This window comes from Saccharopolyspora thermophila (assembly GCF_014646075.1).
GTDB lineage: Bacteria > Actinomycetota > Actinomycetes > Mycobacteriales > Pseudonocardiaceae > Saccharopolyspora > Saccharopolyspora thermophila.
Window position 1 is genome coordinate 114,369 of sequence record NZ_BMMT01000009.1, and the last position, 115,343, is coordinate 229,711.

Annotated in this window: 99 protein-coding genes and 1 pseudogene (1 of these 100 only partly in view); 60 read left to right on the top strand and 40 right to left on the bottom strand. The window is 71.6% G+C overall.

All coding sequences use genetic code 11. The features are described from left to right. The 3 genes in view from IEY17_RS14305 to IEY17_RS14315 are tightly spaced (each overlapping or abutting the next) and all read right to left on the bottom strand, a layout consistent with a single transcriptional unit that may run on beyond the window. Nucleotides 1–627: the 5' portion of an HvfC/BufC N-terminal domain-containing protein gene (locus IEY17_RS14305; protein WP_188987874.1), read on the bottom strand. The gene continues 207 nt to the left of window position 1, outside the view; the window shows 627 of its 834 coding nt (coding positions 1–627); it begins with the start codon at nucleotides 625–627; its stop codon lies beyond the left edge, outside the window. Further along, the gene (gene bufB / locus IEY17_RS14310) at nucleotides 620–1,483 is read right to left on the bottom strand and encodes an MNIO family bufferin maturase (protein WP_188987875.1); all 864 of its coding nucleotides are present in this window, start codon (nucleotides 1,481–1,483) and stop codon (nucleotides 620–622) included. Before bufB ends, IEY17_RS14305 begins: the two co-directional genes overlap by 8 nt. Continuing rightward, nucleotides 1,480–2,061 (bottom strand): hypothetical protein, encoded by a 582-nt coding sequence (locus IEY17_RS14315; RefSeq protein ID WP_188987876.1) that lies wholly within the window; start codon nucleotides 2,059–2,061, stop codon nucleotides 1,480–1,482. The genes bufB and IEY17_RS14315 overlap by 4 nt, the downstream gene beginning before the upstream one ends. 566 nt (nucleotides 2,062–2,627) lie before the next feature. On the opposite strand from IEY17_RS14315, the gene IEY17_RS14320 reads away from it, so the two are divergent. The 7 genes from IEY17_RS14320 to IEY17_RS26105 all read left to right on the top strand — a co-directional run bounded on the left by IEY17_RS14320 (nucleotide 2,628) and on the right by IEY17_RS26105 (nucleotide 9,140). After that, nucleotides 2,628–3,470, top strand: coding sequence for a nitrilase-related carbon-nitrogen hydrolase (locus tag IEY17_RS14320; protein ID WP_188987877.1), 843 nt, complete (start codon nucleotides 2,628–2,630; stop codon nucleotides 3,468–3,470). A 10-nt stretch (nucleotides 3,471–3,480) separates the two neighbouring features. Then, nucleotides 3,481–4,779, top strand: a complete 1,299-nt coding sequence (locus IEY17_RS14325; RefSeq protein ID WP_188987878.1) for an aspartate aminotransferase family protein — start codon at nucleotides 3,481–3,483, stop codon at nucleotides 4,777–4,779. Next, on the top strand, nucleotides 4,776–6,176 hold the full coding sequence (gene hydA, locus IEY17_RS14330) for a dihydropyrimidinase (protein ID WP_188987879.1): 1,401 nt from the start codon (nucleotides 4,776–4,778) through the stop codon (nucleotides 6,174–6,176). The genes IEY17_RS14325 and hydA overlap by 4 nt, the downstream gene beginning before the upstream one ends. 29 nt (nucleotides 6,177–6,205) lie before the next feature. Continuing rightward, on the top strand, nucleotides 6,206–7,201 hold the full coding sequence (locus IEY17_RS14335) for a TIGR03842 family LLM class F420-dependent oxidoreductase (protein WP_188987880.1): 996 nt from the start codon (nucleotides 6,206–6,208) through the stop codon (nucleotides 7,199–7,201). Nucleotides 7,202–7,353: 152 nt separating this feature from the next. Continuing rightward, nucleotides 7,354–8,688 (top strand): uracil-xanthine permease family protein, encoded by a 1,335-nt coding sequence (locus IEY17_RS14340; RefSeq protein ID WP_188987881.1) that lies wholly within the window; start codon nucleotides 7,354–7,356, stop codon nucleotides 8,686–8,688. 69 nt (nucleotides 8,689–8,757) lie between these two features. After that, on the top strand, nucleotides 8,758–9,000 hold the full coding sequence (locus IEY17_RS26100) for a VOC family protein (protein ID WP_373289882.1): 243 nt from the start codon (nucleotides 8,758–8,760) through the stop codon (nucleotides 8,998–9,000). Next, nucleotides 8,997–9,140, top strand: a complete 144-nt coding sequence (locus IEY17_RS26105; protein WP_373289883.1) for a VOC family protein — start codon at nucleotides 8,997–8,999, stop codon at nucleotides 9,138–9,140. Before IEY17_RS26100 ends, IEY17_RS26105 begins: the two co-directional genes overlap by 4 nt. Before the next feature lie 19 nt (nucleotides 9,141–9,159). Here the strand turns inward: IEY17_RS26105 and IEY17_RS14350 are convergent, their stop codons facing one another. After that, nucleotides 9,160–9,816 carry a TetR/AcrR family transcriptional regulator gene (locus IEY17_RS14350; protein ID WP_188987882.1) on the bottom strand — a complete coding sequence of 219 codons (657 nt, stop codon included), beginning with the start codon at nucleotides 9,814–9,816 and terminating at the stop codon, nucleotides 9,160–9,162. Nucleotides 9,817–9,960: 144 nt separating this feature from the next. Between IEY17_RS14350 and IEY17_RS14355 the strand changes: the two genes are divergently transcribed. From IEY17_RS14355 to IEY17_RS14365, 3 genes are read left to right on the top strand one after another with little or no spacing between them, the layout of a single operon-like run. After that, on the top strand, nucleotides 9,961–11,163 hold the full coding sequence (locus IEY17_RS14355; RefSeq protein WP_188987883.1) for a cytochrome P450: 1,203 nt from the start codon (nucleotides 9,961–9,963) through the stop codon (nucleotides 11,161–11,163). An 11-nt stretch (nucleotides 11,164–11,174) separates the two neighbouring features. Then, nucleotides 11,175–11,372, top strand: coding sequence for a ferredoxin (locus tag IEY17_RS14360; RefSeq protein WP_188987884.1), 198 nt, complete (start codon nucleotides 11,175–11,177; stop codon nucleotides 11,370–11,372). 1 nt (nucleotide 11,373) lies between these two features. Further along, nucleotides 11,374–12,177 (top strand): SAM-dependent methyltransferase, encoded by an 804-nt coding sequence (locus IEY17_RS14365; protein ID WP_188987885.1) that lies wholly within the window; start codon nucleotides 11,374–11,376, stop codon nucleotides 12,175–12,177. Between the two features lie 270 nt (nucleotides 12,178–12,447). On the opposite strand, the gene IEY17_RS14370 is transcribed toward IEY17_RS14365, so the two are convergent. Further along, the gene (locus IEY17_RS14370) at nucleotides 12,448–13,497 is read right to left on the bottom strand and encodes an NAD(P)-binding domain-containing protein (protein ID WP_188988013.1); all 1,050 of its coding nucleotides are present in this window, start codon (nucleotides 13,495–13,497) and stop codon (nucleotides 12,448–12,450) included. A 258-nt stretch (nucleotides 13,498–13,755) separates the two neighbouring features. Here IEY17_RS14370 and IEY17_RS14375 point away from each other — a divergent pair, with 258 nt between their 5' ends. Both IEY17_RS14375 and IEY17_RS14380 read left to right on the top strand, forming a co-directional pair. Beyond that, on the top strand, nucleotides 13,756–13,905 hold the full coding sequence (locus IEY17_RS14375; protein ID WP_188988049.1) for a hypothetical protein: 150 nt from the start codon (nucleotides 13,756–13,758) through the stop codon (nucleotides 13,903–13,905). Between the two features lie 409 nt (nucleotides 13,906–14,314). Beyond that, the gene (locus tag IEY17_RS14380) at nucleotides 14,315–14,875 is read left to right on the top strand and encodes a class I SAM-dependent methyltransferase (RefSeq protein WP_188988015.1); all 561 of its coding nucleotides are present in this window, start codon (nucleotides 14,315–14,317) and stop codon (nucleotides 14,873–14,875) included. Nucleotides 14,876–15,054: 179 nt separating this feature from the next. Here IEY17_RS14380 and acnA read toward each other — a convergent pair whose 3' ends face one another. Further along, the gene (acnA, locus tag IEY17_RS14385; protein WP_229680157.1) at nucleotides 15,055–17,859 is read right to left on the bottom strand and encodes an aconitate hydratase AcnA; all 2,805 of its coding nucleotides are present in this window, start codon (nucleotides 17,857–17,859) and stop codon (nucleotides 15,055–15,057) included. A gap of 265 nt (nucleotides 17,860–18,124) precedes the next feature. On the opposite strand from acnA, the gene IEY17_RS14390 reads away from it, so the two are divergent. Next, nucleotides 18,125–19,057 carry an EamA family transporter gene (locus IEY17_RS14390; protein WP_188987887.1) on the top strand — a complete coding sequence of 311 codons (933 nt, stop codon included), beginning with the start codon at nucleotides 18,125–18,127 and terminating at the stop codon, nucleotides 19,055–19,057. An 80-nt stretch (nucleotides 19,058–19,137) separates the two neighbouring features. Here the strand turns inward: IEY17_RS14390 and IEY17_RS14395 are convergent, their stop codons facing one another. The 9 genes from IEY17_RS14395 to IEY17_RS14435 all read right to left on the bottom strand — a co-directional run bounded on the left by IEY17_RS14395 (nucleotide 19,138) and on the right by IEY17_RS14435 (nucleotide 33,385). After that, entirely contained in the window at nucleotides 19,138–23,298 is a 4,161-nt protein-coding gene (locus IEY17_RS14395; RefSeq protein WP_229680158.1) for a cation-translocating P-type ATPase, read from the bottom strand. A gap of 75 nt (nucleotides 23,299–23,373) precedes the next feature. After that, the gene (locus IEY17_RS25450) at nucleotides 23,374–23,730 is read right to left on the bottom strand and encodes a hypothetical protein (RefSeq protein ID WP_229680159.1); all 357 of its coding nucleotides are present in this window, start codon (nucleotides 23,728–23,730) and stop codon (nucleotides 23,374–23,376) included. Nucleotides 23,731–23,807: 77 nt separating this feature from the next. Then, nucleotides 23,808–24,497, bottom strand: a complete 690-nt coding sequence (locus IEY17_RS14405) for a sirohydrochlorin chelatase (RefSeq protein WP_188987889.1) — start codon at nucleotides 24,495–24,497, stop codon at nucleotides 23,808–23,810. Further along, complete coding sequence (locus IEY17_RS14410; RefSeq protein WP_188987890.1) at nucleotides 24,476–25,618, bottom strand: uroporphyrinogen-III synthase; 1,143 nt, start codon at nucleotides 25,616–25,618, stop codon at nucleotides 24,476–24,478. The genes IEY17_RS14405 and IEY17_RS14410 overlap by 22 nt, the downstream gene beginning before the upstream one ends. Continuing rightward, nucleotides 25,615–25,938 carry a nitrite reductase small subunit NirD gene (gene nirD / locus IEY17_RS14415; RefSeq protein WP_188987891.1) on the bottom strand — a complete coding sequence of 108 codons (324 nt, stop codon included), beginning with the start codon at nucleotides 25,936–25,938 and terminating at the stop codon, nucleotides 25,615–25,617. The genes IEY17_RS14410 and nirD overlap by 4 nt, the downstream gene beginning before the upstream one ends. Beyond that, nucleotides 25,935–28,448: a nitrite reductase large subunit NirB gene (gene nirB / locus IEY17_RS14420; protein WP_188987892.1), complete on the bottom strand. Its 2,514-nt coding sequence runs from the start codon at nucleotides 28,446–28,448 to the stop codon at nucleotides 25,935–25,937. The genes nirD and nirB overlap by 4 nt, the downstream gene beginning before the upstream one ends. Continuing rightward, entirely contained in the window at nucleotides 28,445–29,860 is a 1,416-nt protein-coding gene (locus IEY17_RS14425; RefSeq protein WP_188987893.1) for an FAD-dependent oxidoreductase, read from the bottom strand. Before IEY17_RS14425 ends, nirB begins: the two co-directional genes overlap by 4 nt. A gap of 71 nt (nucleotides 29,861–29,931) precedes the next feature. Beyond that, nucleotides 29,932–32,001, bottom strand: a complete 2,070-nt coding sequence (locus IEY17_RS14430; RefSeq protein WP_188987894.1) for a molybdopterin oxidoreductase family protein — start codon at nucleotides 31,999–32,001, stop codon at nucleotides 29,932–29,934. After that, nucleotides 31,994–33,385, bottom strand: a complete 1,392-nt coding sequence (locus IEY17_RS14435; protein ID WP_188987895.1) for a nitrate/nitrite transporter — start codon at nucleotides 33,383–33,385, stop codon at nucleotides 31,994–31,996. Before IEY17_RS14435 ends, IEY17_RS14430 begins: the two co-directional genes overlap by 8 nt. 173 nt (nucleotides 33,386–33,558) lie before the next feature. Here IEY17_RS14435 and IEY17_RS14440 point away from each other — a divergent pair, with 173 nt between their 5' ends. The 6 genes from IEY17_RS14440 (at nucleotide 33,559) to IEY17_RS14465 (ending at nucleotide 40,089) form a co-directional block, all read left to right on the top strand. Continuing rightward, on the top strand, nucleotides 33,559–34,398 hold the full coding sequence (locus tag IEY17_RS14440; RefSeq protein WP_373289884.1) for an SIR2 family NAD-dependent protein deacylase: 840 nt from the start codon (nucleotides 33,559–33,561) through the stop codon (nucleotides 34,396–34,398). A gap of 135 nt (nucleotides 34,399–34,533) precedes the next feature. Beyond that, nucleotides 34,534–35,787, top strand: coding sequence for an NlpC/P60 family protein (locus tag IEY17_RS14445; RefSeq protein WP_229680160.1), 1,254 nt, complete (start codon nucleotides 34,534–34,536; stop codon nucleotides 35,785–35,787). Nucleotides 35,788–35,886: 99 nt separating this feature from the next. After that, nucleotides 35,887–36,459 carry a molybdenum cofactor guanylyltransferase gene (gene mobA, locus IEY17_RS14450; protein WP_373289885.1) on the top strand — a complete coding sequence of 191 codons (573 nt, stop codon included), beginning with the start codon at nucleotides 35,887–35,889 and terminating at the stop codon, nucleotides 36,457–36,459. Nucleotides 36,460–37,103: 644 nt separating this feature from the next. Continuing rightward, entirely contained in the window at nucleotides 37,104–38,162 is a 1,059-nt protein-coding gene (locus tag IEY17_RS14455) for an AAA family ATPase (RefSeq protein WP_188988025.1), read from the top strand. A gap of 11 nt (nucleotides 38,163–38,173) precedes the next feature. Then, complete coding sequence (locus IEY17_RS14460) at nucleotides 38,174–39,106, top strand: DUF58 domain-containing protein (protein ID WP_308423993.1); 933 nt, start codon at nucleotides 38,174–38,176, stop codon at nucleotides 39,104–39,106. Nucleotides 39,107–39,108: 2 nt separating this feature from the next. After that, a complete protein-coding gene (locus tag IEY17_RS14465; protein WP_188988027.1) occupies nucleotides 39,109–40,089 on the top strand; it encodes a VWA domain-containing protein in 981 nt (326 codons plus the stop codon). 71 nt (nucleotides 40,090–40,160) lie between these two features. Here the strand turns inward: IEY17_RS14465 and IEY17_RS14470 are convergent, their stop codons facing one another. Next, entirely contained in the window at nucleotides 40,161–40,511 is a 351-nt protein-coding gene (locus IEY17_RS14470; RefSeq protein WP_188987897.1) for a thioredoxin family protein, read from the bottom strand. 71 nt (nucleotides 40,512–40,582) lie between these two features. After that, entirely contained in the window at nucleotides 40,583–43,441 is a 2,859-nt protein-coding gene (locus IEY17_RS14475) for an FAD-binding and (Fe-S)-binding domain-containing protein (protein WP_188987898.1), read from the bottom strand. 183 nt (nucleotides 43,442–43,624) lie between these two features. On the opposite strand from IEY17_RS14475, the gene fabG reads away from it, so the two are divergent. The 3 genes from fabG to IEY17_RS14490 all read left to right on the top strand — a co-directional run bounded on the left by fabG (nucleotide 43,625) and on the right by IEY17_RS14490 (nucleotide 46,287). After that, nucleotides 43,625–44,329 (top strand): 3-oxoacyl-ACP reductase FabG, encoded by a 705-nt coding sequence (gene fabG, locus IEY17_RS14480; RefSeq protein ID WP_188987899.1) that lies wholly within the window; start codon nucleotides 43,625–43,627, stop codon nucleotides 44,327–44,329. 99 nt (nucleotides 44,330–44,428) lie between these two features. Continuing rightward, nucleotides 44,429–45,196, top strand: coding sequence for an enoyl-ACP reductase FabI (gene fabI / locus IEY17_RS14485; RefSeq protein ID WP_188987900.1), 768 nt, complete (start codon nucleotides 44,429–44,431; stop codon nucleotides 45,194–45,196). A gap of 68 nt (nucleotides 45,197–45,264) precedes the next feature. Then, complete coding sequence (locus tag IEY17_RS14490) at nucleotides 45,265–46,287, top strand: ferrochelatase (RefSeq protein WP_188987901.1); 1,023 nt, start codon at nucleotides 45,265–45,267, stop codon at nucleotides 46,285–46,287. A gap of 165 nt (nucleotides 46,288–46,452) precedes the next feature. Here IEY17_RS14490 and IEY17_RS14495 read toward each other — a convergent pair whose 3' ends face one another. Next, entirely contained in the window at nucleotides 46,453–47,226 is a 774-nt protein-coding gene (locus IEY17_RS14495; protein ID WP_188988029.1) for a hypothetical protein, read from the bottom strand. A gap of 138 nt (nucleotides 47,227–47,364) precedes the next feature. On the opposite strand from IEY17_RS14495, the gene IEY17_RS14500 reads away from it, so the two are divergent. Genes IEY17_RS14500 through IEY17_RS14510 form a run of 3 tightly spaced genes read left to right on the top strand, consistent with a single transcriptional unit; the run spans nucleotide 47,365 to nucleotide 49,841 of the window. After that, entirely contained in the window at nucleotides 47,365–48,177 is an 813-nt protein-coding gene (locus tag IEY17_RS14500) for a DUF3097 domain-containing protein (protein ID WP_188987902.1), read from the top strand. 55 nt (nucleotides 48,178–48,232) lie between these two features. Next, complete coding sequence (locus tag IEY17_RS14505; RefSeq protein ID WP_188987903.1) at nucleotides 48,233–48,664, top strand: NfeD family protein; 432 nt, start codon at nucleotides 48,233–48,235, stop codon at nucleotides 48,662–48,664. Nucleotides 48,665–48,674: 10 nt separating this feature from the next. Then, nucleotides 48,675–49,841 (top strand): SPFH domain-containing protein, encoded by a 1,167-nt coding sequence (locus IEY17_RS14510; RefSeq protein WP_373289886.1) that lies wholly within the window; start codon nucleotides 48,675–48,677, stop codon nucleotides 49,839–49,841. Nucleotides 49,842–49,902: 61 nt separating this feature from the next. Here IEY17_RS14510 and IEY17_RS14515 read toward each other — a convergent pair whose 3' ends face one another. Further along, nucleotides 49,903–50,595, bottom strand: a complete 693-nt coding sequence (locus IEY17_RS14515; protein ID WP_188987904.1) for a GntR family transcriptional regulator — start codon at nucleotides 50,593–50,595, stop codon at nucleotides 49,903–49,905. 71 nt (nucleotides 50,596–50,666) lie between these two features. Here IEY17_RS14515 and IEY17_RS14520 point away from each other — a divergent pair, with 71 nt between their 5' ends. Further along, nucleotides 50,667–51,908, top strand: a complete 1,242-nt coding sequence (locus IEY17_RS14520) for an MFS transporter (protein WP_229680161.1) — start codon at nucleotides 50,667–50,669, stop codon at nucleotides 51,906–51,908. Nucleotides 51,909–52,014: 106 nt separating this feature from the next. After that, complete coding sequence (locus tag IEY17_RS14525; RefSeq protein WP_188987905.1) at nucleotides 52,015–53,454, top strand: aldehyde dehydrogenase family protein; 1,440 nt, start codon at nucleotides 52,015–52,017, stop codon at nucleotides 53,452–53,454. 83 nt (nucleotides 53,455–53,537) lie between these two features. Here IEY17_RS14525 and IEY17_RS14530 read toward each other — a convergent pair whose 3' ends face one another. Next, entirely contained in the window at nucleotides 53,538–54,950 is a 1,413-nt protein-coding gene (locus IEY17_RS14530) for an amidase (RefSeq protein WP_188987906.1), read from the bottom strand. Beyond that, entirely contained in the window at nucleotides 54,951–55,928 is a 978-nt protein-coding gene (locus IEY17_RS14535; RefSeq protein WP_188987907.1) for a D-2-hydroxyacid dehydrogenase, read from the bottom strand. A gap of 255 nt (nucleotides 55,929–56,183) precedes the next feature. Between IEY17_RS14535 and IEY17_RS14540 the strand changes: the two genes are divergently transcribed. The 4 genes from IEY17_RS14540 to IEY17_RS14555 all read left to right on the top strand — a co-directional run bounded on the left by IEY17_RS14540 (nucleotide 56,184) and on the right by IEY17_RS14555 (nucleotide 59,067). Then, complete coding sequence (locus tag IEY17_RS14540) at nucleotides 56,184–56,678, top strand: DUF3830 family protein (RefSeq protein WP_188987908.1); 495 nt, start codon at nucleotides 56,184–56,186, stop codon at nucleotides 56,676–56,678. An 11-nt stretch (nucleotides 56,679–56,689) separates the two neighbouring features. Then, a complete protein-coding gene (locus IEY17_RS14545; protein ID WP_188987909.1) occupies nucleotides 56,690–57,448 on the top strand; it encodes a maleate cis-trans isomerase family protein in 759 nt (252 codons plus the stop codon). 159 nt (nucleotides 57,449–57,607) lie between these two features. Continuing rightward, the gene (locus IEY17_RS14550) at nucleotides 57,608–58,360 is read left to right on the top strand and encodes a maleate cis-trans isomerase family protein (RefSeq protein WP_229680162.1); all 753 of its coding nucleotides are present in this window, start codon (nucleotides 57,608–57,610) and stop codon (nucleotides 58,358–58,360) included. 14 nt (nucleotides 58,361–58,374) lie between these two features. After that, on the top strand, nucleotides 58,375–59,067 hold the full coding sequence (locus IEY17_RS14555) for a GntR family transcriptional regulator (RefSeq protein ID WP_229680163.1): 693 nt from the start codon (nucleotides 58,375–58,377) through the stop codon (nucleotides 59,065–59,067). A gap of 84 nt (nucleotides 59,068–59,151) precedes the next feature. On the opposite strand, the gene IEY17_RS14560 is transcribed toward IEY17_RS14555, so the two are convergent. Beyond that, nucleotides 59,152–60,633, bottom strand: a complete 1,482-nt coding sequence (locus IEY17_RS14560) for an NAD-dependent succinate-semialdehyde dehydrogenase (protein WP_188987912.1) — start codon at nucleotides 60,631–60,633, stop codon at nucleotides 59,152–59,154. A 116-nt stretch (nucleotides 60,634–60,749) separates the two neighbouring features. Between IEY17_RS14560 and IEY17_RS14565 the strand changes: the two genes are divergently transcribed. Then, a complete protein-coding gene (locus IEY17_RS14565; RefSeq protein WP_188987913.1) occupies nucleotides 60,750–62,000 on the top strand; it encodes an aspartate aminotransferase family protein in 1,251 nt (416 codons plus the stop codon). Nucleotides 62,001–62,179: 179 nt separating this feature from the next. After that, nucleotides 62,180–63,313 carry an LCP family protein gene (locus IEY17_RS14570; protein WP_188987914.1) on the top strand — a complete coding sequence of 378 codons (1,134 nt, stop codon included), beginning with the start codon at nucleotides 62,180–62,182 and terminating at the stop codon, nucleotides 63,311–63,313. A gap of 65 nt (nucleotides 63,314–63,378) precedes the next feature. Here the strand turns inward: IEY17_RS14570 and IEY17_RS14575 are convergent, their stop codons facing one another. Beyond that, nucleotides 63,379–64,152, bottom strand: a complete 774-nt coding sequence (locus tag IEY17_RS14575; protein ID WP_373289888.1) for a lysozyme — start codon at nucleotides 64,150–64,152, stop codon at nucleotides 63,379–63,381. 300 nt (nucleotides 64,153–64,452) lie between these two features. On the opposite strand from IEY17_RS14575, the gene IEY17_RS14580 reads away from it, so the two are divergent. The 5 genes from IEY17_RS14580 to IEY17_RS14600 all read left to right on the top strand — a co-directional run bounded on the left by IEY17_RS14580 (nucleotide 64,453) and on the right by IEY17_RS14600 (nucleotide 71,346). Further along, nucleotides 64,453–66,201: an ABC-ATPase domain-containing protein gene (locus IEY17_RS14580; protein ID WP_188987916.1), complete on the top strand. Its 1,749-nt coding sequence runs from the start codon at nucleotides 64,453–64,455 to the stop codon at nucleotides 66,199–66,201. A gap of 112 nt (nucleotides 66,202–66,313) precedes the next feature. Continuing rightward, nucleotides 66,314–67,009, top strand: coding sequence for a phosphoribosyltransferase (locus IEY17_RS14585; RefSeq protein WP_188988035.1), 696 nt, complete (start codon nucleotides 66,314–66,316; stop codon nucleotides 67,007–67,009). Between the two features lie 230 nt (nucleotides 67,010–67,239). Further along, entirely contained in the window at nucleotides 67,240–67,644 is a 405-nt protein-coding gene (locus IEY17_RS14590; RefSeq protein ID WP_188987917.1) for a hypothetical protein, read from the top strand. 252 nt (nucleotides 67,645–67,896) lie between these two features. Then, on the top strand, nucleotides 67,897–70,476 hold the full coding sequence (locus IEY17_RS14595) for an ATP-dependent Clp protease ATP-binding subunit (protein ID WP_268240345.1): 2,580 nt from the start codon (nucleotides 67,897–67,899) through the stop codon (nucleotides 70,474–70,476). Between the two features lie 468 nt (nucleotides 70,477–70,944). After that, nucleotides 70,945–71,346 carry an STAS domain-containing protein gene (locus IEY17_RS14600; protein WP_229680164.1) on the top strand — a complete coding sequence of 134 codons (402 nt, stop codon included), beginning with the start codon at nucleotides 70,945–70,947 and terminating at the stop codon, nucleotides 71,344–71,346. Between the two features lie 19 nt (nucleotides 71,347–71,365). On the opposite strand, the gene IEY17_RS14605 is transcribed toward IEY17_RS14600, so the two are convergent. The 6 genes from IEY17_RS14605 to IEY17_RS14630 all read right to left on the bottom strand — a co-directional run bounded on the left by IEY17_RS14605 (nucleotide 71,366) and on the right by IEY17_RS14630 (nucleotide 79,877). Then, nucleotides 71,366–74,749: an NAD-glutamate dehydrogenase domain-containing protein gene (locus tag IEY17_RS14605; RefSeq protein ID WP_188987919.1), complete on the bottom strand. Its 3,384-nt coding sequence runs from the start codon at nucleotides 74,747–74,749 to the stop codon at nucleotides 71,366–71,368. 135 nt (nucleotides 74,750–74,884) lie between these two features. Further along, nucleotides 74,885–75,658: an enoyl-CoA hydratase/isomerase family protein gene (locus IEY17_RS14610; RefSeq protein ID WP_188987920.1), complete on the bottom strand. Its 774-nt coding sequence runs from the start codon at nucleotides 75,656–75,658 to the stop codon at nucleotides 74,885–74,887. Beyond that, nucleotides 75,651–77,171 carry a tripartite tricarboxylate transporter permease gene (locus tag IEY17_RS14615; RefSeq protein WP_188987921.1) on the bottom strand — a complete coding sequence of 507 codons (1,521 nt, stop codon included), beginning with the start codon at nucleotides 77,169–77,171 and terminating at the stop codon, nucleotides 75,651–75,653. Before IEY17_RS14615 ends, IEY17_RS14610 begins: the two co-directional genes overlap by 8 nt. An 18-nt stretch (nucleotides 77,172–77,189) precedes the next feature. Further along, nucleotides 77,190–77,672, bottom strand: coding sequence for a tripartite tricarboxylate transporter TctB family protein (locus IEY17_RS14620; protein WP_229680165.1), 483 nt, complete (start codon nucleotides 77,670–77,672; stop codon nucleotides 77,190–77,192). Next, nucleotides 77,669–78,652: a tripartite tricarboxylate transporter substrate binding protein gene (locus IEY17_RS14625; protein ID WP_188987922.1), complete on the bottom strand. Its 984-nt coding sequence runs from the start codon at nucleotides 78,650–78,652 to the stop codon at nucleotides 77,669–77,671. The genes IEY17_RS14620 and IEY17_RS14625 overlap by 4 nt, the downstream gene beginning before the upstream one ends. Before the next feature lie 49 nt (nucleotides 78,653–78,701). After that, entirely contained in the window at nucleotides 78,702–79,877 is a 1,176-nt protein-coding gene (locus IEY17_RS14630) for a CaiB/BaiF CoA transferase family protein (RefSeq protein WP_229680166.1), read from the bottom strand. Between the two features lie 211 nt (nucleotides 79,878–80,088). Between IEY17_RS14630 and IEY17_RS14635 the strand changes: the two genes are divergently transcribed. Beyond that, a complete protein-coding gene (locus IEY17_RS14635) occupies nucleotides 80,089–80,841 on the top strand; it encodes a GntR family transcriptional regulator (RefSeq protein ID WP_229680167.1) in 753 nt (250 codons plus the stop codon). Further along, complete coding sequence (locus tag IEY17_RS14640) at nucleotides 80,838–81,368, top strand: gamma carbonic anhydrase family protein (RefSeq protein ID WP_188987924.1); 531 nt, start codon at nucleotides 80,838–80,840, stop codon at nucleotides 81,366–81,368. The genes IEY17_RS14635 and IEY17_RS14640 overlap by 4 nt, the downstream gene beginning before the upstream one ends. A gap of 604 nt (nucleotides 81,369–81,972) precedes the next feature. On the opposite strand, the gene IEY17_RS14645 is transcribed toward IEY17_RS14640, so the two are convergent. Then, the gene (locus tag IEY17_RS14645) at nucleotides 81,973–82,233 is read right to left on the bottom strand and encodes a Prokaryotic metallothionein (protein WP_188988042.1); all 261 of its coding nucleotides are present in this window, start codon (nucleotides 82,231–82,233) and stop codon (nucleotides 81,973–81,975) included. Between the two features lie 168 nt (nucleotides 82,234–82,401). Here IEY17_RS14645 and IEY17_RS14650 point away from each other — a divergent pair, with 168 nt between their 5' ends. The 6 genes from IEY17_RS14650 (at nucleotide 82,402) to IEY17_RS14675 (ending at nucleotide 90,364) form a co-directional block, all read left to right on the top strand. Next, nucleotides 82,402–85,395, top strand: a complete 2,994-nt coding sequence (locus IEY17_RS14650; RefSeq protein ID WP_188987925.1) for an alpha-mannosidase — start codon at nucleotides 82,402–82,404, stop codon at nucleotides 85,393–85,395. 212 nt (nucleotides 85,396–85,607) lie between these two features. Further along, nucleotides 85,608–85,916: a DUF6221 family protein gene (locus tag IEY17_RS14655; protein WP_188987926.1), complete on the top strand. Its 309-nt coding sequence runs from the start codon at nucleotides 85,608–85,610 to the stop codon at nucleotides 85,914–85,916. A gap of 50 nt (nucleotides 85,917–85,966) precedes the next feature. After that, nucleotides 85,967–86,443, top strand: coding sequence for a flavodoxin family protein (locus IEY17_RS14660; protein WP_188987927.1), 477 nt, complete (start codon nucleotides 85,967–85,969; stop codon nucleotides 86,441–86,443). 1,068 nt (nucleotides 86,444–87,511) lie between these two features. Further along, nucleotides 87,512–88,627, top strand: coding sequence for a type III polyketide synthase (locus IEY17_RS14665; RefSeq protein ID WP_188987928.1), 1,116 nt, complete (start codon nucleotides 87,512–87,514; stop codon nucleotides 88,625–88,627). Then, a complete protein-coding gene (locus tag IEY17_RS14670; protein WP_188987929.1) occupies nucleotides 88,627–89,835 on the top strand; it encodes a cytochrome P450 in 1,209 nt (402 codons plus the stop codon). The genes IEY17_RS14665 and IEY17_RS14670 overlap by 1 nt, the downstream gene beginning before the upstream one ends. A gap of 25 nt (nucleotides 89,836–89,860) precedes the next feature. After that, on the top strand, nucleotides 89,861–90,364 hold the full coding sequence (locus IEY17_RS14675; RefSeq protein ID WP_268240351.1) for a cupin domain-containing protein: 504 nt from the start codon (nucleotides 89,861–89,863) through the stop codon (nucleotides 90,362–90,364). Between the two features lie 132 nt (nucleotides 90,365–90,496). Here the strand turns inward: IEY17_RS14675 and IEY17_RS14680 are convergent, their stop codons facing one another. From IEY17_RS14680 to IEY17_RS14690, 3 genes are read right to left on the bottom strand one after another with little or no spacing between them, the layout of a single operon-like run. Next, nucleotides 90,497–90,829 carry a putative quinol monooxygenase gene (locus IEY17_RS14680; RefSeq protein WP_188987930.1) on the bottom strand — a complete coding sequence of 111 codons (333 nt, stop codon included), beginning with the start codon at nucleotides 90,827–90,829 and terminating at the stop codon, nucleotides 90,497–90,499. A gap of 43 nt (nucleotides 90,830–90,872) precedes the next feature. Continuing rightward, a complete protein-coding gene (locus tag IEY17_RS14685; RefSeq protein WP_188987931.1) occupies nucleotides 90,873–91,043 on the bottom strand; it encodes a hypothetical protein in 171 nt (56 codons plus the stop codon). Then, nucleotides 91,040–91,762 (bottom strand): 3-keto-5-aminohexanoate cleavage protein, encoded by a 723-nt coding sequence (locus IEY17_RS14690; protein ID WP_188987932.1) that lies wholly within the window; start codon nucleotides 91,760–91,762, stop codon nucleotides 91,040–91,042. The genes IEY17_RS14685 and IEY17_RS14690 overlap by 4 nt, the downstream gene beginning before the upstream one ends. Nucleotides 91,763–92,115: 353 nt before the next feature. Here IEY17_RS14690 and IEY17_RS14695 point away from each other — a divergent pair, with 353 nt between their 5' ends. Both IEY17_RS14695 and IEY17_RS14700 read left to right on the top strand, forming a co-directional pair. Continuing rightward, complete coding sequence (locus IEY17_RS14695; RefSeq protein WP_188987933.1) at nucleotides 92,116–92,685, top strand: hypothetical protein; 570 nt, start codon at nucleotides 92,116–92,118, stop codon at nucleotides 92,683–92,685. Beyond that, nucleotides 92,678–93,007 (top strand): hypothetical protein, encoded by a 330-nt coding sequence (locus IEY17_RS14700; protein ID WP_188987934.1) that lies wholly within the window; start codon nucleotides 92,678–92,680, stop codon nucleotides 93,005–93,007. Before IEY17_RS14695 ends, IEY17_RS14700 begins: the two co-directional genes overlap by 8 nt. 77 nt (nucleotides 93,008–93,084) lie before the next feature. On the opposite strand, the gene trpS is transcribed toward IEY17_RS14700, so the two are convergent. Both trpS and IEY17_RS14710 read right to left on the bottom strand, forming a co-directional pair. Further along, nucleotides 93,085–94,137 carry a tryptophan--tRNA ligase gene (gene trpS / locus IEY17_RS14705; protein WP_188987947.1) on the bottom strand — a complete coding sequence of 351 codons (1,053 nt, stop codon included), beginning with the start codon at nucleotides 94,135–94,137 and terminating at the stop codon, nucleotides 93,085–93,087. 237 nt (nucleotides 94,138–94,374) lie between these two features. Further along, a complete protein-coding gene (locus IEY17_RS14710; RefSeq protein WP_188987950.1) occupies nucleotides 94,375–95,166 on the bottom strand; it encodes a putative protein N(5)-glutamine methyltransferase in 792 nt (263 codons plus the stop codon). 373 nt (nucleotides 95,167–95,539) lie between these two features. On the opposite strand from IEY17_RS14710, the gene IEY17_RS14715 reads away from it, so the two are divergent. From IEY17_RS14715 to IEY17_RS14740, 6 genes are all read left to right on the top strand, one after another. Beyond that, nucleotides 95,540–95,761, top strand: a complete 222-nt coding sequence (locus IEY17_RS14715; protein ID WP_308423994.1) for a hypothetical protein — start codon at nucleotides 95,540–95,542, stop codon at nucleotides 95,759–95,761. Nucleotides 95,762–95,772: 11 nt separating this feature from the next. Then, nucleotides 95,773–96,438: a CatB-related O-acetyltransferase gene (locus IEY17_RS14720; RefSeq protein WP_188987952.1), complete on the top strand. Its 666-nt coding sequence runs from the start codon at nucleotides 95,773–95,775 to the stop codon at nucleotides 96,436–96,438. Next, entirely contained in the window at nucleotides 96,431–97,327 is an 897-nt protein-coding gene (locus tag IEY17_RS14725; RefSeq protein WP_188987954.1) for an alpha/beta fold hydrolase, read from the top strand. The genes IEY17_RS14720 and IEY17_RS14725 overlap by 8 nt, the downstream gene beginning before the upstream one ends. Continuing rightward, complete coding sequence (locus tag IEY17_RS14730) at nucleotides 97,324–98,157, top strand: SDR family NAD(P)-dependent oxidoreductase (RefSeq protein ID WP_188987956.1); 834 nt, start codon at nucleotides 97,324–97,326, stop codon at nucleotides 98,155–98,157. The genes IEY17_RS14725 and IEY17_RS14730 overlap by 4 nt, the downstream gene beginning before the upstream one ends. A 432-nt stretch (nucleotides 98,158–98,589) precedes the next feature. Beyond that, the gene (locus IEY17_RS14735; RefSeq protein WP_188987958.1) at nucleotides 98,590–99,576 is read left to right on the top strand and encodes a malate dehydrogenase; all 987 of its coding nucleotides are present in this window, start codon (nucleotides 98,590–98,592) and stop codon (nucleotides 99,574–99,576) included. 86 nt (nucleotides 99,577–99,662) lie between these two features. Continuing rightward, complete coding sequence (locus tag IEY17_RS14740) at nucleotides 99,663–100,238, top strand: GNAT family N-acetyltransferase (RefSeq protein ID WP_229680168.1); 576 nt, start codon at nucleotides 99,663–99,665, stop codon at nucleotides 100,236–100,238. Between the two features lie 250 nt (nucleotides 100,239–100,488). Here the strand turns inward: IEY17_RS14740 and IEY17_RS14745 are convergent, their stop codons facing one another. Next, nucleotides 100,489–101,619 carry a coiled-coil domain-containing protein gene (locus tag IEY17_RS14745; protein WP_188987962.1) on the bottom strand — a complete coding sequence of 377 codons (1,131 nt, stop codon included), beginning with the start codon at nucleotides 101,617–101,619 and terminating at the stop codon, nucleotides 100,489–100,491. Between the two features lie 179 nt (nucleotides 101,620–101,798). Here IEY17_RS14745 and IEY17_RS14750 point away from each other — a divergent pair, with 179 nt between their 5' ends. From IEY17_RS14750 to IEY17_RS14770, 5 genes and pseudogenes are all read left to right on the top strand, one after another. Further along, nucleotides 101,799–104,909 (top strand): UvrD-helicase domain-containing protein, encoded by a 3,111-nt coding sequence (locus IEY17_RS14750; protein ID WP_188987964.1) that lies wholly within the window; start codon nucleotides 101,799–101,801, stop codon nucleotides 104,907–104,909. A gap of 105 nt (nucleotides 104,910–105,014) precedes the next feature. Then, nucleotides 105,015–105,759 (top strand): annotated as a pseudogene (locus IEY17_RS14755) (SDR family oxidoreductase). A 38-nt stretch (nucleotides 105,760–105,797) separates the two neighbouring features. Further along, nucleotides 105,798–106,934 carry a glycosyltransferase family 9 protein gene (locus IEY17_RS14760; RefSeq protein WP_188987966.1) on the top strand — a complete coding sequence of 379 codons (1,137 nt, stop codon included), beginning with the start codon at nucleotides 105,798–105,800 and terminating at the stop codon, nucleotides 106,932–106,934. Between the two features lie 433 nt (nucleotides 106,935–107,367). Beyond that, nucleotides 107,368–108,240, top strand: a complete 873-nt coding sequence (locus tag IEY17_RS14765) for an EamA family transporter (protein WP_229680169.1) — start codon at nucleotides 107,368–107,370, stop codon at nucleotides 108,238–108,240. A gap of 134 nt (nucleotides 108,241–108,374) precedes the next feature. Further along, nucleotides 108,375–109,250 carry an NAD(P)-dependent oxidoreductase gene (locus IEY17_RS14770; RefSeq protein ID WP_188987968.1) on the top strand — a complete coding sequence of 292 codons (876 nt, stop codon included), beginning with the start codon at nucleotides 108,375–108,377 and terminating at the stop codon, nucleotides 109,248–109,250. 149 nt (nucleotides 109,251–109,399) lie between these two features. Here IEY17_RS14770 and IEY17_RS14775 read toward each other — a convergent pair whose 3' ends face one another. From IEY17_RS14775 to IEY17_RS14785, 3 genes are all read right to left on the bottom strand, one after another. Next, nucleotides 109,400–110,089: a GNAT family N-acetyltransferase gene (locus tag IEY17_RS14775; RefSeq protein WP_188987970.1), complete on the bottom strand. Its 690-nt coding sequence runs from the start codon at nucleotides 110,087–110,089 to the stop codon at nucleotides 109,400–109,402. Between the two features lie 368 nt (nucleotides 110,090–110,457). Further along, nucleotides 110,458–111,891: a carboxylesterase/lipase family protein gene (locus IEY17_RS14780; protein ID WP_188987972.1), complete on the bottom strand. Its 1,434-nt coding sequence runs from the start codon at nucleotides 111,889–111,891 to the stop codon at nucleotides 110,458–110,460. Between the two features lie 14 nt (nucleotides 111,892–111,905). Then, nucleotides 111,906–112,808: an MBL fold metallo-hydrolase gene (locus IEY17_RS14785; protein WP_188987975.1), complete on the bottom strand. Its 903-nt coding sequence runs from the start codon at nucleotides 112,806–112,808 to the stop codon at nucleotides 111,906–111,908. A 135-nt stretch (nucleotides 112,809–112,943) separates the two neighbouring features. Between IEY17_RS14785 and IEY17_RS14790 the strand changes: the two genes are divergently transcribed. Next, entirely contained in the window at nucleotides 112,944–113,840 is an 897-nt protein-coding gene (locus tag IEY17_RS14790) for a helix-turn-helix transcriptional regulator (protein WP_188987977.1), read from the top strand. A gap of 219 nt (nucleotides 113,841–114,059) precedes the next feature. Here the strand turns inward: IEY17_RS14790 and IEY17_RS14795 are convergent, their stop codons facing one another. Next, nucleotides 114,060–115,103, bottom strand: coding sequence for a tyrosine-type recombinase/integrase (locus IEY17_RS14795; protein WP_188987979.1), 1,044 nt, complete (start codon nucleotides 115,101–115,103; stop codon nucleotides 114,060–114,062). Between the last annotated feature and the right edge of the window lie 240 nt (nucleotides 115,104–115,343).

Genomic DNA, 115,343 nt, shown 5'->3' on the forward strand with positions numbered 1-115,343 from the left:
GACCTCGCGGGTGACGACGTGGCCGTCGCGCCGGGCTACGGCCAGCAGGCTCGGCCGCGGCGCGGGGATCGGCGGGTCCTCGCCACGGTGCACGGCGAGGGTGTACTCGTGGACCGGGAACCGGGCCGGGATGAGACCCAGCCCCGGTGCCGGTCGCAGCACGAGGTCCGGCCGCATCGGGTCGTCGGGCACCTCGACACCACCGCAGCCGTCGTCGGGGGCGTCGAGTGCGTCGTTGACGGCGCGCTCGAACCGCAGCAGGTCGATCACCAGGTCCGGCCAGGACTCCCCGCCGGTGTCGGGCTGGGTGGCCTCGACGTGCTCGGCGAAACCGTCGGCCAGCCGGAACAGGGTGCGGGAGCGGGACGGCCGCGCGTCCAGGAAGTCCAGCGCGAACCGGTCGAACAGCTCCCGGCCCAGCAGGTGGCACGCCGCCGGGTGGAAGCCGCGCATCGCCTCCACCAACCGCAACCGGTAACCCCGCCAGTACACGGCCAGCCGCTCCCGGGCGCTCAGCCGCGCCGAGGCGGTCACCACCTGCTCGACGTCGGCGGGCAGGCCGTCGGGGTCCAGCATCGCCCGCTGCATCCAGCGCTGGAGCTCGGCGAGCCCGAGCGGGTCAGGCATCGTCGCCTCCCAGGGCCTCGGCGGCGACGCGGCGGGCCTTGGCCAGCTCCGCTTCGAGCACCGGGAACTCCGGGATCCGGTCGTCCCACTCCAGCAGCGTCGGCACTCCGCCGGTGAGCCGGACGGCCTCCCGGTACAGCTCCCACACCGGGTCGGCCACGGGCGCGTCGTGGGTGTCGATGATGTGCGTGCCGTGGTCGGTGTGCCCGGCCAGGTGCAGCTGCACGACGCGGTCGTGCGGCAGCGCCCGCAGGTACTCCAGCGGGTCGAAGTCGTGGTTGCGGGCGGAGACGTGAACGTTGTTGACGTCCAGCAGCAACCCGCAGTCGGCGTCCTCGGCGAGCCGCGCGAGGAACTCCCACTCGGTCATGGTCGCCCCGGTGAACTGCACGTAGGTGCTGGGGTTCTCCAGCACGAGCCGGCGCCCCAGGACGTCCTGCGCGGCCCGCACCCGCCGCACCACGTGGGTCAGCGCCTCCTCGGTCAGCGGCAGCGGCAGCAGTTCGTGGGTGTTGATGCCGAGCACCCCGGTCCAGCACACGTGGTCGGACACCCACCGGGCCCCGGTTGCCTCGGCCAACCGGCGCAGCCGCTCGAGGTAGTCCAGATCGAGCGGGTCGGTGCTGCCGATGGACATCGACACCCCGTGCAGCACGACGGGGTAGCGGTCCGCGACCTCCTCCAGCGCCCACCGCCGGTGCCCGTGCGGGTCGAGGTGGTTCTCCGAGATGGCCTCGAAGAAGTCGACCGCCGGGCGCTCGCGCCGGATGTGCTCCAGGTGCGGGGTGCGCAAGCCCACCCCGAAGGCCAGGCGCCCGAGATCGCCCGGCCGGGCGGCCGGGGGATGGGACGTCACGCGTCCTCCTGCGTGCGGTTCTCGGCGGGGTGCGGCGGGATGTCCTCGTCCCGCATCACGTCGTAGCGCGGCAGCATGTCGTCGGGGATGCCCTCGCCCGGCGACGGGCCGAAGGCGAGGTTGGCCTCGTGCATGCGGGCCTCGAACAGCCGCCGGGCCTGCTTCCACACGCTCTTGCCCTTGAGCGGTCCGGCGGAGAAGACGCGGCTGACGTTGACCGGGCTGGCGCAGCTGCCGTTGAACCGGCACGCCTGGGCACCCGGGTAGAACTGCTGGTAGTCGCCGCCGTGGTAGCCGCACCCGCCCTGGCCGCGGCAGTGCCCCTCGCCGTGGCAGACGTGCTCCACCGTCGCACAGGTGCCGGTCCCCGCCATGTAGGCGTTCCCGTCGGCGTCCAGGCCCTTGCAGGCGCTCAGGCCCATGCAGATGTGCAGTTCCATCGCTTCGGCCGGAGCGCCGCGGTCCCGCCCGTGTCGCCGCCCGCGGTCGCGGACCTCGGCGGCGTACTCGGCCGACAACCACGGTGTGGCCTCGTCCTGTTGCCGGTGCCCGTCGTGTTGGTGGCCCGAACCGGTCATGCCGCACCTCGCCCGCTTCCGGAGATCCCGACTGCTGCGGCGCCGGCCCCGCGGCGCCACATTCCTGCGTACCGAGGTCGCCGGTGCGCCACTACGGCGGATTGCCGGTTTCCCTCGACCGGGCCACCGGTTCCCCTCCATCGAGCAGTGGAAACGGAGAGCCGTTCGCGAAATCCGTTGTCCCGCCCGGGTTCGGCGCAGACGTCGCTCTCCTCGGTGCGAGCCGAACGCGTCACCCGTGGCGACTCCGTGCTGGGGGTTGCTGTGCGTGCCGGCCGGCAGCGGCGCACCCGGGCGCCGACCCCGAGCGTGCCCGACGCACCGGCGCTTCGCCTGCTCGGGGGAATTCCGGCGACCCCGCTTCGAGCCGCTGGCCGCATTGTCCCTCGCCAGCGGCGTGCCGCGCGGTCGACCGCGGCCAACCGGGAACTCTGGGTAACCGATTGATCATTGCGCGTGGTCCCCGCTGGTCATACCTTCGGTGGACGGGCCGACCGGCTCGTCATCGCGGCTCTCCGGAGACCGTCGCCCGAGGGCAGCAGTGACCGAAGGGGTGCAGCGCAGCCATGCCCAACATCGTCCGTGCCGCGCTGGTCCAGGCGAAGTGGACCGGCGACACCGCCTCGATGGTCGACCAGCACGAGGCGCACGCCCGCGCCGCCGCCGCGCAGGGCGCCCGGATCATCGGGTTCCAGGAGGTCTTCAACGCGCCGTACTTCTGCCAGGTGCAGGACCCGGAGCACCACAGGTGGGCCGAACCGGTGCCCGACGGGCCGACCACGCGGCGGATGTGCGCGCTGGCGCGGGAACTCGGCATGGTCCTCGTCGTGCCGCTCTACGAGATCGACGGCCCCGGCTTCTACTACAACACCGCCGCGGTGATCGACGCCGACGGCAGCTACCTCGGCAAGTACCGCAAGCACCACCTGCCGCACCTGCCGGGATTCTGGGAGAAGTTCTACTTCCGGCCCGGCAACCTCGGCTGGCCGGTGTTCGACACCGCGGTCGGGCGCATCGGCGTCTACATCTGCTACGACCGGCACTTCCCGGAGGGATGGCGCGCCCTCGGGCTGGCCGGAGCCCAGCTGGTCTACAACCCGTCGGCGACCAGCCGCGGCCTGTCGGCCTACCTGTGGCAGCTCGAGCAACCCGCCGCGGCGGTCGCCAACGAGTACTTCGTCGCCGCCATCAACCGGGTCGGCGTCGAGGAGTACGGCGACAACGACTTCTACGGAACCAGCTACTTCGTCGACCCCTACGGGCGGTTCGTCGGCGAACCCGCCAGCACCACCGACGAGGAGCTGCTGGTGCGCGATCTGGACTTCGACCTGATCGACGAGGTCCGCCGTACCTGGGCGTTCTACCGCGACCGCCGCCCGGACGCCTACCAGCCGCTGGTCCAGCCGTGAGGGAGGGGCGATGACGAGCACGCACGCCGAACTGACCAAGCGGCACCGCGCCGTGCTGCCGGACTGGCTCACGCTCTACTACGACCAGCCGATCGACCTCGCCCGTGGCGAGGGGCGGCACGTCTGGGACGCCGAGGGAAACCGCTACCTGGACTTCTTCGGCGGCATCCTGACCACGCTGACCGCGCACGCGCTGCCGGAGGTCACCGCCGCCGTCCGCGAGCAGGCGGGCAGGGTGCTGCACACCTCGACGCTGTACCTCAACCGCCCCATGATCGAGCTGGCCGAACGCATCGCCGAGCTGTCCGGCATCAACGACCCGCGGGTCTTCTTCACCACCAGCGGCACCGAGGCCAACGACACCGCGCTGCTGCTGGCGACCGCGCACCGCCGCTCCAACCAGGTCCTCGCGCTGCGCAACAGCTACCACGGCAGGTCGTTCTCCGCGCTGGCCGTCACCGGCAACCGCGGCTGGTCGCCGACCAGCCTCTCCCCGGTGCAGACCGCCTTCGTGCACGGCACCCGCCGTCGTGGCACGCCGCTGGCCGACCTGCCCGACGAGCGGTTCGCCGAGGCGTGCGTGGCCGACCTGGAGGACGTGCTGGGTCAGCTGCACGGCAACGTGGCCTGCCTGATCGCCGAGCCGATCCAGGGCGTCGGCGGGTCCTCGGTGGTGCCCGACGGCCTGCTGGCCCGCTTCAAGGAGGTCCTCGACCGGCACGGCATCCTGTGGATCAGCGACGAGGTGCAGACCGGGTGGGGCCGCACCGGCGAGCACTTCTGGGGCTGGCAGGCGCACGCCGGCAGCGGCCCGCCGGACGTGGTCACCTTCGCCAAGGGCCTCGGCAACGGCCTGTCCATCGGCGGGGTCGTGGCCCGCGCCGAGGTGATGAACAGCGTCGGCACCAACTCGATCTCCACCTTCGGTGGCAGCCCGATCACCGCCGCCGGCGCGCTGGCCAACCTCGACCACCTGCTGCGGCACAACCTGCAGGGCAACGCCGCGCGCGTCGGCGCGGTCCTGCGCCGCCAGCTCGAGGGCGCACCGGACCGCGCACCCGCGGTGGTCGACGTGCGCGGCAAGGGCCTGATGATCGGGATCGAACTGGCGCACCCGGACGGAACACCCGCACCGGACCTCGCCACCGAGGTGCTGGAGGAGACCCGGCGCGGCGGCGTGCTCATCGGCAGGGGTGGGCTGGACGGCAACGTCCTGCGCATCGCCCCGCCGCTGAGCCTCACCGAGGACGAGGCCCACGAGGGCGCCGCGGTGGTGCTGGCGGCGCTGGAGGGAGTGGGGCGGCGATGAGCCGGAAGATCATCCGCGGTGGCCTGGTGATCACCGCGACCGAGGAGCTCCGCGCCGACGTGCTCGTCGACGGCGAGCGGGTGGCCGCCGTGGCCGCGCCGGAGATCGCCGAGCAGTGGGTGTCCACAGCGGACGCGGTGCTCGACGCCGACGGCCACTACGTGATCCCCGGCGGCGTCGACGTGCACACCCACATGCAGATGCCCTTCGGCGGCACCCATTCGTCGGACACCTTCGAGACCGGCACCCGCGCCGCCGCCTGGGGCGGCACCACCACGATCGTTGACTTCGCGATCCAGCCGGTCGGCGGCTCGCCGCGCGAGGGCCTGGACGCCTGGCACGCCAAGGCCGACGGGCGGTGCGCCATCGACTATGCCTTCCACATGATCCTCTCCGACGTCGGCGACGAGGCGCTCAAGGAGATGGACACACTGGTCGCCGAGGGGATCACCAGCTTCAAGCTGTTCATGGCCTATCCCGGCGTGTTCTACAGCGACGATGGGCAGATTTTGCGCGCCATGCAGCAGGCCGCCGACAACGGCGCGCTGGTCATGATGCACGCCGAGAACGGCATCGCCATCGACGTCCTGGTACGGCAGGCGCTGGCCGCCGGGCGCACCGACCCGCGCCACCACGCGCAGGTCCGGCACCCGCTGCTGGAGGCCGAGGCCACCCACCGCGCGATCCAGCTGTCCAGAGTGGCCGGTGCCCCGCTGTACGTCGTGCACGTCTCGGCCACCGAGGCGGTCGCCGAGATCGCCCGGGCCCGCGACGGCGGGCTCAGCGTCTTCGGCGAGACCTGCCCGCAGTATCTGTTCCTGACCGCCGACGAGCTGGCCCGGCCCGGGTTCGAGGGCGCCAAGTACGTCTGCTCCACGCCGCTGCGGCCCGCCGACCACCAGCAGAACCTGTGGCGGGCGTTGCGCACCGACGACCTTTCGGTGGTCTCCACCGACCACTGCCCGTTCTGCTTCACGGACCAGAAGGAACTCGGTCGCGGCGACTTCTCCAGGATTCCCAACGGCATCCCGGGCGTGGAGAACCGCATCGACCTGCTGCACCAGGCCGTGGTGGAGGGCCGCATCAGCCGCCGCCGCTGGGTGGAACTGGCCTGCACCACCCCGGCGCGGATGTTCGGGCTACACCCCCGCAAGGGCACCATCGCCCCCGGCAGCGATGCCGACATCGTGATCTACGATCCGCGCGCCGAGCACGTGCTGTCCGCCGAGACGCATTACATGAACGTCGACTACAACGCCTACGAGGGCCGCCGCGTCACCGGTGCGGTGCGCACCGTGCTGTCCCGGGGCGACGTGATCGTCGACGCCGGCACCTACCAGGGCCGCGCCGGGCACGGCGCGTTCCTGCGCCGCGACACCTGCCAGTACCTGGTCTGACGGACCGAACCCACGGAAGGGGCCGTGACATGGATCTTGGTCTCGTGCTGCAGACCGACCCACCGGCGTCGCTGGTCGTGGACCGGATGCGTCGCGCCGAGCAGCTCGGCTTCAGCCACGGGTGGACCTTCGACTCCTGCGTGCTGTGGCAGGAGCCGTTCGTCATCCACAGCCAGATCCTGGCCGCCACCGAGCGGCTGCGGGTCGGCCCGATGGTGACCAACCCGGCCACCCGCGACTGGACGGTCACCGCGTCGACCTTCGCCACGCTCAACGACATGTTCGGGCCGCGCACCGTGTGCGGCATTGGCCGGGGCGACTCGGCGGTGCGGGTGACCGGCGGGCGACCCACCACGCTGGCCACCCTGGAGCAGGCCATGCACGTGATCAAGGAGCTGGCCGAGGGCCGCGAGGTGCAGCTGCACGGCACACCGGTGCGGTTGCCGTGGGTGCGCGGCGGCAGCCTGCCGATCTGGATGGGCGCCTACGGCCCCAAGGCGCTGGAGCTGGTGGGGCGGCAGGCCGACGGTTTCATCCTGCAGCTGGCCGACCCGTTCCTGACGCGCTGGATGGTCGACCACGTCCGCCGGGCCGCCGCGGACGCCGGGCGTGACCCGTCGTCGATCGCGGTGTGCGTGGCCGCGCCCGCCTACGTCGGCGAGGACCTCGACCACGCCCGCGAGCAGTGCCGCTGGTTCGGCGGCATGGTCGGCAACCACGTCGCCGACCTGGTCGAGCGCTACGGCACGGCCGGGGCGGTACCCACCGCGCTCACCGACTACATCAAGGACCGGAAGGGCTACGACTACGCGCACCACGGCCGTCCGGGCAGCCGCAGCACCGACTTCGTGCCCGACGAGATCGTGGACCGCTTCTGCCTCCTCGGCCCGGTCGCGGCGCACCTGGACCGGCTGGCCGAGCTCCGCGAAACCGGGGTGGACCAGTTCGCCGTCTACGCGATGCACGACGCGATCGACTCCACTGTGGAGACCTACGGCGAACAGATCATCCCGGTCGTGTCCTGACCGGCGGGTGGCGCCGCGCTGCCACCGACCACCTGCGGGCAGCGGCCCGGGCGTTGCCCGCACCGCTGGCTGCGGGTCACACCGGGGTTGCTTTGTAGAGTTCCGCGGGAACTCGCAGGCCCCGGTCGGCGGGGTGGAACGGAAGGCACGCCATGCGGCAGGGACTCGGCGCGAAGCTCGGCATCGGCTGGCGGGTGCACGGGGACGGCAGCACTCCGCGCCCCGGTGAGACGGTGGCCCCGGACGAACGGTTGTCCTGGGGGCGCACCATCGGCCTGGGGGCGCAGCACGTCGTCGCCATGTTCGGCGCCACCTTCGTCTTCCCGGTGCTGATGGGCCTGGACCCGAACCTGGCGATCATGGTTTCGGGCGCGGCGACGATCCTGTTCCTGCTGATCGTGCAGGGCAGAATTCCCAGCTACCTGGGCAGCAGCGCGTCCTTCGTGGGTGCGGTGGCGGTGATCCGGGCCGGGGGCGGGGACTCCTCGGCGGTCACCGGCGCGATCCTGGTCTGCGCCCTCGTGCTGGCCGCCTTCGGACTGGTCATCCACGTCGTCGGGGCCCAGGCGGTGCACCGGCTGCTGCCGCCGGCCGTCTCCGGTGCGGTGGTGATGCTGATCGGCTTCAACCTTGCCCCGGTGGTGGCCGAGACCTACTGGCCGCAGGACCAGTGGATCGCGTTGATCACCATGGTGGTGGTGCTGGGCTGCAGTGTGCTGCTGCGCGGTTTCTGGTCGCGCATCGCGGTGTTGCTCGGCCTGGTCGCGGGCTACGCGCTGTCGTGGCTGTTCGACCGGGGTTTCGGGCCGATCACGGCGCCGGACGGCAGCGGCCAGGTCAGCACGCACCCGCGTGTCGACCTCAGCGCCGTGGCGGACGCCAGCTGGTTCGGCCTACCCAGCCTGCACGCCCCCTCGTTCGACGCCGCGGCGATCATCGTGGTGCTGCCCGCGGTGATCGCGCTGATCGCGGAGAACACCGGGCACGTCAAGGCGGTGGAGGAGATGACCGGCACCCGCCTGGACGGCAGCCTGGGCCGGGCCATCTTCGCCGACGGCTTCGCCAGCGCCCTGTCCAGCGCGGTCGGCGGCCCGCCCACCACCACGTACGCGGAGAACATCGGCGTGATGGCCGCGACCCGGGTGTACTCCACGGCGGCCTACTGGGTGGCGGCGATCGTGGCGATCCTGTTCGGACTGTGTCCGAAGTTCGGGGCGGTGGTCGCGGCGACGCCCGGCGGCGTGCTGGGCGGCATCACGGTGGTGCTGTACGGCATGATCGGGCTGCTGGGCGCGAAGATCTGGGTGGAGAACCGGGTGGACTTCGGCGATCCGGTCAACCTGCTGCCGCTGGCCGCCGGGCTGGTGGTCGGTATCGGGGGAGTGTCGCTGCAGATCACCCCGCGGTTCTCGCTCAGCGGCATCGCGCTGGGCACCCTGGTGACGCTGCTCGGCTACCACCTCCTGCGGGTGCTGGTGCGCCGCTGATCGTCAGTGCGACCGGACCGGGCAGGGCTTACGTTCGGCAGCGGAGGGCCCGGTGTCGAGGAGGCCGCCATGCTGCGTCCGGTCCACTTCGAGATCCACGTCTCCGACGTGGAGCGTGCCCGTGCGTTCTACGCCACCGTGTTCGGGTGGCGGTTCCAGCAATGGGAGGACAACCCGTACTGGCTGGTCTTCACCGGCACCGGTCCGGGCATCGACGGCGGCATGCGTCTGCGTTCCGGCCCGGAACCCACCGACGACACCCCGATCACCGGCTTCGCCACCACGATGGAGGTGGCCGATATGGACTCATGATGCTGTCGATCGTGCAGGACGCCGGCGGCCGGGTGACGATGCCCAGGACGGCGCTGACCGGCATGGGCTGGGTCGCCTACTGCCGTGACACCGAGGGCAACGTGTTCGGCATGTTCCAGGCCGACGACATGGCCACGTAGCCGCGGGCCGCTCCCGGGTTCAGCGCCGGGCGTTGGGCCGGTTCATGACGATGTCCTCGGGGGTGACGGGGCGGCCCGGCAGCGGGGTGCCCGGGCGGGCCTGCAGGCCGTCGAGCACCAGCGTCAGGTAGCGGGCGGGCGCGTCGCGGCGGACGTCCTCGGGGGCGGCGTGGATGTTCTGCAGCAGCATCGACAGGATGATCCCGATGTCGCCGCTGCTGACGTCCGGCCACAGCGATCCGTTCTCCTGCGCGGCGCGCACCAGGCCGTCCATGATCTCCAGCAGCTCGTCGCGGCACCGCTGCAGTTCGGGGTCGTCGCCGAGGACGCTGCGGGCCCGCTCCGAGAGCATCGACAACCGGACCACGGTGTGCAGGTCGGTGCCGCTGAGCAGGACCTCGGTCAGCGCCTGCCAGGGGTCGGGCTCGCTGTCCACGATCTCGCGGGCCTTGTCGAGGACCCGTTGGAAGGCGTCCTGGCCGACGGCGCGGATCAGCGAGTCGCGGTCCGGGAAGCGCCGGTAGAGCGTGCCGATGCCGACTCCGGCGATGCGGGCGATCTCCTCCATGGGCACATCGGTGCCGCGGTCGGTGAACGCCGTGCGGGCCGCGGTGATGATCCGGTCGCGGTTGCGGCGGGCGTCCGCCCGCAGTCGCGGGGTCGCGTCGGTGGTCATGGTCCTCGCTGGTGTCGTGCGGTGGGCTGGTGGGCGGATTGTCGCATGTCTCCCGGCGGGAGAAAGGTCGACGGAATTCTTCCGGTTCGCTATAAACGGAAGAAGTTCATCCAGTTGTCCGCTCGGTGATCAGGGAGTCACGTGATGTCCGAAGCCACCACCGGCACCTTCCCGAAGGTGCGCGCCTGCCCGTACGAGGTGCCCGCCGAGTACACCCGCCGCCGCGCCGAGGAGCCCGTCTCGAAGGTCCCGATGCTCGGCGGCGGCACCGCCTGGCTGGTCACCCGCCACGAGGACGTCCGCCGGGTACTTACCGACCCGCGGTTCAGCGCCGACCGCCGCAACCCCGGCTTCCCGCAGCTCGCCCCGGGGGCGCGCAACGTCGTCCCCACGGTGGCACCGTCGATGATCACGATGGACGCCCCCGAGCACACCGCCGCGCGCCGCGCGGTGCTCGGCGAGTTCACCGTCCGCCGGATCGCCGACCTGCGCCCGCGCGTCCAGCAGATCGTCGACGACTGCATCGACGCGATGATCGACGGGCCGCGCCCCACCGACCTGGTGCGGGCGCTGTCCCTGCCGGTCCCGTCGCTGGTGATCTGCGAGCTGCTCGGCGTGCCCTACGCCGACCACGAGTTCTTCCAGCGGCGCAGCAGCGCGCTGCTGCGCCGCACCACGCCGGCGGACGAGCGCCTGCGGCTGATCACCGAGATCCGGTCCTACCTGGACGAGCTGGTCACGGCCAAGGAACGCGACACCACCGATGACCTGCTCGGCAGGCAGATCCGCAAGCGGCGCGAGGACGGCGACTACGACCACGACGCGGTGGTCAGCCTGGCGGTTTTGCTGCTGATCGCCGGGCACGAGACGACGGCCAACATGATCTCGCTGGGCACCCTGGCGCTGCTGGAGAACCCCGAGCAGCTGGCGCGGATCGTCGCTGACCCAAGCCAAACCCCGGCCGCGGTGGAGGAGCTGCTGCGCTACTTCACCATCGTCGAGGCCGCGACGGCGCGGGTGGCGACCGCCGACGTCGAGATCGGCGGGCAGCTGATCCGGGAGGGCGAGGGCGTGCTGGCCGTCGGGATCGCCGCCAACCGGGATCCGGAGGTCTTCGACCGGCCCGACGAACTGGACCTGGCCCGCGGCGACCGGCGGCACGTGGCCTTCGGGTTCGGGCCGCACCAGTGCCTCGGGCAGAACCTCGCCCGGATGGAGCTGCAGGTCGTCTTCGACACGCTGTTCCGGCGGCTGCCCGGCCTGCGGTTGGCCGCTGCCGTCGAGGACATCCCGTTCAAGACCGACGCCAACATCTACGGCGCCTACGAACTGCCGGTCACCTGGTGAGAGGAGCGGACGTGCGGATCGAAGCGGACCTGGAGCGCTGCGTCGGAGCCGGGCAGTGTGTACTGACCGCCCCGGCGCTGTTCGACCAGGACGACGCGGACGGGCGTGTCGTCCTGCGGTCGCCGGAGGTGACCGGCGCACACGAGGTGGCGGCCCGCGAAGCGGTGCAGGTGTGCCCGTCGGGAGCGCTGTCGCTGGTCGCCGAATGACGTGGGGGCGAAACCGTGGTGGGCGCAGGGCGTCGACGTCAGCAGGCCCAGTTCAGCCCGGGTGTACGACGTGCACCTCGGGGGTTCACACAACTTCCAGGTCGACCGGGAGCTGGCCGAGAAGGCCGCCGAGCTGATGCCGTCGCTGCCGGCCGTGCTGCGGGCCAACCGGTCCTTCCTGCGCCGGGTGGTGCACCACCTGGCCGAGCTGGGCGTGCGGCAGTTCCTCGACCTCGGTTCGGGCATCCCGACGGTCGGCAACGTGCACGAGATCGCCCAGCGAGTCGATCCGGAATGCCGCGTGGTCTACGTGGACAACGACCTGGTGGCCGTGGCACACAGCCAGGCGATCCTGCGCGGCAACGACCCCGCCACCGCCATCCGCGCCGACTTCCGCGACGTTGAGGAGGTGCTCGACCACCCCGAGGTGCGGTCCACTCTGGACTTCGACCGGCCGGTCGCGGTGCTGTTCTTCGCCGTCCTGCACTTCGTGCCGGACTCCGACGACCCGGCCGGTGTCGTGGCACGCTACGTCGACCGGGTGCCCAGCGGCAGCTACCTGGCGATCTCGCACGCCTGCAGCGACGGCATCCCGGAGTCGACCCGGGAGGCGGCCGAGCTCTACAGCCGCCGCATCGGCGGCTTCCACATGCGCCCGAAGGAACAGATCGCCGCGATGTTCGGTGACCTGGAGCTGCTCCCACCGGGCCTGGTGGACCTCGCGGAATGGCGGCCGGACTCCTGGGAGCTGCCGCCGGGCGGCAAGCCGTGGACCGGTCCCGGCGGCGTGGCCCGCAAACCCTGAACGCCCGCCGTTGCGACGCCCGCCGTTGCGGCGGCGCGGCCGCCGGGCGTGCTCGCAAGGGATGGCTTCCCGCGTGAACGTGGTCGGGGATCGGCGCAGCCGAGCGGCGTTTGCGAGCTTGCGGGGCCAGCCGCGAGTCGGATGGCTCCAACACCGAAAAGCGGCGCCACCTCCCCCTCTCCTGGAGGTGGCGCCGCCCCGGTGCGGTTGAGCCGCCAGCACGCAGCCTGGCGGTTGGGGCGCTGCGATCACAGGGACTTGTGCCTCTGGTCAGCCCCGTTTAAGACGCTCTTGATCTCCGCGCAGCAGGATGCGGATCTCGTGCACCGCCGCGCGGCCGGCCCGGCTGGCGCCGATGGTGCTCGCCGACGGACCGTAGCCCACCAGGTGCAACCGCGGTTCGGCCACCACGCGGGTGCCTTCGACGCGGATGCCGCCGCCCGCCTCGCGCAGGTGCAGCGGTGCCAGGTGGGCGATGGCGGGCCGGAAACCGGTCGCCCACAGGATCACGTCCGCGCGCTGGGCGCGGCCGTCGGCCCACACCACGCCGGTGCTGGTGATCCGCGCGAACATCGGCTGCCGGTCCAGCACGCCGCGCTGCTGGGCGGCGCGCACTGCCGGGGTGCCGGGCAGGCCGGTCGCGCTGACGACGCTGCCGGGCGGCAGGCCCACCCGAACCCGGCGTTCCACCTCGGCGACCGCGGCGCGGCCGTCGAACTGACCGGTGGTGAACCGCGGGGGCCGCCGCGTCACCCACGTCGTGGTGGCGACCTCGGAGATCTCCAGCAGGTGCTCCACCGCGGAAATACCGCCGCCGACCACGACGACGTGCTGTCCCCGGAACTCCTGCGGGTCGCGGTAGTCCGCGGTATGCAGCTGGCGGCCGGTGAACAGGTGCCGACCGGGGTAGTGCGGCCAGAACGGGTTGTCCCAGGTGCCGGTCGCGTTGAGGACGGCGCGGGCCGCCCAGGTGCCCGCCGAGCTGTCCACCAGCAGCCGCTCGCCGCCGTCGCGCACGGCGTCGACCTTCACCGGTCGCAGCACGGGGAGCTGCCTGTCGTGTTCGTAGCGTCCGAAGTAGTCGACGATCACGTCGGCGGCAGGGCGGGCGCCGTCGGTCTCCGGTAGGGGGCTGCCGGGCAGGTCGTGGATGCCGTGCACGCCGCCGAGGCGCAACGACGGCCAGCGGTGTCGCCACGCGCCGCCCGGTCCGTCACCGCGGTCGAGGACCACGTGCTCGATCCCGGTCCGCTGCAGGTGGTGCGAGGCGGTCAGCCCGGCCTGACCGGCTCCGATGACCACGACGTCGATGCGTTTCACGTCCACCGGAACACCCCCGGCGCGGGGTTCTTCCCACTGCCAGAGTGGTCTGTGTCACTGTGCGGCGAGTTCGCCGGATACGGCCGGTCGGGTGCGACGCACAACACCGTCAGGGTGTCTTCGATCCGGAAGAAACAAGGCCCTACGATTGTTGGTACACGTGGTGGTTTCCCCAAACCTTCTTCCGATTGTCGCTGCCCATTGCGGGGCGGTACTTCGCGCGCGGAAGACGGGGCGGTTCGCGGAAGGGAGGCAAGAGTGACAACGGTGTGGGTGGCCCTCGCGGCCGAGACGGTGGTGCTGCTGGCGGTGGCGGCGGTGTTGACCCGGTGGGCGCAGCGGTCGCGACCGGACACCCAGGACCAGGAGGGTGAACAGGCTGGTCCCGCTGCCGAGCGCCTCGCCTGATCCCGCGCGACCACGGCTCGTTCGCTCGCCGAACAAGCCCGTGCCCCTCATCCGCAACGGCTTTCCATATCGCTGTGGAACCCGTTCGCGTTACACAATTCCCGGTGTTTTTTCGCGATTCACGGCGCTGTCGCAATACCCATTCCGCAATTGGCGCACCAGCGGTCCGGGCGGCCGGCCGGGTTTGCTGGTCGCGTCCGGTCGCGCCCCTTACCGATGTGATGGCGCCCATGCCGTGCTCCGGCGTGCGCGGCGCCCGATAGGGTGGGCCGGACAACGGCGAACCACCGAATCGGGAAGGGAATCCGTGACTCGAGCTGAGCAGTCCAGTGGTCCCCGGCCGCGTTCCACGGTGCTGCCCGCCAGCCGGTCGGTGCTGGCGAACTACCGGACGTTCCTCGAGCGCGCGCTGCGCAGACCGAAGCTGGTCGGCGCGGTGGCGCCCAGCTCGCCGCACCTGGCCCGGGAGATGGCCGCGGTGGTGCCCACCTCCGGAAGCCCGGTGGTCGTCGAACTGGGCCCTGGCACGGGCGCGCTCAGCGGCGCGATCCGCGAGCGCCTGCCGGAGGGCGGTCGCCAGCTGGCCATCGAGCTGGACGGCGGCATGGTCGACTACCTGCGCGCCGAGCTGCCGTGGCTGGAGGTGGTCCAGGGCGACGCGGCACGGCTGGGTGACCTGCTCGCGGAGGCCGGTGTCGGCCGGGTCGACGCGGTCGTCAGCGGCCTGCCCTGGTCGATCTTCCCGGCCCGGCTGCAGCAGGACATCCTCCAGCAGGTCGGCTCGGTGCTCGCGCCCGGCGGCGCCTTCACCACGTTCGCCTACGTGCACGCCCTGGGCATGACTGGCGCGCGGCTGTTCCGCCGCCGCCTGGACCTGACCTTCGACGAGGTGCTGACCTCCCGCACGGTGTGGCGCAACGTCCCGCCGGCCCGCAGCTACGTCTGCCGCCGCCCGCGCATCCTCGGCTGACTCGTCAGCGAGGTGTGCCCTGCCTCCCCGAACGCGGGGGCGACAAGGACATCGCCGAGCGCCAACGCACGCCCACCTCACCGGCCGGTGGTCGCAGTTTCCCGCCAAAGGGGAACGGGGCCGATGCGCTTGTGGCGCACCGGCCCCGTTCGGAAGTGCCCGCCGGATCGGCAGGGGTCTCAGGAGCGGATCATCTTGCGCAGGACGTACTGCAGGATGCCGCCGTTGCGGTAGTAATCGGCTTCACCGGGGGTGTCGATGCGGACCTTGGCGTCGAACTCCACCTTCGAGCCGTCGGCCTTGGTCGCGGTCACCTGCACCGTCTGCGGCGTCTCGCCCTGGTTGAGCCGGGTGATGCCGGAGATGTCGTAGGTCTCCGTGCCGTCCAGGCCCAGCGACTTCGCCGAGGAGCCCTCCGGGAACTGCAGCGGGATCACGCCCATGCCGATCAGGTTCGAGCGGTGGATGCGTTCGAAGGACTCGGCGATGACCGCACGGACCCCGAGCAGCCGGGTGCCCTTGGCCGCCCAGTCGCGGGACGAACCGGAGCCGTACTCCTTGCCGCCCAGCACCACCAGCGGGATGTTCTTCGCGGCGTAGTTCTGCGCGGCGTCGTAGATGAACGCCTGCGGGCCGCCCTCCTGCGTGAAGTCGCGGGTGTAGCCGCCCTGCACGTCGTCCAGCAGCAGGTTACGCAACCGGATGTTGGCGAAGGTGCCGCGGATCATCACCTCGTGGTTGCCGCGTCGGGAACCGTAGGAGTTGAAGTCCTTGCGGTCGATGCCGTGCTCGGTGAGGTACCTGCCCGCGGGCGAGTCCGGCTTGATCGCACCGGCCGGGGAGATGTGGTCGGTGGTCACCGAGTCGCCCAGCAGCGCCAGCACCCGGGCGCCGGAGATGTCCTCCACCGGGGCGGGCTCCATGGTCATGCCCTCGAAGTACGGGGGCTTGCGCACGTAGGTGGAGTTCGGGTCCCACTCGAAGGTCTCGCCCTGCGGGGTGGGCAGCGACCGCCACCGCTCGTCGCCCTTGAAGACGTCCTCGTAGGACTTGGTGAACATCTCGTTGGTGATCGCCGAGTCGATCACCTGCTGGACCTCCTGCGGCGAGGGCCAGATGTCGCGCAGGAACACCGGGTTGCCGTCGGGGTCGGTGCCCAGCGGGTCGTTCTCGAAGTCGAAGTCCATCGAGCCGGCCAGCGCGTAGGCGATCACCAGCGGCGGCGACGCGAGGTAGTTCATCTTCACGTCGGGGTTGATCCGGCCCTCGAAGTTCCGGTTGCCCGACAGCACCGACACCACCGACAGGTCGTTGTCCTGCACCGCGGCGGAGATCTCCTCCGGCAGCGGGCCGGAGTTGCCGATGCAGGTGGTGCAGCCGTAGCCGACCAGGTGGAAGCCCAGCTTCTCCAGGTACGGCCACAAACCGGCCTTCTCGTAGTAGTCGGTGACGACCTGCGAGCCCGGGGCCATCGAGGTCTTCACCCACGGCTTGCGGGTCAGGCCCTTGTTGACGGCGTTGCGGGCCAGCAGCGCCGCGCCCAGCATCACCGACGGGTTGGAGGTGTTGGTGCAGGAGGTGATCGAGGCGATCACCACGGCGCCGTGGTCCAGCTCGAACTCACCGAGCTCCTCCGAGGACACCTTGACCGGCTTGGAGACCCGGCCGTCGGAGCCGTTGGCGGCCGACAGGACCACCGGCGCGGACTCGTGGTGGGTGACCGACGGCGCGTCGCTGGCCGGGAAGGACTCCTTGCCGGCCTCATCCAGCGCCTGGTCGTCGGCCGACTCGACCTTGGCGTAGTCGGTCAGCGCGGTGCGGAAGGCTTGCTTGGCGCGGGACAGCTCGATGCGGTCCTGCGGGCGCTTCGGGCCGGCGATCGACGGGACCACGGTGGACAGGTCCAGCTCGAGGTACTCGGAGTACTCCGGCTCGTGGCTCGGGTCGTGCCACAGGCCCTGCTCCTTGGCGTAGGCCTCGACCAGCGCGACCTGCTCGGCGGAGCGGCCGGTGAGCCTGAGGTAGCGCACCGTCTCGTCGTCGATCGGGAAGATCGCGCACGTGGAGCCGAACTCCGGGCTCATGTTGCCGATGGTGGCGCGGTTGGCCAGCGGGACCGAGGCCACACCGGAGCCGTAGAACTCGACGAACTTGCCGACCACGCCGTGCTTGCGCAGCATCTCGGTGATGGTCAGCACCACGTCGGTGGCGGTGGCGCCGGCCGGGATCTCGCCGGTGAGCTTGAAGCCGACCACGCGCGGGATGAGCATCGACACCGGCTGGCCCAGCATCGCGGCCTCGGCCTCGATGCCGCCCACGCCCCAGCCCAGCACGCCCAGGCCGTTGACCATGGTGGTGTGCGAGTCGGTGCCCACGCAGCTGTCGGGGTATGCCTGGCCGTTGCGGGCCATCACGGTGCGGGCCAGGTGCTCGATGTTGACCTGGTGCACGATGCCGGTGCCCGGCGGGACGACCTTGAACTCGTCGAAGGCGCCCTGGCCCCAGCGCAGGAACTGGTAGCGCTCCTTGTTACGGCCGTATTCGAACTCGACGTTGCGCTCGAACGCGTCCGGCTTGCCGAACACGTCGATGATCACCGAGTGGTCGATGACCAGCTCGGCCGGGGCCAGCGGGTTGACCTTGGAGGTGTCGCCGCCGAGGTCGGCGACCGCCTCGCGCATGGTGGCCAGGTCGACCACGCACGGCACGCCGGTGAAGTCCTGCATGATCACCCGCGCCGGGGTGAACTGGATCTCCGTGGACGGCTCGGCCTTGGCGTCCCAGTTGGCCAGGGCGCGCACGTGGTCGGCGGTGATGTTCGCACCGTCCTCGGTGCGCAGCAGGTTTTCCAGAAGGATCTTGAGGCTGTAGGGCAGGCGCTGCGCGCCGTCGACCGCGCTGAGGCGGAACACCTCGTAGGAGGCGTCGCCGACCTTCAGCGTGCCGCGGGCGCCGAAGCTGTCCTTGCTCGCAGGTGCAGTCACGTCCAACTCCATCTCGCGACGGGCGCAGGTTCGGGAACGGTTGCGAGTCTCGCGCACGTCGGCCGAGCATGCGCGGGGACCCACCGTCTCGTCACTGCTAACAGTACGCTTGTCCTGTATTTGTTCCCAACCGAGGGTCGGCAAACTCCCGATCGCATGTACCAGCCCGTGCAAAACCGCAGAATTTCCGGGGTGTCCCACGTTCTGGGACGGTGGTACCGAAATTGGCTCCCACGCGGTCGGGGCGGCGTGCTTCGATGGCCCGGTGCGCAACCTGACCCACAACGCCAAGGCCGCCGGGCTGGCGGTCGCGATCGCCTCCGCGTTCTGCTTCGGCGGTTCCGGCCCCGTCGCCAAACCGCTCATCACCGCCGGGTTCACCCCGCAGCAGGTGGCCTGGCTGCGGGTGGCCGGGGGAGCGCTGCTGATGCTGCCGTTCGTCGTCCGCCACGCCCGGGTGGTGCGCCGGTCGCCGAAACTGCTGCTCGGATACGGACTGTTCGCCATCGCGGGGGTCCAGGTGTGCTACTTCGCCGCGATCGCCACCGTGCCGGTCGGCGTCGCGCTGCTCATCGAGTTTCTGGGGCCGGTGTTCGTGCTGGGCTGGATCCGGTTCGTGCGCAGGCGTCCGGTGACCCGCTCGGCCGCGGTGGGCGTGGTGATCGCCGTGGCCGGTCTGGCCTGCGTGGTGGAGCTGTGGTCCGGATTGGGCTTCGACCCGGTCGGCCTGCTGCTGGCGCTGGGCGCGGCGGGCTGTCAGGCCACCTACTTCCTGCTGTCCGACAGCGGACCGCAGGTCAACCCGTTCGCGCTGACCGGTTTCGGGCTGCTGATCGGCGCCGCGCTGATCACGCTCGTCGCGGCCCCATGGAACATGGACTGGGCGCTGCTGACCGGACCGGTGCAACTGGCCGGGCACCACGTCCCGGCACTGCTGGCGGTGGCCTGGCTCGTCGTGCTGAGCACGGTGCTGGCCTACCTGACCGGGATCGTCGCGGTGCGGCGGCTGTCGCCACCGGTCGCCGGGGCGGTGGCGTTCCTGGAGCCGGTCGTGGCGACCGTGCTGGCGTGGGCGCTGCTGGCCGAGGCGCTGGGGCCGTACCAGCTGCTCGGCGGTGCGCTCATCCTCACCGGGGCCTACGTGGCGCAGCGCGCCGCCCCGGCGCGGACGCAGGCGTCGGAACTGGCCGGTGTGTGAGCCCACGCCCCGACGGTGCGCTGATCCGGTGAGCGCGCGGTGCGCGGCGGGTGACGAGCGGGTGAAGCCCGCCGGAACGGTCACCGCCGCAGCGCCGTGACCAGCGCCGCGGCCACCGCGGCCGCCAGCGCGATGCCCCATTGGTGCGGCAACAGCGGGCTGCTGCCGAAGAACCGGCTGACGACCGGCGTCTGCACCAGCGCCGCCAGGGCCAGCAGCGAGCCGAAGCCCGCGGCCAGCACCAGCGGGGTGCGGCCGCGCACGGCGAGGGTCTGCGCCAGCTGCGCCGCCACCAGCGCCACCAACCCGGTGGTGCGGGCCTGCGCGGTGGTGGACACCGGCCGGGCCAGCGCCCACGCCAGGCCCGCCGCACCGGCGGTGGCCGCGGCCCGGACATAGACGTCCCGGGCCAGCGCCGTGCCCAGCGACGCCTCCGGCCCCTCACCCAGCAGCTTCTCCGGGGTGGCGTCCGGCGGCGGGCGCACCGCGATGGCGATCGCGGGCAGCACGTCGGTGAACATGTTCACCACCAGCAGCTGGCGGGTGTTCAGCGCCGCGCCACGACCCAGCAGACCGGTGCCCAGCGCGTAGCCGATCTCGCCGAGGTTGCCGCCAAGCAGCATCGACAGCGCGTCGTGCACCGACATCCACATGCCGCGGCCCTCCACGATGCCGTCGGTGAGGGTCTCGATCCGGTCGTCGGAGACCACCAGGTCCGCGGCCTCCCGCGCGGCGGGCGTGGCCCGCGAGCCGAAGGCGACGCCGACCTGCGCCAGCCCGATGGCGGGCACGTCGTTGGCCCCGTCGCCGGTCATCGCCACCACCCGCCCGACGGCCTGTAGCCGCTGCACGATCCGCGCCTTCTGCGCCGGGCTGACCCGGGCGAACACCGAGATCTTCGGCAGCTCACCGGCCAGCTGCTCGTCGTCGAGCTCGTCCAGCTCCGCCCCGGCGAGCACCTGCCGGTCGCCGAGCATGCCCAGCTCGGCGGCGATCGCCTCGGCCGTGCTCGGGTGATCACCGGTGATCATGATCGCGTCCACCCCGGACCGGCGCAGCCGCGCCACCGCCTCGGCCGCCGTCGGGTGCACCGGGTCGGCCAGGCCGAGCAGCCCGACGAACCGCATGCCGTCCACATCGGACTCGGTGACCTCCGTGCCTGGTTCGTCCGGCCGCTCGGCCACCGCCAGCAGCCGGTAGCCCAGCAGCGCCAGGCGCTCCACCTCCGTCTCGACGCGGGCGCGTTCCCGCGGATCAGCGAAGGCGCAGCGGTCCAGCACGACCTCCGGAGCGCCCTTGACCGACAGCAGTCCGTGGGTGCGCACCGCGTGGAAACCCCGCGACGGCTCGAACCGCAACTCGGCGAGCACCGGCGGCGCGGGCGGCAGGCCCAGCTCGCGCGCCCCGTCGAGCACCGCCCGGTCAGTGAGGTGCGGCAGGGGCTCGCCGTCCGGGCGCGGGCTGGCCCGTACCGCCGCGGCCACCACCTCGCGGTGCGCGGCGTCGAGGTCCGAAGTGGACTGCGCGGTGCGGCCGTCGGAAACCCGCCGCAGCGCGATCCGGCCCTGGGTGAGGGTGCCGGTCTTGTCGAAGCACAGCGCGTCCACCCGGCCCAGCGCCTCGACGGTCGCCGGCGCGCGCACCAGCACCCCGCGCCGCGAAAGGCGCCGCGCCGCGGCGAGTTCGGCCAGCGTCGCCACGAACGGCAGGCCCTCCGGCACCGCCGCCACGGCCAGGCCGACCGACCGGGACAGCGTCTGTCCCAACGGGACGGCCCGCAGCAGGTCCACCACGAACAGCGCCACCCCCGCACCGGCCGACAGCGGCAGCACCTGCCTGGTCAGCTCCCGCATCCTGGCTTCCACACCACCGGTCGCACCGGGACGGCCCGGGTTTTCCTGTGCCGTGCGGCCGAGTTCGGTGCCCGCGCCGGTCGCCACCACGATCGCGGTGCCCGCCCCGCTGGCCACGTAGGTGCCCTGGTAGAGCATGCAGGCTCGGTCGGCGACCACGGGCGCGGCGGTGGCCGCCATCTGCTTGGTGACGGCCAGGGATTCGCCGGTCAGCGCGGACTCGTCCACCTCCAGGCCGTCGACCTCCAGCAATCGGCAGTCGGCCGGGACGCCGTCACCGGCGCGGACCTCGACGACGTCGCCGGGCACCAACCGGTCGGCGGGCACCACCTCGGTGCCGCCGTCCAGCCGCCGCCGGGCGGGCAGCTGCTCGGCGTCCAGCAGCTTCGCCAGCTCCCGGTCGGTGACCACCCGCTGCAGGCCGTCCACGAACGCGCTGACCACCAGCACGCCGACGATCAGCACCGCGTCGAGCAGTGACCCCATCGCGGCGGAAGCCACCGCACCGGCCGCCAGCACCGGTGTGATCGGGTTGACCAGTCCCTCCACCGTGGCCGCGACCACGCCCAGCGGGGCCCGGCCGGCGGCACGCGGGCGCCGCCGCCGGGGTTCGGGCAGGCGACGACCGCGTTCGGTGCTGCCGAACGCGGCGAGGACGGTCGCGGCGGGCATGGCGTGCCACGGCGTGCGTTCGCGCGGCACCGGAGGACCTCGCTTGGCCACCCGCAGACCCGACCAGGTGCCGAGCACCAGCGCGGAGAACGTCGCCGCGTGCAGCGGCAGCGCGGCCCGTGCCGGTGCGCCGCGGGCCGGGCCGAACACCGCCAGCACCGCCCCCAGACACGACCCGGCCACCGACAGTAGCGCCCCCCGGCGGCTGGCGGTGCGCGCCTCCGCCAGCGCCAGCAGCGCCAGGTGCACCAGATCGGCGCTGGGGCACAGCAGATCCGCGCCCCACGGGTCGCTGTCCTGTTCGGACAGTCCGATGCCGACGTCGGCCGCGGCCAGCGCGGCGTGTGCGGTCCGCGAGACCACCGCCACCACCGCGCCTTCGTGCTGCATCCGCCGCACTTCCTGCGCCAGCCGGTCGCCGGGCACCACCTCGTCGACCCCGAGCCGCTCGTCGAGGTGCTCGCCCGCCGCGGCGACGAACGCGCTCGGGGACGCCGCCGCGACCAACGCCTCGGCCAACGGGTCCAGCTCCTCGACGACCGAGACCACGGCCACCGGCTCGTCGTGGCGGAACAGCAGCAGCGCGATCGCCCCCGGCTCCACCGACGCCTCGGGCAGGTCCCCGGCGGGCCGGATCGACCATGGGCCGCTGCTGCGGGGTGCGGTGGGATCGCGCAGGTCGAGAAGGTGCCCGGCGCGGGAGAAGCACTCCACCGGGTCGCTGTCATCCAACGGCCGCACCGAGTCGAGCACGCGGCGCCCGGTGAGCAGCACCGAGCTGTCGAACACGACGGTGTCCACCCGGTCCAGCCGGCGCACCGCCTCGGGCCGCAGCACCAGCCCTCCGCGCCCGGAGAACGTGGCCGTGAGCTGCGCGGCGAACGCCTCCCGCCCGGACCTGGCCGCCCGCGGCACCCCGGCCACCAGCGCCGCCAGCGCGCGTTGCGGGCTGCGGGTGGTCGCCAGCACCGAGCCGTACCCGGCGAGCGCGAGACCGCCCAGGGTGCCCGCCACGCGCTCCACGGGCCCGTCGGGCAACCGGGTCGGTCGCGCCTCGGCGGCCACCGGCGCGCAGCGGTGCGTGGCCGACTGCTCCCACTGCAACCACGCCTGGTGGCGGGCGATCGCCTCGCGCGTGGCGCAGAACCGGTTGCCGAGGTCGGCCAGCACCGACAGCGGAGCACCCCCCAGGCCATGCGCGGCCGAACCGCCCACCGCGAGCACCATGTTGGCCCTCGAGCGGCCGAGTGTGGACTCCACGCCCGCGCGCAGCCACGGCACCGAGTCCACCAGGGACAGCACGGCCGGCACCAGCGGGGAGACCACCCGCACGGGCAGCAGGGCGCCGAGCGTGGCGTAGCCGAGGCCGAACAGGCTCACCGCGAGCGCGCCGACGTCGCGCAGCAGGGCGTCGGCGTTGCCGGGGTGTGTTTCGCCGTGCTCCGAGATCCCCTCGTCGGTCAGGCCGTACTCGGCCTCGACCGCGGCGATCACCTCCGCCAGCGCCGCGATGCCCAACCGCTTCGGGTCGTGGCCGACCACCACGCGCCCCAGCACGCCGTTGACCTCGGCGCTGTGCACGCCCTCGACCGCCAGCAGCCGCTGCTCCAGGTCACGCGCGGCGTCCTCGGTACCGGGACGGTGAATGCCCCGCACCTCCAGGTGGCTGCGCCGCCGCCCGCGCCACACCCGCCTCCCGGCCGGAGTGGTGGTCACGGACGCGATCGCGTCGCGGATCGGCGCGGCGATCGCAGCTGCCCTGGAGAGGAGACCCGCCAGCGGCATCGGACGTCAGGAGGGCTTCGCGGACCCCTGGCGGCGGGCCGACCGCTGCACCAGAGCGTTGCCCACGCCGATGGCCAGCGCCACCGGCCACTCGATCACGCTGAACACCGCGGCGGCGGCCAGCCCGCCGTAGAACAACGCCTGGCCACCGGACGGCATCCACCCGCGCATCGCCTGGGTGGCGTGGGTGACGTCCTCCCCACGCGGCAGCGGGATCTGGTAGGTGTGCAACTGCGGGGTGAGGTAGGGGACCGGGATTGACGCGCCGTGCTGGACGCGTTTGGGGTTCGCCGCGCTCGTCGTCCGCCCGCCGTGCCGCGTGCGCTGCGCGGGATGCTGCCGTGCGCTCGTCGAGGTGGCCATCTCCGCTCCCTTCCCCCTCGGCCCGGCAGCGCGCCGGCGGCCGGGCGCGGCCCCTGATCCACCCGGTATACCCGGAGTCAGGCGGCGGAAACGTCGTCGCGCGCCGCGGCCAAATAGCGGCGGGCGATCAGCTCCAGCACGCGGGGGTGTGCCCCGATCGGCTCGGCGACTCCGGCCACCGGCAGCGCGGCCAACCGCCGGTGGAACAACCCGGGCGCCAGCAGGTACGGGGCGACGAAGTCGCCGGGCCGGCAGATCTGCTCGATCAGCGGCTGCGCGGCGGTGACGTGGCTGGGGCTGAGCCACTGCCCGCAGCGCCGCCCCAACTGCCGGGCCGCGGTGCGCACGTCGCCGAGCGCCCGCTCGTCGGACGATCCGGCAGCGGCGAACAGCACCCGCTGGCCGGGCTGCCACCCGGCGGCCACCAGGCGTTGCAGCATCGCCTCGGCGATCCGCGGGTCGGGGCCCAGGGGAGCGCAGGTGGTGACGTCCTCGCGGCCGGTCGCGGCGATCTGCTCGGGCAGGTCGATGCGCACGTGGTACCCGGCCGCCAGGAAGGCGGGCAGCGCGATCACCGGCCCGTCGATCCCGCGCAGCGCCTCCTCGACGGTGGGCCCGATGACGTCGACATAGGCGACGTGCACCGACACGCGCAGCCGCGCCGACACCGCGTCGGCGAGCTGCTCGACCACCAGCGGACCCGCAGGATCGCGGGTTCCGTGGGCCACCAGCAGCAGCGGGGTGCTCAGGGTTGCGGATCGGCGCATCGCGGCGCGTCCCCCATCGGTTCCAGCGGAAGTCGGTATCCGCGCTTGATCACGGTCTGCACGAGTTCCGGAGCGCCCAGCGCGGCCCGCAACCGGGCCACGGCCTGCTCCACGGCGTGCTCGTCGGCGGTGCCCCCGGAGCCGTTGATCGCCGCGGCCAGCTTCGGCCGCGACACCACGCGCCCGGGGCGTTCGGCCAGCACGCGCAGCAGTGTTCTGCCTTGCGGGGAAAGCGGTTTGACCACGCCGTCGACGACCGCGGCGTGCCCGCGCACCTGCAGCCGTCGACCACCGACCGGCAGGGTCGGCGCCCGTTGCGGCAGGGCGTCGCACAACGCGCGCACCAGCGCGCCGATGCGGAACCGCGGCGGGATCACCGCGGGCACCCCGTGGTCGGCCAGCGGGGCATGCGTCACCGGCCCGACGCAGGCGGCCAGCACCGGGCCGCGCAGCGCCCTGATCAGCTCCTCCCGGCAGCGCAGCTCGGCGGCCAGCGCCAACATGCTGGCCGCCGCCGGGGCGCTGGTGAAGGTCACCGCGTCGACCTCGGCGGCGCACACCGCCGCGATCACGTTCTCCAGCCCGGAGGGATCGGCGGGCGCGGTCCACCGGTAGACCGGAATCTCGATGACCTTCGCACCCGCGCAGTGCAACGCCTCGACGAAGTCCGGCAGCGGCTGGCCGTGCAACTGCACCGCGATCCGGACGCCGTCCAGCGGCTGTTCGAGCAGGTGCTCCAGCAGCTCCGCCGAGGACTCGGAGGCGGGCGACCACGGGTCGGGCAACCCGGCCGCCCGCACCGCGCCGCGGGCCTTGGGGCCGCGGGCCAGCAGCTGCGCGCCGCGCAACGCGTCGAGCAGGTCGCGGCCCAGACCCCAGCCCTCGGCCGCCTCGATCCAGCCGCGGAACCCGATGCCGGTGGTGGCCACCACCGCGTCCGGCGGACTGGAGACGCACTCCTCGCTGGCGCGGCGCAGCTCGGTGTCGTCGGCCAGCGGCAGGATCCGCAGGGCCGGGCCGTGCACCACGCGCGCGCCGCGCCGTTCCAGCAGGGTGGCGAGCTCGTCGGCCCGTCGCGCCGCGGTCACCGCGACCGTGTAACCAGCGAGTTCTTCGGTCAAGGGACGGCGACCTCCACCACGTTGTCGCGCCGCCGTACCCGGTAGGTGGGCAACCGTGCGCCGGGATCATCCAGGCACTTCCCGGTGCGCAGCGAGAACACCTGCTTGAGCAGCGGCGAGGCCACCGTCGGCTCACCGGCGCGGTCGCCGACGATGCCGCGGCTGATCACCCCGGCCCCGAAGAACGGGTCGATGTTGCTCACCGCGAACAGCTCGTCGTCGCGGGTGCGAAACAGCGCCACGGCGTGCTCGCCCACCAGGGCGGGGACGCCGTACTCCGGCTGCAGCAGGTCGAATTCGCAGATCTGTTCCCAGTTCACGCGTGCACCTCCTGGACTCCAACGGTGGGCATGGGCAGCGACACCGGGCCCGGCCGGATCTGGCCGCGCTCCTGCACGAAGCTGATCGTCGGATCCGGTGCCTCGGGAGCGTTGACGAACGACACGAAGCGGGCCAGCTTGGCGGGATCCCCGAGCACCCCGGCCCACTCGTCGCGGTAGCTGTCGACGTGCCGCTGCATGGCGGCCTCCAACTCCTCGGCGATGCCCAGCGAGTCCTCGACGATGACCTCGCGCAGGTGGTCGAGCCCGCCCTCCATCGCCTCGATCCACGCGGCGGTGCGCTGCAACCGGTCGGCGGTGCGCACGTAGAACATCAGGAACCGGTCGATCAGCCTGATCAGCTGCTCGTCGTCGAGGTCGGCGGCCAGCAGCTCGGCGTGCCGCGGGGTGAAGCCCCCGTTGCCACCGACGTAGAGGTTCCAGCCCTTGTCGGTGGCGATCACGCCGAAGTCCTTGCCGCGCGCCTCCGCGCACTCGCGGGCGCACCCGGACACCCCGGCCTTGATCTTGTGCGGCGCCCGCAGCCCGCGGTAGCGCAGCTCCAGCCGGATGGCCATGCTCACCGAGTCCTGCACCCCGTAGCGGCACCAGTCGTTGCCCACGCAGGACTTCACGGTGCGCAGCGCCTTGCCGTAGGCGTGGCCGGATTCGAACCCGGCGTCGACCAGCCGCCGCCAGATCGCCGGCAGCTGCTCCACCCGCGCGCCGAACAGGTCGATGCGCTGCCCGCCGGTGATCTTGGTGTAGAGGCCGAACTCCTTGGCCACCTCACCGAGCACGATGAGCTTGTCCGGGGTGATCTCCCCGCCGGGCACCCGCGGCACCACCGAGTAGGTGCCGTTGCGCTGCATGTTGGCCAGGTAGCGGTCGTTGGTGTCCTGCAGCGCGGCCTGCTCGCCGTCGAGGATGTGCCCGTGGCCCAGGCTGGCCAGGATGGAGGCCACCGCGGGCTTGCAGATGTCGCACCCGCGCCCGGAGCCGTACCTGCCGATCAGCTCGGAGAACGAGCCGATGCCGGTGGCCTGCACGATCTCGAACAGTTCGGCGCGGGACTGCGGGAAGTGCTCGCACAACGCCTTGGAGGTGCTCACCCCGCACTCGCCGAGCAGGTTCTTCAGCATCGGCACACAGGAACCGCAGCTCGTCCCGGCCCGGGTGCACGCCTTGATGCCGGGCACGTCGGTCAGGCCATGCTCGGTGATCGCGGTGGTGATGTCCTGCTTGGTCACGTTGTTGCAGGAGCACACCGTGGCGTCAGCGGGCAGCGCCCCGGTGTCCACACCCGAACCGGCCGGCAACAGCAGCTGCTCGGGCGGGGCGGGCAGCTCCCGGCCGACCAGCGGCCGCAGCACCGAGTACGCGCTGGCATCGCCGACCAGCACACCGCCGAGCAGCACCCGTGCGTCGTCGCTGAGCACCAGCTTGGCGTAGGTGCCCGCGGCGTTGTTGGCGTAGACGACCTCCAGCGCGCCGTCGGTCTGCCCGTGGGCGTCGCCGAAGCTGGCCACGTCCACGCCCAGCAGCTTGAGTTTGGTGGACAGATCCGCGCCGGGGAAGGTGCCCTCGCCGAGCTCCAGCAGCTGCTCGGCGACGCCCTCGGCCATGCTGTAGCCGGGCGCGACCAGGCCGTAGCAGCGGCCGTCCACCGCGGCGCACTCGCCGATCGCCCAGATGTGCTCCTGGCTGGTGCGGCAGCGCTCGTCGACCAGGAATCCGCCCCGCTCCCCGCGCGCCAGCCCGGCCAGCTCCGCCAGCTCGTCGCGCGGCCGGACGCCGGCGGAGAACACCACCAGATCGGTCTCGATCACCGTGCCGTCGGCGAGGGTGACGCTGCGGACCGCGCCTTCGCCGTTGATGGACTGCGTGGCCGCACCACAGTGCACCACCAGCCCCAGGTCCTCGACCAGGCGGCCGAGCACCTGGCCGCCGCCCTCGTCGACCTGTAGCGGCATCAACCGGGGCGCCATCTCCACGACGTGCGCCTGCATCCCCAGCAGCCGCAGGGCGTTGGCCGCCTCCAACCCGAGCAGACCACCGCCGATGACCACCCCGGGACGGCTCTCTTTCGCCGCGTCGCGGATCGCGTCGAGGTCCTCGATGGTGCGGTAGACGAAGCAGCCGTCGAGGTCGTGACCGGGCACCGGCGGCACGAACGGCCGCGACCCGGTGGCCAGCACCAGCGCGTCGTAGGACAGCACCAAACCGTCCGATGTGGACACCGTGCGTGCGGCGGGGTCGACACCGGTGACGGCGGTGCCCAGCCGCAGGTCCACCAGCGGGTCGTCGAGCAGTTCGTGGCTGGTCAGGCTGAGGTCCTCGGCGCTCTTACCGTCCAGGTAGGACGACAGCGCCACCCGGTCGTAGGCGGGCCGGTTTTCCTCGGCCAGCACGGTGATCCGCCAGGCGCCGGCCTCGTCGCGCTCCCGGAGCGCCTCCACGAGGCGGTGTCCGACCATGCCGTGTCCGACGACGACGAGCGTGCGGGTCATGCCGCGCCCTCCCTTTCGTGATCAGTGCGGTTGGCCAGGGCCGCGCAGATGCGGCCGACGTCGTCGACGCACCCCCCGCAGCCGGTGGTCGCTCGGGTGGCCCCGGCCAGCTCCGGCACGGAGCGGGCTCCGCCCTGCCAGGCGGCGGTGAGGGCCTTCTTGGTGACGTTGTTGCAGCGGCAGATCACCGCGTCGTCGGGCAGTTCGGCGGGCGCGCCCGGCATTGCGGCCGGGGTGCCCAGCAGCAGCGCCAACCGGTCCGCGGGCACCGGCAGGTCGCGGTCGTGAAGCTGGCTGACCGAGGCGATGGCCTCCGGGAGGCCGAACAGCACCGCGCCGATGATCCGCTCCTCGCGCAGCGCCAGCTTCGCGTAGCGGCCCCGCGCCGGGTCCGACAGCGTCACCACCTCGGCCTCGGCGCTGTCCAGCCCGTCGACCGAGCCGATCGAGACCAGGTCGATGCCGCGGGCCTTGAGCCGGGTGACGGTGCGGGTGCCGCGGTAGCGCACGTCCTCGCCGGTGAGCACGGCGGCGAGGACGTCGGCCTGGTCCCACGCCGAGGCGATCAGCCCCGGGGTGTCGCCGTTGTGCTCGGCGCAGTCGCCGATGGCGTGGATGCGCGGGTCGGCGGTGCGCAGCTGGTCGTCGACGACGACGCCGCGCCGCACCGGCAGCCCGGCCCGCACCGCCAGCCCGGTCTCGGGCACCACCCCGGTGCAGGCCACGACCAGCTCTGCCGGGACCACGTCACTGTTGTCCAGGATCAGACGCCCGGGCCGGTAGGCGGTCGCGCGGCGTCCCAGCCGCAGCTCGACGCCGAGCTTGCCGAGCCGCTCGGCCAGCAGCCGCCCGCCGGCCGGGTCCACCTGCCGGTCCATCGGGTAGGGCTTCGGGTGCACCAAGGTGACCCGGTGCCCGCGCGCCAGCAGCGCCCGGGCGGCCTCGACGCCGAGGATCCCGCCGCCCAGCACCGCCAGCGGCCCGGCCACGTCGTCGAACCGGCGGCAGTCGGCCAGCGTGCGCAGCGGCTGCAGGTGCTCGGCGCGTAACCCGGTGATCTCCGGCAGCGTCGGGCGCGCCCCGGTCGCCAGCACCAGCACGTCGTACTCGTGCTCGGTGCCGGTGTCGGTGCGTACGACCCGGCGGCGCCGGTCGATCTCGGTGGCGGTGACCCGCAGCCGCACCTCGGCGTCCACGTCGGGCAGCGCCACGGTCTCGGGGCTCAGCGTGCGGTCCAGCACCGCCCCCAGCAGCACCCGGTTGTAGGCGGGCTGCTCCTCGCGGCCCAGCACGGTGATGGACCCGGTGTGCCCGTGCGCGCGCAGCCGCTCGACGAGCCGGTGCGCGGCGGGCCCGTTGCCGACCACCACGATCCGGCCCGCACCCGCCGGTCGGAGCACAGTGGTGCCCATGCGGCCTCCGCTGTGCCTCTGCGGGGCAGCCGCACCCGGTCGGCCGCCACGAGCAGGGCGGCGGGTGTTACTCATGCAGCCTCCCCGGCGGGTTCGATCCGGACCGCGCTGACCTTGAACTCCGGCATCCGGCTGCGCGGGTCCAGCACGTCGTTGGTGAGCAGGTTCGCCCGGGCCTCGCCGGGGAAGTGGAACGGCAGGAACACCGTGTCGGTGCGCATCGTCGGCACCAGCCGTACCCGCACCACGGCGGTGCCGCGCGGCGAGCTGACCCGCGCCAGCGCCCCGTCGGCCAGGCCCGCGCGGTCGGCGGTGTCCGGGTGGATCTCCACGAACCCGGCCGGTGCCGCCTCGTTGAGCTCGGCCACCCGCCGGGTCTGCGCCCCGGACTGGTACTGCGCCAGCACCCGCCCGGTGGTCGCGGTCAGCGGGAACGCCTCCTGCGGCGTCTCGGCCGCGTCCCGGTGCTCCACCGGCGCGAAGCGGGCCAGGCCGTCGGGATGCGCGAACCCGTCCAGGAACAACCGCGGCGTGCCGGGGTGCTCCGGGTCCGGGCACGGCCAGTGCAGGGCCTCCCCGGCGTCGAGGCGCTCGTAGGTGATCCCGGAGTAGTCGGCCTTGCCTCCGGCCGAGGCGCGGCGCAGCTCCTCGAACACCTCGCGCGGCGAGGTGGGGTAGCGGTGCCCGGGTTCGCCGAGGCGCACCGCCAGCCCGTGCAGTACCTCCAGGTCGCTGCGCGCGTGGCCCGGCGGCACCTGCAACCGGCGGCGCCGCAGGACGCGGCCCTCGAGGTTGGTCATGGTGCCCTCTTCCTCGGCCCACTGCGTCACCGGGAGCACCACGTCGGCCAGCTGCGTGGTCTCCGACGGCACGAAGTCGGCGACCACCAGCAGGTCCAGCGCCGACAGCCGCCGCACCACGTGGTCGGTGTTGGGGGCCGAGACCACCGGGTTGGACCCGAAGACCAGCAGCGCCCGCGGCCCGTTGTCGGTGCCCAGCGCGTCGAGCAGCTCGTAGGCGCTGCGGCCCGGGCCCGGCAGCGTCTCCGGCGACACGCCCCACACCTGGGCCACGTGCTCGCGGGCCGCCGGGTCAGTGATCATCCGGTAGCCGGGCAGCTGGTCGGCCTTCTGCCCGTGCTCCCGGCCGCCCTGCCCGTTGCCCTGCCCGGTCAGGCAGCCGTAGCCGCGACCCTCGCGGCCCGGCAGGCCCAGTGCCAGCGCCAGGTTGATGAAGCCCGAGACCGTGTCGACGCCCTTGCTGTGCTGCTCGACCCCGCGACCGGTGAGCACGTATGCGCTGCCCGCCTCGGCGAGCATGCGCACCGTCTGCCGCTGCGCGGTCACCGGTACTCCGGTGACCCGCTCGACGCGCTCGGGCCACCAGGCCGTCGCCCGCTGCCACGCGGCGTCGAAGCCGGTGGTCCGCGACCGCACGTAGTCCATGTCGGCCCAGCCGTCGACGACGGCGACGTGCAGCAACCCGAGCGCGAGCGCCAGGTCCGTGCCCGGCGCGGGCTGCAGGTGCAGCGCGGCGCGCTCGGCGGTCGCGCTGCACCGGGGGTCGATGACCACCAGCTGCGCCTGGCTCAGATGCTGCATCAGCGGGGGCATCGTCTCGGCGGGGTTCGCCCCGGCGAGCAGCACCGCGTCCGCGCCGCCGAGATCGGTGACCGGGAACGGCAGCCCCCGGTCCACGCCGAAGGCGGCGGTCCCGGCCGCGGCGGCCGAGGACATGCAGAACCGGCCGTTGTAGTCGATCTGGCTGGTGCCCAGGGCAAGTCGCGCGAACTTGCCGAGCAGGTATGCCTTCTCGTTGGTCAACCCGCCGCCGCCGAACACACCGACCGCGTCGGCGCCGTGCTCGGCGCGGATCCGGTCGACACCCCGGGCGACGGTGTCCAGGGCGGTGTCCCAGTCGACCGGGGTGAGCGTGCCGTCGCGCCGCACCAGCGGGTGCCGCAGGCGGTCGTCGACGTCCAGTAGCGCCGGCGCCGTCCAGCCCTTCTGGCACAGCCCGCCCTGGTTCACCGGAAAGTCCGTCGGCCGCACCGACACCCCGCGGCGCTCCCGGGTCAACCGGGTGCCGCACTGCAGGGCGCAGTAGGGGCAGTGGGTGGCGACCGTCCGCAGTTCAGGCACGGCTGGCCTCCGCCCTGGCCTGCTGCGCCCGCACCGGCGCCTCCGGGTCCTGCTTCCGCGCACCGCGTAGGTACACCGCCCAGGTCACGACCACGCAGAGCGCGTAGTAGACGAGGAAGGTGGCCAGCGCGGCGTTCCCACTGGCGGCCTCCCCGCTGTAGGAGGAGCGGAAGGCGAGGTTGATGCCGACCCCGCCGAGGGCGCCGATCGCCCCGGCGATGCCGATGACCGCCCCGGACATCCGCCGGGCCCGGGCGAACGCCGCGATGGCCTCGCCGCCGTTGGTCACGTCGTCCTCGGCCTCCTTGGCGAAGACCGCCGGGATCATCTTGTAGGTCGAGCCGTTGCCGATGCCGGTGAGCACGAACAGGACGATGAACGCCGCGACGTAGAGCCCGAACGACCCCAGCGAGGACGCGACCAGCAGCGCCCCGGTGCCCAGCGCCATACCGACGAAGTTCCACAGCGTCACCTGCGCGCCGCCCAACCGGTCGCTGAGCCAGCCGCCGACCGGCCGGGCCACCGAACCCATCAGCGGGCCGAGGAACGTCCAGCTCGCGGCCTGCAGCGGGGTGAAGTTGAACTCGGTCTGCAGCACCAGGCCAAACGCGAAGCTGTAGCCGATGAACGAGCCGAAGGTGCCGATGTAGAGGAAGGAGATCCACCAGGTGTGCTTGTTCGCCGCGGCCTCGCGCAGCGCTCCCGGCCGGGCTCTGACCGCGTCCACGTTGTCCATGAACAGCGCCGCGCACAGCGTGGCGACCACGATCAGCGGCAGGTAGATCGCCGCCACGTAGGACGGGTGGGTGTTGCCGGCGAGGGCGATCACCAGCAGGCCGACGACCTGGATGGTGGCCACCCCGATGTTGCCACCGCCCGCGTTCAGGCCCAGCGCCCAGCCCTGGTGGCGCTGCGGAAAGAACGTGGTGATGTTGGTCATCGACGAGGCGAAGTTGCCGCCCCCGACGCCGGCGGCCGCGCCGATCAGCATGAACACCCACAGCGGCGTGCCCGGCTGCTGCACGAAGTGGAACGCCAGCACGGCCGGCACCAACAGGATCGCCGTGCTGACGATGGTCCAGTTGCGGCCGCCGAAACGGGTCACCGCGGCGGCGTAGGGCAGCCGCAGCACCGCCCCGACCAGGTTCGGCGTGATGACCAGCAGGAACTTCTCGGCCGCGGTGAAGCCCAGACCGATCGCCGGCGACAGGAACAGCACCAGCACCGACCAGATGCTCCACACCGAGAACCCGATGTGCTCGGACAGGATCGAGAAGATCAGGTTGCGCCGGGCCACGCGCTTGCCGGAGGCTTCCCAGAACTCCTCGTCCTCGGGGTTCCAGCCCTCGATCCAGCGGCCTCTGGCCAAGGCTCTCGCGGTCAACACGGCTCCTCTCGTCGGTTGCTCCGAAGTTAGGAACCGGGTGTTTCGCGGCGTGTCGTCCAGCGTTACCGCGATGCAAAGCCGCCTTCACACGCCCAGGTCCGGGCGCTGTGAGCGGCCCTGTGGGGTGCCCGACGACACACCCGCCGCGGGGCGCGTGGCACCGTGGAGGGGTGAGGCAAAAAGGTACGGGTGCCCGCGACGCAGCGGTGGAGCGGCAGCGCGCCCGGGAACTGTTCGCCGCGGCCCGCCGGATCACCGCGCTGACCGGGGCCGGGGTGTCCACGGCGTCGGGCATCCCCGACTTCCGCGGCCCCAACGGCGTGTGGACCCGCAATCCGGCCGCGCAGCGGCTCAGCGACATCGACAGCTACGTCTTTGACCCGCAGGTGCGCGAGCTGGCGTGGCGCAGCCGCGCCGAGCACCCAGCCTGGCACGCCGAACCGAACGCGGCGCACCGGGCCTTCGTCGACCTCGACCGCGCGGGGCGGCTCGGAGCCCTGCTGACGCAGAACATCGACGAACTGCACCAGCGCGCCGGGCTGGACCGGGACAGGGTGCTGGAGCTGCACGGCACGATGTTCAAGGTCGTGTGCCTGAGCTGCGGTGCCGTCACCTCCATGCGCTCGGCGCTGCGGCGGGTCGCCGACGGCGAGCCCGACCCGTCCTGCCTGGAGTGCGGCGGGATCCTGAAGTCGGCCACCATCTCCTTCGGGCAGGCGCTGGACGCCGAGGTGCTCCGCCGGGCGCAGCGCGCGGCCCTGGACTGCGACCTGTTCCTGGCGGCGGGGACGTCCCTGACGGTGCACCCGGCAGCCGGGCTTGCCGAGCTGGCCGTGCGCGCGGGCGCCGAGCTGGTCATCTGCAACGCCGAGCCCACGCCGTACGACGAGGTGGCCGCGGCGGTGCTGCGCGGGCCGCTGGTCGAGGTGCTGCCGGAGCTGGTGGCGGTCCCACTGAACGAATCCGCTCCACCGCTGCGCACCTGGGGTGACCCCAGCACCTGGGACTGAAGTGACACTTGTGGTCGATGTTGTGCGTGCTCCACTGGTGTCAAGTGGTGCAAAAGGGACCAGAGTGGCAGAGTTTCCAACCGTCGTGTGACTCCATTCGGCCTAATCTTCGGCCGCCAATGGGAGGTGACGGTTGTGTCGCGTGCCGCATCCGTGCGCAGGATGACCGCGCTCGCCCTGCTCGCCGCAGTCGGTGCCGCCCTGCCAGGTGTCGGCGCCGCCGTGCCGCCGCCCCCGCCCAACCCCAGCGACGCCGAGCTGCACGCTGGGCGCGCCGCCGTGCAGCAGGCGGCGGGCCAGGTCGGCGAGCTGGCCAACCGACTGGCTCAGGCCGAATCCCGGCTGCTCGACCTGCAGACCCAGGTCGAGCTGAAGATGGAGGACGCGAACAAGGCCCGGGTTGACTTCCAGCGCGCCGCACGCGCCCACGCCGACGCCCGGCGGGCCGCCGACGCCGCCCGTGCCGACGCCGACGCCGCGGCCCGGCAGGTCGAGCAGCAGCGCAGCCGGCTGGACAACTTCGCGGCCAGCAGCTACCGGCAGGGCAGTCGCCTCGGCTCGGTCACCGCGTTCATCGGCGCGAAGAACCCGCAGGAGATGCTCGACCGGGCGGTGTTCCTCGACGCGATCAGCGACTCGCAGCTCAACGTCCTCGAGGACCTGGAACGCGCCCGCGTCGAGAAGGTCAACAAGGATTCGCTGGCCCGCGCGGCGCTGCAGGAGGCCGAGGCCCGGCGGCTGGAGGCCGACCGTGCCCGCGTCGCGGCCGAAGCCGCCGAGCGCGAGGCGGTCGCGGCGCAGGCTGCCCAGGCCGAGCAGGCCCGGCGGCTGGAAGCCGACAAGGCGGTCGTTGAGGCGCAGCTCGCCGAGGCCCGCTCACGCGTCGCCGGGCTGGAAGCGCAGCGCGACCGGTACGAGGACTGGCAGGCGGCCAGGCAGCGCGAGGAGCAGGCCGCGGCGCCCACCGGCCGGTCGGTCGAGGTGGTCATCGCGCGAGCACTGTCGCAGCTGGGCGTGCAGTACGCGTGGGGCGGTGGCAACGCGTTCGGCCCCACCCGCGGCATCCGTGACGGGGGAGTGGCCGACGCCTTCGGCGACTTCCGCAAGGTCGGTTTCGACTGCTCGGGCCTGATGATCTACGCGTTCGCCGGCGCGGGGATACCGCTGGACCACTACAGCGGATACCAGTACCAGGCGGGTCGCCAGGTGCCACTGTCGCAGATCCGCCGCGGCGACATGCTGTTCTGGCAGCGCGGCGGGCGCGTTCACCACGTGGCCCTGTACCTGGGCGACGGCAGGATGGTGGAGGCGCCCTACTCGGGCTCCCGGGTCCGGGTTGCACCGGTGCGGTACAGCGGCATCGCCCCATACGCCGTCCGCATGTTCTGACGCTGCCCGAACGAGGCTTCCAGCGGATCAGGGCGCGGTTGTGCGGTGGAGTCGGTGGCCGGTTGGTGGGCCGGCCGTGGTGGCTGGAAGCATTGCGGTGTGGTGAAGTTCGCGGCGGTGGTGCTGGCTGGTGGACGGGCGCGTCGACTCGGCGGGGTGGACAAGGTCCTGCTGCCGGTGTCGGGGCGGACGCTGCTGGACCGGACGATCGACGCGGTGGCGGGTGCCGGACCGGTGGTGGTGGTCGGCCCGCGCCGTGCGACGGCCGAACCCGTCCTATGGACGAGGGAGGACCCGCCGGGCAGCGGCCCGCTGGCGGGCGTGCAGGCCGGGCTGGCCGCGCTGCCTGCGGAGACGGCGCTGGTGGCGGTCCTCGCGGGCGATCATCCGCATCTGACACCGGGAACGCTTACGCGCCTCCGCGGCGCCCTGCGCGCGAACCCGGGGGCCGCGGGGGCGGTTCTGGTCGACCGCAACGGCGAACCGCAGTGGCTGGTGGGGCTCTGGCGCGTGTCGTCCCTCCGCGCCGCCATGCCGGGGGAGGCCCGCGACCGTTCGATCCGCTCGGTGTTCGCCCGGCTGGACCCGGTGCTGGTCCCGGCGGCGGGGGAGGAGGCGTCCGATGTGGACACACCGGAGGACCTCCACCGCGCCCGCACTCCGAAGGGCTGATCGCTGTCAGGGCACCCCGACCCGCAGTTGTCGCCTTGGTATTTATCGCGATCGATAACTTCAGTGTTGACTGAAACTCACTGACCGCAGTGCGAACCGAGGAGAAGCCGCGCAGCAGGTCGAATAGACGAGCGTGGAGGTCCAAGCGGTCCGTGGGGGGCAGCACGCGCGAAGGTGAGAGGCCGGGCGGAGAACACATCGGGTGCCTGCGACGCCTCGTCCGCGGTGGGGAATGCCGCGACCAGCGTGGCGAGGCCCCGGCGGCGCACAGGGCGGGGGATTCCGTGCTCCGATGACCGCCCACCGTCATGCAACTGCGCCCTGGGCACATTCGAAACAGTTCTGTTGTCTCGATTATTTCAGTGTCGACCGAAATTGACCCTCAGGCAACGCGCGCAGGGAACAGCTGAGGAAGGGATAGAGCGTTCTTCACAGAGGTCATACCGGGGGTGCTGTTGGGTGGGATGCGGGGCGTTGCCCCCTCGCGAGCGTGTGCTCGCAGCGTGACAGGATCTTGGGCGGCTGATCTGCCGCATCGACGACGCCCGGGGCGGGCCAGGGACAGGAGGCTGGGAGAAGTGACCGAAGCGGGCAACGGTGAGAGCGGGGGTGCCGGGGCCGCGGCGGCGCGTCCAGCGGAGCAGATGACCACACCGGCGCGCGACGCGCAGCTGCTGGAGCGCACCGTCTTCGAGGTCAAGCGGGTCATCGTCGGGCAGGATCGGCTTGTCGAGCGGATGCTCACCGGTCTGTTGGCCAAGGGCCACATCCTGTTGGAGGGCGTGCCCGGCGTGGCCAAGACCCTGGCGGTGGAGACGTTCGCGCGGGTGGTCGGCGGCTCCTTCTCCCGTCTGCAGTTCACCCCCGACCTGGTGCCCGCCGACATCCTCGGTACCCGGATCTACCGGCAGGGCAGCGAGCGCTTCGACGTGGAGCTGGGCCCGGTGCTGGCCAACTTCGTGCTCGCCGACGAGATCAACCGCGCTCCGGCGAAGGTGCAGTCGGCGCTGCTGGAGGTGATGGCCGAGCGGCACGTCTCCATCGGCGGGGAGAGCTTCCCGATGCCCGCGCCGTTCCTGGTGCTGGCCACCCAGAACCCGATCGAGAACGAGGGCGTCTACCCGCTGCCGGAGGCCCAGCGCGACCGGTTCCTGTTCAAGCTGCCCGTCGAGTACCCCTCGGCGGAGGAGGAGCGGGAGATCATCTACCGGATGGGCGTCGCCGCGCCGGAGCCGAACCCGGTGCTCACCCCGGACGAGCTGATCCGGTTGCAGAACGTGGCTTCGCAGGTGTTCGTGCACCACGCCCTGGTGGACTACGTGGTGCGGCTGGTGGTGGCCACCCGGATGCCCAACGACCACGGGCTGTCCGACATCGCCGGCTGGGTGTCCTACGGCGCGTCCCCGCGCGCCAGCCTGGGCATCGTCGCCGCCGCGCGGGCGCTGGCGCTGGTGCGCGGCCGCGACTACGTGCTCCCGCAGGACGTGGTGGATGTGGTGCCGGACGTGCTGCGGCATCGCCTGGTGCTGTCCTACGACGCGTTGGCCGACGGTATTCCGGTCGAGCACATCGTCAACCGGGTGCTGCAGACGGTGCCGTTGCCGCAGGTCTCGGCCCGGCCGCAGGGCGGTCCGCCGCCGGTGCCGGTCGGTCCCGGCGGCGGCTACGGCCAGCCGCCGCTCGGGCCCGCGCCGCACCAGTGAGGGGCGGGTCGGTGTCTGACGATCGTCCGTCCTGGGCCCCGCCCGTGTTGGACAACGGGCGGTTGGAGGCGGCCCTGCGGTCGCTTGAGCTGAGCGTGCGCGGTCGGCTTGACGGTCTGCTACAGGGCAATCATCTCGGTCTGGTGCCGGGCCCGGGTACCGAACCTGGTGAGGCCCGGATCTACCAGCCTGGTGACGACGTGCGGCGGATGGACTGGGCGGTCACCGCCCGCATGGCCGAGCCGCACATCCGGCAGACCGTGGCTGATCGGGAGCTGGAGACCTGGGTGGCGATGGATTTGTCGCCGAGTCTGGATTTCGGGTCCGCGGCGTGCGAGAAGCGGGAGCTGGCGGTCGCGGCGCTGGCTGCGGTGATGTTTTTGACCAGCGGTGGCGGGAACCGTATCGGTGCGGTGGTGGACAACGGCACCGGTCCGGTGCGGCTGCCGGCGCGTGGTGGCGCCGCCCACGCGCGGGCGCTGCTGAAGAAGGTGGCCCAGACGCCGCGGGCGGCGGAAGGCACCCGTGGTGATCTGGCGACGTTGCTGGAGTCGCTGCGCCGGCCGCCGCGGCGGCGTGGTCTGGTGGTGGTGATCTCCGATTTCCTTGGGCCCACCGATTGGGACCGCGCGCTGCGTGGGCTGGGGGCGCGGCATTCGCTGCTGGCCATTGAGGTGGTGGATCCGCGGGATCTGGAACTGCCGGACGTGGGCACGGTGTTGTTGTCGGACCCGGAGTCCGGTGAGCAGCGCGAGGTGCATACGTCTGCGGTGTTGCGTAAGGAGTTCGCCGCCGCGGCGGCGGCGCACCGGGAGCAGGTGGCGGGCCTGCTGCGGCGTGCGGGCTGTGGGCATCTGGTGTTGCGGACGGATTCGGACTGGATCGCCGACGTGGTGCGGTTCGTGGTGGCTCGCAAGCGTGGTTGGTCCGGAGGAGCTGCCTGATGTTGAGCCTGTCGGGATTCACCGCGCCGTGGTGGTTCCTGCTGCTTGTGGTGGTTGCGGCGCTGGTCGCCGGGTATGTGTGGGCGTTGCGGCGGCGGCGGCGCGACACGCTGCGGTTCAGCAATCTGGAGGTGCTGGACCGGGTGGCTTCGGCGCGGCAGGGTTGGTGGAAGCACGTGCCGCCGGCGCTGCTGGGTGTGGCGTTGGTCCTGTTGACGGTGGCGCTGGCGGGGCCGACCGCGGAGCAGCGGATTCCGCGTAACCGGGCGACGGTGATGTTGACCATTGACGTGTCGCTGTCGATGAAGGCCACCGATGTGGAGCCGAACCGGTTGGAGGCGGCGAAGGTGGCGGCGAAGGAGTTCGCCGACAAGCTCACGCCGGGTATCAATCTTGGGTTGGTGTCGTTTGCGGGCACCGCGACGGTGTTGGTGATGCCGACGACTGACCGGGTCAGTGTCAAGCAGGCCATCGACAGCCTGAAGTTGGCGGAGGCCACGGCGACCGGTGACGGGATCAATGCCGCGATGCAGGCGATCGACTCCTTCGGCAAGATGGTCGGGGGTCCGGCGGGGGCGCCGCCCGCGCGGATTGTGCTGATGGCCGACGGTGGGCAGACGATCCCGCGTGAGTTGGATGCGCCTCGTGGTGCCTACACCAAGGCGCGGGAGGCCAAGCAGGCGGGGATCCCGATCTCCACGATCTCCTTCGGTACCAAGCACGGCAGTATCGAGATCGACGGTGAGCAGGAGCTGGTCGAGGTCGACGACGAGGCGATGCAGGAGATCGCGCGGTTGTCTGGCGGTGAGTTCCACAAGGCGGCCAGCGCCGAGCAGCTGCGTGAGGTTTATGACACGTTGGGTGAGCAGATCGGGTACGAGACCAAGCACACTGACGCCAGTAAGCCGTGGTTGGTGTTGGGTACGTTCGCCGCGATCATCGCGTGCGGTGTGTCGGTGTTGGCGGGTCGTCGGTTGCCGTAGCGCGTGGGGGTGGGCCGCCGCGTTCGGGTGTGGGCGGCCTGCGTGCCAGGTGGGTGGAAGCCGGGCGCCGTTTACTCGGCGTTCTTGCGGACCTCGTCCATGTCGAGTTCGCGGGCCTGGCGGATGAGGTCTTCGAAGACGGGTTCGGGTAGGGCGCCCGGTTGCTGGAAGACCAGCACGTTGTCGCGCACGATCGCCAGGGTGGGGATGGAGCGGACGTCGAAGGCGCCGGCCAGTTCCGGCTGGGCCTCGGTGTCGACCTTGGCGAAGACGATGTCGTCGTGGTGCTGTGAGCTGCGCTCGAAGACCGGCGCGAACATCGTGCACGGGTCGCACCAGTCGGCCCAGAAGTCGATGATCACGAAGTCGTTGCCGGAGATGACGTCGTCGAAGTTGTCGGTGGTCAGCTCGACGGTTGGCATGGGCCGTTTCCCTTCTGGAGTGGACGGCTGTCCTCGGGGAACGCCGTGCGGCCGGTGTCGCATTCCCGGGGTCAGCTGCCGCTGACGTCCATGGCGCGGGCGACGAGGGTGGCCAGGTGGAGGGGTTCGACGTCGGTGGTCTGGCGCAGTTGTGTGCGGCAGCTGAAGCCGTCGGCGACGACGTCGGTGCTGGGTGGGGCGGCGCGCACGGCGGGGAGCAGGGCTTGTTCGGCGCAGGTGAGGGAGATGTCGTGGTGGCCGCGTTCGAAGCCGAAGTTGCCGGCCAGGCCGCAGCAGCCTGCGTCGAGGACCTGGGCGTGGACGCCGGTGGCGGTCAGGGCGGTGCGGTCGGCGGTGAAGCCGAGTTCGGCGTACTGGTGGCAGTGGATCTGGACCAGTGCCTGCTCGCTGGTGGTGGGGCGTTCCCAGCGGGCGTGGGAGGGTTCGATGTGCTCGGCGAAGGTGCGGGTGGCTTGTGCGAGGGTGGCGACGTTGGTGTCGTGCGGGGCGAGTTCGAGGGCGTCGTTGCGGAGGAAGGCGGTGCAGCTGGGTTCCAGGCTCACCAGGGGGATGCCGGGGGTGAGTAGGGGCTGCAGGAGGCGGGCGGTGCGGCGCAGCACGGTCCGGGCGGTGTTGAGTTGGCCGGTGGAGTACCAGGTGAGGCCGCAGCACAGGCGGTGGCGTGGGATGTGCACGGGGTGGCCGAGTGTTTCGAGGACGGCGACGGCGTCGCGGCCGATGTGCGGGTCGAAGTGGTTGGTGAAGGTGTCGGGGAACAGCAGTACGGGTTCGGCGGTGGCCGCTGTGGCGCGGGGGCGTGTTGACCACCACGCCTGTAGTGACTGGGGTGCGAGTCGCGGGATCGTGCGGCGGGCGTCGATGCCGCCGAGTCGCTTGAGCAGTGGAGCCAGTGGGCCGGACAGGATCCGGTTGGCCAGCCTGGGCGGGGTGGCGGCCAGCCCCAGTGGCAGGAAGCCCATCGAGTAGTGGGCGGCCGGGCGGGGGCGGTGGCGGTAGTGCTGGTGCAGGAACTCGGCTTTGTAGGTGGCCATGTCGACGTCGACAGGGCAGTCGGACTTGCAGCCCTTGCAGGACAGGCACAGGTCCAGGGCGTCGCGTACCTCGCGTGAGCGCCAGCCGTCGGTGATCAGCTGGCCGGCGAGCATTTCGTACAGCAGGTGTGCTCTTCCGCGGGTGGAGTGCTGTTCTTCCTTGGTGGCCCGGTAGCTTGGGCACATCACCCCGCCTGTGGTGTTCAGGCACTTGCCCATGCCGACGCAGCGGCGGGTGGCTGCGGCGAGGTCGCCGCCGTCGGCGTGTAGTGCCAGGGTGGTGCGGGTGGGCAGTGGTGGGGCGACCAGCAGCCGCAGGTCGGTGTCGACCGGGTGTGGCCGGACGATGTGGCCGGGGTTGAACAGGTTTTCGGGGTCGAAGGCGGCCTTGAAGCGTTCGAAGGCGCGGATCACCTCTGGTGGGTACATGCGGGGCAGCAGTGCTGAGCGGGCGTGGCCGTCGCCGTGTTCGCCGGAGAGGGAGCCGTCGTGGCGGACGACGAGGTCGGCGGCTTCTTCGAGGAATCGGCGGTACTGGTCGGCTCCGGTGGTGGAGTGCAGGTCGAAGTCGATGCGGACGTGGATGCAGCCGTCGCCGTAGTGGCCGTAGGTGACGCCTCGGCGGCCGAAGCGGGTCAGCAGGGCGTCGAACTCGCGCAGGTAGGTGCCGAGGCGTTCGGGTGGGACGGCGGCGTCCTCCCAGCCGGACCAGCGTTCCGAGCCGGCCATGCGGGTGGAGTAGCCGGATCCCTCCTCGCGGATTTTCCACAGGGCGGCCATTTGGGCGGGGTCGGTGTGCAGTGCGGTGTGGGCGCGTTCGCCGATGGCGCGGATGATGCGTTGCGCTGCTGTTTGGGCCGCGCCCTGGTCGTGGCCGCCGGTTTCCACCAGCAGCCAGCTGCGGCCGTCGGGGAGCAGCGGCAGTGCGGGGGAGTGGGGGTTGTGTTGGCGGACGACGTCGACGAGTTCGGTGCTGAGTCCTTCGATCGCCAGCGCCGCCAGGCCGCGCAGCCGGGGTACTTCGTCGGCGGCGGCGTAGGTGTCTGGGAAGCCGAGCACGGTCAGGGCTCGGGCGGGTGGGGAGGGGAGGAGTTCGACGGTCGCGCCCAGTACGGCTGCGCAGCTGCCTTCGCTGCCAACCAGGGCGCGGGCCACGTTGACGTTGTTGTCCGGTAGCAGTTGGTCGAGGTTGTAGCCGGATACCCGGCGGGTCAGGGTGGGGAAGGTGCTGCGGATGAGTTCGGCGGTGTCGTCGCGCAGGGATCGTAGTTCCTGGTAGAGCCGCCCGGTCCGGTCGCTGCGGGTGCACAGCTGGGTTAGTTCGGCCGGGGAGGTGGGGCCAAGGAGCAGTCGGGTGCCGTCGGCGAGCAGCACGTCGAGGGAGTGGATGTTGTCGACGGTTTTGCCCCAGGCGACCGAGTGGGGGCCGCAGGCGTTGTTGCCGATCATGCCGCCGAGGGTGCAGCGGCTGTGTGTGGATGGGTCGGGTCCGAAGGTCAGGCCGTGTCGGGCTGCGGCGGAGCGCAGTGAGTCCAGGACCACGCCGGGCTGTACCCGGGCGAGGCGGTGGTGCGGGTCGATGTCGAGGATGCGGTTGAGGTGCCGGGCGCAGTCCAGGACGATGCCGGGGCCGCAGGCGTTGCCGGCGATGCTGGTGCCCGCGCCGCGGGGGGTGATGGGCACACCGTGGTGGCGTGCGATGGCTACTGTGGCGGCCACGTCGTCTTCGGAGCGTGGGAACACCACGCCCAGCGGGACCTGCCGGTAGTTGGAGGCGTCGGTGGAGTACAGGGCGCGGGTGCCGGGGTCGAAGCGGGCGGGGCCGGACACCGCGGCGCGGAGTTCGGCGGCGAGGTCTGCGGGTGTGGTGGCCGTCAAGGCGTCTCCCGAGGTGGTGCGGGGTCCCTGTGCGCAGTGTGCCTGTCTGGGCGGCTGTAGGTGAACCACGACATGGTGCGCTGATTTCTGTATGGAGGCGACGAGCGGTCGGCGATCGTCAGCGGATAATGTCGCGGCTGAACCGAATCATGGCAACGGCAGTTTGTCGAGGGGAGATCCACAGTGGCACGGTCCGTACTGGTGACCGGCGGCAACCGCGGCATCGGTTTGGCCATCGCGAAGGCGTTCCAGGCCGCAGGGGACAAGGTCGCGGTCACGCACCGCGGATCGGGTGCGCCGGAGGGGTTGTTCGGCGTGCGGTGTGACGTCACCGATCCCGAGCAGGTGGCGGCCGCTTTCGACGAGGTCGAGGCCGCGCACGGTCGGGTGGAGGTGTTGGTGGCCAACGCGGGGATCACTGATGACGGGCTGTTGCTGCGGATGGGTGAGGAGCAGTTCGGTCGGGTGATCGACGCGAATCTGGCCGGGTCCTACCGGGTGGCCAAGCGTGCGGCGAGCAGCATGTTGCGCAACCGGCGTGGCCGGATGATCTTCATTTCGTCGGTGGTTGGGTTGTCCGGTGGTGCCGGGCAGGCCAACTACGCGGCGAGCAAGGCCGGGTTGGTGGGGTTGGCGCGCTCCATTGCGCGGGAGCTGGGGTCGCGCGGTATCACGGCCAATGTGGTTGCTCCTGGTTTTGTCACCACCGACATGACTGACGCGCTGCCTGAGGAGCGTAAGAAGGAGATCCTGGGCCAGGTCCCGCTGGCGCGGTTCGCCGCGGCTGAGGAGATCGCTGCTGCCGTGCAGTGGCTGGCCTCGGACGCCGCTGGTTATGTCACCGGTGCGGTGATCCCGGTCGACGGTGGGCTTGGGATGGGCCACTGAGTCTGTCTGTTTCGGACGGACATCCTGGACGGTTTCCGACCCCCGTGGGTCGGCGCGGGCTCGGTGACGCCTGCGAGAGCACAGCGGAGGAAGCACAACGTGAGCGGATTGCTCGAAGGCAAGCGGATTCTGGTCACCGGCGTGATCACGGACGCCTCGATCGCGTTTCACGCGGCGAGGGTGGCTCAGGAGCAGGGGGCCGAGGTGGTGCTGACCGGGTTCGGCCGGTTGAGCCTGGTGCGGCGGATCGCCGGGCGGCTGCCCAAGCCCGCGCCGGTGCTGGAGTTGGACGTGACCAACGCCGAGCATCTGGACAGCCTGGCTGATCGGGTGCGTGAGCACGTCGACGGGCTCGACGGTGTGCTGCACTCGATCGGGTTCGCTCCGCAGTCGTGTCTGGGTGGGGATTTCCTGGCCGCGCCGTGGCAGGACGTGGCCACCGCGTTGGAGATCTCGGCGTACTCGCTGAAGTCGCTGACCACCGCGACGCTGCCGCTGCTGGGGGCGGGTGCCTCGATCGTCGGCATGGACTTTGACGCGCGGGTGGCGTGGCCGGCCTACGACTGGATGGGTGTGGCGAAGGCGGCGCTGGAGTCGACCTCGCGTTACCTGGCGCGGGAGCTGGGGCCGAAGGGTATCCGGGTCAACCTGGTGTCGGCTGGTCCGGTGCGGACGATGGCTGCCAAGTCGATCCCGGGTTTCGCTGATCTGGAGGCGGGCTGGGACAAGCGGGCGCCGCTGGGTTGGGATGTCAACGATCCGGAGCCGGTGGCCAGGTCGGTGTGCGCGGTGTTGTCGGACTGGCTGCCCAAGACGACCGGTTCGATGATCATGGTGGACGGCGGCGTGCACGCGCTGGGTATCTGATGTGATGTGGGCCGGTCGCGCGTGGCCCCGGGTGCGGGCGACCGGCCGTGCAGCGCCATCATGGTGGCGTGAGCTTTGATGCGTTGCTGTTGCTGTCCTTCGGCGGTCCGGAGGGGCCGCAGGACGTCCGACCGTTTCTGGAGAACGTCACCAGAGGCAGGGGCGTGCCGCCGGAACGCCTGGACGAGGTCGCCGAGCACTACCTGCACTTCGGCGGGGTGTCGCCGATCAATCGGCTCAACCGCGACATCATCGCTGCTGTGGAGGCGGAGCTGGCCGCGCAGGGCCGGAAACTGCCGGTGTACTTCGGCAACCGCAACTGGCATCCGATGATCGAGGACACCGTCGCGCAGATGGCCGACGACGGGGTGCGGCGGGCGTTGGTGTTCGCCACGTCGGCGTGGGGCGGCTACTCGGGCTGCAAGCAGTATCACGAGGACATCGCGCGGGCCCGCGCGGCCGTGGGGGAACGCGCGCCGGAGCTGGTGAAGTTGCGGCAGTTCTTCGACCACCCGCTGTTCGTGGAGGCCACCGCTGATGCCGTGCGTGAGGCGTTCGCCGAGCTGGAGCCGGGGCAGCGGGAGCGGGCTCGGTTGGTGTTCACCGCGCACTCGATTCCGCTGAAGGCCGACGCGCTGGAGGGGCCCGACGGGCGGGGGCAGTGGTATTCGCGGCAGGTCGCCGAAGCGGCCCGGCTGGTTGCCGAGGCGGTCGGGGTGGACGGCTACGACGTGGTGTGGCAGTCCCGGTCGGGGCCGCCGCAGGTGCCGTGGCTGGAGCCGGATGTCTGTGATCACCTGGCGGATCTGCATGGTCGGGGCGTGCCGGCGGTGGTGATCAGCCCGATCGGGTTTGTCTCTGATCATCTTGAGGTGATCTGGGACCTGGACAACGAGGCCAGGGACAAGGCGGCCGAACTTGGCATGGGTTTTGTCCGCGCGGCCACGGTGGGGCCGGATCCGCGGTTTGCGAAGCTGGTGGTGGAGCTGGTCGCCGAGCACATCGACGAGATCAGGCCGCGCAAGCTGTCCCCGATGCTGGCCGCGGGCTGCACGCTCAACGGGGAGCCGTGCGCCCCGGGCTGCTGCTGATCCCCCGACCCGGGTGGTTTGTGCCGGGGGTGGGAGGGAGCCGTCGCCAGGAATCATGGCGAGGCGCCCTCCTACCCCGATCGGGTGATTCAGGGTGTGGGTGGTTCGCGTGGTCGGGCGTCAGGCGGGCGGCGTCCGCCCCGCGGCGCGAGCCACCGACCCGGTTCAGTGTTTGCCGGCGCGGTCGGCCAAAACGCGCACCATCTCGGCCACCGCGGCCTGCCGCGCCGCCCGCACCGCGTCGAACAGCGGGCGCAGCGCCTCGGTGCGGGCGCGGATCGCCGAGGCCGACAGCGCGCCACCCGGGGAGTCCTCGGTGGCCACCCACAGGATGGCCTCCACCTCGGTGGAGCGCTGCAGGACGCGCAGCGCGCGCTGCGGCACGTTCTGGGGCCACGGCGGAGTCGGGCGCGAGGCGACGGTGCGGGCGATCTCCTCGCGGACGCCGGGCCGGTGCTTGGCGACTCCGAGGTCGATCAGCGCGCTGGCGGCCTCCCGCATCGTCGAGGCCATCCCGTGCTCGGCCTCGCCGATCGGCAGGTGCTCGGCCGGGGGCAGCTCCCCGGTGTCGAAGGCGGTCCAGCGCAGCACGCCCTCGGCGGCCCGCTGCGGCACCAGGCCCAGCTGCGCGTCGGGCAGCACGATCGCCTCGCCGACACGCATCGCCAGCTTCGCGAAGGGACTCCTCCCACCGAGCCCGCGGGCGTCGCCGGGGACCGGCAGCACCAGCCGCCCGTCGGCGGCCCCGGCCTTGCGCAGGGCGGCCAGCAGCAGCGCCGGGCCGGCCGGGGGGTCCTGCGGGCCCGGCAGGTCCAGTCGCGTGGCCAGGTCGTCGTCGGCGGCACGCACTTCCTGCGATTCGGCCCAGGGTTGGAGGGCGTCAAGCACATCGTCCGACGCGGCCGCACCGTGCAGCCAGGCGGACGTCCATACAACCATCGTGGCGCTTGGGCAAGGCACGTCGCAGAGGGTACGGACGCGTCCGCCGCTGCGTCGTGCGGGGGCGCGTGACTGTGATCTGTGTGGCGCGGCGTGCCGCGACCACCCGGGGCCCTGATCGGATTACCGTGACGCCTCGTGCGTTCGGTCAACTACGGCAAGGACATCCTGGCGGGCCCGCGGCGGCGCACGGCGCCGGAGATTCCGGCGGAGCCGGGGTTGGTGGTCGAGGATGCGGCCAGCGGGTTCTGCGGTGCGGTGGTGCGGGTGGAGTCTGGGTCGGTGGTGTTGGAGGACCGGCATGGTAGGCGGCGGCTGTTCCCGCTGCGCCCGGCGGCGTTTCTTTTCGAGGGCAGGCCCGCGACGCTGGTGCCGGCCCCTCGGTGCGCGCCGGCGGCGCCGCGCCGGTCGGCGTCGGGGTCGGTGCGCACCGAGGGGCTGCGGGCCCGCACTGCCCGCGGCAGCCGTATCTGGGTGGAGGGTCTGCACGACGCCGAGCTCGTCGAGCGGATCTGGGGCCACGATCTGCGGGTGGAGGGTGTGGTGGTCGAACCGCTGCACGGGCTCGACGACCTGCCGGGCATGCTCGCTGAGTTCCGGCCCGGGCCGGGCCGGCGGATCGGGGTGCTGGTGGATCACCTGGTGCCCGGCAGCAAGGAGTCCCGCATCGTCGAGCGCATCAACGACCCGCACGTGCAGGTCAGTGGGCATCCCTACGTGGATGTCTGGCAGGCGGTCAAGCCGCGGGTGCTGGGCATCGACGCCTGGCCGCAGGTGCCGCGCGGCAGCGACTGGAAGCAGGGGGTGTGCGAGCGGCTCGGCTGGGGCGAGCCCGCTGACGGGTGGCGCCGGGTGCTGTCGGCGGTGTCGGGGTTCCGTGACATCGAGGCGCCGCTGCTGGGTGCGGTCGAGCAGCTCATCGACTTCGTCACCGCCGACGTCACGCGATGATCACGCCTGGTGGATCCGCGCTCGTGGTGGCGCTGGGTGGGCCACAATAGGAGCCATGACTCCCGCGCTGCTGTGGCTGGTCGCCGGGGTGGTGCTGATCGCCGCTGAGGTGCTTTCCGGTGACTTCGTGCTGGCGATGCTCGGCGCCGCCGCGTTGGGTGCCGCCGGGGCCTCGGCGCTGGGTGTGCCGCTGGGGGTGGACGCGGTGGTGTTCGCCGTGTTGGGGCTGGGGCTGATCTTCCTGGCGCGCCCTGCGCTGAAGCGCCGGATGCACGTGCAGCGTGAACTGAAGACCAATGTCGACGCCCTGGTCGGCAAGCATGCCCGCGTGGAAGCCACTGTGGACGCGCACGGTGGTCGGGTGCGTATCGACGGTGCGTTGTGGTCGGCGCGGGCGTTCGACGAAACGCAAGTGATCGAGGCCGGCCGGACGGTCACCGTGATGGAGATCTCGGGTGCCACGGCCGTCGTGTGGGCCGAGCCGTAAGGAGAGGGACGTGGGCATTCCCGAACTGGTCGTGCTGGCGGTGGTGGTGCTGCTGGTGCTGGTTGTGGCGGTGAAATCGGTGCTGGTGGTGCCGCAGGCGCAGTCGGCGGTGATCGAGCGCCTCGGCAGGTTCCGCACGGTGGCCGAGCCGGGCCTGAACTTCCTGGTGCCGTTTCTGGACCGGGTGCGGGCCCGTATCGATCTGCGTGAGCAGGTGGTGTCGTTCCCGCCGCAGCCGGTGATCACCCAGGACAACCTGACGGTGTCCATCGACACCGTGGTGTATTTCCAGGTCACCGACTCCCGGTCGGCGGTGTATGAGATCTCCAACTACATCGTCGCGGTGGAGCAGCTGACCACCACGACCCTGCGCAACGTGGTGGGCGCGATGAGCCTGGAGGAGACGCTGACCTCCCGCGACGCGATCAACACCCAGCTGCGTGGGGTGCTGGACCAGGAGACCGGGCGGTGGGGCATCCGCGTGGCGCGGGTGGAGCTGAAGGCCATCGACCCGCCGCCGTCCATTCAGGACTCGATGGAGAAGCAGATGCGCGCCGACCGGGAGAAGCGCGCGATGATCCTCAACGCCGAGGGGCAGCGGGAGTCGGCGATCAAGACCGCCGAGGGGCAGAAGCAGGCCGCGATCCTGGCCGCGGAAGGGCAGAAGCAGGCGGCCATCCTCGCCGCGGAGGCCGACCGGCAGTCCAGCATCCTTCGGGCGCAGGGCGAGCGGGCCAGCCGCTATCTGCAGGCGCAGGGCCAGGCCAAGGCGATCGAGAAGGTCTTCGCCGCGGTCAAGCGCGCCAGGCCGACCCCGGAGCTGTTGGCCTACCAGTACCTGCAGACGCTGCCGCAGATGGCGCAGGGCGACGCGAACAAGGTGTGGGTGGTGCCCAGCGACTTCGGCAAGGCGCTGGAGGGCTTCGCGCGGATGCTCGGCGAGCCCGGCGAGGACGGTGTGTTCCGTTACGAGCCGCCGCAGGAGGAGCCGCCGGCCGCCGCGCCGGAGGATGAGGAGGAGTCGGTCAGGTCCTGGTTCGACACCTCGACCACGCCGGAGGTCGCCGAGGCGGTGCGGGCCGCCGAGGCGGTGGCTCGCAAGGAGGTTCCGGGCCCGAACGTCGGGATGAACCCGGCGTCGCTGGCTGAACCACCAAGGCCCGACCGGCCCGAGTAGGCACTGTCGCGGCCAGGGGGTGCTGACGATGAGTCACCACCCCCTGGCCGGCGTTGGGGGCTCAGGTTCCGGCCGCGGGGTCGAGGTAGGGGCCCCCGGCCACGCCGAGGGCGCGGACCGTGCCGAGGAGGTGTTCGCGCAGCCGCGTCTTGGCCAGCTCGGCGTCGCCGTCGCGGATCGCTTGGGCGAGCTGGGTGTGCTGGTGGGTGATGCGGGGCCGGGCGGCGTGGGTGCGGGCGGTGGCGGTGATGCGCATCTGCTTGTCGCGCAGGGCGTTGTAGAGGTCGGCCACCACCGGGTTGCCCGCGGCGGCGACGAGGGTGGCGTGGAAGGCGCGGTCTGCCTCGTGCATGTCGGCGTCGCTGAGGCCGGTGGCGTCGCAGGCCGGGTGCGCGGCCAGTTCGGTGCCGACGGCGGTCATCACCTCGGCGCCCTGCGCGGCCAGTTTGTCGATGGCGAAGGTCTCCAGGGCCAGGCGGGCCTCGACCACCGCCCGCGCCTCGGTCGGTGTGACGGGGACGACGAGCGCGCCTCGTTTCGGGTACAGCCGCAGGAACCCCTCGGTCTGCAGCCGGAGGAAGGCTTCCCGCACCGGGGTTCGTGACATCTGCAGCGCGCTGGCCACCTCGCCTTCGGACAGCAGGTCGCCGTCGGGGTATCGGCCGTCCAGCAGGCCGGCTTTGACGTACTGGTAGGCGCGGTCGGCGGCGGGTGTGGCGGGGGACGCGGTTGGGCGTGGTGTTGCGCTCGACACGAGGGCATCGTACTTCCACCCATCTTGTATCTAAGATAGATACAAGATTGTGTGGGAGGGGTCTGAAGAACGTGTCCGCGACGGTGTTGACCGACGCGCGACCGGATCGGCGACACCGCATGGCGTGGCTGATCTGGGGCGTCGGCGCCCTCTGCTACTGCACCGCGATGTTCCACCGCGCCGGCCTCGGCGTGGCCGCACCCGAGGCGATCCAGCGCTTCGGTGCCGGGCCGGCGGTGCTGTCGCTGTTCTCCGCGCTGCAACTGGGCGTCTACCTGGCGCTGCAGGTGCCCTCGGGGCTGCTGGCCGACCGGCTGGGCCCCCGCAAGGTGATCACCGGCGGCATGGCGGCACTGGCGGCGGGCTCGGCGGTGTTCGCGCTCAGCGGCTCGATCCTCGGCGGCATCGCCGGGCGGATGCTCATCGGCTTCGGCGACGCCTTCATGTTCACCAACGTGCTGCGGCTGGCCGCGCACTGGTTCCCGCCGCACCGCTACGGCCGGGTCGCGGCGATCACCGGGCTCGCCGGCGGGCTCGGCCAAGTCGCTTCCACACTGCCGCTCGGCCTCGCCCTGCACGGGCTTGGATGGGTCCCGACGTTCGTGGGCGCGGCGGTGCTGACCGGGGCGCTGGCGGTCCTGGCCGCGGTGGTGATCCGCGACCGGGCCGAGCCGGCCGAACCCGCCGCGCAGCCGCGCGAGCCGATCGGCCGCACGCTGCGCCACGTGACCGCCCAGCGCGGCACCCGGCACGCCTTCTGGGTGCACTTCGTGCTGATGGCGCAGTTCCTGGCGATGACCACGTTGTGGGGCGGGCCGTGGCTGACCGCCGCGCAGGGCCGCGGCACGACCGAGGTCGGTTCGCTGCTGCTGGTCAGCGTGGTGGGCTTCATCGCCGGATCGTGGTTTGCCGGGCAGTACGTGGCCGGGCGGCCGCTGCGGCGCGATCGCTACACGCTGGGTCTGTCGGCGGCTGTGGTGGCGGTGTGGGCGCTGCTGGTCGGCTGGCCAGGGATGCTGCCAACACCGGTGCTGGTGGTGGCGCTGGTCGTCATCGGCGCCGGCGGCGGGGGCGCGATGCTGGCCTTCGACGCGGCACGGCTGGCCAACGCCGAGCACCGCTCCGGGACCGCCTCGGGCGTGGTGAACATGGGCGGGTTCACCGCGGCGGTGCTGATCCAGCTGCTGGTCGGTGGGGTGCTGCAGGCGGTCGCGTTTCTGCCCGCGGCGCTGGCCTACCGGTGGGCGTTCGCGCCGGTTCTGATGCTGCTGGTGGCGGGCGTGCTGGCCCAGTGGCGGCTACGGCAGCGGTGAGCTCGCCCGGCCAGCCGCCGTCACCGCCGGGCCGGTCGGGATAGGGTCGACTGACGCAAGGCGGCACCCGACCGGCCGGCGGCCGGCCCAGCGAGGGAGGTTCTCGGTGACCACGGCGCTGCAACTGCACAACTTCGTCGGCGGCGAACGCACCGGCACCCTGGCCGGGGAGACCCTGCCGCTGGTGGACCCGAGCACCGGTGAGCAGTACGGGACCTCGCCGCTGACGCGGTGGATGGACGTCGACGCCGCGATGGAGGTGGCCTCCTCAGCGTTTGAGACGTGGTCGCAGACCACGCCGCGGCAACGGCAGCGGGTGCTGCTCGACGTCGCCGACGCGGTCGAGCAGCGAGCCGAGGAGCTGGTGGCCGCCGAGTGCCGCAACACGGGCAAGCCATGGTCGGTGGTGCGCGACGACGAGCTGCCGATGGCGGTAGATCTGATCCGGTTCTACGCCGGAGCCGCGCGGGTGCAGGAGGACGGGGCCGGCGGCGAGTACCAGCAGGGGCACACGTCGTTCTCGCGGCGGGAACCGATCGGGGTGTGCGCGCAGGTGACGTCATGGACACATCCGCTGCTCCTGGCGGCGGCGAAGGTCGCCCCGGCGCTGGCGGCGGGCAACGCGGTGGTGCTCAAACCGGCCGAGACGACCCCGGTGAGCACGGCGTTGCTGGTGGAGATCGCCGGGGAGTTCCTGCCGGCGGGAGTGTTGAACCTGATCTGCGGGGACCGCGACAGCGGGCGCGCGATGGTGGCACACGAGGTGCCGGGGATGTTCTCGATCACCGGGACCGTGCGCTCCGGGATGGAGGTGGCCGGGTCAGCGGCGGCCGACCTCAAGCGGGTGCACCTGCAGTTGGGGGGCAAGGCACCGGCGGTGGTGTTCGACGACGCCGACGTGCCGCGGGCGGCGCGGCGGATCGCGGCGGCGGCGTTCGGCAACGCAGGACAGAGCTGCACGGCGGCCAGCCGGGTGCTGGCGGGGCCGGGCGTGTTCGACGAGGTCGTGGCGGCGCTGGCCGAGTGGGCGGTGGCGATGCGACCAGGCCCGCCGCAGGACCCGGACGCGGCGTTCGGGCCGTTGAACAGCCAGGGACAGTTGGAGATCGTGCAGGCCCACCTGGAGCGGTTGCCCGAGCACGCGCAGATCGTGGCCGGCGGGCAACGCAAAGGCGAACGCGGGTACTTCCACGAGGCGACGGTGGTCGCGGGGGTGTCGCAGGAGGACGAGCTGGTGCAGAACGAGGTGCTGGGGCCGGTGGTGACGGTGCAGCGCTTCGGCAGCGAGGACGAGGCGGTGGAGCTGGCCAACGGAGTCCGCTATGGGCTGGTGGCCAGCGTGTGGACCCGGGACCACGCGCGGGCGATGCGGATGTCGCGGCGATTGCAGGCGGGCACGGTGTGGATCAACACCCATCACCCGCTGGCGGCGGAGATGCCACACAGCGGTTTCAAGCACTCGGCGTCGGCGCGGGACTTCGGGCGCTACGGCCTGGAGGAGTACAGCCGCATCAAGCACGTGATGACCGCGTGGGACCAGCAGTAACCCCGCACGCCGGGTGCCTGGCCACACCCGGCACCGCAGGCCACCCGCCACGACGCCCGCCAGCGTCCAGCAGTCGCAGAGCGTCACGCGGCGGGGTGGTGGGTGCGGGGCCAGGGCCGGGCCTGTTCGTAGGCGCGGGCGGCGCGCAGGACCAAAGCGTCGGCGTGGCGCGGGCCCACGATCTGCAGGCCGATCGGCAAGCCCGCACTGGTGTGTCCACACGGGACGCTGGCGGCGGGTTGCTGGGTCATGTTGAATGGATAGGTCAACGGGGTCCAGCTCGTCCACCGCGGGTGCGCTGACCCGGCGGGCACCTCGCGGCCGGCTTCGAACGCGGGGATGGGCACCGTGGCGGTCAGCAACACATCGTGGGTCTGGTGGAAGGCGCCCATGCGCTGACCAAGCAGCATGCGGGTGTTGGTGGCCTCCAGATAGTCCTGGGCGGAGTAGGTCAGGCCCTGCTCGCAGATCTCACGCAGGCCGGGGTCGAGTTGTGCACGCTGGCCGGCGGTGAGGTGCTCGGTGGACTTCGCGGCGCCGGCGAACCACAGCACGTGGAAGTCCTCGACCGGGTCGGCGAAACCGGGATCGGCGTGTTCCACGACCGCACCGAGCGATTCGAAGACCTCCGCGGCGGCGGTGACGGCAGCGGCCACCTCCGGGTCAACGGGGATGCCGAAACCGAGATCGACACTGACGGCGATGCGCAGGCCGCGCACACCGGAGTCCAGACCCTCGCAGAACGACGCCGCCGGTGGTTGTAGCGCCGACCAGTCACGCACGTCCGGTTCGCACAGCACGTCCAGCAGCAGCGCGGTGTCGGTGACGGTGGTGGTCATCGGCCCGGCGTGAGCGAGGGTGCCGTAGGGGCTGGCCGGAAAGTGCGGGATACGGCCGTAGGTGGGTTTGAGCGCGACGATGCCGCAGAAGGCCGCGGGGATACGCACCGATCCGCCGCCGTCGGTGCCGATCGCCAGCGGGGCCATGCCCGCGGCGAGCGCCGCTGCCGCGCCGCCACTGGAACCGCCCGCGGTGCGCGCGGTGTCCCAGGGGTTGCGGGTGATGCCGTGCAGCGGACTGTCGGTGACACCTTTCCAGGCCAGCTCCGGGGTGGTGGTCTTGCCGACGAACACGGCGTTGTGCTCACGCAGGCGAGCCACGGCGGGAGCGTCGACACTCCACTGCTGGTGGGGGTTGATGGTGCGGGAGCCGCGCAGGGTCGGCCAGCCGGCGGTGAGGAAGATGTCCTTGATCGAGACCGGCACGCCGTCCAGCCGCCCGGCGGGCTGGCCGCGGTGCCAGCGTTGTTCGGACTGGCGGGCCTGCCGCAGCGCCCGGTCGGCGTCGATGAGACAGAACGCGTTGAGGGCGGGGTCGGCCTCGGTGATGCGCCGCAGGGTCGCCTCGGTGGCCTCCACCGGGGACAGCTCGCCGCGGGCGTAGGCGTCGAGCAGCTCGGTGGCGGTGAGATCGGCGGCGGTGCGTTCGGCTGGCATTCAGTGCTCCGTTCCGCTGACGTATCCCCGGTGTTTGTCGACGACGTTGCGCAGCTCGGCGCCGCTGATGTAGGCGCGCAGGTTGGTCAGGAACACATCGACGAGTTCGTCGATCCAGCCGACGGTGTCACCGGACATGTGCGGGGAGACCAGCACACCGGGCAACTCCCACAGTGGTGAGGACTCGGGCAGCGGTTCGGCTGGGAAAACGTCCAGCGCCGCGCCGGCCAGGTGCCCGGCACGCAGCGCGGCGACCAGGTCGGCTTCCACGACCAGTTCACCGCGGCCGACGTTGATCAGCCGGGCGTTCGGGCGGCAGCGGGCCAGCACGTCGGCATTGATCAGGCCCTTGGTCTGTTCGGTGAGCGGGGCGGCGAGCACGACGTAGTCGAAGGCGCCGATGACGTGGGCAAGGTCGCTGGAGGCGTGCACGTCGCCGAAGTCGGGGTCGCCGCTGCGGGCGACGCGGCCGGCGCCGCAGACACGCATCCCGGCGGCGGTGAGCTGGCGGGCGATGGCGCGGCCGATGGGGCCGGTGCCCACCACCAGGACGCTTGTGCCCTCGATGCGTTCGGTTTCCCGGTGGCGCCACTGCCTGCGGTCCTGCAGCCGCAGCGTGGTGTGCAGATCCTTGGCGAAGGCCAGCACGATGCCCAGGACGTATTCGGCCATGGGCCGGTCGAACACGCCGCGGGAGTTGGTGAGCACGACGGGGGAGTCGACCAGGGCGGGAAACAGCAGCCGGTCGACCCCGGCGCTGGCGGTGTGGATCCAGCGCAGCGCGTCGGCGTGCGGCCAGGCCGCGGCGATGGCGTCGGTGCGGAAGTCCCAGACGAACAGCACCTCAGCGCCGGGCAACGCGGTGGGCAGCTCCTCGGCGGTGGCCAGGCGCAGGTTGGCGTGATCCCCGATGCGGGTCACCGGCTCCGGCGCAGTGCCGCCATGCAGGGCGACAACGGTGGGCGTGCGGTTGATCATGGGCCTGACCTTAGGGGCGGTGGGGGCGCGGGGCCGGGCAACGGTGATCGGTCGGCGTGCCGGTTAAAAGTGTGTTTCCCCCAGCCTGGCGGGGAAAACGTACTTAGCAGGGGGCATTGACACGCTAGAAACCGTTCGTAGGATTGTCAACAATCCACGGGTACCCTCGGCGGACGAGGTGACTCCTGGCCCTGGCGCCAGGACCGGAGGAGATCAACCAGCTTTCCCCACTCCTTGCGAACGGAAAAGATCACGATGCCCAGGTACCTGTCGATCACGCTGGAAAAGCGCGGCGTGTCGTGCGTGGCCGAGCTGCTGGACAAGGACGCGCCGCGGACCTGCGAGGCGGTGTGGCAGGCGCTGCCGCTGGTCGGGCCGGTGCACCACGCGAAGTACGCGCGCAACGAGATCTACACGATGGTGCCGCGGTTCGCGGTGGACGAGCCCGGCCAGGAGAACCCGACGGTCACCCCGATCCCCGGTGACGTCGTGTACTTCTCCTTCGACGGCGGCATGCTCGACCGCGCGTTCAAGGAGGAGAAGAACATCCACCAGCTGCCCGGTGTGATCGACCTGGCCCTCTTCTACGGCCGCAACAACCTGCTGCTCAACGGCGACGTGGGCTGGGTGCCGGGCAACGTCTACGCCACCATCGTGGAGGGGCTGGACCGGATGGCCGAGGCGGGCAACGACGTCTGGCGGTCCGGCAGCGTCGGCGAGACCCTCCGCTACGAACGCCACGAGGGCTGACGGGGGAGACCATGCCGCCTGACTTCCTCGGGGCGGTATCGGGCCCAAACCCGCAGCGCGGCGTGGGGGTGATCGCTCCGTTTGACCTGGCGTTGGACCGCGAGCTGTGGCGGTGGACTCCGCCGGAGGTGTCGCTGTATCTGACGCGCACGGCGTTCGTGCCGGTGCCGGTAACCGTCGAGCAGGCCCACCTGGTCTCCGACGAGGCAGCGGTGCACGGTGCGACACGCGACCTGCTGGTACCCGAACCGGAGGTGGTGGCCTACGCCTGCACCTCCGGCAGCTTCGTCAACGGCGCGACCGGTGAGCGTGCGCTGGTGGAGGTGATGGTGCAGGCGGGGGCACCCGCGGCGGTGACGACCTCGGGTGCGCTGGTGCAGGCGTTGCGGACACTGGGCGTGGGCCGCATCGCGATCGCCACACCGTACGTGGCGGCCATGACCGAGCGGCTGCAGGGCTTTCTCGACGAGCACGGGGTCGAGGTGGTCACCAGCGTGGGGCTGGGGCTGCTGGGCCAGATCTGGAAGGTCAGCTACCGGCAGGTGGTCGACATCGTGCGCTCGGCGGACCGGCCGGAGGCCGAGGCGATGTTCATCAGCTGCACGAACCTGCCCACCTACGACATCATCGGGCCGCTGGAGAAGGAGCTGGGCAAGCCGGTGCTGACGGCCAACCAGGTCACCATCTGGGCGGCGCTCCGCGTGATGGGGCTGCAGGCGGTGGCCCCGGAACAGCGGTTGATGCAGGTCGTCGACGCGCCGGCCGCATGACGATCCCACCCAGCACCAACCAGACCCCCGCGACCGTTACGGTAACATTGTCAACAATCGACCGGTCGTTTCGGTGTTGGCCATATGGTCAGTGTTGGCGGTGACGCCGTGTGCGGTGGTGGTGCACACCCAACATCGAGCAAAGAAGGGAGTTCTCCGGTGCCGCACACCGCAGGCATTCTCTACCCCGGCCACAGCGCCGAAGACGACTACCCGGCCCTCGAGCGGCTGCTCGGTGATGGCGTGCGGCTGCCGCTGGTGCACACGCTGATGCGCGAGGACGCCCACCGGGTCGACGCGCTGCTGGACATCGGCTCCGAGGAGGTGCTCGCCGACGGCGCCCGCCAGCTGCTGGGGCAGCACCGCGTGCAGTCGGTGATCTGGGCGTGCACCAGTGGCAGCTTCATCTTCGGCTGGCAGGGCGCGCGCGAGCAGGTGGAGAGGCTGCAGGCGGTCACCGGCCTGCCGACCTCCAGCACGTCGTGGGCGTTCGTGCACGCCGCGGCCGCCCTCGGGGTGCACCGGGTGGCGGTGGCCGCGACCTACCCGGCCGACGTGGCCGCGAAATTCGTGGAGTTCCTCAAGGCCGCCGACCTGGAGGTGGTGCGGCAATCCAGCCGGGGCATCATCACCGCCGCCGAGGTGGGGCGCCTGCAGCGCGAGGAGGTGCTGGCCTTCGCCGCGGCCAACGACGACGACCGGGCCGATGCGCTGCTGATGCCGGACACCGCGCTGCACACCGCGGCGTGGCTGGAGGATCTGGAGGACCGGCTCGGCAAACCCGTGCTCACCGCCAACCAGGTCAGCGCCTGGGAGGCGCTGCGGCTGGCCGGTGATCACCGGCCGCACGACGGAGTGGGAACGCTGTTCCGCACGGCAACAGCAGGGGAGCGCGAGCACTCCCCGGGATGAGGAGATGGTGTCAGGTGCTCGGGACCGACGAGCAGAACCAGCAGCCCGGTGAACTGGAGCCGGTGCAGCGCAAGTCGACCGCGGCGATCGTGGCTGACCAGCTGCGTGCGGCGATCATGTACGGTTCGCTGCCGCCGGGCAGTCAGCTCGGGGAGGCCGAGCTGGCCGCCCGGCTCGGGGTCAGCCGCGGACCGCTGCGCGAGGCGATGCAGCGGCTGGTCGCCGAGGGGTTGCTGCGCAGCGAACCGCACCGCGGGTTGTTCGTGATGACCCTGGACGCCGACGACGTCCGCGACATCTACCTGGCGCGGCTGGCGGTGGAACGCGCCGCGTGCGAGCAGATCGTGCGTCACCACCGGGTGGAGGCGGTGGCGGAGCTGACCGCGGCACAGAGCCGGATGGTGGCCGCGGCAGGCAAGGGCGATCCGATCGAGCTGGCCGACGCCGACCAGGAGTTCCACGAGACCCTGGTGCGGGTCTCCGGCAGCCCGCGGCTGCAGCGCATGGCGCAGACGCTGCTGGTGGAGAAGCGGATGTGCCTGACGGCGCTGCAGGACAAGTACCACGCGGACGTGCAGGCGCTCGTCGACGAGCACAAGGGGCTGGTGGACGCGATCGAGGCCGGTGACGAGCAGCTGCTGCTGCAACGCCTGCAAGCCCACATGAACGACGCCCTGAACCGCCTCAACGGCTCCATGACCAGCTGAAGGCACCCAGGCAGCGGGAACGACTGCGGGGTGCCTTCGCCAACCTCGGCTGAAGGCACCCCGCAGTCGGGGATCGGATCGCGGTCACAGGCCGCCCACGGCGACGTACTTGGTTTCCAGGAACTCCTCGATGCCCAGCTTGCCGCCCTCGCGGCCCAGACCGGAGTGCTTGACCCCGCCGAACGGCGCCGCCGGGTTGGACACGATGCCCTGGTTGAGGCCCACCATGCCGCTCTCCAGCGCCTCGGCGACCCGCAGGGCGCGCTGCACATCGCGGGTGTAGAGGTAGCTGACCAGGCCGTACTCGGTGTTGTTGGCCTGGGCGATGACGGCCTGCTCGTCGGTGAACGCGGTGATCGGCGCGACCGGTCCGAAGATCTCCTCCCGGCTCAGCCGCGCGGCCAGTGGCACCCCGGTGAGCACCGTGGGCTGGTAGAAGTAGCCCTCGCCGTCGCGCGGGGAGCCGCCGGTGACGATCTCGGCGCCGAGCCGCACGGCGTCGTCGACCAGGTCGGTGACCTTGCCCAGTTGCGTGTCGTCGATCAGTGGCCCCACCTGCACGTCGTCGGTGACGCCGCGGCCCACCCGCAACCGGCTCATCCGCTCGGCCAGCCGGCGGGAGAACTCCTCGACGACGTCGGCGTGCACGTAGAACCGGTTGGCCGCGGTGCACGCCTCCCCGATGTTGCGCATCTTCGCCAGCATCGCGCCGTCGACCGCGGCGTCGAGGTCGGCGTCGTCGAAGACCACGAACGGGGCATTGCCGCCCAGTTCCAGCGACACCTTCAGCACCTGCTCGGCGGACTGCTCGATGAGTTTGCGGCCGACCGCGGTGGAGCCGGTGAACGACAGCTTGCGGGCCCGGCCGTCGCGGATCATCGGCTCCATCAGCCGACCCGCGCTGTGGGAGGTGACGACGTTGAGCACGCCGTCGGGCAGCCCGGCCTCCTGCAGGATTCCGGCCAGTGCCAGCATCGACAGCGGTGTCTGGTGGGCGGGCTTGATCACCGAGGTGCAGCCCGCGGCGATGGCCGGGCCGATCTTGCGGGTGCCCATGGCCATCGGGAAGTTCCAGGGGGTGATCAGCAGCGCCGGGCCGACCGGCTGGCGCATCACCAGAAACCGGCCGGTGCCGTTGGGGGCCACCGCGTAGTCGCCGCCGATGCGCACGGCTTCCTCGGAGAACCAGCGGAAGAACTCCGCGGCGTAGGTGACCTCGGCACGCGACTCGGTCAGCGGTTTGCCCATCTCCAGGGTCATCAGCAGCGCCAGGTCCTCGTGGCGCTGCATGATCAGCTCGAAGGCGCGGCGCAGGATCTCGCCGCGTTCGCGCGGTGGGTGCGTGGCCCACCGGGGTTGGGCGTCCGCGGCGGCGGCCAGCGCCGCCAGGCCGTCCTCGGGGGAGGCGTCGGCCACCGAGCACAACGCCCGCCCGGTTGAGGGGTCCTCCACGTCGAAGGTGCGTTCGCCCGTGGCGGGCCGCCACGTGCCGCCGATGAGCAGCTGTTTGGGTGCGGCGTCGACGACAGTGGCCTCGCGGGGGTGCTGTTGGGTTGAGATGGTCATGGCAACGGCGGACCCTTCTGGCTTGCACGGTGGACAGCGTTGGCCGGTGATGGTTGCATGTCACCGGAGATTGTCAACAATCCTACATTCGTACGCTTGGATACCTGGAGTTGATCATGGCTGAGCTCTCGCCGGTCCTGAAGCAGGCCACGCCGGTCCTGGCCGCACGAGGCGAAGGCGTCTACCTCTACGACGAGCAGGACCGCCGCTACCTGGACTTCACCGCCGGGATCGGCGTCACCAGCACGGGCCACTGCCACCCGCGCGTGGTCGAAGCCGCCCAGCGCCAGGTGGGTACCCTCATCCACGGCCAGTACACGACCGTGATGCACCGGCCGCTTCTGCAGCTGACCGAACGGCTCGGCGAGGTGCTACCCGAGGGCCTGGACCGGCTGTTCTACGTCAACTCCGGCAGCGAAGCGGTGGAGGCCGCGGTGCGGCTGGCCCGCCAGGCCACCGGGCGGCAGAACATCGTGGCCTTCCAGGGCGGCTTCCACGGCCGCACCATGGGCGCGGCCGCCCTGACCAGCTCCGGCACCAAGGTGCGCGCCGGCATCGGCCCGCTGATGCCCGGCGTGGTGTTCACCCCGTTCCCCGAGCCCTACCGGCAGCACTGCAGCCAGGCCGAGGCGGTGCGGTGGGCCCTGGCCGAGTTCGACCACCTGCTGGTCACCCTCAGCTCCCCCCGCGACACCGCGGCCATCATCGTCGAACCCGTCCTCGGCGAGGGCGGCTACATCCCGGCCCCACCGGAGTTCCTGCGCGGCCTGCGGGAACGCGCCGACCAGCACGGCATCCTGCTCATCGTCGACGAGGTGCAGACCGGCGTCGGGCGCACCGGCAGGTTCTGGGGTCATGACCACGCCGCCATCCGCCCCGACATTCTCATCACCGCCAAGGGCCTGGCCAGCGGCTTCCCGCTGTCGGCGATCGCCGCCGGCGAGGACCTCATGGCCACGGCGTGGCCGGGCTCGCAGGGCGGCACCTACGGCGGCAACGCGGTCGCGGCCGCCGCGGCCATCGCCACCCTCGACGTGGTGCGCGACGAAAAGCTCGTCGACAACGCCGCCGAGCAGGGCGCCCGGCTGCAGGAGGGACTGCGCAAGGTCGCCGCCGAGCACCCGGTGATCGGCGACGTGCGCGGCCTGGGCCTGATGATCGGCAACGAGTTCACCACCCCCGACGGGCTGCCGGACACCGCCACCGCCACCCGCGCACACCAGGCCGCCGCCGAACGCGGCCTGCTGCTGCTGACCTGCGGCCCGCACGGCAACGTGGTGCGGATGATCCCGCCGCTGATCGTCACCGCCGAGCAGGTCGACGACGCGGTGGCACGCTGGGCCGAGGCACTCGCCGCCATCGCCTGACCCCCGCCTGGCCAACGGTGCCGTGTGACCTGACGCTCACCCCCACCACCAGCCAAAACGGGTGATCGCGGGTCACCGTTTCATAGCGGTCGCTGTTTCGCGGGCGCCCGTCTGCGATGCTTCACGCCAACACCGGCGCGCGCCGGAAGCGCCGGTCGGAACCGACGCAGGTGTGGTGCATGAGTGACTGGTCGGCGGGTCAGCCGCCGAAAAGCCCGAGGCCGCAGCAGCCAGGCGGCCGCTATGACTACTACCGCCAGGCCCGCGAACCCCGCGGCGGACCACCCCCGCCCCCGCCGCCGCACCGCGGGATCCGGCCGCCGGCCCACGACACACCGCCGCCGCGGCCACGCCGCAAGCCCAGGCGGTGGGGGCGGCGCATCGGCGTCACCCTGGCCGTGCTGGTGGTGCTGCTCGGGGCTCTGGTGCTCTACCTCGACAGCCTGCTGCAGCGCACCGCCGCGCTGTCCTTCTCCGGCCAGGCCGCCGACTCCTCAGGCACGAACTGGCTGCTGGTGGGCTCCGACAGCCGCGAGGGCCTGGACGAGGCCCGCCGCGAGGAGCTCTCCGCCGGTGACGCCGGCGGCCGCCGCACCGACAGCATGATGCTGGTGCACATCCCCGGCAGCGGCGGCCAGCCCGCGCTGATCAGCCTGCCCCGCGACTCCTACGTGGCCATCCCCGGCCACGGCAAGGACAAGCTCAACGCCGCCTTCTCCTACGGCGGCCCGCAGCTGCTGGCCCAGACCATCGAGCAGGCCACCGGCGTGCACATCGACCACTACGCCGAGATCGGTTTCGGCGGGTTCGCCGACCTGGTCGACGCCGTCGGCGGGGTCGAGATCTGCCTGGATGAGCCGATGAACGACGACATGGCCAACGTCCACCTACAGGCCGGCTGCCAGGAGCTCGACGGTCCCACCGCGCTGGGCTTCGTCCGCGCCCGCTACTCGCTCAAGGGCGGCGACCTGGAACGGGCGCAGAACCAGCGCAAGCTGCTGGCCGCCCTGGTCGACAAGGCCACCGGGCCAGCCACGCTGCTCAACCCGTTCCGGCTGTTCCCGCTGGCGACCGGAGCGAGCAAAACGTTCTTGGTCAACGACGGCGACCACATCTGGCACCTGGCTTCGCTGGCGCTGGCGATGGGCGACATCAGCAGCGGCCAGGGCGTGACCACAGCCGTGCCGTTCGGCCGCTTCGGAAAGGCCGCCAACGGCGGCTCGGTCATCGTGTGGGACCACGACAAGGCCAGCCGCCTGTTCGAGGCGATCGCCCACGACCAGCCCATCCCGCAGGATCTGATCGGGCAGTAGCCAACGATGCGGGCCGCCCCGGGACCGTGTCGCCGGAGCGGCCCGCATCGCCGTGGGAGGGACGGTCAGGAGATGAACCGCCGCAGCTGCTGCAGGTCGCCGTTGAAGACGTCCTGCCCGCCGGGCAACGGGCCCCGGTCGCTGTGCTGCCAGATGGTGTGGAAGCCCCACCCCGCGGGCAGCTGCCCCAGCTGCGGCCCGTAACGGGCGATCCACAGCGGATTGTTCGGCGCGAAGTCCGGATTGGCCCCGGTGCAGCGGTTCCACCAGTTCGTGGTGGTGTAGATGACCGGGAACCGGCCGGTCCGGGCATGGTAGGTGTTGCTGAAATCAGCGATCCACCGCGACATCGCCACCGGGTCCAGCCCGTAGCATGCCTCACCGTAGGGGTTGTACTCGATGTCGAGCGCCCCGGGCAGGGTCCGCCCGTCGCGCGACCAGCCGCCGCCGTTGTCGACGAAGAAGTTCGCCTGCTCGGCACCGGAGGAACGGTCGGGCAGCGCGAAGTGGTAGGCGCCGCGGATCATGCCGACCTGGTGCGAGCCGGCGTACTGCTGGGCGAAGCTGCTGTTGCGGAACCCGGTGCCCTCGGTGGCCTTGACGTAGGCGAACCGGGCCCCGTCGGCCCATGCCTTTGCCCAGTCCACGTCGCCCTGGTGGCCGCTGACGTCCATGCCCGCCACCCCGCCCGCGGGCAGCGAACGCGGCGAGCCGGTGCCCTCGACGCTGTAACCGGCCCACGCCCCGTCGGGATCGCGGGGGTCCAGCAGCGGCGCGGCCCGCGGCACACCCGGCGCGGCCTGCGCCGCCCCGCTGGTCAGCGCGGCCGCGGTCAGCAGCGCGCACAGCAGCCCGAAAGTCCTTCGTGGACGGCGTGGGCGCCGGCGTCGCCGGTGGTCGCTTCTCGCGCGTAGCACTGCATTCCCCTCCTCACCACCTGGGCTTTCCCCGGGTGGTTCCGGGGAAGCGACCGACGCCGAAAGCGGAGATCGTGTGCGTTGGGAGAATAACCCGGTACCGCACCTCGCGCTGTGTTCTGCCGCCACTGTGGACCCGCCGGGGTCCACAGTGGCGGCAGGCAGGGGTGACGCAGATCTCCCGACTGGAGAATCAGCGGCGCGTCAGGTAGGTCTCGGGGCATGGCACAGCGAACGGCAGGCCCCGGAGCGGGGCGCCACGGCGAGAGGTACCGCCGTGACCGGGCACCGCGCGAGCCGCGCGGCCGACGTGACGAGCAGGGACTGCGCCAGCAGCTGCGGACGCTGCACGGCTGCGGCTACGGGCGGTACAGGACCCTCGGCGGGCGCTGGTCCTTCGGCGGGTTCACGCTGGAGATCCGGCGGGTGCAGCCCGACCCCTTCGCCCCGGCCAGCCGCTGCGAGGTGCGGGTCGACCCCGCGGTGGCCGCCTTCCCCGAGCAGTTGTGGTCCACCCCGGTGCGGGCCCGCGGCCTGGCCGGCTACCTGGTGCGCGCGGCGCACCGGCACCTGCGCGACAGCCGGCTGCGGGTGGACGCCGGTGGCCAGGAGGTGCTCGACCGCAGCGCCTGCCAGGTCCTCGACGGCGAAGTGGTGCTGCGGTTGGGCATCGATCTGCCCGGGCGCGGGCGCACCATCGACGGCCGGGCCGCCGAGCGGGCGTTGTGCGACGAGCTGCCCGAGGTTGTGGAGGCGGCGTTGCGGTGGGCCACCGCCGACCAGCAGCGGGTGGAGGAGTTCGTCGACTCCATTGAGGACACCCATACGCTGCGGCGGATGCTGCCCGGGTTGGGGTTGGTGGCCTTCGTCGCCGACGGTGCGGTGCTGCCGCGCCGCAGCGGCGTCGACGAGCGACCGCTGCCGGACGCGGTGCCGTTCACCTCACCGGAGTCGATGCGCATCGAGGTGGAGCTGCCGCACCGCGGCCGCATCACCGGCATGGGGGTGCCCGAGGGCGTCACGCTGATCGTCGGCGGCGGGTTCCACGGCAAGTCGACACTGCTGCGGGCCCTGGAGTTCGGCGTCTATGACCACGTGCCCGGCGACGGGCGGGAACTGGTGGTGTCCCGGGCCGACACCGTCAAGATCCGCGCCGAGGACGGCCGGCGGGTGCACCGGGTGGACGTCAGCCCGTTCGTCAGCCACCTGCCCACCGGGGCCGACACCAGCGACTTTTCCACCGACAACGCCTCGGGGTCGACCTCGCAGGCCGCGGCGATCGCCGAGGCGGTGGAGGCCGGGGCGAAGGTGCTGCTGGTCGACGAGGACACCGCGGCGACCAACCTGATGATCCGCGACGCCCGCATGCAGGCGCTGGTGGCCAAGGACCGCGAGCCGCTGACGCCGTTCGTGGACCTGGTGCGGCCGCTGGCCGCCGAGCACGGGGTGTCGACGGTGCTGGTGATGGGCGGCTCGGGCGACTACATCGACGTCGCCGACCAGGTGCTGATGCTCGACGCCTACCGGGCCCGCGACGTCACCGACCGGGCCCGGCAGCTGGCGGCCGAGCCCACCGGCCGACGCAGCGAGGCGCAGCGGTTCCCGCCCATACGCCACCGCGTGGTGGACCCCCGCAGCATCCCCACCGACCGGCCCAAGGTGCGGGCCCGCGGCGTGGACGCGTTGACGCTGGGCGAGTCGACCGTGCAGCTGCGCGGGGTGGAGCAGCTGGTCGACCCCGCGCAGGTCACCGGGATCGGGTTGGCGCTGGTGACCTGCGTGCGCCGGGGTCTGCTGGATGGCACCCGCACGCTGGCCGAGGTGCTCGACGCGTTCGCCACGGAGGTCGACAAGCGCGGCATCGCCGCCGTCGACGAGCAGTACGCGGGGGACTTCGCGGTGCCACGGCGGTTCGAGCTGGCCGCGGCCCTCAACCGGCTCCGGGTGTTGCGCGTGGCGCGTTTCCGCTGACGGTCACAGGTTTGCCCGCACGCGCACACCGGGCATCATCGAGGCAAGTGGTGTGCCCCGGAGGTGTCGTGCGCGGCGGCGCGCGGCGGAGGGGAGGCCCGCGATGCCTCGCATGAAGTTCCCCGCACGCAACGCGACCGGCTACGCCGATCGCCGGCATGCCGGTCGGGTGCTGGCCGAGCGCATGGGTGGACTCACGCTGGTCGATCCCGTGGTGTTCGGGCTGGCCCGCGGCGGGGTGCCGGTGGCCGCGGAGGTCGCCCGGGCGCTGTCGGCGCCACTGCGGGTGTGCGTGGCGCGCAAGATCGGCGCGCCCACCCAACCGGAGCTGGCGGTGGGGGCGGTGACCGCGCACGGCCCACCCAGCTACGACGAGCAACTGGTGCGGTCGTTCCACCTCGACGAGGCGACGCTGGCCGCCGCCTGCGAGCGGGAACGCGCCGAGGCCCGCCGCCGGGAGCAGGTGTTCCAGCTGTGCGAGCCGCTTGAGCTGGCCGATCGGGACGTGGTGCTGGTCGACGACGGGCTGGCCACCGGTGCCACCGCCCGCGCGGCGGTGCGGATGCTGCGCGCGGCCGGGCCGCGCCGGGTGGTGCTGGCCGCGCCGGTCGGCGCGCCGGAGGCGGTGGCGGCGCTGCGCAAGCAGGCCGATGCGGTGGTCTGCGTGCTGCAGCCGGTCGGGTTCGCCGCGGTCGGGCAGTGGTACCGCGACTTCGCCGCCACCACCGACGAGGAGATCCTGCGGATCCTGCGCGAGTACGGCCAGACCCGCTCACCCCGGCGCAGCCGACCAGCAGAGGACCGCTGAGCGACCCGCCCGCCGCGAGTACCCGTTCGCGGGAGTCGTTTCAGCGCGGACTGAACGAAAACGTCGGGCCCAACCTTCCACCAACCCCGGCCGGAACGCGATAGCCTCACCGGCGACCCCGCTCCATGTGCTGCGAGAAAGCGGAAATCGGGTGGTTTGTGCCACCGGATGGGCGTTTTCGGGCGCGTCGGGGTGGAAGTGGGTATCGGTCTCGGGTTGATTGGTTCGCTATGACTGCCGCTGGACATTCCGACAACACACCGCTGCAAGCGGGTAGGCACACGCCACCTCGGCGGGCGGGGGCAAGACGGGGTGACGACTCCAGCGAGCTGGGCTACTCGGCGGAGGTGGCCTGGCAGGTGGGCGAGGCCACCGCGGCGCTGGGCGACCGGCTGCGCGATCCGGCCGTGCCGCACTCCGTGGAGGAGATCGAGAAGATCATGCGCGGGTTCGCGCTGACGGTGGAGAGCATGTCGCGGGGCATGGGCGGGGTGACCGAATGGCTGCGCGCCGCCGGTCACGCGGGGCCGCTGTCCGGGCACGCCAGCGTGATGGCCGAGCGGCTGTCGCACATCGGCAAGGAGCTCGGCCGGTTGGCCGCGGCGATCGAGCAGGCCCAGAAGCGGGCCAGCTGAGCTCGGCCTGGCGCGGAGCCACCGGCCCGCGCCACCGGATCACCGCCGGGGTGGCTCGGGGCGCCGCGCGCAGGAGGCGCCGGGGTCGCCGCCGGCCGGTGGTGCGCCATCGCGCGACTTTCCCGCATGGCATGCCCGCAGCACAGCCAGCCCGCCACGTCCCTCCTCGTGTGCGCGCCGTCGGGTGATGGCGGGATCGCTGGCGGGCTGCCGCGGACCGCTCAGTATGTTGGTGCCACCATCGCGGCTGCGATGATCGAGTTGTGCCGCGCCGGTGTCCACCCCGGCGGTGCTGGGCGCACCGGCTCGGTGGGCGCGGTCGCGGGGATCGGCGCGGTGCCGCTGGTGGGGACCGGCGGCGGGGGCGCGCTGGTGCGTGATCGGGTGCAGGCCGGGCCTGCGTGTGTGCTGTGTGGAGGTGCCCCGTTGGTTCGCGGCAGTGCCGGTGATTCCTCTGCCGCCTTCGACGCGCTGTTCAGCGAGGTGTTCTCGAAAGCGGCGCAGGATGGGGCCTCGGAGCGGTTGGCGCTCGGGTCGCTGCTGGACGAGCAGGCGCACGAGGTGGTGTCCAAGGCGATCCGGGCCACTGTGGACTGGGGCAGTCGGGAGCTGGACAGCACGCACCTGCTGTGGGCGGTGACGCAGGTGGGGGCGACCGCGGAGCTGCTGAGGTCCTCGGGCGTGCGGGTGGCGGAGCTGGCCGAGGCGGTGCGGTCGGCGGTGGTGGCCGCGCAGGAGCCGCTGGCGGGGGCCCGGCCGGTGCTCTCGCCAGCGGCGCGGCGGGCGTTGCTGGGCGCCTACCAGCAGGCGTTGGGCGAGGGTGCTGACGTTGTCGGGGCCCGGCACGTGTTGTTGGGGTTGGCCGCGGACGCGGATTCGGTGGCGGGTCGTGCGTTGGCGCGCGCGATCGAGTTGGGTGACGGGAGCGGGGCCCGGTCGGTGTTGAGCGTGACGCCGCGGTTGGACGAGTTCGGCCTGGATCTGACGGAGCTGGCGCGGGCCGGGAAACTGGATCCGGTGGTGGGCCGGGACGCCGAGATCGAGCAGGCGATCGAGGTGCTGGGGCGGCGGTCGAAGAACAACCCGGTGTTCGTGGGGGACCCGGGGGTGGGCAAGACAGCGATCGTGGAGGGGTTGGCGCAGCGGATCGTCGACGGGGCGGTGCCGTGGTCGCTGGCGGACGTGCGGGTGGTGTCGCTGGATCTGGCGGGGCTGGTGGCCGGCGCGAAGTACCGGGGGGAGTTCGAGCAGCGGTTCCGGGACGTGCTGGCGGAGATCCGGGCGCACCGCGAGGACGTGCTGGTGTTCATCGACGAGATCCACAGCATCGTCGGCGCTGGTGCCGGTGAGGGGTCGATGGACGCCGGCACGCTGCTCAAGCCGGCGTTGGCGCGGGGCGAGGTGCGGTTGCTGGGGGCCACGACGGTGGAGGAGTACCGGCGGTACGTGGAGAAGGATCCGGCGTTGGAGCGGCGGTTCGCGCCGATCATGGTGGCCGAGCCGTCGGTGGCCGAGACGGTGGTGGTGCTGCGCGGGTTGCGGGAGCGTTACCAGCACCACCACCGGGTGCGCATCGATGATTCGGCGTTGTCGGCGGCGGCGGAGCTCTCGCAGCGCTACATCGTGGACCGGTTTCTGCCGGACAAGGCGGTGGACCTGCTGGACCAGGCGTGTTCGCGGGTGCGGTTGCGGCGTGGTGGCACGGTGCGGGACTCGGCGGTGTTCGAACCGACGGTGGGCGCTGACGACGTGGCCGATGTGGTGTCCACGCGCACGGGGATCCCGGTGTCGGACGTCAGCGCGCAGGACGCGCAGCGGTTGCTGGATCTGGAGGATCAGCTGCGGTCGCGGGTGGTGGGTCAGGACGCGGCGGTGGCGTCGGTGGCCGAGGCGGTGCGGCGCGCCCGGGCGGGGTTGGCCGATCCGGACCGGCCGATCGGCAGTTTCCTGTTCCTGGGGCCCACCGGGGTGGGCAAGACGGAGTTGGCGCGGGCGTTGGCGCAGGCGTTGTTCGGGGATGCGCAGCGGTTGGTGCGGCTGGACATGGGGGAGTTCCAGGAAAAGCACACGGTGTCGCGGCTGGTGGGGGCTCCGCCGGGGTACGTGGGCTACGGCGAGGCGGGGCAGTTGACCGACCAGGTGCGGCGGCAGCCGTATTCGGTGGTGTTGCTGGACGAGGTCGAAAAAGCGCATCCGGATGTGTTCAACACGTTGTTGCAGGTGTTGGACGCGGGGCGGTTGACCGACGCCCAGGGGCGGTTGGTGGACTTCCGCAACGTCGTGGTGATCATGACCTCCAACATCGGGGCGGATCGGATCCTGGACGCCGGCGCGGACGCGGGCGAGTCGGCGCTGGTGGTGCTGGAGGAGCTGCGGGCGTTCTTCCGCCCGGAGTTCATCAACCGCATCGATGACGTGGTGGTGTTCCGGCCGTTGACCGCCGAGCAGCTGCGGCGGATCGCGCGGTTGTTGCTGGAGCGCACCGCGCAGCAGTTGTCGGCCAAGGGCATCGCGTTGGTGGTCTCGGACGCGGGCGTGGACTGGCTGGTGCGGCGGGGGTATCAGCCGGAGTTCGGGGCGCGCCCGTTGCGGCGGGTGATCTCGCGGGAGCTGGACAACCGGCTGGCGTCGATGGTGTTGGAGGGGGCGGTGTCGGCGGGGGACCAGGTGTCGGTGGACGTGGTCGGTGGGGAGTTGTCGTGGTCGGTGACGCCGGTGTGGGAGCCGGTGTCGGGCGGCCGGCACGCGGCTCCGCCCTCGCCGCAGCCGTCGGCGGGGCCGTCGGCGGTGGAGCGGTTGAAGCCGATCCAGCGGCACAGCGTGTTCGGGTGAACCGGACATTGCTCGGTGACCCGGTTTTGAGTGCTGTTGTTGTGTGTGCTGATGCGACGCTGCAGTGCTGGTCGTGTCGTTGTGTGGTGAATGAGTGCGAGGGAGCCGGTGTGTGTCCGGTGGGGTGTGCCGCTCCTGATCAACGCGATTACGTCACGTAATGGCACTGTGGGCCGACATACCTCGGCCCGGTGATGGCGGAGTGCGGGATTCTCGCTGATCAGCGGCACTCCAGAACCGCGCATCACACGAACGTGGTGAAGCTTGTTGGGGTGGCGAGTGTGCTCCTACGGTGATGGGTGCGGTTCGTTGGCCTTCACGACGCACCTCTTGATGTGAGCGCAGCGGCGAGTGTTGGGCCCGTGGCCGACCAATTCGTCGATTCGCGATGACAATCGGGGAGGTAGCGTGATCGTCTCCAGATCCGGTATCCCCCCGGCCGCATGGCCGGGCGGGCGGCATGCGATCGTGACTCCGCGGACGGCCGACGATGCCCTGACCGGCCATGCCGGTTCGTCGCGTACGTTGCGGTTGGCGGTGGAGTGGCCCGCCTGCGGGGTCGTGGTGGTGCGCATCGGTGGGGAGGTCGACCTGTCGACCGTGCCGCGGTTGGCCGAGTTGATCCGGCAGCGGTTGACCGCGGCGGCGTTACGGTCGGTGGTGCTGGATCTGTCGGAGGTGACGTTCGCCAGCAGCGCGGCGGTCGAGCTGCTGTTGCACGTGCAGCGGCGGGCCGAACACCGCGGGATCCGGTTGTTCGTGGTCCCCGGTGAGGGCGCGTTGTTACGGTTGTTGACGATCACGCAGCTACGGGAGCAGTTCGTCTGCCGTGCCACAGCCGCCGAGGCGGTGGCCGAAGCCCGACGGTGAACCACCCGCCACCGGCACATCACCCCTGGCTGGCAGGGCCTGGATCACCGCTGATCTGCGCCAGGTTACGCAGATCCTGCAACGCCACCGACAGCATCGCCACGTCCAACCGGCCCGCGCCCCGCAGCTGCTGAAGCGTCGCCGCGCAGCGCCGCACCGCAGCCGAGTTGGCCGCCACCCAGTCCTCGACCACCTCCCCGGCGGACAGGCCCGGCACATAGCGGCCCAGCGCCGCCGAGGTCAACCGGCGCCGCTGGGCGAACAGGTCGTCGCGCAGCGAGATCTTGGCCAGCAGCTCCCAGTGCGACTCCGAGGGCAGCTCCACGATCTGCTCCTGCAACCAGTCCATACCCAGCGCCACGTCCAGCGCCGAGTACACTGCGGCCACGAACCCCACGTCACGGCGGTCACCGGCGATCTCCACCACGTCCAGCGACGCCGCCAACGGGCCCAGCACCGCGATCCGCCCCGCCAGCACCCCCGGCACCCCATGCCCGGTCAGCTCCGCGCGGCGCCGCTGCACCGCCTCGGCCTGCTTGCCCGCCAACGCCGCCGGCAGTACCGGGGCCAGCTGGCGGATCTGGCGGCGGAAGAAGTCGACCTCGGCGGCGATGTCCACCGGCGGCCGCCGGTGACGCAGAAACCACAGCGCCCCCTGCTGACAGAACCGCTGCAGATCGTGGAACATCTCGGTGCGCAGCGCCACCGGGCACCCCGGGCCCACCGCGTCGACCTCCGCCCACAGGGCGTTGACACCGAAGATGTCGCGCACCGCCAGATAGGCGCCCACCGCGTCCGGCGCGCTGATGCCGGTGGTCTCCTCCAACCGGTAGAAAAACCCGGTGCCGACGTGGTCGGCCACATCATTGCTCACCACCGTGGCCACGATCTGCCGCCGCAACGGATGCCCGGCCATGCGCTCCCCGAACCGCTCCCGCAGCGCCGCCGGCAGCCAGGCCCGCAACTCCTCAGCCAGGTAGGCATCGTCGGGCACCGGTGAGGCCAGCAGCTCCCGTGTCAGGCTGTTCTTGGCGTGCGCCAGCAGCACCGCCAGCTCCGGGCGCACCAGTCCCAGCCCGGCGCGGCGGCGCTCCACCAGAGCCTGTTCACCCGGCAGGCACTCCAGCTCCCGATCGAGGTTGTCGCGCTGCTCGAAGATCCGGATGCTCTGCGCGTGCTGGTCCAAAAACACCGGCGCCTCGGCCTCCACCACCCCCAGCACCCGCGACTGCAACCGCGAATCGGTCAGCACCGCCGCGGCCACGTCCTCGGCCACCGCCGCCAGCATCCGGTCGCGCTCGCCACGGTCGATGTCGCCGTCAGCGACCGCCGCGTCCAGCAGGATCTTCAGATTCACCTCCCGGTCGGAGGTGTCCACCCCGGCGGAGTTGTCGATGAAGTCGGTGTTGATCCGCCCGCCGCGCAGCGCGAACTCGATACGCGCCCGCTGGGTCAGGCCCAGGTTCCCGCCCTCGACCACCACCCGGGCGCGCAGCTGGTCGGCGTCGACGCGGATGGCGTCGTTGACCGGGTCGGCGGCATCGGCGTGGGTCTGGGTGCTGGCCTTGACGAACGTGCCCACCCCGCCGTTCCACAGCACGTCCACCGGCGCCCGCAGCAGCGCCTGCACCAGCTCCGGCGGCGTCAACGACTCCGCCTGCACCCCCAGCGCCGAACGCACCTGCGGCGACAGCGGCACCGACTTGGCGCGCCGCGAGAACACCCCGCCGCCGGGGGAGATGCGCTGCCGGTCGTAGTCGGCCCAGCTGGAGGCCGGCAGCGCCGCCAGCCGTGCCCGCTCGGCGTGCGAGAGCGCCGGATCCGGGTCCGGGTCGAGGAAGATGTGCCGGTGGTCGAAAGCACCCAGCAGCCGGATCCGCGGCGAGAGCAGCATGCCGTTGCCGAACACGTCACCGGACATGTCCCCCACACCCACCGCGGTGAACTCGTCGGTGTCCAGGCAGCGGCCCAAATCCTCGAAGTGCTGCCGCAGCGACATCCACGCGCCCCGCGCGGTGATGCCCATCGCCTTGTGGTCATAGCCCGCCGAACCACCCGAGGCGAACGCGTCGCCCAACCAGAACCCGTACTCCGCGGCGATCGCGTTGGCCACATCCGACAACCGGGCGGTGCCCTTGTCCGCGGCCACCACCAGATACGGGTCGGGCCCGTCGTGACAGACCACCCGCTGCGGCGGCACCACCGCGTTGTTGCGGAGGTTGTCGGTGACGTCCAGCAGGCCACGGATGAACGTGCTGTAGCAGTCGCGGACCTCCTGCTGCACCGCATGGCCGTCCAGGCCCGCCAGCGGGCGGCGCACCACGAACGCGCCCTTGGCGCCACCGGGCACGATCAGCGCGTTTTTCACCGTCTGGGCCTTCATCAACCCCAGCACCTCGGTGCGGAAGTCCTCTGGCCGGTCCGACCAGCGGATCCCGCCGCGCGCCACCCGCTCGCCGCGCAGGTGCAGGCCCACCACGCGCGGGGAGTGCACGAACGTCTCGAACAGCGGCCGCGGCCGGGGCACGAACGGCAACCCCGCTGGGGCGATCTTGAACGACAGGCGGTCCGGGCCGTCGTCGTGGTGCTGGAAGTAGTTGGTGCGCACCACCGCGTCAACGAACCCCAGCAGCGCCCGCAGCGTCTTGTCCTCATCAAGCGCGGTGACCTCCCGCAGCGTCTGCTCCAGCTCCGGCGGCGGCTGGTCGGCGCGGGCGGCGTCGGGATCGAACCGCGCGTCAAAGTGCGCCAGCAGCGCCCGCACGAACTCCGCTCGCCCCGCCAGCGTGGACTCCACGTAGGGCTGGGAGAAACCGAACCCGGCCTGCCACAGGTAGTGGTAGGCCGCGCGCAGCAGCCCCACCTGCCGCCAGTGCAGGCCCGCGGCCAGCACCAGCCGGTTGAACCCGTCCGGTTCGGCGTGCCCCTGCCACATCGCGGTGAAGGCGTCCTCCACCAGCCGCTGCGCGGTGGGTGAGAGCTCCCCGGCGTCGTGCAGCAGCCCGAAGTCATCCACCCGCGCCGCCGCGCGGTGAGCGGGGGTGATCTCGTGGCTGCGGTGGTCGGCCACCCGCAGCCCGAGACCAGCGAAGATCGGCAGCACCTCCTGCAGCAGCGGTGGGGGGGGGGGCCAGCACACCCGCACCCCCACCGCACCGGCGGGCTGGCGCCCCACCCGGTACAGCCGGCCCAGCGGTGGTGCCTGCGGGCCGCCTTCCAGCCCGGCGATGTCGGTCACCGCCACCGCCGCCGGGGTGTCGTCGCGGTAGCCCGGGGAGAACGCCCCGCCGTAGTCGGCGCTGAGCCGCCGGCCGTGGTCGGCGCCGAACACGCTGCGCAGCACTTCGGCCACATCCTGCTCCCACGCCCGGTCGCGGCGGGTGCGGGTCTGCTCGTTGCTCACCGGCGCGCCTGGATGCATCACAACCCCCCGAGCACCGATTCTGCGGTCGGCGGCGGGCGCGGCGACAGGGCAGTTGGACCGGTCACGGGCCGCGTTCGCCCAGCGGCGCGGCGCACGCCTGCCGCACCGCAGGGCTCAGCGGCCGGTCCAGGTGTGCGGGGTCCTGTCCAGAAACGCCCGCACCCCGTTGCGGAAGTCCTCGCTGCCGAACACCGCGCGCACCAGGTCGTCGCCGTCGGGCAGGGTGGCCCGCCGCAACCGGCGCACCGCCTCCTTGCTCGCCCACATCGTCAGCGGCGCGTGGGCGGCCAGCCGCGCCACCACACCCGAGACCACCTCGTCGAGCTGGTCGACCTGGCACACCTCGGCCACGAACCCCGCCGCATGTGCCTCCTCGGCGGAGAACAACCGCGCCCGCAGCAGCATGTCCTTGGCCCGCGCCGGACCGAGGTGGAACACCAGCAGCGAGTAGGTGTTCATCGACAGGCAGTTGCCCAGCGTGCGCGCCACCGGCACCCCGAACCGGCCGGTCACGGTGGATATCCGCAGGTCGCAGGCGGCCGCCAGCGCGATGCCCGCGCCCACGCAGTACCCGGAGATCGCCGCGAGGGTGGGCACCCGGGTGCGTTCCAGGCGCTCGATCACCGCCTCCATCCTGCGCTCGTAGGCCACGCCGTCCTCGCCGGAGGTGAACTCGGTGAACTGGGAGATGTCGGTCCCGGCAACGAACGCCTCGCTGCCCGCGCCGCGCAGCACCAGCACCCGCACGTCGTCATCGGCATCAGCGGTCTCGCACGCGGCCACCAACCCCTCATACATTCCCCAGCTCATCGCGTTGCGCTGCGCGGGCCGGTTGAACGTCACCTGCATCACCGGGCCGCTGCGGGTCACCAGCAGCTCGTCAGCCATGCGACTCCTCATCACCACGGGCCCCCGCCGGCTGCGGCCGGAGGGCGTTACGGACGCGGCGGATCAGCGCGGGCCCGGCCACAAGCAGCGCCGCCAGCGCCAGGATCACCACCGCGATCGGTTTGGTCACAATCAGCCACAGGTTGCCGTCCAGCAGCGCCGAGGACTGCACCAGCGCCTTTTCGAACAGCGCCCCGATGACCACCCCCACCACCAGCGGCGCCATCGGCAGGTCGAAACGCTTCATGCCGTAGCCGATGACACCGAAGACCAGCACCAGCCACACGCTGAAGACGTTGCGGTCGATGGCGAACGCGCCCACGAAGCTGGTGCACAGAATCAGCGGATACAGGTAGCCGTAGGGGATGCGCAGCAGCTGCGCGAACACCGGCGCCATCGGCAGGTTGAGCACCAGCAGGATGACGTTGCCGATGAAGAACGACACCAGCAGGCCCCACACCAGTTCCGGTTGCTCGTCGAACAGCAGCGGCCCCGGCTGGATGCCGTAGACCGTCAACGCGCCCAGCAGCACCGCGGTGGTGGCACCGCCGGGGATGCCCAGCGTCAGGGTGGGGATGAAGTTGGCGTTGGCGGCGGCGTTGTTGGCGCTCTCCGGCGCGGCCACGCCCTGGATCGCGCCGTGCCCGAACTGCGCGGAGTTACCGGAGAGGCGTTTTTCCAGCCCGTAGGCCAGAAACGACGCCAGCGTCGAACCCGCGCCCGGCAGGGTGCCCAACACAAACCCCACGAGGCTGCCGCGGCCGATCGCGCCGGCGCAGGCACGGATGTCGCGGCGGCGGATCACCAGGTCCCGGAACCGGGCCCGGATCGGCCTGGCCGCGCCCACCTGGATCTGGTACAGCACCTCACCGACGGCGAACAACCCGATCACGACCTCGATGTAGGGGATACCCGACAACAGCTCGATGCTGCCGAAGGTGTAGCGGGCCTGACCGGTGCCGGCGTCGATGCCCACGCACGCCAGCAGCACCCCCACACAGGCCATCGCCGCGGCCCGCAGCTTCGACCCGGTCGAGAGCACCACCATCGTCACCAGCGCCAGCACCATGACCGCCAGGTTCTCCGGCGGCCCGAAACGCAGCGCGAACGCCGCGAACGGCGGCGCCAGCGCCGCCAGCGCGACCAGCGAGAGAATCGCCGCCGCGAACGAGCCGATCGCCGCGATCGACAACGCCGCCCCCGCCCGGCCCTGCCGCGCCATCTGGTAGCCGTCCAACGTGGTCACCACACTGGCCGCCTCACCCGGCGTGGACAGCAGCACCGAGGTGATCGTGCCGCCGTACTGCGAGCCGTAGTAGATACCGGCCAGCATGATCAGCGCGGTCACCGGTTCCACGGTCAACGTCAGCGGAATCAGGATCGCCACCCCGGTGCTGGAACCCAGCCCCGGCAGCAACCCGATCACCGTGCCCAGCAGCACCCCGACCAGGCACCACAGCAGGTTGGTGGGAGTCAACGCGGTCGATAACCCCAGCAGCAGATGGTCGATCATGCCCGCCTCCCGGGGTCCTCAGAATCCGAACACACCGGTGGGCAGCGGAACCCGCAGCACCACCACGAAGATCACGTGCATCGCCGCGGCCGCCACCAGCGATATCGCCACCGCCGCCACCGGCCGCCGGCCCTCCAGCCAGACCGAGATCACCAGCACCAGCAGCCCGAACGCGGTGACCATGCCCACCACCGGCACCACCAGCAGCGCGGCGGGCAGCAGCACGAACACCCGCCGCAGGATCCGCGCCCGCTGCGCCGGGGTGCGCCCGGAGTCGTCCACCCCACCATCGGCAGGCGCCTCGGCAGGGTGACGCAGCTGCTGCACCAGCAGCAGTACCGAGAACACCGCCAGCAGCGATCCCGCCACCAGCGGCAGGAAACCCGGCCCGATCCGCGACTCCGGCAGCAGCACCCGGTAGCCAAGCGCGCTGACCGCGAACCCCGCGCCCACCAGCGTCAACCCGGCGAAGACCACCACCTGCCCCGACACCCGGTTCATCGCCTCACCACCTGCGCCAGCCCCCGCTCGTTGTCGGCCAGGTAGGCGGCGAAGTCCTCCCCGAAGGCCACCCGCGGCTGCAGGTACTCCGAGGCCACGTAGTCGCGGTAGGCGGGGGAGTCGGCGAAGCGCCGCGCCAGCTCGATCCAGTACTGGCGGGCCGCCGGGTTCAGCCCGCCGGGGGCGATCACGCCGCGGAACTGCGCGAAGGACACCGGCACGCCCTGCTCCAGCGACGTGGGCACCCCGGCCAGCTCCGGGTAGGTGTAGCGCTGGTCGGAAAACACGCACAGCGCCTTGAGCTGACCGGCCCGAAACTGCCCCATCACCTCGCTGGGGTTCAGCGACGCCAGCTCCACCTGCCCGCCCAGCAGCGCGGCCAGCGTCTCCCCGCCGCCCTCGTAAGGCACGGTGTCGAAATCAGCGCCGGCGAGGCGTTCCATCTGGGCGAACACCACCGCGTCCGGGCCCACCGCACCGGAGATCCCGGCCAGCACCCGCCGCGTGCGGCTGTGGGCGACCGCGTCGGCGCAGCTGCGCATCGGCGAGTCCGGCCGCGCCACCAGCAGCGTGAAGTCCTCGCCGAGCTTCATGATCGGCGTGAAGCTGCGGTGGGTGAACGCCACCTGAACGCTCAGCGGCAGCGCCAGCAGCGACGTCTCGGCGGCCAGCAGGTAGTTCGGCGACCCCTGCTTGCCCAGCAGGTAGGAGTAGCCGACCGCGCCCTGCCCGCCCTCGCGGTTGTCGACGTTGATCCGCAGGCCCGGCTGCACCGACACCAGCCCGTCGGCCATCGCCCGCCCCGCGATGTCGCTGCCGCCGCCGGCGGCGAAGGGCACCACCATCGTGACGTCCCCGACCGGGCGGGCGGCTCCGGCACCGGGGGAGTCCTGCCCGGCGCTGCCGATGGCACAACCACCCAGCAGCGCCGCGGCGCACAACGCGGCCAGCATCCTGCGGCCAGGGATGAACGCGCGCATCGCTCCTCCTTGAGCTGCGTCGCGGACAACGGTTGCCGGGCCTGATGTCTCAGGCGCCGGTGGCAATGACCCCGGCCTCGCTCAGCCGCTTGACGTCCTCGGCGGCGAAACCGTGCTCGGCCAGCACCTGCGCGGTGTGCGCGCCCAGCAGCGGGCCCGCGGTGCCGCGACGCGGCGGGGTGGCCGACATGCGCATCGGGGACCCGAGCTGACGCACCGGGCCCAGCACGGGGTGGGGCGCGTCCCAGAAGAACTCCCGCGCCCACAGGTGCTCGTCGGTGAAGACCTGGTCGGTGGTGGCGATCGGCGCGCACGGCACACCGACGTCGACCAGCGCGGCCACCAGCTCCTCGGTGGTGCGGGTCGTGGTGGCCGCCTCGATGGCCGGGATGAGGCTGTCGCGGTGCTGGTAGCGTTCGTAGGAGCTGCCGTAGCGGGGGTCATCAAACAGCCCGGTCAGGCCCAGCGCGCGGCAGAACGCCGACCAGGTCCTGGGGGTGGTGGCACCGACGGTCACCCACCCGTCCTTGCTGCGCACCGCCTGGTAGGGGGCGCTGTTCTGGTGCGCCGAGCCGTGCGCGCGCCCCACCTCACCGGTGGCGAAGTAGGCGCCGGCCTCCCACACCGCGAACGACACCCCGGCCTCATACAGCGAGACGTCGACGCGCTGGCCCTGCCCGGTGTGCTCGCGGGCGCGCAGCGCGGCGATCGCGGCCATCGCCGCGTACAACCCGCACACCAGGTCGCACATCGGCACCCCGACCTTGGTGGGGTCGCCACCGGGGTGGCCGGTGATGCTCATCAGACCCGAGCGGGCCTGGGCCATGATGTCCAGGCCCGGTTGCTCGGCCAGCGGACCGTCCTGGCCCCACCCGGAGGCCGAGACGTAGACCAGGCGCGGATTGAGCTCGCGCACCGCGTCGTAGCCGAAGCCCAGCGCCGACAGTGCCCCGGGGCGCAGGTTCTCCACCAGCACGTCGGCGTCGGCCAGCAGGCGACGCAGCACCTGCTTGCCCTCGGCGGTCTTGAGGTTCACCGCGGCGGAGCGCTTGTTGCGGTTCAACCGCACGAACGGGGAGGAGTGCCCGTCGATGAACGGGCCGGTCTGGCGCACCGGGTCACCGCCGGCGGGGTTTTCCACCTTGACCACGTCGGCACCAAGGTCAGCCAGCTGCATGGTGGCGAACGGCGCGGCCATGAACACGCCGATCTCCACCACACGCACGCCATGCAACGGAGCAGGGGGAGCAGAGGAAGTCATGCGCGGCTCCAACACAGCCGGGAAGAAACCGGATACCGTGATCGACATCACCTGACTTTTGTCTACAGCAGGCAGATCGGAGCTGACAAGATCGCGCGCCGAGGTTGCTCCAGGCGGCCCAGCGCGGTACCGACGGCCTCGAACGCGCCGCCCCCGAAAGGAGACACTGCTGGCCGTGACCGAATCCGTGGACGACAACCCCCGCGCCCCCAGCATCGTGGCCCCACCCAGCCTCGTGGAGCTGGCCGCCGCAACCCTGCGCCGCATGATCATCGGCGGCCAGCTACTGTGCGGGCAGCGCATCGTGGAAAACCGCCTCACCCGCGAACTCGGCATCAGCCGCCCCCCACTCCGGGAGGCACTGCGGGTACTCGAACGCGAAGGTCTGGTGCGCCAGGTGCCCCGCAAGGGCGTCATCGTGACCCCGCTGACGCTGCACGACATCTACGAGATCTGCACGCTCCGCGCAGAATTCGAGCGCCTGGCCATACAGCTGGGCGTACCGGTACGCGACCCCGCGCGACTACGCCGCTGCCACCGGGCCCTGGAAGCGATGAGCGCCGCAGCCAAGGACGCCGACGAACCCACCTACGTGGAATGCTCCTTCGAGTTCCACCTGTCGGTGGTGGGACTGTCCGGACACCAACGCCTGGAGGAGGCATACCGGTCGCTGCAGCTGCAGCTGATGCTGTCGATGGCACTGAACCGCAAAGCCCGCCAGAGCCAGGAAAGCCTCACCGAGGACGTGGCCCGCCACACCCGGCTGCTGGCCGTGATCGAACAAGGCGACCCCGAGGCAGTGCTGCACGAACTCGCCGAACACGGCGACCGCACCTTCCTCGACGGCATCGAAACCAAAGTGGACGGACACACCGAGGCAGCGCTGCGGTGGCTGCGGCAGCAACGCGACAAGCAGGAGGGCACGTGAACCAAGATCATCCGTTCACCCTGGCCGTGGACGAAACCACCCCGCAGATCGACGAGAGCGCGTTCGTGGCACCCGGCGCCGCACTCATCGGCCGCGTGCGCTTGGCCGCACAGTCCAGCGTCTGGTACAACGCGGTGCTACGCGGCGACATGGAGGACATCAGCCTCGGCACCGGCAGCAACATCCAGGACGGTTGCGTCGTGCACGCCGACCCCGGATTCCCCGCCACCATCGGCAACGGGGTCACCGTCGGCCACAAAGCCGTGCTGCACGGCTGCACCGTGGAGGACGGCTGCCTGATCGGCATGGGCGCGGTCGTACTCAACGGCGCCCGCATCGGCGCCGGATCACTGGTAGCCGCGGGCACGGTCGTACTGGAGGGCACCGACATCCCGCCCGGGTCAATGGTCGCGGGCACCCCCGGCAAGATCCGCCGCGACCTGACCGCCGAGGAACAGACCGGTCTCACCCTCTCCGCCGAGCACTACATCGCCCTGGCCGCCAAACACCGCCAAGCCCTCACCTGATGAGATCCACCAGGCCGGCCGATCAGGCCACCACGGCGCCGACCGGACCACCCTGACCAGTCCACCGTGGACTGCGCAACAGAACGGGTGCCGCGCCCCAACGGCCCACGGCACCCGTGTCCACAGCAAGTCCTCGCGCCGGACCCCCGGTTGTCTGCTGCGATGCCCCGGTGGTGCGTTACGGTCCGACGCGTCGACCACACCCGGCCCCAGCCGGGCGAGGGCTGACCGGTGCGGGTCAGCCCCGTGCGTTGCGCCGGGCGAAGATGCTGGACTGCGGGTTGCGCATCACCATGCGCGCCCGCTGCATCTCACGCGCATAGCTGCCCAGCCAGCGAACCAGACCTGCCATCGGGGCGTCCTCCACTACTTCGAGGGGATGAATCGACACTCCTCCCGGCCGTTGTCAAATCCCGGTTCGTGACAACCGGTGCGAACCGGACGGTTGCAAGGTGTCTCACCCGCCATGTCGCCGCAGGTGACGGCCGCGTTTCCACCAATACATAACGCATTGATAACGAAAGATCGACCGCGTCGCTCTTCCACCGAAAGGGTTACTTAGATGGTCCACACGGACGCACCGTGACACCCACGCGCGCACCAATCAGCTCGGATGCGCACCCACCGTGTCACGCAACTCACCAGCCATCTCCATATCCGACTGCCGGGCGCAGTGCGCGCAACAGAAGAACCGGCCACTGGCCTCCACCCCGTGCCCGAGAATCCGGCACCCACAGTGCTCACACTGCGGCGCCAACCGCTGCGCAGCGCACTCGAAACAGTCGAACGTGTGCACGCCACCACCAGTGGTGTGCACCTCAAAGGTCATCCAGTAGTCATTTCCACAGACTTCGCAGGTAGCCATGATCGTGCCTTCCGCAGCAGGATTGCGCCGAACACCCGCAGCATGCGACCAGGCGCATGGGTCGGCAACCGCGCCCACGACCATCACCCGTGCCGCTGCTGTCACCAACCACCACCGATGTGCCAGCATGATCACCATCACAAGCCCCAGGCCGAGCGGGGGACCAGCATGCACGACGACCGCAGCATCGTCGAACAACGACTCCACCGCATCCTGGCCGAACGACTACGCCCCGCCCAGTACAGCGACACCACCCCCTGCGAGGTCGCCGTCTGGCACACCCCCGGCGAACCCGTACCCGTCGCCGAGGCGCTGCGCGCCGACTACACCCCCACCAACATCGGCCAGCCATGGGGCCCAGCGTGGGGCACCAGCTGGTTCCGGCTGACCGCCACCATCCCCCAACACTGGGACGGCCACACCACCGAAGTCCTCGTCGACCTCGGCTTCGACGACGACCGCCCCGGCTTCCAGTGCGAAGGACTCGCCTACACCCCCGACGGCACCCCCATCAAGGGCCTGCACCCCCGCAACACCCACCTACCCGTCGGCCGCAACTCCGCCGGACGCACCCGCACCTGGTACATCGAAGCCGCCGCCAACCCCATCATCCTCGGCCCCCACGGCTTCCACCCCACCCAGCTCGGCGCCAAACCCACCACCCCCGGCCCACCCCTGTACCAACTGCGCCGCGCGGAACTGGCCGTCCTCGACAAGGAGGTCTGGCACCTGGTGCAGGACACCGAAGTCCTCGACCAGCTCATGCGGCAACTCCCCGTCGACTCGCCGCGCCGCCACGAAATCCTGCGCGCCCTGGAACGCATGCTCGACCGACTGGACCTACACGACGTCCACGGCACCGCCACAGCCGCCCGCGCCGAACTCACCGACACCCTCGCCCGCCCCGCCCACACCAGCGCCCACATCCTGTCCGCCGTCGGCCACGCCCACATCGACTCCGCCTGGCTGTGGCCACTCCGCGAAACCGTCCGCAAGGTCGCCCGCACCGTCGCCAACGTCACCGCCCTGATGGCCGAACACCCCGACTTCCACTTCGCGATGTCGCAGGCCCAGCAGCTGGACTGGATCAAACACCACCACCCACAGCTCTACGACCGGGTACGGACCTTCGTACACACCGGCCAGTTCGTACCCGTCGGCGGCATGTGGGTCGAAGCCGACACCAACATGCCCGGCAGCGAGGCCATGGCCCGCCAGTTCGTCCACGGCAAGCGCTTCTACCTCCAGGAGTTCGGAATCGAAACCCGCGAGGTGTGGCTGCCGGACTCCTTCGGCTACAGCGCCGCCCTGCCACAACTGATCGCACTGTCGGGCTCACGATGGTTCCTGACCCAGAAAATCTCCTGGAACCAGACCAACCGCTTCCCGCACCACACCTTCTGGTGGGAAGGCATCGACGGCACCCGCATCTTCACCCACTTCCCGCCCGTCGACACCTACAACAGCGAACTGTCCGGCGCCGAACTCGCCCACGCCGCCCGCAACTTCGCCGAACACGGCTACGCCACCCGCTCCCTGGTGCCCTTCGGACACGGCGACGGCGGGGGAGGACCCACCCGCGAGATGCTCGCCCGCGCCTACCGCACCGCCAACCTGGAAGGCTCCCCGCGGGTGAAACTGGAAACCCCCGCGGAGTTCTTCACCGCAGCCGAAGCCGACCACACCCGCCCCGCGGTCTGGTCCGGCGAACTGTACCTGGAGATGCACCGCGGCACCTACACCTCCCAGGCCCGCACCAAACAGGGCAACCGCCGCAGCGAACACCTGCTACGCGAAGCGGAACTGTGGTCAACCACCGCCACCATCACCACCGGCCACCCCTACCCACACCAGGCCCTGGACCGGCTGTGGAAACAGGTGCTGCTCCACCAGTTCCACGACATCCTGCCCGGCTCGTCCATCGCCTGGGTCCACCGCGAAGCCGAAGCCACCTACGCCCGCATCGCCACCGACTGCGAGGCCATCATCGGCGACGCCCTACAGGCCCTGGCCGGAGTACCCGAACGCCCCCTGACCTTCAACGCCGCCCCGCACGCCCGCAACGGCGTCCCCGCCCTCGGCGCGGCACCAGCCACCACCAGCGCCGCACCCACCCCCATCCGCCACCCCAACGGCACCATCACCCTCGACAACGGGCTCCTGCGCGCCACCCTCGACCAACGCGGACTGCTCACCTCCGTCTACGACCACGCCGCCGAACGCGAAGCCCTCGCCGCCCCAGGCAACCTGCTGCAACTGCACGCCGACCACCCCAACGCCTGGGACGCCTGGGACCTCGACGCCTTCTACCGCCACCACACCCGCGACCTCACCGACTGCGACGAGATCACCCTCACCGGCCACACCGTGCAGATCCGCCGCAGCTTCGGCCGCTCCACCACCGTGGAACGCATCAGCCTCGCCCCCGACACCCGCCGCGTCGACATCGACATCACCATCGACTGGCACGAAACCGAGAAACTGCTCAAGGTCGCCTTCCCGCTGGACGTGCACGCCGACCGCTCCGCCGCCCAAACCCAGTTCGGCCACGTCATGCGCCCCACCCACACCAACACCTCCTGGGACGCCGCGAAGTTCGAAATCTGCGCGCACCGGTTCCTGCACGTCGGCGAACCCGGCTACGGCCACGCCCTGGTCAACGACTCCACCTACGGCCACGACGTCACCCGCGACACCCGGCCCGACGGCGGCACCACCACCACGGTGCGACTGTCGCTGCTACGCGCCCCCCGATTCCCCGACCCCGACACCGACCACGGCCGCCACCGACTGCGCTACGCCCTCATCGTCGGCGCCGACATCGGCGACGCCGTCCGCGAGGGCTACCGCATCAACCTGCCCGAACGCACCGTGCACGGCTCACACCCGGTGGTGCCGCCCCTGGTCGCCGTGGACAACGACGCGGTAGTCATCGAGGCCGTCAAGCTCGCCGACGACGGCAGCGGCGACGTGGTGGTGCGGCTGTACGAATCCCACGGCGGCCGCGCCCGCGCCCGGCTGACAACCTCGTTCCCGGCGACCTCGGTGACCCGCACCGACCTGCTGGAGCGACCGCTGGCCGACCCCGACGCCATCACCGACGCGGTGGACCTGCGGCTGCGCCCGTTCGAGATCCGCACCCTGCGCTTCACGCGCCGATGAGGCCGGGGAAGCACGGTTCTGTACCACCGTTGTGGTGGGCGCACCCCACCCACCACCGCTCACCAGCGCAAACTCAGCCCAGCAACCGCGTCCACTAATCCACCACAGCTGTGGTGGTCAGGCACGATCACGGCACACTCACGTCATGAGCGGGCCGCCGCCACGTCCCTGTTGGTGCCCGACAACCACAGCGGACCCCAGGAGTAGGACAGATGGACCGGTTCGCCCAGTTCCTGCGCCGCCAGCTCGACATCGACATGGAACTGCTGCGCCGAGCCCGCGAGGACGCCGAAACCGGCACGACCCATCGCTGCCTGATCACCCCCATCCGCGGCTTTCGCGAATGCGAACTCAAAACCCGCCTGCTCGCCGCCCACCACCGCTGCGGCACCGGCGAGGGCCCCTGTGACGAGTTGGGGGAGAGCTACCCACCCGAGGACGAACGCGGCTGCCCCACCCGTGCCCTGCTCGGCCTGCCCTACGCCGACCGCCCCGGCTACGCCCGCCGCTGGCGCCCCTGACCAATCCGGGCCGTTCGGCCCTGGTATTCACCCCCGCACCCACCACGACCATGGGCGGCAACACCCACGAGCAGGGGGAGGCCGACACCATGCGCGCACTGGTGGTCTACCGCACGACCCACGGCAGCGCCCGCACCATTGCCGAGCACATCGCCGCCGGGCTGGCCCGCCGGATGCCCGTCGACCTCGCCGACGTCACCAACGCCCCCAGCTGCACCGCGGGCGTCGACCTGCTCGTCGTCGGCACCGACCCCGGCCACCACGACGACCTGCACCACTGGCTCAACACCCTCCACAAGGGACCCGGCCCGGTGCGCGCCGCCACCTTCGACACCCGCGCCGACACCAACCCCAGCGCCGCCCGCACCGTCGAGCATCACCTGCGCAGCACCGGATTCCACCTCACCGAACCCACCCGCAGCTTCCACCTGCGCCGCCCCGGCGGCCCGCTGCGCTCCGGCGAAACCGACCGCGCCCGCCGCTGGGCCGAACACCTCGCCGCCGGCCTGCCCGCGCTCACCCGCTGACCCGCGCCACGCCCTCGACCACCCCGGCGAAGCCCGCGGACTTCGACCCGCTGGGGCAGGGGAAGGGAACCACACCGCTGGGGTAGTGGGTCCGATCAGACCACTGGAGCAGTGGCGGGCGGGATGGGGAAAGGGGGCGAGCAGCCGGCTTCGAGCAGGGGGACGCGCACCTCGAGACGGACCGCACGGGCCAACTCGAACAGCGCCGCGTCGCGCGGCTGCCACGTCCCCGTTTGATGGATAATCTTCATTATCCATCATTTCGAGAGCGGTCGGGGGGAAAACGTGGCGGCTGCACCCCGGGGGATCGTGGTCCGCTCGCGGCCAGGTCCGCTGCCGACCCCGAGCTGTGGCTCTCGGCGCGCGACATGCGCGCTGCGCGTTGACCATCGTGCGGTGGCGACTGCGTGGCGGCGCCCGGCTTGGCCGGGAATCCAGCGACCCAGGATCGTCAACGGCCCGTCGGCCAGTCCTGGTCGGGCGAACCGGGCTCGGCCCATGTGGATCTCCCGGTATCGGGAAAGCCGCCCCGGTTTCGTCACTGTGACGTTTCACGTGGCGAATTGCCCCCTGGAGCCGTGAACCAGGTGACCGCCATGCCGACGCGCCATTGCCGGGCCGCGAAGCCGCCAGGCCACCCGAGCCTCGGGCGTGGCGCTGGCTCGCCGTCGGCGCGACGAACCGCACAGCCCACCGCGTCGGTCCGTAACGCACCCAGCGCCGTTCGGAGACCGCCTCTCCGTGAGATCGCCGCAGGTCGACCAAAAGCCGATAATGTACATTATGTTAAGTAGTGTGTCTGGTGGGGCCTGACACCGCCGCCGTGACCACTGCCCTGCTGTCCCTCCGTGGTGGGTCGCGCGCTGACCGCCGCTCCTCCTATCAGTGGTTATGCCGGGGGAACCGGTGCGGCGCCCGGTCGCCGTGATCCGGCGCGGGCCCGATGATGAGTTCCGCACCACACGCGATGTCCGCATGGTTCCCCCAGCCCGCACCGAGTACGCCCGCGGGCCGACCACTCGTGCGCCCGGACGCGAAACCGGGTGCTGACCACCGATGGAGGCAATCGTGGCGGTTCTGTGCAGACCAGCGGTCGCCGTTCCCGAACACGTCATCACCGTCGAGCAGACCCTCGATCTGGCCCGGCGACTCCACGCCGACCACCCGCAACTCCCCCTCGTCCTGCGGCTGATCAGCAACACCGGGGTCCGCAAACGCCATCTGATCCGCCCCATCACCGAGACGCTGGAACACCCGGGTTTCGAGGAGCGCAACAGGATCTACCAGCAACAGGCGATGCAGCGCGTGCCCGCCGTCGTCGAGCAGGCGCTGGCCAACGCCAACCTGCGCCCACCCGAGATCGACCTGATCGTGTACGTCTCGTGCACCGGGTTCACGATGCCGTCACTGACGTCGTGGCTGATCAACTCCATGGGGTTCGGCTACGACACCCGGCAGCTGCCGATCGCCCAGCTCGGGTGCGCCGCGGGCGGTGCGGCGATCAACCGCGCGCACGACTTCTGCACCGCCTACCCCGACGCGAACGCGCTGATCATCGCCTGCGAGTTCTGCTCGCTGTGCTACCAGCCGACCGACCACGACGTCGGTTCGCTGCTGTCGAACGGGCTTTTCGGCGACGCGGTCGCGGCCGCCGTCGTGCGCGGCAGAGGTGGTCGCGGGGTGCGGCTGGAGCGCAACGCCTCGTCGCTGATCCCCCACACCGAGGAATGGATCTCCTACCACGTCAAGGCAACAGGATTCCACTTCCGTCTGGACAAGCGCGTGCCCACGACGATGCAGCCGTTGGCCCCCGCGCTGCGGGCGCTGGCGGCCGAGCACCAGTGGGAGGTGTCCGACCTGGACTTCTACGTGGTGCACGCCGGCGGTCCGCGGATCCTCGACGATTTGACCAGGTACCTGGGCATTCCGCAGCACGCGTTCCGGCACAGCCGGGCGACGCTCACCGAGTACGGCAACATCGCCAGCGCGGTCGTTCTCGACGCGTTGCTGCGGCTGTTTGAGGAGGATGCGCTGCTGGACGGTGCGCGTGGGTTGATCGCCGGATTCGGGCCCGGCATCAGTGCCGAGATGGCGGTGGGCAGTTGGTGCTCCACGAGCCCGCGGCACCGCGTGCCCCGCGCGGCCGCTCCCCCGGCTGTTGCGCGTCCGCTGGGAGGTGTGTGATGTCGGCAGGATGCCCTGCCCGGTGGTACGTGCCGCCGAACATCGACGGGGTGGACTTCGAACCGCAGCTGGCGGAGTTCCTCCGTGACGAGCCGGTGGCGCGGATCCGGATGCGCCACGGCGAGGGTGAGGCGTGGCTGGTGACCCGCTACGAGGACGTCAAGTTCGTTACCTCGGATCCCCGGTTCAGCCGGGCCGCCATCGTGGGGCGGTCGTTCCCCCGCATGACCGAGCATGTCGTGCCGCTGGACCGGGCGGTGAGCCTGGTCGATCCGCCTGAGCACGCGCGGATCCGCCGTGTGGTGTCCAAGGCGTTGGCGGCGCGCAGCATCGAGCAGTTGCGTGGCCGTGCCGAGGAGGTGCTGGCCGAGCGGCTGGATGCGTTGGTGCGTGCGGGGCGGCCGGCGGATCTGGTGGAGCACGTGACCGAGCCGTTCCCGATGATGATCATCGGTGATCTGCTGGGGGTGCCGGAGGCGGACCGGCCGTGGTTGATGTGGTGCGCGGATTCGGTGCTGACCGCGGTGCGGGGCCGGGTCGAGGCGGAGCGGATCGGTCGGGTGAAGGCCGGGATGTATGAGTATTTCCAGGAGTTGACGGCCAAGCGGCTGGCCGATCCGCGTGATGACGTGGCGACGATGCTGGCGCAGGCGTGCGAGCGCGGTGAGATCGACCAGCGGGAGTTGGGGGCGCTGGTCGTGCTGCTGTGGTCGAACGGGTGGCATGCGGTGCGCGCGAACAGTTCGAGCATGGTGTTCGTGCTGTTGACCGATGCGGGGTTGCGGGAGCGGTTGCTGGCTGATCGCGGGTTGGTGCCGCGTGCGGTCGAGGAGTTGTTGCGGTACGTCCCGCACAAGCGGGGTGTGGGGCAGCCGCGGGTGGCGACGGAGGACGTGGAAATCCGGGGTGTGCGGATCCGGGCGGGTGAGGCGGTGTACGTCTCCTACGTGGCGGCGAACTGGGACGAGGAGGTGTTTGCGGACCCGGGGCGGGTGGATGTGGATCGGGAAGAGATTCCGCATCTGGCGTTCGGGCACGGGCCGCACTACTGCATGGGTCCGTTGCTGGCGCGGATGGAGGAGCAGGTGCTGCTGGAGGGATTGTTGGACCGGCTTGCGGGGGTGCGGTTGGCGGTGCCGGTGGAGCAGGTGCCGTGGCAGCGGGATGCGTTGATCCGGCGGCCGGTGGCGCTGCCGGTGACCTGGTGAGGTGGGAGTCGTGGTGCGGGGTTTGGTGGTTCCGTCGGGTGGGGGTCGGCGCATCGTCACCGGTGCGCAGCATGTGACGTTCAAGGTGACGGGTCGGCATTCGCGGGCGGCGTCGAGTTTCGAGGTCGTGGTGCCGCCGGGGTTCGATGTGGGTGCGCACGTGCATGCACGTAGCGAGGAGCTGTTCTACGTGCTGGAGGGCGAGTTGGATCTGCTCGCGTTCGAGCCGGTGGTGCGCAGCGGGGACGGGTGGCGTGAGTGGGTGGGCGAGTCGGGTGAGCGGGTGGTGCGGGCGGGTCCGGGCAGTGTGATGTTCGTGCCGCCGGGGTGTCCGCACGCGTTCGCCAATCCGGGTCGGGTGCCGGCGCGGATGTTCTTCCAGTCGGCGCCGCCGTCGGCCCACGAGCGGTATTTCGAGGAACTGCTGGAGATCCTGGATGCGCCGGGTGGTGTGGATCAGCAGGCGGTGGTGCGGTTGCGGAAGCGCTACGACATCGAGCAGTTGACGCCGTTGCGGCACGGTGGGTGATGCGGGCCGCGGTGTGGCGGGAGTTGCCGGTGACGTTCGTGCGGGGTGCGCAGGACCGGATGGCGGAGGTGCTGGCCGGGCTGGCCCGGGGGTGAGGGTGTCGGCGCGGGGTGGCGTGCCGACACCGCTCGTTCAGTTGCGTTCGGGTATGGCCATTTCGCCCAGTTGGGACCAGTCGTCCTGGTCGATGGTGGTGTTGATGATGCGTGGGGTTTCGGCCAGGTGCGGCGGCAGGGTTTGCTGGGCGGTTTTGAAGTGCTCGGACTGCACGTGGGCGGCCCCGGCCTGCTCGTCGCGGAATGCTTCGACGAGGACGTACTCGGTGGGGTCGTCGAGGCTGCGGGACCAGTCGAACCACAGGCAGCCGGGTTCGGCGCGGGTGGCGTGGGTGAACTCGGCGGTGATCTGGGGCCACTGGTCGGCGTGTTCGGGCAGGACCTTGAACTTGGCGGTGATGAAGATCATCGGTGCTTCTCCCCTGTTGTCGGCTGATGTGCCGCGGGTGATCTTAAGCAGCGGAAACTGTCGGCTTTCCGCCGCTACCGCGGTGGCGGCTGGAGTGTGTGGTGTGGCCGACGCGGCGTTCGCCGTCGTCGAACAGTTCCGTCTGCACCATGATGGCGCTGCCTCCCACCACGGCGAAGGGCATCACCGACACCAGCTGCTGCTGGTCGGTCACAGGGCCTCCGTGGCGAGGATCTCGGTCGCGGCGGTGACGAGTTCGGCGTTGTCGGCGGCGACCTGTCCGTTGGGCAGCAGCAGCGTGTCCTCCAGGCCGATGCGGGTGGCCAGCCCTCGGCGTGCGGCCAGCGTCAGTACCGGCCACGCGCCGGCGGCCTCCCCGTGCAGTAGCAGCGGGGTGCGCACCGGGCGCAGCCGCTCCAGGAGCGCTTCGGCGGTGTTGGCCGCGCCTCGTGCGGTGCGGTCGGTGACCTCGGCGAGCACTCGCAGCACCCGTGATCGGTGTGGGGAGCGTAGGAACAGCTGGTCGGCGTCGGTGCCGGAGTGGATGCCGGCCTCCACGCCGACGCCGCGCTCCAGTAGCGCGGCGGCGACCTCGTCGGCGCCGGGTTCGTGCCAGTTGACCGAGGCGTGGTCGGGCAGCACGGTCCAGGCCCGGATGGCGCGGACTCGTTCGGCCGGGCCTGGTGCGGTCCAGGCGCCGGTGGTGATGCCCACCGGGATGCCGGGCGCGGCGGCTCGCACCGCTCGTAGCGCCGCCGCCACCAGGTGTGGGTCGAGGCTGTCGGTGCCGTCGGGGGCCTTGGGGTGCAGGTGGATGTCGGTGGCGCCGGCGGCGATGCTGTCGGCCGCGGCTTTGGCCAGCTCCTCCGGGCGCACTGGCAGGTGGAAGTGCTCGCGTGGAGACCGGGCGCCGTTGAGGCAAACCTGCAGCATGCCCTGATTCTCCCCTGACGGTGCGCGGCGGCGGTAGTTGACCGCCCGTTTCGTGATCATCGAGCACCCGGTCAGCGGTCCGTGTCACACCCCCTCTCCCCCGGTGTGCGTGTCTCTCACGGCCCCGCCGGGGCGCCAGGACCCCCTTAGGTTCGCCCGGCGTCGCCTCCCGCAGCAACGGCCCGACCTCGAAGCCCGCGGGTCCGGGTGGGCTCTCGATTTGAGGTGAACGTGGAAACCTGGCGCTGGGCCTCGGCCGTGCCCTGGTGATGCACGCCTGATCTGGGCGCCTGGGTTTCTGGTTCGGTGTGAGCGGGAGCGGGCTTGGCTGTGGCGGGGGTTAGCGTGGTGGCGTGGTGTTGAGCAATCGGGTGCTGCGCGGTGTGGCGGCTGGGGAGATCACGCTGGCGTTTCTGCGCTGGCCGACTCCCCTGGTCACCGCGGGGGCGCAACTGCGCACCGCGGTGGGGCTGGTCCGGGTCACCGAGGTCGTCCAGGTCGAACCCGAGCAGATCACCGACGAGCAGGCCCACCGCGCCGGGTTTTCCTCCGCGGCCGGGTTGCGGTCCTCTGTGGACAAGCACGGTCGTGGTCGGCTGCACCGGCTGGCCCTGCGCTACGACGGGCCCGCCGAGGAATGCCCGCGGCCGCTGGTGCGGCTGACCCCCGGCGAACGCGCCGCGGTCGATCGCCGGTTGGCGCGGCTGGACGTGTCGTCCCCGCGCGGGTCCTGGACCAGGCGGGTCCTGGACCTGCTGCGTGCCCGCCCCGGTGTGCGGGTTCAGGAGTTGGCGGCCGAGCAGAACCGCCCGGTGTCGCGGTGCAAGGTCGAGCTGTGGCAGCTGCGGGAGCTGGGCCTGGTTGAACCTGCCCGCGGCGGTTATCGGCTCACCCCGCGCGGGGTGTCCTACCTCGATGGGTGATCGGAGCATCGCGTGCGGCTGGGACACCTCCACCGGGCGGACCGGGCTGGTGCCGCCGCTGGTTCTCCGCGTAGATCGCGGCGTAGCCCCAGGTGATCACCACGGCCACGGCGGCGCCGATGACCGGGCCCAGCACCATGCCCACCGTCCAGGCGGGTGCGTGCCGCCGCTGGCTGAGTACCACCACACCGGATTCGCCCTGCTGGTGGCCGTGGCCGCCAGCAGGGCGAATCCGGTGTGGAAGGCCGATCGCATCCACCGCAGGATGGTGGCCGAGCTCACCCTGGTCAGGGGCACCACGTCAGCCACCGCGCATTGCTGAGAACAGACACTGTGGACACTGTAGAGAGCGGTGCCGCGCCGGGCATCGATCGTTCGGTCGAGCCTGGTGTGCACCGGTCAGTACCGGGTGCCCATCGCCTCGCGCACCTGCCGCAGGGTCTGCTCGGCGATGGTGTTGGCGCGTTCGTTGCCCTCGCGCAGCACCTGGCGCAGGTAGCCGCGGTCGCGGGCCAGGTGCGCGCGGCGGGCCCGCAGCGGGGCGAGGTGCTCGTTGACCGCGTCGGTGACCGTGCGTTTGAGTGCTGCGGCGCCGCCGGAGCCGATGTCCTCGGCGACGTCGTGGGGGTCGCGGTCGGTGCACAGCGCTGCCAGCAGGACCAGGCTGGAGACTTCCGGTCGCTGCTGCGGGTCGTAGGTGATGTGGCGGTGCGCGTCGGTCTTGGCGCCGCGGATCAGTCGGGCGGTCTCGTCGGCGCTGGCGCCCAGGGTGATGGCGTTGCCGCGGCTCTTGCTCATTTTGGTGCCGTCGGTGCCCAGCAGCAGCGGTGCGGGCGAGAGCAGCGCGTCGGGTTCGGGCAGCACCGGGGCGTAGCGGTCGTTGAAGCGGCGGGCGATGGTGCGGGTCAGCTCCAGGTGCGGCAGCTGGTCCTGGCCGACGGGCACCAGGTTGGCCTTGCAGAACAGGATGTCGGCGGCCTGGTGGGCGGGGTAGGTGAACATCAGGCCGCTGACGGTGGCCTGGCGTGAGTGCGCGATTTCGTCTTTGACCGTGGGGTTGCGGCTGAGTTCGGCGACCGAGACCAGGCTCAGAAACGGCAGCAGCAGTTGGTTGAGGGCGGTCACCGAGCTGTGCGTGAAGATCGTGGCGGTGGCCGGGTCCACGCCGGCGGCCAGGTAGTCCAGCACGAGGTCGTCGACGCGTTCGGCGAGGTGCTCGGCCACGTCGCGGTCGGTGAGTACCTGGTAGTCGGCGATGACCAGGAGCAGTTCCACGCCCTGGCGCTGCAGCCGCACCCGGTTGCGCAGGGTGCCGAAGTAGTGGCCTAGGTGCAGCGCGCCGGTGGGGCGGTCGCCGGTGAGCACCCGGAAGTCCTGGGGCCGCTGGGCGATGAGGGGTTCCAGTTCGGCGCTGCGGCGCGCGGCGGGGCTGGTGGTGGTCATGGCGGTCATGGTTCTCCTTGTCGGCTTTCAGGGGGCCTGATCGTTCGGCGGCCCGCGTCTTGGCCGGGGAGAACACCAAGCAGGGCCGTGGCGTTGGAACGGCCCTGGGAAGGTCTGCGCGTGTGTGCGGTGGCCGCTCCTAGTCGGAGCGCCACCAGGCCAGGCACGCGCGGGGGATCACGCTGGGCATGATAGCCGAGGTGTGTGGTGCGTTGACCGGGCTCGCATGCCGGGGCGCATCACCGGTCAGGCTTCTCGCGGGTCGTGAGGACCACCTTGGCTGGCGCGGCGGGAGCCGATGACGACCGTGGCCCCTGCCCCGGGATCGGTTGTTACCCGGACGGTCAGACCGGCCGCGGTGAACAGCCCCGCCAACGTTTCTGCCTGCCGACGGGTGCTCTCGATCAGCAGGTGCCCGCCCGGCGCCAGCCATTGCGCGGCCGAGGCGACCACCCGCCGCTGCACCGCCAGCCCGTCGGGGCCACCGTCCAACGCCACCAGCGGCTCGTGCTCGCGGGCCTCGGGCGGCAACATCGCCACCTGCCCGGACGGCACGTATGGGGCGTTGCACACCACCACCTCCACCTGGCCGCGCAACGCCCCCGGCAGCGGCTCGAACAGGTCACCCTGGTGTACCCGGCCGCCCGGCAGGTTGCGGCGCGCGCACCGCACGGCCGCCGCGTCGATGTCGGCGGCGTGCACCTGGGTGTCCGTGACCGAGTCGGCGACCACCGCGGCCACCGCTGCTGATCCGCAGCACAGATCCACCACCACTGAGCCCGGGTGCGTCAGCGCGACGGCCTGCTGCGCCAGCAGCTGGGTGCGTCGCCGCGGCACGAACACCCCGGGCTCCACCGCGATCCGTAGCCCGCAGAACCGCACCCACCCCAGCACGACCTCCAGCGGCAGGCCCTCGACCCGCCGCGATACCATCCGCTCCAGCTGCGCGGGCGAGCCTGCCTCGGCCAGCAGCAGCTGTGCCTCTTGCTCAGCGAACACGCACCCGGCGGCGCGCAGGCGGTCCACAACAGACGACACCGGTGGGCAACCGAACACGACAGCGCCTCTCGTCACCAGGTCCTGTGGGCGCTCCCGGGGGCGGCTGGGTCTGACCGGCCCAGGGCCCGGTGGGCGGGAGCACCCGATGCGAACCAGCGTTGCTGGGGCTCACCTCCTCCAGCGGTCCAGCTGGGGCTGCCGACCCTACCGCAACCCGGTCGCGCCGCCCGCGGTGAGCCCGCGCGGGGAAACACGTTGACGGCCGCTGATGATCATGGTTAGGATCGCCACCACTATGAAGAGCTGAGTTCAATCCAGGCCCGCGTCCGAGGCGTCCGCGACCCCTTTTCTCGGTCCGCGTTGATTCATGCCCGGCGGGCAGGCTCATCGAATGATGTGGTGTGAACCGCTCGTGGTCTTCGTCCTGCTCGCACGTGATCTCGTCAACTCCCACGCGCGCCGCCCCGGCCGCGACGCCCTGTTGGCCCACCTGTCACCCGCTCTGGTGGGAGAGCTTGAGGATGCCCTGTGCGGCGCGCCCGGCGCGATCGTCGTGGCCTGCCACGACCGCTGGCTGCGGCGCAGCTGGGATACGCCCACCCTGAACCTGCACGGCGGCCGCCGCAGCAGTTGAGAGGACCCCGCATGCCCAACACGCCCGACCCCACCCTCGCCCACCCCAGCACCCGGCCCGAGCTGACCACCGTGACCTTCCTGTCCACAGTGGTCACCTCGCCGCTGATCGAGGTCGGCGACTACACCTACTACGACGACCCCGCGGGGGCTGAGGAGTTCGAAACCCGCAACGTGCTCTACAACCACGGGCCGGCCAGGCTGCGCATCGGCCGGTTCTGCGCCCTGGCCACGGGAGCCCGGTTCATCATGCCCGCCGCCAACCACCCCATGATCGGCTGCTCGACCTACCCGTTCACCCTCTTCGGCGGTGACTGGGCCGACGCCACCCTCGACATCGCCACCAGCCTGCCCACCAAGGGCGACACCGTCGTCGGTAACGACGTCTGGATCGGCCGCGACGCCACGATCATGCCCGGCGTGCGCATCGGCGACGGTGCCATCATCGCCACCGGCGCCGTGGTCACCAGCGACGTGCCCGCCTACGGCATCGCCGCAGGCAACCCGGCGCGGGTCATCCGCCGCCGCTTCTACGACGACGACGTTGCCCTGCTGCAACGCATCGCCTGGTGGGACTGGCCGATCGCGACCATCACCACCCACGTGCGCACCATCGTGGCCGGCCAGCCCAAGCAGCTGGCCGCTGTCGCCCGCCAGGAAGGTCTGCTGCATGACTGAACGCCTCATCACCACCCCCGACGGACTGCAGCTGTGGACCGAAGCCCGCGGCGACCCCGCCGACCCGCCGCTGCTGCTGATCATGGGGGCCAACGCCACCGCGCTGGGCTGGCCCGAGGAGTTCGTCGACGCCCTGGTCGCCCACCGGCTGCACGTGCTGCGCTACGACCACCGCGACACCGGCCGTTCCACCCATCTGGACATCACCGGATACGGGCTGGCCGACATGGCCCGTGATGCCGTCGCCGTCCTCGACGGCCACGGCATCGCCACCGCCCACGTCGTGGGCCTGTCCCTGGGCGGCACCCTCGGCCAACTGCTGGCCCTGGACCACCCGCACCGGCTGCGCACCCTGACGCTGATGCTCACCGCCGCGCTCGACGTGGACTTCGCCGACCAGATCCGTCGCGCCGTGGAAGGACTGCCCACCGAACTGCCGCCGCCCAGTCCGCAGGTCATCACCTCGATGGCGCACCGCGCCGACCCCGCACCCGACCTCGAGACCGCCTTGGACCGCCGCGTGGCCGAGTGGCGGCTGCTAGCCGGCCCCGGAGCCCCCTTCGACGCCGAGGAGTTCCGTCGCTGGGAACGGGCCGCCATCGCCCACGCCGGCACCCACCAGCAGCCCGCCGCGCACGCCCACGCCACCCCGGTGCCCACCGCGCGCGGCGCCGAACTGCGCCGCGTCAGCACCCCGACCCTGGTCATCCAGGGACCGCTGGACCCGATCAACCCGCCACCGCACGGCCAGCACCTGGCCGAGCTGATCCCCGGTGCCCGCTGCACCGCCATCCCGGGGCTGGGCCATGCCCTGCCCAGCGCCCTGCACCAGCCGATCATCACCGCCATCACCGACCACATCGGACGATTCGAGAGGAGCACCGCGTGATCGACCCCCGCCTGCGCGACCGGGTCGCCGTCATCACCGGCGCGAACAGCCCGCTGGGCATCGGCGCCGCCATCGCCCGTGCCCTGGCCCGCCAGGGTGTCAAGGTCGTGCTCGCGTCCCTGCCCGAACAACCGCCCGGCAGCGGCGTCACCGGGGCCGAGCGTACCTACCGCGCGGCCAAGGCCACCGACACCGACCACGTCCGCGACGCCCTGCGCGCCGACGGCGCCCACGCCGAGTCGCTGACCGTCGATGTGACCGACCCGGCCGCGGCCGCCACCGTGTTCGACCACGCCGAGCGGCACGTCGGGCCGGTGGAGATCCTGGTCAACAACGCCGCCCACTGCCGACCCGACACCTTCCGCGCCGACCCGCCGCGCGGCTGCACCACCATCGACGCGGCGAGCCTGGACGCCCACCACGCGGTCAACACCCGCGCCCCCGCGTTGCTGATGGCCGAGTTCCACCGCCGCCACCTGCGCCGCAAAGCCACCTGGGGGCGCATCATCACCATCTCCACCGACGCCGCCTTCGGCGCAGCCGACCAGGTCTCCTACTGGGCCACCAAGAACGCCCTGGAGTCGTTGACCCGCTCCGCGGCGATCGAACTCGGCCCGGTCGGGATCACCGCCAACATCATCGCCCCCGGCCCGGTGCAGACCGGGTGGCTCAGCGACGCCGATGTGGCCCGCGTCGCCGAGCTCAGCCCGCTGGGCCGCGCCGGCCGCCCGGACGACATCGCCGACCTCGCCGTGTTCCTGGCCTCCCACCAGGCCCGCTGGCTGACCGGCCAGACCCTCTACGCCGGAGGCGGCAAACGCATGGTCTAGGCGCACAAAGCGGGGTGTGTCCGCACGCCGACCCAGGTGTGGCCACACCCCTTTCGCATCAGCGGTGTCGATCGGTAATGGCCCGCGCCAGCATACGGCCCCACTCCAGGGCAGCGTCCGGCTCGACTGGTTGGCGGCGTTCTCCTCACCCCGGGAGTACTGTCACGCGAATGGGTGGTGGCGGAGTTGGCGGGCTACGGAACGTCCTCCCATCAGATCCTCACCACGACACTCCGGTTCCGCATCGCGGAACGAACGCGGTGGTTCGGGGCCGTCGATCACCCCGGTTGTGGAGTCTGTGGCCGGGGTCTCGGCGCTGAATCGGTCCGGCGAGCGGTCCACTGTGATCCCGAGCGGCCTGGCAACGACGCCGCCGCGCTGGGGATAGCATCCGGCTAGGCAATCACCCGGCGAGCAGGAGAACGAATCCTCATGACCAAAGCTCCCGTCACCGTCACCGTCACCGGTGCGGCCGGTCAGATCGGCTACGCGTTGCTGTTCCGGATCGCCTCGGGCCAGCTGATCGGTCCCGACACCCCGGTCAAGCTGCGGCTGCTGGAGATCCCGCAGGCGGTCAAGGCGGCCGAGGGTACCGCGATGGAGCTCGACGACTGCGCCTTCCCGCTGCTGCGCAGCATCGACATCACCGACGACGCGCGCACCGCCTTCGACGGCACCAACATCGCGCTGCTGGTCGGTGCCCGGCCGCGCACCAAGGGCATGGAGCGCGGTGATCTCCTGGAGGCCAACGGCGGTATCTTCAAGCCGCAGGGCGAGGCCATCAACGCCGGTGCCGCCGACGACGTGCGCGTGCTGGTGGTCGGCAACCCGGCCAACACCAACGCGCTCATCGCCCAGTCCCACGCCCCCGACGTGCCCGCCGAGCGGTTCACCGCGATGACCCGCCTGGACCACAACCGGGCACTGACCCAGCTGGCGCAGAAGCTGGGCGTGTCGGTCACCGACATCAAGAAGATGACCATCTGGGGCAACCACTCCGCCACCCAGTACCCGGACCTGTTCCACGCCGAGGTCAACGGCAAGATCGCCGCCGAGCAGGTCGAGCAGTCCTGGCTCGCCGACGAGTTCATTCCCACCGTGGCCAAGCGCGGCGCGGCCATCATCGAGGCGCGCGGCGCGTCCTCGGCCGCCTCGGCCGCCAACGCCGCCATCGACCACGTGCACACCTGGATCAACGGCACCCCGGAGGGCGACTGGACCTCCGCCGCGGTGGTCTCCGACGGCTCCTACGGCGTGCCCGAGGGCCTGATCTCGTCGTTCCCGGTCGTCGCCCGCGACGGCCGGTTCGAGATCGTGCAGGGCCTGGAGATCGACGAGTTCTCCCGGGCCCGCATCGACGCCTCGGTCAACGAGCTGGTCGAGGAACGCGACGCGGTCCGCAAGCTCGGCCTGATCTGATGGGCCCGGGTGGGGAGCTCGCGCGGGCTCCCCACCCGCCGCGACACCCTGTTGCCCCGCCGAGGCCCAGGCAGCACGATCGGCCTGTGCACCCGGCGGACGTGATCACCCTCGAATCAGCGGTCCTGCGTCGGTGGCGGCCCGACGACGCGGCCGAACTCCACCGCGTGGTCACCGACGCGCTGCCGCACCTGCGCCCGTGGATGCCGTGGGCGGCCGACGACTACCCGCCCGCCACCGCCGAGCACTTCCTGGACCTGTGCCAACGCAACTGGCGCAGCGGCGAGTCCTACGCCTATGCCATCACCGTCGACGACGCGATCGTCGGCTGCGCCGCCCTGGAACGCCGCATCGGCCCCGGCGGACTGGAAATCGGCTACTGGCTGCACCCCGACCACACCGGCCGCGGTCTGGCCACCACCAGCGCCGCAGCCCTGATCGGGCAGGCGTTCACGCTGCCCGGCATCGATCGCGTGGAGATCTGGCACGATGCCGCCAACACCGCCAGCCAGGGTGTGCCGCAGCGCCTCGGCTTCACCTGCGTCGAGCGCCGCACCCCGCCCCGCGACCCGACAACACCCGCCGAGATCGGCATCGACGTCGTCTGGCGACTGACCCGCCCAGGACCACCCGCCCCATCCGCGGCCGCCGCGGGTGCGTGAGGACCTGGCGCGGCAGCTGGTGTGCTGGCTATAGCTGCGCAGCGTCGCAGAAGGGACGCTGCCACAGCGGCTGTGGTGGGTCACCCGGCGCCTTCCAGGACCGTGGTGAACCACCACCGACAGGGGGTCAGCGACGAGATCCGGAGACTCCCAGGTTCAGCCGAATCTGGAAACCCTGGACGGGGCACCCTTGCCCGATGCGGTGACCAGGGCGGCTCTCCAACCCAGTCGCTCGGTGCGGGGCGCCTTCTCATGTCTGCTCCGCCGCGTCGCCTGGCGGGCTCGGGCGCGCTGCCGCGCGCAGCATCCGCAGTTCCTCGGCTGCCGCGTCCAGCTGCTGCTCGGCGCGCTCCGCGCGCGCCTGGGCCTGCGCTTGCGCGTCCTGCATGGCCGCGATGCGCTGCGCGGCCGCCGCACGCTCGGCCTGCAGCCGCTCCGCGGCTTCGGTGCGCAGTCGTTGCAGCTCAGCGGCGTGTTGCTGCCGCAACATGGCGAGTTCGTCGCGGTGACGCTGCAGCTCGGCGCGTGCTTCCTGCGCGGCGCGTTTGAGTTCCGCCAGCTGTTCGCGGGCCGCTTCGGCGGCCTGCTCGGCGCGGGCCGCGCGTTCGACCGCCGCGGCCTTGTCCCGCGCGGCCTTGTCGGTTTCGCGGCGGGCCTGCTCCTGGGCGGCCTTGATCTCGGCCGCAGCGTCGGTTTTGACCTGCTCGGCCTGGCGCTGCGCCGCGGCGATGGCCGCCTCGGCTTCGCGGCGCGCGGCCGCCACCGACACTTCTGCTTCGTTGCGGGCCGCTTCGGCTTCCTCGCGGGCGCGTTGTTCGCTGCGGCGGGCCTTATCCACGGCGTCATCCCGTTGCTTGCGGGCGCGTTCGGCGTCCTGCGCTGCCGCTTCGGCCGCCGCGGTGGCGTCCTCGGCCGCGGCTTCCGCCGCGCTGCGGGCCGCTTCGGCTTCGCGGCGCTGCTGCTGGGCAGTGGCCAGGGCCTGTTCGGCCTGGGCGACGCGGTGGGCGGCTTCGGCCTGGGCGGCCTTGATCCGTGCTTCCGCGGCGCTGGGATCGGCCAGGGTGCCCAGTTCCTCGATACCGGCTCGCAGGGTGCGCGTCAACTGCTCGGACAACGACCGGTACTGCCGCAGCAGGTCCTCGGCCCGCAGCCGGGAGCGGTCGTAGTCGGCGACGGTCGTGGGCGTGTCCGGCTGGGGTGCGGCCTGGCGGCGCTGCCGTTCCTTCCAGGCCCGCCACCGGGTGTGCTCGGGCAGGTCGCAGTACTCGGCGGGGCGTCCAGGCCCGGTGCCGCGCACCACCTTGCGCGAACAGCCGGGGAACTTGCACACCCCGTCGGCCTGGGGCTCGGACATCGCCTCGCGGACCGGCTGATCACCCATGCCCGGACGCTATCAAGCCGTCTCAGCAGCGTCAGCGCCTCCAGGCCCACCACAGCGGTGACACCAGCGATGGGCGACGTCGGCGCCACCCTCCACCGCGCCGAACCGCACCAGCTCGCCGGGGGGTGAGCAGTCAACCCCGGCACGGCGCCGCCGGGTGCGGCTGGCAAGATCGCCGGGTGCGCTTCTACGCCGATCTGCACATCCACTCCAAGTACTCGCGCGCGTGCAGCAAGGACTGCGACATCGAGCACCTGACGTGGTGGGCGCGCCGCAAGGGCATCACCGTCGTCGGCACCGGCGACTTCACCCACCCGGCCTGGTTCGCGCACCTGCGCGAGATCCTCGAACCGGCCGAACCGGGACTGTTCCGGCTGCGCGGCGACCTGGACCGCGAGCTGACCCGCAGCATGCCGCCCACCTGCGGCGGCCAGGTGCGATTCATGCTCTCGGTGGAGATCTCCACGATCTACAAGCACGGTGAACGCACCCGCAAGGTCCACCACCTGTGCTACGTGCCGGACTTCACCGCCGCCGAGGAGTTCAACCGGCGGCTGGGCCGCATCGGCAACCTCGCCTCCGACGGCCGCCCGATCCTGGGCCTGGACTCCCGCGACCTGCTGGAGATCACCCTGGAGTCCGGCGACGGCGCCTACCTGGTGCCCGCCCACATCTGGACACCGTGGTTCGCGGTGCTGGGCTCCAAGGCCGGTTTCGACTCGGTGGACGACTGCTACCGCGACCTGGCCGGGCACATCTTCGCCCTGGAGACCGGGCTGTCCAGCGACCCGGAGATGAACTGGCGCGTCTCCGCGCTGGACCGCTACACCCTGGTCAGCCACTCCGACGCGCACTCGCCGCCGATGCTCGGCCGGGAGGCCAGCATCTTCGACACCGACGTGGACTACTTCGCCATCAAACACGCCCTGGAGACCGGCGAGGGCTTCGCCGGCACCGCGGAGTTCTTCCCCGAGGAGGGCAAGTACCACCTCGACGGGCACCGCAAGTGCCAGGTCCGCTTCGAACCCGGCGACACCCGCGCACACCACGGGCTGTGCCCGGGCTGCGGCAAACCCCTCACCGTCGGGGTGCTGCACCGCGTCGATGCGCTCGCCGACCGGCCCGCAGGGCTGCGCCCGCCCGGCGCAGCGGGCTTTTCCCACCTCGTCCCGCTGCCGGAGATCGTCGGCGAGATCCTCGGCGTGGGCCCGAAGAGCAAGAAGGTCTTCAGCGCCATCAGCGACCTCACCGCCGCCCACGGGCCCGAACTGTCCATCCTGGAGGACGTGCCGCTGGAGGAGCTGCGCCGCAGCGACCCGGCGGTGGCCGAGGCGATCGGCCGCCTGCGCGACGGCCGGGTACTGCGCAATCCCGGCTATGACGGGGAATACGGCACCATCCGGCTGTTCGAACCAGCCGAGCTGTCGCGGCTGCGTGTCGGCAACACCCCCGCCCTGTTCGACGACGCGCTGTTCGCCACGCAACCGGAACCCCAAACCGCCCCGGCACCGGCCGCCGCGCCGCGCGAGCAACCCCAATCCCGACCCGCAGCGGCCGCGCCGAGCGGCGCAGGAGTGCTGGCCGGGCTGGACCCCGACCAGCGCGCCGCCGCCGAGGTCCCCGCCGGGCCGCTGCTGATCGTCGCCGGCCCTGGCACCGGCAAGACCCGCACCGTCACCCACCGGCTGGCGCACCTGGTGCTGGAACGCGGCGTCCCAGCCGAGCAGTGCCTGGCGATCACCTTCACCCGCCGCGCCGCCGAGGAGATGACCGAACGCCTGCACGCCCTGATCGGCGAGCCCGCGCGGCAGCTGACCGTGGCCACCTTCCACTCCTTCGGCCTGCAGGTCCTGCGCGAGCACCACGAAGCGCTGGGCCTGGGCGCGGACTTCGGCCTGGCCGACCCCGCCCGGCAGCACGAGCTGCTCACCGCCATCACCGGCGACGAACGCAGCGCACGGCGGCTGCGCCAGCAGCTCTCGCCCGCCCGCCGAGGCGGCGACAGCGACCCGGACACCACCGCCGCGCTCAAGAAGTACCTGGCGGCGCTGCGCGAGCAGAACCTGGTGGACTTCGACGACCTGGTCGTGCTGGCGGTGCAGCTGCTCACCGACCACCCCGACATCGCCGAGCAGTACCGGCAGCGCTACCGGTGGATCACCGTCGACGAGTACCAGGACGTCGACGAGCTGCAGTACCGGCTGCTGCGGCTGCTCGCCCCGGCCGAGGCCAACCTCACCGCCATCGGCGACCCCGACCAGGCGATCTACTCCTTCCGCGGTGCCGACGTGGGGTTCTTCCTGCGCTTCGAGCAGGACTACCCGACCGCCCCCGTGCTGGCGCTGACCCGCAACTACCGCAGCGGCGCGCACATCCTCAACGGCGCGGTCCGCGCGATCGCACCGTCCACACTGGTCGCCGACCGGCAGCTGCACGCCGCCTCCGGCCTGCCGGCCAACCGGATCGTGCGCCACCAGGCCGCCGACGAGCGCGACGAGGCGGCGTTCGTGGCCCGCACCATCGACCAGCTGCTCGGTGGCGCGTCGTTCCACTCCCTCGACAGCGGCCGGGTGGACGGCGACGGCCCGGGCAGCATCGGCTTCAACGACATCGCGGTGCTCTACCGCACCGACGCCCAGTCGCAGCCGATCCTCGACGAGCTGGTGCGCTGCGGCCTGCCGGTGCAAAAGCGCTCCCACGACCGGCTCTCGGCCCGTCCGGGCGTGGAACTGCTGGTGCGGGAACTGCAGCACGTCGGCGACCGCGACGGCAGCGTGCTGGACCGGCTGCGTTCGGCCGCGGCGGTACTGCTCGGCTCGGTACCCGAGGACCTGCGGCCGGACGTGCACTCGGCGGTGGAGCTGGTGACGCCGCTGGCGTTGCGCTGCGGTGACGACGTGGCACGGTTCTGCCGGGAGATCATGCTCGGCGCCGAGGTCGACACCCTCGACCCGCGAGCCGAGGCGATCTCGCTGCTGACGCTGCACGCGGCCAAGGGCCTGGAGTTCCCGGTGGTGTTCGTCATCGGCTGCGAGGACGGTCTGCTGCCGCTGCGCTGGCCGGGCAGCCAGCCCACCGACGACGACATCGCCGAGGAACGCCGCCTGTTCTTCGTCGGCATGACCCGCGCGCAGGAACACCTGTTCCTGACGCACGCGGCCCGCCGCACGGTGCACGGCAGCCCCCAGCAGCGCACCCGCTCGCCGTTTCTGGCCGACCTCGGTCCGGCCGTCACCGACACCCGGACCGCGCCGCGCCGCCCCCGCCCGGCCCAGCTCACCCTCCTGTGAGCCGATCACGCCGCAGCGACGCGCCTCCCCGACCAGTCGGGCAGCGGGCGCCCCGTCACCCGCTGTGGACGGCGGAGGCGGTGTGCGGCGGGAGAGGATGTGCCCATGGATCGCCCGATCACTGTCATCACCGGGGCCAGTCGCGGCATCGGCGCCGCCACCGCGCGGCATCTGGCCCGCCTCGGTCACGACCTCGCGTTGGCCTACCGGTCCGATGACGCCGCCGCCGAGCAGGTCGCCGCCGACGTCGAGGCGCAGGGCGCGCGGTGCGCCCTGGTGCGCGCCGACGTCAGCGTGGAGTCCGATGTGGACGAGATTTTCCGGGTCGCCGCCCACTGCCTGGGGCCGGTGACCGGGCTGGTCGCCAACGCCGGATTGACCGCGCACATCGGGGACCTCGCCGACACCCCGGTGGAGGTGATCCGGCGCGTTATCGACGTCAACTTCCTCGACATGACCTGCGCGGCGCGCCGCGCAGGTCATGTCGACCCGCCGCGGCGGGCGCGGTGGTGCGATCGTCAACGTCTCCTCCAGCGCCGCCACGCTGGGCGCCCCGCACGAGTACGTCCACTACGCCGCGGCCAAGGCCGCGGTGGACACCTTCACGATGGGGCTGGCCAAGGAACTTGCGGGCGAAGGCGTGCGGGTCAACGCGGTGGCTCCCGGGCTGGTGCGCACCGACATCCACGCGGGCGCCGGTGCCCCCGAGCGCATCCGCACCGCGGTGGACCGCGTGCCGCTGGGGCGTGCCGGAGAACCCGACGAGATCGCCCCGGCCATCGCCTGGCTGCTGGGCCCGGAATCGGCCTACACCAGCGGCACCGTTGTGCGGGTCGCCGGCGGACTGTGAGGGAAAAACGCGGTGGCGCGACCCGGTAGCCTCGAACCGTGCGCGAGTCGCTTCTGGTCAACTTCGTCTACTGCCACCCGGTCGGGCACGCGGTGGAGGCGTTGCAGTACAGCCTGGGCTACCGGCGCGCGAACCCGCAGCGGCGCATCGGGGTCGTGCTCAACTCCGCCACCGCCGTGGATCTGACCCGCTGGTGCGACGCGATCGACGAGGTGTACACCGTGGACATCGACGTGTTCGCGCCGCCGCCCGCCGATGTGCTCGCCGACGTCCCGGCCGAGTGGGACTGGGTGGTCGACGACCCGCGCGGGCACCAGACGTGGCAGCACGACATCTTCCCCGGCATCCGGCGCTACTACGAGCTGTCCGCCGAGCACTTCCGCGCCCGCGGCGGCCACACCCACATCGGCGCGCCCCGCCCGACCTACCGACCCGGCAACCCGCTGCGGCTGAGGTTGCCCGGCTCCGCCCGCGCCCGAGCCGCCGAACTGCTGCCGGAGCATCCCGGGCCGACCATCGCGGTGCTGCCCGGCGGCAGCGCCGAGCGCTGGCGCTACCCGTCCCTGCGGTCCTGGCGGCGCATCCTCGCCGCGCTGCTCGAACGCTGGCCCGACGCACGGATCTGCCTGACCGGCAAGCTCACCGACGACGGCCGCACCAGCACCAGGTTCACCCGCGCGGAGTTCACCGCGCTGGCCGAGTCGGTGCCCAACGCCGCGGTGGCGCTCGATCTGCCGCTGGACGAGCAGCTGGCGGTGGTGCAGCGCTGCGACCTGCTGCTGTCCCCGCACACCGGTTTCGCGTTCGCCGCGATGGCCGTGGGCACCCCGTGGCTGACCCTGGCCGGCAACGACTGGGCCGAGTACTACTTCAACCCCGGCGTGCCGTTCTACTCGGTGCTGCCCGACGTGGAACGCTTCCCCTGCTACGTGCTGCTGGGCAACAACCCGGACCCGGTCGAGGACGACGGTCCGCGCTCGCCCACCATGAGCGCCCACCGCATCGAAAGCGACCTCGACGAACTGCTGGACGGGGCGGCATGGCTGCTCGACGGGGCCGACTTCGACACCGCGATGCGCTCCCACGCCCAGCGTGTCCACGACCTGTTCGGGGGCCGCACCGAGCTGATGTACTCGGTGGACAACCTGCTGACCTCCTACCTGCCCCAGACCTGACCTGCGCTGCCGTGGCCGCGCACCACCCCCAGCGGATGCGCGGCCGCGCCAGCACAACCGGGTGGACAGCCCCAAAGGCGTGACCTCATCGCCGCAGGCAGGCTCCCAGCGCAGCCGGTAAGGTGCGGCCCTGGACACCCCACTCGCCGAACGGCGGCTCGATCGCCCGGATCGACGGCCGCTCGCCCTCATCGCTGCCGTCGAGCACCACGCGCTGCCCGGCCCAGCTGACGGACAGCAGGTAGCTAGCGCGGGGAAGTCATCGCCCCCACACCCAGCAACGTCAGCTGAACCATCTGCGTACCTCCCGCCCGTAGCGGGGTACCCGGGCGGTGCTGCCTGCAGACCAGCCGTGTTCGATCTATGAAAAAACCGTATGTATTCCGCAGTCCATGCATTTTGCGCAACGATGCGCCGGGTACAGGCTGGGGGCATGCGGATGAGGGTGCACAGTCGCGTCACCGAGCCGGTCGGCGGGACCGGCAGCCGGGGCGCGGGCGTGGCGATGATGGTGGGCAGTGGACTGTCCAACCAGGTCGGTGCGGCGATCGGGGCGTTGGCGTTCCCGGTGATCGGCCCGGTTGGGGTGGTGGCCGTGCGGCAGTGGATCGCGGCGGTGGCGCTGCTGGCCGTGGGCCGACCACGGCTGCCGACGTTCACCTGGCGGCAGTGGCGGCTGGTGCTGGTACTGGCGGCGGTGTTCGCCACGATGAACCTGTCGCTGTACAGCGCGATCGACCGCATCGGCCTGGGATTGGCGGTGACGCTGGAGTTCCTCGGCCCGCTTGTCGTGGCGCTGGCCGCGTCCCGCCGCGCGGTGGAGCTGGGCTGCGCGGTGGTCGCCGCGACCGGGGTGGTGGTGCTGATTCGCCCGCAGCCGAGCACCGACTATCTCGGCATCGGCCTGGCGCTGCTGGCCGCGGTGTGCTGGTCCTGCTACATCCTGCTCAACCGCACGATCGGCCGCACGTTGCCCGGTGCGCAGGGCTCGGCGGCCGCTGCCGGCGTGTCCGGCCTGCTGTACGTGCCCGTCGGGATCACCGTGCTGGTCGCGCACCCGCCCACCCCGGCCGCCCTGGGGTGCGCGGCGGCCGCGGGAGTGCTGTCGTCGGCGGTACCGTTCCTGGCCGACCTGCTGGCGCTGCGACGGGTTCCGGCGCGGTTCTTCGGGCTGTTCATGAGCGTCAACCCGGTCCTGGCCGCCGGGGTGGGTGTCGTGGTGCTGGGCCAAGCCCTGCACTGGAGCCAGTGGGCGAGTATCGCCGCGATCGTGGCCGCCAACGCCGTCGCCGTGCGCAGCCGGTGACAGCACGCCCGACCAGCCCCCCACCACGACACGCCCTGACCTACACCCCGCGCGAGCACGTCGCCGCTCTCGCCGCGAAGATGGCAACGACCACGTGGCGACCGCCGTTGGCGAGCACAGCGAAGGGTGATCTGATGACCGACACGCTCACCGTGACCGTCCTGGGCACCGGGATCATGGGGGCCGCGATGGCCCGCAACCTCGCGCGGGCCGGGCACGCCGTCCGGGTGTGGAACCGCACCCGGGCCAAGGCCGAGCCGCTGGCCGCCGACGGCGCGTTCGTCGCCGACACCCCGGCCGAGGCGGTCCAGGACGCCGATGTCGTGCTCACCATGCTGCATGACGGGCCCGCCGCGCTGGAGGTCATGCGGCAGGCCGCCCCGTCGCTGCGGCCCGGCACCTGCTGGGTGCAGTCGACGACCGCGGGACTTGACGCGCTCACCGAGCTGGCCGACTTCGCCCGCGAGCACCACCTGGTCTTCTTCGACGCTCCGGTGCTCGGCACCCGCCAGCCCGCCGAGGCCGGGCAGTTGGTCGTCCTGGCCGCGGGCCCGCACCGGGAGCGCGACACCGTGACGCCGGTTTTCGACGCCATCGGTGCCCGCACGGTGTGGACCGGCGAGGACGGCGTGGACGGCAGCGCCACCCGGCTCAAGCTCGTGGCCAACAACTGGGTCCTCGCCGTCACCCACGGCACCGCGGAAACGCTCGCCCTGGCCCGGGGTCTCGGGGTGGATCCGCAGAGCTTCTTCGACATCATCGACGGCGGCCCACTGGACATGGGCTACCTGCGCGCCAAGGCCGGTCTCGTGCTGAACGGGCAGCTGGTACCGCCGAGCTTCGCCCTCGCCACGGCCGAGAAAGACGCGCGCCTGATCGTCCAGGCCGGCGAGCAGCACGGTGTCCGCCTCGACGTGGCCGCCGCCGGTGCCGAACGCCTGCGGCGCGCCGCCGCCCAGGGCCACGCCAACGAGGACATGGCCGCCTCCTACTACGCCAGCTTCGACTGAGCAACGGCACTCCCCGCACAACCGGGTCCGCGGCGCTCGCGGCTCGGCGAGGATCGGTCGGTTGATCTCGCCGAATAGTGCGGTCGCCCTGCCCGGACTGGTGGCGCCGGCCACCTGCCCGCCGACGCACCGAGCTGATCCCCCCGCCGCTACGGGATGCCGAACCCCCGGAAGGTCACCGCCGTGCGGGTCCGGAATCCCAGCTTCTCGTAGAGCGCGAGGGCACCGGTGTTGGACTCGACCACGTGCAGGAAGGGGCGTTCGCCGCGGTCGAGGATGCGCCGGACGAGGGCGTTGATCAGCCGGGCGGCGTGGCCCCGCCCGCGCGCCTCGGGCGCGGTGCACACCGCGCTAATCTCGGTCCACCCCGGCGGCCGCAACCGTTCGCCCGCCATCGCCACCAGCACACCGCGGTCCCGGATGCCGAGGTAGGTGCCGAGTTCGCGGGTGCGCGGCCAGAACGGACCCGGCCGGGTCCGCTCGGTGAGGTCAAGCATCTCCGCGGTGCTGTCCACGCCGAGTTCGACCACGCCGTCGCCGGGGTCGGTGGGCCGGTCGCCGGACCACACCATCTGACGTCCTTCGAGGACGAAGACCGGTTCCCAGTCCGGCGGCGGGCTCACCGGGCTGCTGAACAGGTCGGCGAGCGCGCCACGGCCCAGCAGCCGGGCGAGGTGGGCCCACTCCTGCGGGCCCGGATCGAGGGTGACCGTGGAGAACGTCGCCACCTGCGGCTGGTAGGTGGCGACCCGGCCCAGCCTGCGGCCCAGGTGCGCGTGGTGACCGCGCAGCGACGCGCCCACCGGGTCCTCCAGCGGGCTGGTGTCTTGGTCGATCATCGTGCTGGGGCCTTCCTTGGTGCCTGGGTCCGGGTGCCATTCTCCAGGCGAGCGCGGCAGGCGCCTCGACACGGGGGCCGACTCCACTGTGGAACACGTGCCAACGCGCGCCCTCGGCCGGTGTTCGCCCCGGGCACGAGCGCGGTAGGCTGCCGGCCCCGGCGCGACGTCGCCGCTTGTGGATCTGACCTCCCTGCGGTCCCACGGCCCCGACGGGGGTCCCTACACCACCGAGAACGGCTGGTCATCGCCTTCAAGGCCGCCACCTACCAGGGCGACGACCGGTCCCGCTGCCCCGGAGAAAGGCCGGGCCGAACCCCATGATCATTCCGTCACGGTGACGTATTGATCATGGGGTTCGGGGCCGGTCACCACATCGACAGGTCCCGGGCCGGGACCGTCTCCGACACCGCATCGAAGCGCCGAACAAGACCATCCGACCCGAGCCGCGGCCAGCCGGGATCGCCGGTGGCGGCGAAGGACACCCACGCCCCGTGCACCTCCTCGGCCAGCACCGCCGGCGGTCGGTCCGGCCCGAGCAGCCCGTTGGCTCCGCGCAGCACCGGCAGGTCCAGCACGTCGAAGACAAACGGCAGCTCCACCCCGTGCGCCGCGCCGAGCTGACCGTCCACAGCCGACGAACGCCAGGCGAACTCGTACACGTACGCGCCGCCGTGGGCCTCGGCCAGCCGACGCCCGCCGACGGTGAACAGCGCGTCACCAAGGATCGCTGACCGCAGCTCGCCCTGGGCGGCGTGCGGCCGCTGCGCCCGGTAGGCCGCGATGAGCGCCTCCGGAGCCCGGTGCACCCGGGCGGCCAGCGCACGCACGTCCTCGGCGGTCGAGGCGCCCAGGTGCCCCTGCGGGGCCAGGTAGAGGTTGCCCTCCTCGGCCGTGGAACCCACCAGCAGGTCGACGCCGGCCACATCAGCTTCGGCGGGCTGGCGCTCGAGCACCACGCTGAACGGGGTCAGGCCCACGAGCGGGTCGAACGCCTCGTCTGTCCGCAGGTTCAGGCCGGTCAGCGCGGGGGTGACCTCGACCAGCCGCTCCTCGGGCACCGCGCGGAAGCCCGCGGCACTCGCCTCGACACCGAGCGCGGACGCCGCCGCCCGGGTCACCACCGCGGCTTGCTCGGGTGAGAAGGCACCGAGCCCGTTTCCGCTCTGCACGATCGCGCGGTGGAACAGCCCGGCGGCCTGCTCGGTGCCCAGCAGCGCAGCGACGAGCGTGGCACCCGCGGACTGCCCGGCCAGCGTGACGGTGCCGGGATCGCCACCGAATGCCTCGGCGTTGTCGCGCACCCACCGCAGGGCGGCGATGACGTCGAGCAGTCCCCGGTTGCGCACAGCCCCCGGCACGTCAAGGAAACCCGCGATGCCCAACCGGTAGTTCAGCGTCACCAGGACCACGCCGTCGCGGGCGAACGCGGTGCCGTCATACAGCGGTGACCTGCTCGAGCCGGAGACGAAACCGCCCCCGTGCACGAACACCATCACCGGACAGCCTTCAGCCGACTGCGGAGCCCACACGTTGACGGTGAGATAGTCCTCCCCGCGCACCCAGCCGGGCCCGAAGAACGGCGACATGTCCAGGGCGGCGAACCCGTCCCGTCGGGGTTGCGGCGCGGTCGGCCCCGGCCGGGTGGCGTCGCGGACACCCGACCACGGTGGGTGCGCAGCCGGTGGGGCGAACCGGTCCCGGGGCGCAGCGGCGTAGGGGATTCCCAGGAAGCGCCGCACGCCGCCGCTGCTGGTCCCGCGCACGGCTCCGCTGGTGGTGGTCACGAGAGTATCGGACATCTGCTGGGCTCCTGTCACAGCCGGGCGAACGGTGCCCACGATGTGATGGCGAACTTCTCGCCGTCGCGGACGACCTCCGCAGCGCCGTGCCCGCCGAAGTGCGCGGGCAGCACCAGGCTGTGGGTGTCGGCGGCCTGTTCCAGCAGCGTGCGCCGGGTGGCCCGCGCCTGGACCGGGTCCTCGCAGAAGCAGCTGTTGGCATCGGGTTCCAGCATCTGCACCGGGGTGTGCAGCAGGTCCCCGACGAACAGTGCCCGATCCCCACCGGAGTTCAGGTGCAGCACCGACGATCCCGGTGTGTGCCCCGGGGCGAGAGTCAGCCGCACGTTGTCGTCGATGACGTACTCGTCCTCCCACAGCACGAGCTGTCCCGCGCGGTACACCGGATCGACGCTGTCGTCAAAGAGGTTCCGGGAGTGGGGACGCTGCGCCGAACGGTGCCCGTTGGCGGGGTTCCAGTACTCGAAGTCGGCGCGGGAGACCAGGTAGGTCGCGTGGGGGAAGGTCGGCACCCACGTGCCGTTCTCCAGCCGCGTGTTCCACCCGACGTGGTCGACGTGCACGTGCGTGTTGATCACCAGGTCGACGTCCTCGGGCCGGACGCCGGCACGGGCCAGGTTGCCGAGGAAGTCGGTCTCGAGGTGGTGCCACAACGCGTTGCCCGGTCGCTCCTTGTGGTTGCCCACCCCGGTGTCGACCAGGATCGTCCGGCCCTGGCTGCGCAGCACCCAGGTCTGCACCGCGCACACGCACTCGTCCGCGGCCACGTCGAGGAAATCCGGCTCCAGCCACGAGGCGTTGTCCCGCCACACCCGCTCCGGCGCCTCGGGCACGAAGGCGGCGGGTGACAGCCCGATCGGCCCGTAGTACTCCACGACCCGCGAGATCTCGACCTCGCCCAACATGATGTCCGACATGGTTGCTCCGAAGGGTTCATGATCGGCTTGTTCGCGACACGAGCATGCGCCCGCAGTGCCCTGGCAACCAGCCACGGCTGTGCCTACCACCGGCAGGGTCAGGCTCCCCGCCGGAACGGGCGGCATAGTGAAACCATGAGCAGCTCCGGTCATCTCGGCGAGTTCCTGCGCGCGCGGCGGGCACGTCTGCGACCCGAGGACGTCGGCCTTCTCACCCCACCCGGCCAGCGCCGCGTTCCCGGTCTGCGGCGGGAAGAACTCGCGCAACTGGCGGGTGTCAGCGTCTCCTACTACACGCGTCTGGAGCAGGGGCAGTCGACCAACGCCTCCGACGGTGTGCTCGACGCCCTGGCCACCGCACTGCGCCTGGACGACTACGAGCGCGCTCACCTGCACGAGCTGGCCACCCAGCGACCCCGCCCGCGCAAGCGTCCGCCGGTGGAGCGGGTCAAGGACGCCACCCGCGAACTGTTGCATGCGCTGGGTGACGTGCCCGCGCTGGTGGTCGGCCGGCGGACCGACGTGCTGGCCTGGACGCCGATGGGGCACGCCCTGCTGGCCGGCCACCTCGACCCGGCCGCACCGGAGCAGCCCGACCAGCGCCCCAACCTGGTGCGGATGCTGTTTCTGGACCCGCACTGCCGCGAGCTCTACGTGGACTGGGACCGCAAGGCGCGCGGGCTGGTGGCCAGTCTCCGCGGCGTCGCAGGCCGGCACCCCGAGGACGCGTTGCTGGCGTCGCTGGTCGGCGAGCTGTCGATGAAATGCCCGGAGTTCGTGGCGCTGTGGGGCGACCATCGGGTCAAGCCGTGCGTGGGCGACACGTTCCGGCTGCGCCACCCGCTGGTCGGTGAGCTCACCATCACCCAGCAGAGCCTGCAGCTCGCCCACTCTCCGGAGCAGAGCCTCGTCGTGGTCACTGCCGAGCCAGGCTCGGCCTCCGCCGACACCCTCGACCTGCTGGCCCACCTCACTGCAGCGCCACACCGATCCACGCCGAGCACACCCGAGGACGTGACCGCGCAGCGGTGATCCTGCGGCGCGTCGACCAGCTGCGGCGCGGGTAGGCGCTGTTGTCAGCAGGGCTCAGACAGGGCCTACCCGGCCCGGGCCTCCGCACGTGGGTCCCGTGCTGAGACGCTTCCGCCGAGAACGAAGCGCCCCGGAACACGGCTCGCCTCGGGGCGACGTGACCAGCGGAAACGGATCACCGGCGGCATGTGCCGGGTTTCGTCACCGTGACGGAAGTAATCAGGGTGATGACTCCCGGATTTTCCCAGCGTCTGGGGCTTCTCGGTGGGTTGCTCCGGCGACGAGGTGAGCCGGGTCGCGGGTCACCGACAGGGCGACGTGGTCGTAGAGCTGCGTGATCGCGGCGGAGGAGTGGCCGAGGGCGTCGCGGCGGTCTTCCAGCGCCGCTCCCCTCTCCCGGGCGATGGTGTTGAAGGCGTGCCGCATCGAGTGCGGGGTGATCCGCTGCGGTGTCGGCACGCCGGCGCGCTCGGCCAGGGTCTGCACGAGCCGGTAGATCTGGTGCCGGTTGACGCGACGGCCGTGCCGGGTGACCAGCAGCGCGGTGGTGTCGGCATCGGACGGCCGGGTGCGCAGGTAGTCGTCGAGGACCGGCTCCAGTGGTGCCGGGATGGGCCGGGTGCGGACCTTGCCGCCCTTCATCCGCACCGTCAGCACCCGCATGCCGTCGCGTTGCCCGAGGTCGGCCAGGTCGGCGTTGCACAGCTCCGACACGCGGATGCCCAGGTCGATCAGCAGCATCATGGCCAGCGCCGCCGCCTGCGGGCCGAGGGTGCGGTGGGCGTAGTCGCGGCTGCTGGTCAGCATCTGCGCGGCTTGCTGTTCGGAGACGCTGGCCGTCGTGGAGTGCCGGCGGTCGTAGCGGGGGCGGGCCGCGTCGCGAGCCGGGTTGGCGTCGATCGCTCCGGCGCGCACCAGGAAGGTGTACCAGCTGGAGATCGCGGCCAGCTTGCGCGCGCGGGTCGAGGCCGCGAACGGGCGCCCGGTGCGGGGGTTGGTCGCCGCGGCGAGTTCGGTGGCGTACATCTGCACCTCGGGCAGGCGCACCGCCAGCGGGTCGAGCTCGCGGCGGGTGCACCACGTGAGGTACTCGCGCAGGTCGCGGGCGTAGGCGGCGCGGGTGTCGGCGGAGTCGGTGAACGAGCCCAGCCAGGCCGAAACTAGCGCCGCGACGGTGTGTCCCGTGCGCGTCGTGGCGGTCAGCAATTCCGTTTGCGGACCGGGGTGACTCACCGCCGCGTGCCCGTCGAGCTGGATCTCCATGATCACACCTTACCGCACATAAGCGCGATTATGCGCGGTAACCTTTTGTCCGTTTCGTGCGGCCAGGGTTTTGTTTCGTTTGGTTTGTTACGTTATCGACTACGGTCAACGGAATTAGGTCGGAAAGACGGTGGGCGGATGGAGTCAGCCGACATCCCACGGAAGAACCAGCCCTCGGCACTCAGGTGCTGCCCGACCGGTGCGCGCTCGCTGGAAAGGCTCGCCAGGAGCTCACCGAGC

Coding starts and splice junctions, on each gene's coding strand:
- IEY17_RS14315 (WP_188987876.1), bottom strand. CDS start 2,061: ATGACCGGTTCGGGCCACCAACACGACGGGCACCGGCAACAGGACGAG.
- IEY17_RS14320 (WP_188987877.1), top strand. CDS start 2,628: ATGCCCAACATCGTCCGTGCCGCGCTGGTCCAGGCGAAGTGGACCGGC.
- IEY17_RS14325 (WP_188987878.1), top strand. CDS start 3,481: ATGACGAGCACGCACGCCGAACTGACCAAGCGGCACCGCGCCGTGCTG.
- hydA (WP_188987879.1), top strand. CDS start 4,776: ATGAGCCGGAAGATCATCCGCGGTGGCCTGGTGATCACCGCGACCGAG.
- IEY17_RS14335 (WP_188987880.1), top strand. CDS start 6,206: ATGGATCTTGGTCTCGTGCTGCAGACCGACCCACCGGCGTCGCTGGTC.
- IEY17_RS14340 (WP_188987881.1), top strand. CDS start 7,354: ATGCGGCAGGGACTCGGCGCGAAGCTCGGCATCGGCTGGCGGGTGCAC.
- IEY17_RS26100 (WP_373289882.1), top strand. CDS start 8,758: ATGCTGCGTCCGGTCCACTTCGAGATCCACGTCTCCGACGTGGAGCGT.
- IEY17_RS26105 (WP_373289883.1), top strand. CDS start 8,997: ATGATGCTGTCGATCGTGCAGGACGCCGGCGGCCGGGTGACGATGCCC.
- IEY17_RS14350 (WP_188987882.1), bottom strand. CDS start 9,816: ATGACCACCGACGCGACCCCGCGACTGCGGGCGGACGCCCGCCGCAAC.
- IEY17_RS14355 (WP_188987883.1), top strand. CDS start 9,961: ATGTCCGAAGCCACCACCGGCACCTTCCCGAAGGTGCGCGCCTGCCCG.
- IEY17_RS25450 (WP_229680159.1), bottom strand. CDS start 23,730: ATGGCCACCTCGACGAGCGCACGGCAGCATCCCGCGCAGCGCACGCGG.
- IEY17_RS14405 (WP_188987889.1), bottom strand. CDS start 24,497: ATGCGCCGATCCGCAACCCTGAGCACCCCGCTGCTGCTGGTGGCCCAC.
- nirB (WP_188987892.1), bottom strand. CDS start 28,448: ATGACCCGCACGCTCGTCGTCGTCGGACACGGCATGGTCGGACACCGC.
- IEY17_RS14425 (WP_188987893.1), bottom strand. CDS start 29,860: ATGGGCACCACTGTGCTCCGACCGGCGGGTGCGGGCCGGATCGTGGTG.
- IEY17_RS14455 (WP_188988025.1), top strand. CDS start 37,104: ATGACCACACCGGCGCGCGACGCGCAGCTGCTGGAGCGCACCGTCTTC.
- IEY17_RS14470 (WP_188987897.1), bottom strand. CDS start 40,511: ATGCCAACCGTCGAGCTGACCACCGACAACTTCGACGACGTCATCTCC.
- IEY17_RS14495 (WP_188988029.1), bottom strand. CDS start 47,226: ATGGTTGTATGGACGTCCGCCTGGCTGCACGGTGCGGCCGCGTCGGAC.
- IEY17_RS14505 (WP_188987903.1), top strand. CDS start 48,233: ATGACTCCCGCGCTGCTGTGGCTGGTCGCCGGGGTGGTGCTGATCGCC.
- IEY17_RS14530 (WP_188987906.1), bottom strand. CDS start 54,950: ATGCCAGCCGAACGCACCGCCGCCGATCTCACCGCCACCGAGCTGCTC.
- IEY17_RS14535 (WP_188987907.1), bottom strand. CDS start 55,928: ATGATCAACCGCACGCCCACCGTTGTCGCCCTGCATGGCGGCACTGCG.
- IEY17_RS14540 (WP_188987908.1), top strand. CDS start 56,184: ATGCCCAGGTACCTGTCGATCACGCTGGAAAAGCGCGGCGTGTCGTGC.
- IEY17_RS14545 (WP_188987909.1), top strand. CDS start 56,690: ATGCCGCCTGACTTCCTCGGGGCGGTATCGGGCCCAAACCCGCAGCGC.
- IEY17_RS14560 (WP_188987912.1), bottom strand. CDS start 60,633: ATGACCATCTCAACCCAACAGCACCCCCGCGAGGCCACTGTCGTCGAC.
- IEY17_RS14565 (WP_188987913.1), top strand. CDS start 60,750: ATGGCTGAGCTCTCGCCGGTCCTGAAGCAGGCCACGCCGGTCCTGGCC.
- IEY17_RS14570 (WP_188987914.1), top strand. CDS start 62,180: ATGAGTGACTGGTCGGCGGGTCAGCCGCCGAAAAGCCCGAGGCCGCAG.
- IEY17_RS14580 (WP_188987916.1), top strand. CDS start 64,453: ATGGCACAGCGAACGGCAGGCCCCGGAGCGGGGCGCCACGGCGAGAGG.
- IEY17_RS14585 (WP_188988035.1), top strand. CDS start 66,314: ATGAAGTTCCCCGCACGCAACGCGACCGGCTACGCCGATCGCCGGCAT.
- IEY17_RS14590 (WP_188987917.1), top strand. CDS start 67,240: ATGACTGCCGCTGGACATTCCGACAACACACCGCTGCAAGCGGGTAGG.
- IEY17_RS14595 (WP_268240345.1), top strand. CDS start 67,897: ATGATCGAGTTGTGCCGCGCCGGTGTCCACCCCGGCGGTGCTGGGCGC.
- IEY17_RS14610 (WP_188987920.1), bottom strand. CDS start 75,658: ATGGCTGACGAGCTGCTGGTGACCCGCAGCGGCCCGGTGATGCAGGTG.
- IEY17_RS14615 (WP_188987921.1), bottom strand. CDS start 77,171: ATGATCGACCATCTGCTGCTGGGGTTATCGACCGCGTTGACTCCCACC.
- IEY17_RS14620 (WP_229680165.1), bottom strand. CDS start 77,672: ATGAACCGGGTGTCGGGGCAGGTGGTGGTCTTCGCCGGGTTGACGCTG.
- IEY17_RS14625 (WP_188987922.1), bottom strand. CDS start 78,652: ATGCGCGCGTTCATCCCTGGCCGCAGGATGCTGGCCGCGTTGTGCGCC.
- IEY17_RS14645 (WP_188988042.1), bottom strand. CDS start 82,233: ATGGCTACCTGCGAAGTCTGTGGAAATGACTACTGGATGACCTTTGAG.
- IEY17_RS14650 (WP_188987925.1), top strand. CDS start 82,402: ATGCACGACGACCGCAGCATCGTCGAACAACGACTCCACCGCATCCTG.
- IEY17_RS14655 (WP_188987926.1), top strand. CDS start 85,608: ATGGACCGGTTCGCCCAGTTCCTGCGCCGCCAGCTCGACATCGACATG.
- IEY17_RS14660 (WP_188987927.1), top strand. CDS start 85,967: ATGGGCGGCAACACCCACGAGCAGGGGGAGGCCGACACCATGCGCGCA.
- IEY17_RS14670 (WP_188987929.1), top strand. CDS start 88,627: ATGTCGGCAGGATGCCCTGCCCGGTGGTACGTGCCGCCGAACATCGAC.
- IEY17_RS14680 (WP_188987930.1), bottom strand. CDS start 90,829: ATGATCTTCATCACCGCCAAGTTCAAGGTCCTGCCCGAACACGCCGAC.
- IEY17_RS14690 (WP_188987932.1), bottom strand. CDS start 91,762: ATGCTGCAGGTTTGCCTCAACGGCGCCCGGTCTCCACGCGAGCACTTC.
- IEY17_RS14700 (WP_188987934.1), top strand. CDS start 92,678: ATGGGTGATCGGAGCATCGCGTGCGGCTGGGACACCTCCACCGGGCGG.
- trpS (WP_188987947.1), bottom strand. CDS start 94,137: ATGACCGCCATGACCACCACCAGCCCCGCCGCGCGCCGCAGCGCCGAA.
- IEY17_RS14720 (WP_188987952.1), top strand. CDS start 95,773: ATGCCCAACACGCCCGACCCCACCCTCGCCCACCCCAGCACCCGGCCC.
- IEY17_RS14725 (WP_188987954.1), top strand. CDS start 96,431: ATGACTGAACGCCTCATCACCACCCCCGACGGACTGCAGCTGTGGACC.
- IEY17_RS14735 (WP_188987958.1), top strand. CDS start 98,590: ATGACCAAAGCTCCCGTCACCGTCACCGTCACCGGTGCGGCCGGTCAG.
- IEY17_RS14745 (WP_188987962.1), bottom strand. CDS start 101,619: ATGGGTGATCAGCCGGTCCGCGAGGCGATGTCCGAGCCCCAGGCCGAC.
- IEY17_RS14765 (WP_229680169.1), top strand. CDS start 107,368: ATGCGGATGAGGGTGCACAGTCGCGTCACCGAGCCGGTCGGCGGGACC.
- IEY17_RS14770 (WP_188987968.1), top strand. CDS start 108,375: ATGACCGACACGCTCACCGTGACCGTCCTGGGCACCGGGATCATGGGG.
- IEY17_RS14775 (WP_188987970.1), bottom strand. CDS start 110,089: ATGATCGACCAAGACACCAGCCCGCTGGAGGACCCGGTGGGCGCGTCG.
- IEY17_RS14780 (WP_188987972.1), bottom strand. CDS start 111,891: ATGTCCGATACTCTCGTGACCACCACCAGCGGAGCCGTGCGCGGGACC.
- IEY17_RS14785 (WP_188987975.1), bottom strand. CDS start 112,808: ATGTCGGACATCATGTTGGGCGAGGTCGAGATCTCGCGGGTCGTGGAG.
- IEY17_RS14790 (WP_188987977.1), top strand. CDS start 112,944: ATGAGCAGCTCCGGTCATCTCGGCGAGTTCCTGCGCGCGCGGCGGGCA.
- IEY17_RS14795 (WP_188987979.1), bottom strand. CDS start 115,103: ATGGAGATCCAGCTCGACGGGCACGCGGCGGTGAGTCACCCCGGTCCG.